This is a genomic window from Bacillus cereus group sp. BfR-BA-01492, assembly GCF_022662815.1.
GTDB lineage: Bacteria > Bacillota > Bacilli > Bacillales > Bacillaceae_G > Bacillus_A > Bacillus_A cereus_BD.
The window spans coordinates 230,687-345,463 of sequence record NZ_JAKUEH010000001.1 but is presented as its reverse complement, the minus strand read 5'-3'; the positions used below and the strand labels follow the sequence as shown (position 1 = coordinate 345,463).

Below are 114,777 nucleotides of genomic sequence, written 5' to 3'. Positions count from 1 at the left end.
GCAGTATCCGGAGAAATTTGTAATGGTCTCATAGAAGTACCTCCTTTTTCGTATAGTATAGCATAGATTGGAGGAGTAAAGATGACTCTTATATTTGCGCATCGCGGTGCAGCGGGTACGTACCCAGAGAACACAATGATTTCATTTGAAGCTGCTGAATCTTTTGGAGCAAATGGGATTGAATTAGATGTTCAACTCACGAAAGATGGAAAAGTTGTTGTCATTCATGATGAAACGGTTAATCGGACAACGAATGGAAAAGGAGCAGTGAGAAATTACTTATATGAAGATTTAAGAAAGCTAGATGCAAGTTATAAGTTTAATGAAAAAGTAGGCTTTTGTCCTATCCCTTTATTAGAGGAAGTATTGGATTGGTTGAAATCCAATTCATTGCTCCTGAATATTGAACTTAAAAATAACAAAGTTCCCTATAGAGGGTTGGAAGAAGAAGTCATTACATTTGTGAGAAAGTATAGTTTTGAGGAACGGGTTATTTTGTCATCATTTAATCATTACAGCATGAAACATTGTCATATGATGGCACCAGATATTCAAACAGCGATTTTATATCGAGAAGGATTACATAGTCCTTGGGCATATGCGCAAAAGATGGGAGCAACTGCAATTCATCCAAATTATCGCTATCTTCAAGATGCAATTGCGGAGTTAACAATGGAGAGTGGAGTAGAGGTTCGTCCGTATACAATTAATGATGAGACAGTGATCCGTAAATATTTTGATATGAATATTTCCGCGATTATTACAGACTATCCGGAAACGGCTAGAGCGCTGTTGCAAGATAAAAAATGAGACCTTTCGTGAGAAGGGTCTTAATTTTTATCTTGCTATTCTATTCATATCTTAGCGGTAGGTTTTGTGAAAATTCGACTCATGTAAAGGTTTGCTTTATCTTCTGAAGCGGGCCTGTACTTTGTTTCGTTTTCGATCACGGTGCAAAATGAAGCCGCCAAAAAGATAAAAACCGACAGCGAAACAACATGCGCCAATTAGAAATTGTAGCCATAATACAGAGAAGGGAGAAAGCAGAATGCCGAATACAGTATCTCTCATTAATTTAATCCCTAACATGGCTAATGAAATCGGAATAAGTGCTAGGAGAAGGGCAAAGTAACGTTGCATAAAAAATCTCCTTTTCAGATAATTTTGTATATATTAAATGATGAAATATAAAATAGGTGTTTGTCAAGAGAAAGAAGAGCGAGTAAGATAAAGGTGTGAAAAAGCTTGCAGAGGTACTTCGAAAGGAAGTGTAATGTATGAAACAAAAAGTTCTCATTATCGGAGCGGGTGAAGGTGGAAGTACAATATTAAGTTTGTTGCAACGTTCAAATATATTTGAAATAATTGGGGTTATTGATATAAATCCAAATGCGAAGGGATTGCAACTTGCAAAAGAGCAATCGATTTCAACTGGAAATCATATAGAGTCTTTTTTAAAAAAACATGTTGACGTCATTTTTGATATGACGGGGGATGATCATCTACATAAAGTTCTTTTAGAAAAAAAGCATGAACATACATTACTAATACCGGGAAATATTGCTGAGATCGTTACGAAACTCGCGCACGAGAAAGAAGAGTTAATTGAAAAATTAAAAGCTCAAACGCAGCAGAAAGATTTGATTTTAAATTCTACACATGATGGTATGATCGTTGTGAATAAAGAAGGGATTATAAAATTATTTAATAAAAGTGCAGCGCGAATGACAGGTTATACAACAAGTGAAGCTACTGGGAAATATATTTTAGAAGTAATTCCGACAAGTAAATTACTTCGAATTTTACGGACAAAACAAATCGAAGTAAATCAGGAACTTACATTGGATAACGGAAAAAAGATCATTACGACGCGCATTCCGATTTTGAAAGAGGACGGAGAAGTTCAAGGGGCATTTGCCGTTTTTAAAGATATTACTGAAGTTGTAAATTTGGCTGAAGAAGTTACGGATTTAAAAGAAATACAAACGTTACTAGAAGCAATTATTTATTCATCTGAAGAAGCAATTTCTGTTGTAGATGAGAAAGGGAGAGGGATTGTCATAAATCCTGCCTATACAAAATTAACAGGTTTGACAGAAGAAGATATAATTGGAAAACCGGCAACGACTGACATTGTAGAGGGAGAGAGCATGCATATGAAGGTACTTCGTACGCGTAGGGCTGTGCGGGGCATTCATATGAAAATTGGACAAAGAAAGCGAGATGTAATTGTAAATGTTGCCCCGGTTATTGTTGATGGAATATTAAAAGGTAGTGTAGGTGTAATTCGTGACGTCTCAGAAATACAAAAGTTAACAAATGATTTACATCGAGCGAGACAAATTATTCGAACACTTGAAGCAAAATATTCTTTTGATGATATTGTTGGAGTTTCGGATGAAATGATGGCGGCGATCGAGCAAGCGAAACTTGGGGCAAATACGCCAGCGACAGTATTGCTTCGAGGAGAATCAGGAACAGGGAAAGAATTATTTGCGCATGCGATTCATAATAGTAGTAATCGAAAATACAATAAATTTGTTCGTGTAAACTGCGCCGCAATTTCAGAAAATCTGTTAGAAAGCGAATTGTTTGGCTATGAAGAAGGGGCGTTTTCTGGTGCAAAAAGGGGCGGGAAACGAGGACTCTTTGAAGAAGCGAACAATGGAAGTATATTTTTAGATGAGATTGGGGAATTATCTGCTAGCACACAAGCGAAGTTACTTCGAGTGTTACAAGAAAAAGAAATTGTAAAAGTTGGAGGAACAAAAGCGATTCCAATTAATGTAAGAGTGATTGCTGCAACTCATGTAAATTTAGAAAAAGCGATTTTAGAAGGAGAGTTTCGAGAAGATTTATATTATCGTTTAAATAAGATTCCAATTCAAATTCCGTCTCTTCGTCAACGGAAAGAGGATATTCCGTTTATCGCAGAAAGATTAATTCAAAAGATTAATCAAGATTATGGGCGTAATGTAGAGGGACTAACAAAAGCAGCAATTGAGTATTTACAATCATATGATTGGCCTGGCAATGTGCGAGAGCTGGAAAATATTTTGGGACGAGCGATTATTTTTATGAGTTACAATGAAGCTTATATTGATGTACATCATTTACCTTCTTTGCATAAAGATGAACAAGTGGAATTAAAGGCGAATCGTTTATTACCAGAATTAGAAGAAAAGTCTCTTGAACATTTAGTTACAGAGTTTGAAGGGAATATTATCCGGGAATATTTAGAGAAATTTAATGGCAATAAGACAAAAACAGCAAAAGCTTTAGGTATTTCAGTACGAAACTTATATTATAAGTTAGAAAAATATGAGTCTGCAAAAAATAGCATGCAATAAATTGCGCGCCATGCAATTTATTGCATGGTATATAAAAAACGACAAATTAGGACAGAATATTCTGTTATTTTTAGGTTGTTGATTCTACTGTGTTTTGTATGCGTTTTCATTATTGGTAAGACCACTTTAGAAAGTTGGCATGGTATTTGCTTTATACATAGATGAGGGACGACGGAAAGGGTTGATTACAAAATATGAAGTTAAAACACTTAATTGATCGAGTAGCAGAGCAGCCAAAGAAAACAGTGGCTGTAGCAGTAGCGGAAGATCATGAAGTAATTGAAGCAGTAGCAAAGGCAACTCAATTACAGTTAGCTCAATTTCGTCTATATGGAAATCAAGAAAAAATTATGAGTATGCTACAAGAGTATCGTTTACAATCATCTGAAGACATTGAGGTGATTGCAACACTTTCTAGTGCGGAAGCTGCAGAACTTTCTGTTAAAGCTGTAAGAAATGATGAAGCAGATGTACTTATGAAAGGAAACATTCCTACAGCAAATATATTGAAAGCAGTACTCAATAAAGAGTGGGGGCTTCGAAAAGGCGGCGTTCTTTCACATGTTGCAGTTTTTGAGGTTCCGAATTATGATCGCTTTATTTTTGTTACGGATGCAGCAATGAATATTGCACCTGATGTCACACAAAAAGCAGCTATTATACAAAATACTGTGGAAGTTGCCCGGGCAATAGGGAATGATTTGCCGAAAGTAGCTCCAATTGCAGCTGTGGAAGTGATTAATCCAGCAATGCAAGCGACAATTGATGCAGCGATGTTAACGCAAATGAATCGCCGTGGACAAATTAAAGATTGTATTGTGGATGGACCACTCGCTTTAGATAATGCGATATCTCAAATTGCAGCAGAACATAAAGGTATAGCAAGTGATGTAGCAGGTAAGGCAGACATTTTACTCGTCCCAACAATTGAAGCTGGAAATGTGCTATATAAATCACTCGTTTATTTTGCAAAGGCAAATGTAGGAGCGATGATTGCGGGCGCAAAAGCACCGATTATATTAACATCGCGTGCTGATTCAGCAGAAACAAAAGTATATTCGTTAGCTTTGGCAGTTGCCACTGCTTCTAAATAAACCAATAAGGGTAAAACAATTAGGGGGAAATGACAATGGCATTAGAAATCTTCGAATACTTAGAAAAATATGATTATGAGCAAGTAGTATTTTGTCAAGATAAAGAATCTGGATTAAAAGCAATTATTGCAATTCATGATACAACACTTGGACCAGCTCTTGGTGGAACAAGAATGTGGACATATGATTCTGAAGAAGCGGCGATTGAAGATGCACTGCGTCTTGCAAAAGGGATGACATATAAAAATGCAGCAGCTGGTTTAAATCTTGGTGGTGCAAAAACAGTTATTATCGGTGACCCAAGAAAAGATAAAAGCGAAGCGATGTTCCGAGCGCTTGGACGTTACATTCAAGGGTTAAACGGACGCTACATTACAGCAGAAGATGTTGGTACAACAGTAGATGATATGGATATTATCCATGAAGAAACAGATTTTGTAACAGGTATTTCACCTTCATTCGGTTCTTCTGGAAATCCATCGCCAGTAACTGCATACGGTGTATACCGTGGTATGAAGGCAGCTGCGAAAGAAGCTTTTGGCACAGATAGCTTAGAAGGTAAAGTGATTGCTGTTCAAGGTGTTGGAAATGTGGCGTATCATCTTTGCAAACATTTACATGCTGAATCAGCACAATTAATTGTTACAGATATTAATAAAGAAGCAGTACAACGCGCAGTAGAAGAATTTGGAGCAACAGCAGTAGAACCAAACGAAATTTATGGTGTTGAATGTGACATTTATGCACCATGTGCGTTAGGTGCAACAGTTAATGATGAAACAATTCCACAATTTAAAGCAAAAGTAATCGCCGGTTCTGCAAATAACCAATTAAAAGAAGAACGTCATGGTGATATCATTCATGAAATGGGAATTGTATACGCACCAGATTATGTTATTAATGCAGGCGGCGTAATTAACGTAGCTGATGAGTTATATGGATACAATAGAGAACGTGCATTAAAACGTGTAGAGTCTATTTATGACACAATCGAAAAAGTGATTGAAATTTCAAAACGCGATTCTGTTCCAACTTACGTGGCAGCAGATCGTCTAGCTGAAGAGCGTATTGCAAGCTTAAAAAATACTCGTAGCACATATTTACGCAACGGTCACGATATTATTAGCCGTCGCTAATCTTTCATATACAACTTCTACAAAAGCTGTGGTTACCTCTCGTGAGGTTTCCACTGTCTTTTGAATTTATAGGTGGGGGTAGCAACATTGTCGGTAAATCGAATCCTTGTTATTAATCCTGGTAGTACATCTACAAAAATAGGTGTTTTTGATAATGAGAGACCTGTTTTAGAAGAAACGATTCGCCATGATACAGAAGAAATTAAAAAATATAAGCGAATTATTGATCAATATGAATTTCGAAAAGAAACAATTCTAGAAGTTCTTCATTCTCATGGCATCAATATTTCGAAATTAAATGCTGTTTGCGGTCGTGGAGGATTGCTTCGTCCTATTGAAGGCGGTACATATACAGTGAACGAAGCGATGTTAGAAGATTTAAAAAATGGATATAGCGGCCATCACGCTTCTAACCTTGGTGGGATTTTAGCCTATGAAATTGCTTCAGGATTAAATATTCCTGCATTCATTGTTGACCCAGTTGTCGTAGATGAAATGGAGCCAATCGCTCGGATTAGTGGAATTGCTGGTATGGAACGAAAAAGTATTTTTCATGCATTAAATCAAAAAGCGGTAGCGCGTAAAGTTGCAACAGAACTTGGGCGTAAATATGAAGATTTAAATGTAATTATTGCACATATGGGTGGCGGAATTACAGTTGGTGCTCATAAAAATGGAAAAGTCATTGATGTAAATAATGGTCTAAATGGAGAAGGACCATTTAGTCCAGAGCGCGCTGGGACAGTGCCTGTAGGTCAATTGATAGAAATGTGTTTTTCTGGAAATTATTACCGCGATGAAATGATGAAAAAGATTGTTGGACAAGGCGGCTTAGTAAGTCTTATTGGTACAAATGATGCAATTAAAGTAGAAAATATGGTTGAAAAAGGTGATCCTGAAGCAACTCTTATTTACAAAGCAATGGCTTATCAAGTTGCGAAAGAAATTGGAGGAGCAAGCGCAGTTCTTCATGGGAAAATCGATGCAATTGTATTAACTGGTGGACTTGCGTATAGCAAAATTCTAATAGATGAAATAAAAGATAGAGTGAACTGGATTGCCGATGTCATTGTGCATCCTGGAGAAGATGAGTTACAAGCATTAGCGGAAGGAGCCCTTCGTGTACTACGGGAAGAAGAAGCTCCAAAAGAGTATGTTGTACGAGAAAAAGAAACGGTAGCTAGGGGTTGAGATAATGGCAAAAGAATATGATTTAGTCATCGTTGGCGGCGGAACAGGTGGATATGTTGCTGCTATTCGTGCATCGCAGTTAGGGCTAAAAACAGCTCTTGTTGAAAAAGATAATCTTGGTGGTACGTGCTTACATAAAGGGTGTATTCCAAGTAAGGCTTTACTCCGTAGTGCGGAAGTATATGCAACCGCTAAAAAGGGAGAAGAGTTTGGTGTTGTGACGAGTAATGTAGGGTTAAATTTTGCGAAAGTACAAGAGCGTAAGGAAAAAATTGTCGCTCAACTTCATAAAGGTGTTCAGCACTTAATGAAGCAAGGGAAGATTGATGTGTATGAAGGCATTGGCCGTATACTAGGTCCATCGATTTTCTCTCCGATGCCAGGAACAATTTCAGTTGAATTTGCAAATGGTGAAGAGAATGAAATGTTAATTCCGAAAAACGTAATTGTTGCAACTGGTTCCCGTCCAAACTCGTTACCTGGATTAGAATTAGACGGAGAATACGTTATGTCCTCGGATCATGCTCTAAAAATGGAAACGCTTCCTAATTCTATTATTATTGTTGGCGGTGGCGTAATTGGAATCGAATGGGCATCTATGCTTGCTGATTTTGGTGTAGAAGTCACTATATTAGAATATGCAAAACATGTTCTTCCACTTGAGGATCAAGATGTGTCAAAAGAAATGCAACGTCTTTTAAAGAAAAAAGGAATTAAAGTGGTGACTGGTGCAAAAGTATTACCAGAAACATTAGTAAAAGATAATGGGGTAACCATTCAAGCAGAACATAATGGTGAAAAGAAAGAATTTCAAGCAGAAAAAATGCTTGTATCTGTGGGAAGACAAGCGAATACACAAAATATCGGATTGGAAAATACAGATATTATTGTGGAAAAAGGATACATTCAAACAAATGAATTTTATCAAACGAAAGAATCCCACATTTACGCGATTGGTGATGTAATCGGGGGATTACAACTTGCACATGTTGCTTCACATGAAGGAATCGTTGCTGTAGAGCATATTGCTGGAAAAGATGTTATGCCAATTGATTACTCTATGGTATCGAAATGTGTTTATAGCAATCCAGAGGTTGCATCTGTTGGTTTAACAGAACAAGAGGCAAAAGAGAAAGGCTATAAGCTAAAAGTAGGTAAGTTTTCATTCCGTGCAATCGGAAAGGCACTTGTATATGGAGAGTCAGATGGATTTGTGAAACTTGTAGTTGATGAAGAAACAAATGATATTCTTGGTGTCCATATGATTGGCCCACATGTAACAGATATGATTTCTGAAGCTGGCCTTGCAAGAGTGTTAGATGCAACACCTTGGGAAGTAGCACATACAATTCATCCGCATCCATCATTATCAGAAGCGATTGGTGAAGCAGCATTAGCTGTAGATGGAAAAGCGTTACACGCATAAAAATGTGGATTTAGGAGGTTATGAAAAATGGCAGAAGTAAAGGAAAAACGCCATGAAGCGCTTGGCTTAAGTGATGAGCAAGTATTAGAAATGTACCGTACGATGTTACTTGCACGTAAAATTGATGAACGCATGTGGTTATTAAACCGTGCGGGTAAAATCCCATTCGTAATTTCTTGTCAAGGACAAGAAGCGGCGCAAGTAGGATCCGCGTTTGCACTTGATCGAGAAAAGGATTATGTATTGCCTTACTACCGTGATATGGGCGTAGTATTAACATTTGGTATGACAGCAAAAGAACTTATGTTATCTGGATTTGCAAAAGCGGAAGATCCAAACTCAGGTGGCCGTCAAATGCCTGGTCACTTTGGACAGAAGAAAAATCGTATTGTAACAGGATCGTCTCCGGTTACAACACAAGTACCACATGCTGTTGGGATTGCTTTAGCGGGAAAAATGGAGAAAAAAGATTTAGTAACGTTTGTAACATTTGGTGAAGGTTCTTCTAACCAAGGTGATTTCCACGAAGGTGCGAACTTTGCTGGTGTACACAAGCTACCTGTCATCTTTATGTGTGAAAATAACAAATATGCAATTTCAGTACCGCTTGAAAAGCAATTAGCATGTAAAAATGTATCAGATCGTGCGATTGGATATGGTATGCCAGGATATACGGTAGACGGAAATGATCCACTTGCAGTATATGAAGCTGTAAAAGAGGCAGCAGAACGCGGAAGACGCGGTGAAGGCCCAACGTTAATTGAGACTGTATCATATCGTTTAACAGCACATTCCAGTGATGATGACGATCGTGTATATCGCGATAAAGAAGAAGTGGAAGAAGCGAAGAAGAAAGATTCAATCTTTACATTTGCTGCTTATTTAAAAGAAGTAGGTTTATTGACAGAAGAATCTGAAAAACAAATGTTAGATGAAATTATGCATATCGTAAATGAAGCAACAGAATATGCAGAAAATGCTCCGTATGCAGCACCTGAAGATGCATTGAAGCACGTATACGCAGAATAGGGGGAACGTTTCATGGCTGTAATGTCTTATATTGACGCGATTACATTAGCAATGCGTGAAGAAATGGAACGCGATGAGAAAGTATTTGTATTAGGAGAAGACGTTGGTAAAAAAGGTGGCGTATTTAAAGCGACAACTGGATTGTATGATCAATTCGGCGAAGATCGCGCGCTCGATACACCGCTTGCAGAATCTGCAATTGCAGGAGTAGCAATCGGAGCGGCGATGTATGGTATGCGTCCGATTGCGGAAATGCAATTTGCTGATTTTATTATGCCAGCGGTGAACCAAATTGTGTCTGAAGCAGCAAAAATTCGCTATCGTTCTAATAATGACTGGACTTGTCCATTAACGATACGTGCACCATTTGGTGGCGGTGTTCACGGTGCTTTATATCATTCACAATCCGTAGAAGCATTATTTGCAAACCAACCGGGTTTAAAAATAGTAATTCCTTCTACACCACATGATGCAAAAGGATTATTAAAAGCGGCGATTCGTGATGAAGATCCAGTATTATTCTTTGAACATAAACGTGCATATCGTTTAATTAAAGGCGAAGTACCAGAAGATGATTACGTATTACCGATTGGAAAAGCAGATGTAAAACGTGAAGGCGATGATATTACTGTTATCACATATGGATTATGTGTTCATTTTGCTCTTCAAGCTGCTGAAAAGTTAGCAAAAGATGGCATTTCCGCACATATTCTTGACTTGCGTACTGTATATCCATTAGATAAGGAAGCAATTATTGAAGCTGCTTCAAAAACAGGTAAAGTTCTTCTTGTAACGGAAGATAATAAAGAAGGAAGTATTATGAGCGAAGTATCCGCGATTATCGCTGAAAATTGCCTGTTTGATTTAGATGCACCAATTGCGCGTCTTGCAGGTCCAGACGTTCCGGCGATGCCATATGCACCAACAATGGAAAAATTCTTTATGGTAAATCCAGATAAAGTTGAAAAAGCAATGCGTGAACTTGCGGAATTTTAATCGGGGGGACTATACATGGCTGTAGAAAATATTACAATGCCTCAGCTCGGGGAGAGCGTAACAGAAGGTACAATTAGCAAATGGCTTGTAAATGTTGGGGATCATGTGAATAAATATGATCCAATCGCAGAAGTAATGACAGATAAGGTGAATGCAGAAGTACCATCTTCTTTCACCGGGGTTGTGAAAGAGTTAGTTGCAGCAGAAGGAGACACACTTTCTGTAGGTGAAGTTGTTTGTGTCATTCAAGTAGAGGGCGCAGACGAAGTAGCAGCAACAGCTGTAGAAGAGAAAACGAAAGAGGAACCAAAAGCAGAGGTTGCCTCGGCTGAAAAAGTAGCAAAAGTAAAGCAACCAACTGACGGGAAACCTCGTTATTCTCCAGCGGTATTAAAACTTGCGGGTGAACATAATATTGATTTAAATGTAGTAGAAGGTACAGGAGCAAATGGACGCATTACACGTAAAGATATTTTGAAACTTGTGGAATCAGGAAATATTCCGCAAGCAGGTACGAAAAAAGAGGAAGTAGCTGTATCAACACCTACTCCTCAAGAAGCACCAAAAGCAGAAGAGAAAATAGCAGTACAAAAAACAGAGGCAAAACCAGTATCTGTACCAACCGTACCTGGTGACATTGAAATTCCAGTAACAGGTGTGCGTAAAGCAATTGCTGCGAATATGTTACGCAGTAAACATGAAGCACCTCACGCTTGGATGATGATTGAAGTAGATGTGACAAATCTTGTATCGTATCGTAACTCAATCAAAAATGAATTTAAAAAACGCGAAGGTTTTAACTTAACATTTTTTGCATTCTTCGTAAAAGCAGTTGCACAAGCGTTAAAAGAATATCCACAAATTAATTCTATGTGGGCTGGTGATAAAATCGTTCAGAAGAAAGATATTAACCTTTCTATCGCTGTTGCAACAGAAGATGAACTATTTGTTCCAGTGATTAAACATGCAGACGAAAAAACAATTAAAGGAATTGCTCGTGAAATTACAGAGCTTGCAACGAAAGTTCGTACCAAATCATTAAAACCAGATGAGATGCAAGGCGGTACATTTACAATTAATAACACAGGGTCATTTGGTTCTGTTCAATCTATGGGTATTATTAACCATCCACAAGCTGCTATTTTACAAGTAGAATCAATTGTGAAACGTCCGGTTATTATGGATAACGGCATGTTTGGTGCACGTGATATGGTTAATTTATGTTTATCGCTTGATCATCGCGTACTTGACGGTTTGATCTGTGGCAAGTTCTTAGGTCGAGTGAAAGAGATTTTAGAAAATACGTCAGCGGATCATACATCTGTATATTAATAAAAAGCTCGCGGAATGCGAGCTTTTTTACATTTATACAAAAGGTTATATCTTTCATTTCTATCTTAATATCTGACAATGAGTCATAATGTATGAAGAATTTATGAAAATACATTGCTGATATCTGGTATATAGATATAAAATAAAAAAAGAATCATTTTTTTTCCAAATCTTACTGATGAAACTATAGTATAATATATTGTATTGTATGAAAAAGAGAGTTATTCTATATAAGTGTTTCATAGATAATCTGTAATCAGTCGTCAAAATATGCATAATGTTGACTCCTGGTTTTTTATTTTGCTGTAACAATGTTTCAGGAGGATGTCATGAAAAGAAGTACCGAATTTCTAAAAAGTTTAGATGTAAAGTTAATTTTAATTTTGTTTGCACTATGTGTTACAAGTATAGCAGCTATATATAGCAGTCAACAAACTGGACAGTATGGGGATTCAAACTTCGCTTTGAAACAAGGTGTAAACTACATAATAGGGGTTGTATTGTTACTCCTTGTTGCTAGCGTCGACTTAGATCAACTGCAAAAATTGTCCTGGCCACTCTATATTGTTGGATTTGGGTCATTAATACTTTTGAAGATATTGCCAACATCGAGCTTTACACCTGAAAAGTTAGGGGCAAAAAGATGGTTTATTTTCCCTGGTATCGGACAAATCCAACCATCCGAGTTTTTCAAAATTTCATTGCTTCTCATCGTTGCAAGTTTAGCGGTGAAACATAATGCACAATATGTAATCCGGACATTTCAAACAGATTTAATATTAGTAGGAAAAATTATGCTAGTGTCACTTCCTCCTATGGTAGTTGTATATAGTCAACCAGATACAGGTATGGTGTTCTTATATGCAGCTGCAATCGCGTGTATTTTGTTTATGTCAGGGATTCAAAAGAAGTTAATTGCATTATGTACAGTTATTCCGGTGACGATATTGTCTACATTAATATTTATATACGTAAAATATCCGGATTTTTTCTTTAATAAATTAGTGACGATGTTAAAACCTCACCAGCAATCACGTATTTTAGGTTGGTTAGATCCATTTGAACATACAGATCAAGGGTATCAAACCCAGCAATCCATTTTAGCTGTTGGCAGTGGAGGAATGGAAGGAAAAGGATTTGGTGGCGGAAATGTCTATATTCCGGAGAAACATACTGACTTTATCTTTGCTACGATTGCTGAAGAAGGTGGATTTATCATTGCTGCTCTAGTTGTATTCTTGTTTCTTTTACTCCTTTATCGAACAATTATTATTGGTTATTCTGCTGATAATCTATTTGGTACACTATTATGTGCTGGAACAATTGGCATATTAACGATTCAAATCTTCCAAAATGTTGGTATGATTGTTGGGTTAATGCCTGTAAAAGGGATCGCACTTCCATTTTTATCATATGGAGGGAGCTCTTTATTCTCGAATATGATTATGATGGGACTCATATTATCGGTACGGAAAACATATAAAAAGTATATGTTTTCTGTGAAGTAACATCTTTGAAAGAAGTTGGTTTGTTTCAGAACAAATCAACTTCTTTTATATATCCGCTCAATTAGCAAGCGTGCATGGCTGATAATCTTCTGTAGAACGAGCAATTCTAGCATATAGATTTTTAAGAACAATTGCACAATTGGGGTGTTATATTTGTATGAGTGTTATTTGCTATGATGAACTGCAGTTCAATGATTATGACGTTCTAACATACGTGCTAGTTGAATAGGGAAGACAAGACTTTATTTGAACTGTTCTGCTAACAACAATTGATGAAAGATACACGCACTTTACCATTTTCTACATATGATACAATAGTGTGGACAAAGAAATAACAAAAGGGAGGTGTTTCGATGGGATATGTAGAGGAGTTGCGAAAAATAGTTGGCCATCGCCCTTTAATTTTAGTTGGCGCTGTTGTACTTGTAATCAATAAAAAGGGAGAAGTTTTATTACAACAAAGAACAGAGCCATATGGAAAATGGGGATTGCCTGGTGGCCTAATGGAACTTGGCGAATCACCAGAAGAAACAGCTTACCGCGAAGTATATGAAGAGACAGGGATTCATGTTAAGAATTTGCGTTTAATTCATGTATTTTCTGGAGCTAACTATTTTACAAAACTAGCGAACGGAGATGAATTTCAATCGGTAACAACAGCTTATTATACAGATGAATATGAAGGAAACTTCAATATGAACACAGCAGAGGCTGTTCAGCTTGCATTCTTTCCAATAAGAGAACTTCCTGATTATATGGTAGGATCACACAAAAAAATAATTGAAACGTATGAAAAAATAGAAAAAGAAAATAAAAACGCGATATAATAGCTGTAGAAATACAAAAACACAGTTCGGTTGGTAGTCCGGGCGCATACGAGTATGTCAGTAACCTTCCCCTCCGGGATGTCCAGTATTTCTGAATCTTTTTTTTAGGAGGGGCTGTCGATGGAATTGACAGTATATCACGATGGTCAATACTTTGTTGGAATTATTACGAAAAACGAAAAAGGAAAATTGTATGGAGCGCGTTATATTTTCGGAACAGAGCCATCAGATGAGGAAATTCTCTCATTTGTCAATGGAAAGATGTTCACTTATTTTCAAAATTTTGCTCGCTATGGGGTTGAAGTGAGAACGAAGCAAAGGCCAAAAAATATAAAGCGTCTTATAAGGCAAGCAGCAAAAGAGGTTCATGTATCTCGTCTTACAAAAGCACAGGAAGCAATCCAATTGTCATATGAATTGCGTAAGAAAGAGAAACAGGTGCTCGCAAAGGAACAACGCGAAGCAGAAAAGCGAAGAAAACGTCTTATGAAAGTACAAAAGGCAAAGCAAAAGCGTCGTGGTCATTAAGAAAAAATCTTAGAGCCTCTTGCTCTAGGATTTTTTTAGATTTAACAACAAAACAAGTAAGTTTACTTGTATTTCGGAAATAGTTACTGGTAAGATACAAATAGGTACACTTAGAGGAGGGAACATTTTGATTAACTTTAATTTTTTTATGAATGATGTCGTTCGTCAAGCACGCGAAGAAATCGTCTCCGCTGGATATACAGAATTAACAACGCCAGAAGCAGTTGATGAAGCATTGAAAAGAAAAGGTACAACACTTGTAATGGTAAACTCTGTATGTGGCTGTGCAGGCGGAATTGCTCGCCCTGCTGCCGCACATTCTGTTCATTATGATAAACGTCCAGATCATCTCGTAACAGTATTTGCAGGGCAAGATAAAGAAGCAACAGCACGTGCACGTGAATATTTTGAAGGATACCCACCTTCCTCTCCATCTTTTGCCTTATTAAAAGACGGAAAGATTGTAACAATGGTAGAGCGCCACGAAATCGAGGGGCATGAACCGATGCAAGTCATTGAAAAGTTACAATCCTATTTTGAAGAGAACTGCGAAGAACTATAAGAAAACAAAAAGGTCCGTATACATTATCGTATACGGACCTTTTTGTTATTTTATTATGCACATGAGGATTGAATAGATAAAAATTATTTTTATACAATTTTTATGCATAAAAATAATTTTTTATCTTATTTTAAACGTTTTTATATTTATTTTTATTTTAATTATTGCATAAAAATAAAAACACTGTTACAATACAAACAACGAATAAAAATTCTTATAAACTTTTAAATATACAATATTAGGGGGAAGAAATATGAAGAAGGTATTATCGATTTCGTTTGCACTCATTTTCATTTTAAGTATGTTTAGTGCGTGTAGTAAAGGAGAGGAAAAAGAAGCAGGTGCTGACAAAAATAAAAAGGTGCTTATTATGGGGACTTCAGCAGATTATAAACCGTATGAATATGTGGAAGCATCAAAAAGTGATGAGATTATTGGATTTGATGTCGATATTGCAAAATATATTGGGAAAGAACTTGGATATGAAGTGAAAGTAAAAGATATGGATTTTGGAGGATTGTTAGCATCGCTCAGTTCAGGAAAAGTAGATTTTGTTATGGCGGGCATGACACCAACAGCAGAGCGTAAAGAAAATGCAGATTTCACAGATATTTATTTCGTTGCGAAAAATATGATTGTTTCCAAGAAAGATTCTAATATTAAGTCATTACAAGATTTGAAAGGGAAAAAGGTAGGGGTACAAACTGGTTCTATTCAAGAAGAAAAAGCAAATGAGTTCAAAAAACAAGTGGACTTTAAAGTGGAAGGACGCGATCGTGTACCAGAAATTGTACAAGAAATTAAAGCAGGACGTTTTGATGCTGCTATTTTAGAAGATACGATTGCTAAACATTATTTAGAAAAGGTAAAAGGTTTACAAGGGATTCAAATTCAAGAAGCACCAGAAGAAGTAGGGGCAGCGATTGCTCTTCCAAAAAATAGCGATAAAACAGCAGAGTTTAATAAAGTGATTCAGAAGATGCAAGAAAATGGTGAAATGGATAAATTAGTGAAAAAATGGTTTGGTAGCGAAAAATAAGCTGCCTTTCTATCTTCTGGGAGAGGAATGAACAAAACATGAATCTAGATTTTTCGGCAATTACGCCGTCGATACCATATATATTAAAAGGATTAGAAGTTACATTAAAAATTGTAGCTGTTTCAGCTTTAATTGGTTTTATGTTAGGGACACTATTAGCGCTTTGTAAGATTGCTAGAATTCGAGTTTTAAATGTTGCAGCGGATATATATACATCCATATTTCGTGGAACACCACTTGTTTTACAATTAATGATTATATATTTTGGTGTACCACAAATGATTGGATATGATATTCCAGCTTTTTTAGCCGCAGTCATTGCATTTAGCTTAAATTCAGGTGCATATATGTCTGAGGTCATTCGCGCTGGGATTCAAGCGATTGATAAAGGACAGACAGAAGCAGCGATGGCGCTAGGTGTACCGTATGGGAAAATGATGAGAAATATTATATTACCACAAGCATTAAAAAATATATTACCTGCGCTTGTGAATGAATTTGCAACACTTACGAAGGAATCGGCTGTAGTGACAGTAATTGGCGCAACAGATTTAATGCGTCGTGCTTACATTGTGGGTGGTGAAACATTTAAGTATCTTGAACCATTACTTTTTGTTGGGCTTGTTTATTATATTTTAGTTATTGTACTTACATTAGTTGGGAAAGCAATTGAAGGGAGAATGAAGAAAAGTGATTAAGATTGAAAACCTTCATAAATCATTTGGACAAAATGAAGTATTAAAAGGAATTACGACAACAATTGAAAAAGGAGAAGTTGTTGCAATTGTTGGGCCATCTGGATCGGGGAAATCAACTTTTTTACGTTGTATGAACGTATTGGAAACACCGACAAGTGGAAGCATTTGGATCGGAGATAAAGAAGTAACAAATCCGAAAACGAATATTATGAATGTACGTGAAAATGTCGGAATGGTATTTCAACATTTTCATTTGTTCCCACATATGACCGTGCTAGAAAATATTATATATGCTCCTGTAAATGTAAAAGGGATCGCTAAAGGAACTGCGGAACAAAAAGCAATGGAATTATTGGAGAAAGTAGGATTACTAAATAAGAAGGATGCATATCCAAATCGCCTATCTGGGGGACAAAAGCAACGCGTGGCCATCGCTAGAGCATTAGCTATGGAACCGGAAGTGATGTTATTTGATGAACCAACTTCTGCACTGGATCCTGAGATGGTAAAAGAAGTATTGGAAGTAATGAAATCATTAGTGACCACAGGGATGACGATGGCAATTGTGACACATGAGATGGGGTTTGCGAAAGAAGTAGCGGATCGTGTCCTTTTCTTAGATGGTGGGAAACTCGTTGAAGATACAACTCCGCAGCAATTTTTTACAGAACCAAAGAGCGACCGTGCAAAAGTTTTTTTACAAAAAATATTGTAATATGTCAAAGTTAAGTGAATAATAAAAGAAAAGGATGACAGTTTGTCGTCCTTTTTTTATACTTATCGTAAATACGTTTATACATATAGGAGCAATGATATGTTTAAAATCGGATATCGTACAGTAAAAACAGCAGTTGGAACAGGAATCGCTGTCTTTCTTGCTCAGCTTTTTGGATTAGAGTTTTATAGTTCAGCAGGGATTTTAGTGATTTTATGTGTACAAAATACAAAGCGAAAATCACTGCAAGTATCGTTACATCGCTTTTTAGCATGTGTATTATCGATGGCATTTTCATTTTGTATTTTTGAGACAATTGGTTATACACCACTTGCTATTAGCTTATTGCTGCTTACTTTTATTCCAACAGCGGTTATGTGTAAGATTCAAGAAGGAATTGTGACAAGTTCCGTTATTGTTATGCATCTCTATTCATTAAAACATATTACTTGGTCAGCGATTGGAAATGAAGTTGCCGTATTAACGATTGGAATCAGTGTCGCTTTATTAGTGAATATGTATATGCCGAGTGCAGAAAAGAAATTAAAGGAATATCAAGAGCAAGTAGAATCGAATTTTAAAACGATTTTATTTGAGATAGCAGCATACTTACGCAAGCGAGATAGTACGTGGTCGGGAAAAGAATTAATTGAAACAGAGGAAATTTTGAAACGAGCGAAGGATGTATCGTTCAAAAAGTTAGAAAATCAATTTATGCGAGAAGATGATTATTATTATCGATATTTCGATATGCGCTTTCAGCAATTTGAAATTTTAGAGAGAATTATGCCGCTTGCTGCTTCATTATCTTGGTCTTACGAACAAGCGGAGATGATTGCAGAAGTGATCGAAAATGTTGGGAATTCGATTCGTCCTGAAAGTACAGGGTTAATTTCACTTAGACAGCTTCAAGAGATGCGCGAATTGTTTCGAGAAATGCCTCTTCCAGAGACACGTGAGGAATTTGAAATACGTGCAAAACTTTTTCAACTCGTATATGAAATGGAACAATATTTACTCATTAAAAGCCGATTTAAGGGAAAGGATAATATAAAAGAGCTTATATAAGGAGGCAGGAGTTGCATATGCCATTTCTTATCTCGTTATTATTACTTTTTTCCCTTTCTCCCATTTGGCCCCTTGGTGATAATCCGCGAGTTGGAGATCCTTTCATTATTGTAAATAAAGAGAACAATAAACTTGCTTATATTAACGATGGGAAAATTCAAAATGTTTTTCCTGTTGCAACTGGAAAAACAAATGAACTCACACCAGAGGGAACATTTGATATTGTGATGAAAGCAAAAAATCCTTACTATATTGCAAAAAATATTCCAGGAGGATCACCGAAAAATCCACTTGGATCGAGGTGGATGGGATTTAATGCAAGAGGGACCGATGGAAGCAAATATGGTATTCATGGTACAAATCAACCGAGTTCTATTGGGAAATATATTTCACAAGGATGTATTAGGATGAAGAAACATGATGTGGAATATTTATTTGATCGTGTTCCAATCGGAACAAAAGTATGGATTGTCAAATCGAAGAAATCCTTCTCGCAGCTGGCGAAAGAAAAAGGAGCGATTCGCTAGAGAGAGTCAATCATATAAGGTAGATGTTCTTTACATGTACCTTGTATGATTGATATGTGTGCATGTTCATGCGTTAATGAAGATATATAGAGATAGTAAGAAAGGAATTGCTTATATGTATGTGAATTCAAAAATTTCGTACGCGCAATTTTTAATTGGTTTTCTATTCATTATTACCTTTATATTAGCGATTTTTAATATATGCACTTTTTTTGTATCTATTCTATTTATGGCATTGTTAAATTTAACATTTGTAGTTGGAGCATTTCAGCAAAAGCAGTATACAAGTTTTGTGATGGCTCTTATGATGATGTTTTCGTTTAGCATTGTAGCGATTTTATTAGTAATAAAGTAGATCTCCATTTTGTTTAATCAAACAAGGCTGTTATTTTCTATGAGAATATACAGCCTTGTTTTTATTATAGAGATAAAGTGCAACTTTAATTAGCGAGAGTCTTGCTGCTCACCAATAGCAGGATAAAATATAAAAGGTAAATATACACTTTTTTACCAAAACATACTTGCACCAGCGAGCAATGTTGTTACAAGCATGGAAATAAGCATGATATATACCATAATTTTTTGTGCTTTTTTATTCATAATGGGCCTCCTTGCAGTCATTACAAGTTTATTGTAACGAGAAACGAAAGAAGGGACAAGGGGAAAGACAAAGTTTGGGAAGTGTCTCGGAACATAAAAGGAAAATTTGCAATACATAGAGAATATAAAAAAAGTAAGGAAATACTTTTAACAGTTTTGTAAGCTGAAGAATGGAGATACGATGATGAAAATATATGAAACAGAGCGTTTACAATTAAGAGAAATTGACGAGTCGTATGCAAAGCAAGTTCTTCAATATTACGATAAAAATCGTGATTTTTTAAAAGCATGGGAAGAATATAGACCAGATGATTTTTTTACATTAGAGTATCAAACAAAACGACTTAAGAAAGATAGAAAAGAAGCAGCAGAGGGGAAAATAATCCGACTATGGATATTTAAAAAAGAGGATGATACAAATATTATTGGCTGTATTTCGTTCAATTTAATTGTGAGAGGTGTTTATCAATCATGTGTTCTTGGCTATAAATTGGATAAGGATGAATTGAATAAAGGATATACAACAGAAGCGCTTAGAAAGGCAATTGAGGTAGCTTTTCAAGAAGCTCGTTTACATCGAATTGAAGCGCCAATTATGCCTCGAAATTTAGCATCGATTCAAGTTGTCACAAAACTTGGATTTCAATATGAAGGTGTATCTCGAAAAATGTTAATGGTCAATGGAGTGTGGGAGGATCATATGCGATGGGTTCTTTTAAATGAGTCAAAGTAAACAGATGGTTATATAGATGTGCGAACCATCTGTTTTTTGTCATGTATTTCGAAAATTTCGCGAAATTCTGTTATAATGAATAGTGTACATACATAATGGTAGTGCAGGAGGCGCAGTTTTTATGATTAATCAAGAACGTTTAGTCAATGAATTTATGGAATTAGTACAAGTAGATTCTGAAACGAAATTTGAGGCAGAAATTTGCAAAGTGTTAACAGAGAAATTTACCGCTCTAGGTGTTGAAGTATTTGAAGACGATACAATCGATGTAACGGGACATGGTGCAGGTAATCTAATTTGTACATTACCAGCAACAAAAGAAGACGTAGATACAATTTACTTTACTTCTCATATGGATACAGTAGTTCCAGGAAAAGGAATTAAACCTTCTATTAAAGATGGGTATATTGTATCTGATGGTACTACAATTTTAGGATCAGATGATAAAGCGGGATTAGCAGCGATGTTTGAAGCAATCCGCGTTTTAAAAGAAAAGAATATTCCACATGGGAAAATTGAATTTATTATTACAGTTGGCGAAGAATCAGGTCTTGTCGGTGCAAAAGCATTAGATCGCGAACGCATTACAGCGAAATATGGTTATGCGTTAGATAGCGATGGAAAAGTCGGTGAAATTGTAGTCGCAGCACCAACGCAAGCAAAAGTAAATGCAATTATTCGTGGGAAAACAGCACATGCTGGTGTAGCGCCAGAAAAAGGCGTATCTGCTATTACAATTGCAGCAAAAGCAATTGCCAAAATGCCACTTGGACGCATTGATTCTGAAACAACTGCAAATATTGGTCGGTTTGAAGGAGGAACACAAACAAATATCGTTTGTGACCATGTGCAAATTTTTGCGGAAGCACGTTCTCTAGTAGAAGAAAAAATGCAAGCGCAAGTTGCAAAAATGAAAGAAGCATTTGAAACAACTGCAAAAGAAATGGGCGGTCAAGCAGATGTTGAAGTAAAAGTTATGTATCCAGGATTTAAATTTGCTGATGGCGATCATGTTGTAGAAGTAGCAAAACGTGCAGCTGAAAAAATTGGCCGCACACCATCTCTTCATCAAAGTGGTGGCGGAAGTGATGCAAATGTAATTGCTGGACATGGTATCCCAACAGTGAACTTAGCAGTAGGGTATGAGGAAATTCATACAACAAACGAAAAAATTCCTGTTGAAGAACTTACAAAAACAGCTGAATTAGTCGTAGCAATTATTGAAGAAGTAGCGAAATAATTGTAAGGAAAATAGAAAGAGCGTGTAGCCTATAGAAGGTTTACACGCTCTTTTTCATTTGGATTCAATTGCTTTTACAAGGCGAACGAGCCAATATAAAAAAATCCAGGGGAGTATATAAGTTGTTGTGACACGTACTACGTGAGGGAGAAGTGCGAAGGTAGCATGAAAATTGAAAATTGGTAGTAGCAAATAGTTAATAGCAATAATGAATATAATAACAAGGAATGTGTAATTGAGTTTACTATGTTTTTTCATCATTGTGCCTCCTTTTACAAATTTATCCATTATTAATGTAAGTATAGCAAAAATATGAATAAGAAAGAACGTGTTTTTGTAGCTGAAAAGCCCCACTGTTTTCATGGAATTTGCTATAATAAAATCAAGAACAAATGTTCCTTAAGAGGTGAAAAACATGAGAGAAATGTACCCGAAAAATGGTCGTGTCATTCTGCATGTTGATATGAATTGTTTTTTCGCATCGGTTGAAATTGCACATGATCCATCGTTAAAAGGAAAACCGTTAGCAATTGCAGGAAATGAAAAAGAGCGAAAAGGAATTATTGTGACATGCAGCTATGAAGCGAGAGAATACGGGATACGTACAACGATGCAACTTTGGGAAGCAAAGAAGTTATGTCCTCATTTAATTGTGAAGCAGCCGAATTTTACATTATATCGAGAAGCTTCTTTTCAAATGTTTCAAATTCTCTCTCGTTTCACAGAGAAAATACAACCGGTCTCGATAGATGAAGGATATTTAGATATTACAGATTGCTATGCGCTTGGTACGCCAATTGAAATTGCAAAAATGATTCAACAGGCATTAGTAACAGAATTGCAACTTCCATGCAGCATCGGGATAGCGCCAAATCTCTTTCTTGCGAAAACAGCTTCTGATATGCAAAAGCCGCTCGGTATTACAGTGCTGCGAAAGCGAGATATTCCGTACATGCTTTGGCCACGTTCCGTTGAAAGTATGCATGGAATTGGGAAGAAAACAGCAGAGAAATTAAATGAAATTCATATATATACGATTGAACAGTTAGCAAAGGGAGACGAACATATTATTCGTGCGAAGCTTGGAAAGCATGGTGTTGATTTACAAAAACGGGCAAAAGGTATCGATGATCGAAAGGTTGATCCAAATCAAATGGGGCAACATAAAAGCGTTGGAAACTCAATGACTTTTTCAAAGGATATGGATGAAGAGAGAGAATTACTTGATATGCTGAAGAAATTATCAAAATCTGTAAGCAATAGATTGAAAAAACGTACGCTCGTTAGCTACAATATTCAAATTATAATTAAATATTATGATAGACACACAATCACGCGAAGTAAACAATTAAAAAATGCAGTTTGGGAAGAGCGCGATATATTTCAAGCGGCTTCTCGTTTATGGAAACAACATTGGAATGGTGATCCTATTCGTTTACTTGGTGTTACAGCGACTGAATTAGAATGGAAAACAGAATCGGTAAAGCAATTAGATTTATTCTCATTTGAGCAAGATGCAAAAGAAGAGCCGTTATTAGCCGTTATTGAGCAAATTAATGGTAAATATGGAACGCCCCTGTTACAACGAGGGAGTCAATTGTTACGCAAACAAGAGAAATCGTTCCAGCAAAGATTAGAAAATAAATTTTTATAAAAAGTGCCATGATTACATATAAGCATCATGACACTTTTTCCTTTAGCGAGAGTTTGGGAACACTCTTCGAACCGTTTCATTAAATTCCTCGATTAATCCTCTTACTGGTTTTCCTTGATCAATTTTTGTAGCATAATCTCTCATGCGATCAACGAAATCAGGGTTTGAAGAAACAAAGACATAACGAATATTTGGATCAGTTGCTCTTACTTGGTCGGCAACTCTTTTTTCTAATTCTCTTGTGAGTTCCCCTTTTACATTATCTCGTAAAACAACAGCAACGTAGGCGTTTCTATTTGTAACAATTACATTCGCTGTATCTATTTCTTTTAGCTTTACAATGCGGTCTGCTGCTTTATTGGCTATGTGCAGTCGTGTGTCATTGTTTGTTATATCATTTGGGACATTTCTTCCTCTTTGAAGATCTGTTTGATTTCCTTCGTATCTAACATTTCGAATGTTATCGTTATTTCGATTATCTAAGGCGTTATCTTTTTGATTTCCGGCACAGCCAAAGAGCGAAATGGTTGCTAGTGAAATAATGGAACATATTTTAAGCTTTTTCATTGCTCTTCCTCCTTCTTGGTAGTATGTTTTTAAAATGACCAATAGGAGATTTATTATTCATATTGAAACGGACATATTTTTTCTAGAGTGGATCGAAAACGATATGAATAGTTGATAAATGAGGCAGAAGAGAATAGGGTGTCTTTTGATGAGTTGACTGAGAAATATATGTAATAGGAAATGGGGGATATGAAATGAGTAAGGAAGCACCCATTTGGGTGCTTCCTTACTTTATAGATTATGAGATCGTAGGATTTGTATCAATAACAATCTCTGCATTGTTTGCTGTTGAAATACGTTGTGCATAATATGTGATAGAGGAAGAGATGTATTCCGGTACTGTTTGATTCGTATGCGATGATGTATACTCATAGATTAATTCCTTTAAAGTTGACCACTTCAGCTGGGCTCGGTAATTAGAAACAAATGAGCTTACCCAACGATCAAATGAAGACGAAAAATCAGTTTGTAAACGAAATACTTCTTTCATAATAAGACGCTCCCTTTATTTTTTATACAATTATTTTACTATAAAATGCGAACGATATTAAAAAAATATTATGTATTGTTCGGTTTATATAGTTGTCTAGACAGCTGCTTAAGGAGATTACATTTGCCATTTTACATAACATTCCGTAAGATGAAAGATAGATTATATAAAGAGCTGGAGGAAAGAAAGTGGAATTTGTGTTTTTAGGAACTGGTGCAGGTGTTCCTTCAAAAGGAAGAAATGTTTCAGCTATCGCTTTACAGTTATTAGAAGAAAGAGGAGGAACATGGCTATTTGATTGTGGTGAAGCAACGCAACATCAAATTTTACATACATCTGTACGTCCACGTCGGATTGAAAAAATATTTATTACGCATTTACATGGCGATCATATTTTTGGGTTACCAGGTTTATTAGGGAGTCGTTCTTTTCAAGGAGGGACAACGCCGTTAACGGTATATGGCCCAAAAGGAATTAAACAGTTTATTGAAGTTGCTTTATCAGTGAGTACAACACATGTGAAATACCCGCTTGAAATTATAGAAATTACTGAAGAGGGTGTTGTCTTTGAAGACAAACAATTTTATGTTGAAACAAAGAGACTGTCACATGGGATTGAATGTTTTGGATACCGAATTGTTGAGAAAGATATACAAGGCGCTCTTCTTGTTGAGAAGTTACGAGAAGCTAACGTGAAACCAGGTCCGATTTTTAAACGTTTAAAAGATGGAGAAATCGTTGAATTAGAAGATGGAAGAGTGTTAGATGGGAAGGACTTTATTGGGCCGCCGCAAAAAGGAAGAATTATTACTATTTTAGGGGATACTCGTTATTGTGATGCGAGTAGAATTCTCGCCCAAGATGCTGATGTACTTGTACATGAGGCGACATTTGCAGCAGCGGATCAAACCCAGGCTCATGATTATTTTCATTCCACAACTGAGCAGGCGGCACGCATTGCACGAGAAGCGAACGTGAAGCGTTTAATATTGACACATATTAGTTCACGTTATCAAGGCGATATGTATAAGGAATTGTTGCGAGAAGCAAAAGCGTTATTTGCTCATACAGAAATAGCGATGGATTTGAAGTCATTTCCAGTAGAAAGATAACATTTTCCAAACAATGGCAACAAAAGTTTGCCATTGTTTTATTTTGAAAAAATTTTTTAAAAACTATTTATTGGTAAAGCTGTTATCATTAAATAGTTTTATTATATGGTACAGTGATGGTAAAATGTTAGGATATTCTGTAAAGAAGTGCAGCATATGATTCGATTTAAAAAACTGTTATATAAATAAATAGATATATTATTGATACAATAAAAAGAAATTAGCATCAATTCAGAAATTTAAAAATTCAACAAAAGTAAGCGTTTCAAAAAAAACAAGCTATAATGAGGGCAAATCACAATTTATCGTGAGTTACATCGTGCATTTTAGCCATTTTTCGTAACGAAACGAAATTGACTAAAGGAGAGGGCAACATGGAGATTATTAAAGGAACTGTACTATTACTATTTGTATTAAGTCTTTTCTCACTCTTTAGTTTTAAAGCGCCAAATGGTATGAAAGCAATGGGAGCTTTAGCAAGCGCCGCTGTTGCGAGTTTCTTAGTTGAAGCATTTCAATTATACGTTGGTGGAGATCTACTAGGAATTGACTTTTTGAAAGAAGTTGGGAAATCATCTGGTAACCTAGGAGGGGTTGCGGGTGCAACGCTTGTTGCATTAGCGATGGGTGTATCACCTGTTTATGCTATGCTTGTCGGGGCTTCTGTGTTAAAGTTTGGATTGTTGCCAGGTTTTATCGCTGGTTATCTTATATCATTTTTAGTAAAACAAATTGAAAAACGTGTGCCAGAAGGATTAGATTTAATTGCCTGTATTGTTATTGCAGCGCCATTAACAAGACTCATTGCACAAGGAATGGATCCGATTGTAACAGCAACATTAAAGCAAATTGGCGGGGTTATTACATCGTCAACGAATGCGAATCCAATTATTATGGGAATTATTTTAGGTGGTATTATTACAGTTGTTGCAACAGCACCACTGAGTTCAATGGCATTAACTGCGCTTCTTGGATTAACAGGATTGCCAATGGCAATAGGGGCACTTGCGGTCACGAGTTCTTCTTTTATGAACTACGTATTCTTTAAGCGAATGAAGTTTGGAGATAAGCGTACGACAATTGCGGTAGCAATTGAACCGTTAACACAAGCAGATTTAATTTCCGCAAATCCAATTCCAGTGTATGTAACGAACTTTATCGGTGGTGCAGCAGCGGGGATTATTATTTCAATGTTCGAACTTGTAAACAACGCTACAGGAACGGCAACACCAATTGCTGGTCTGATGGTGATGTATGGGTTTAATGATCCTATGAAAGTAACAATATGTTTCTTATGTATTATGGTATCTGGTCTTGTATCAGGTTATATTGGTTCACTTTTATTTAAAAATTATCCAATTCGTACAGCGGAACAAATTCGTGGTACGGCTGGGAAAGCAACAGATGCAGCAGCTTAATAGAATAGTAGTAAATCATTTTTCATAGATGCTTAGGGGGAATTATGATGAAGTATCGCTCAGTATTCGATATTATCGGTCCAGTTATGATTGGGCCATCAAGTTCACATACAGCAGGCGCAGCAAGAATGGGGCAAGTTGCTCGTCAGCTTTTTCGACAAGAACCAGAAAGAATTATTATTTCTTTATACGGTTCATTTGCTAAGACATACCGTGGTCACGGAACAGATGTAGCACTAATTGGAGGAATTCTTGGCTTTGAAACCGACGATGTAAGAATTCCGAATTCGCTAGAGATTGCAAAGGAGCGCGGAATTGAAATTGACTTTATTGAAGAAGAAGCGAATGCACCGCATCCGAATACCGCTCGAATTCGTTTATACAAAGGTGAAGAAGAAATTGAAGTGGTGGCTTGTTCAATTGGTGGCGGGAAGATTGAAGTTGTTGAATTAAATGGGTTTGATTTACAACTATCAGGAACGAGTCCTGCGCTTCTTATTGTGAATAATGACCGTTTTGGAGCCATTGCATCTGTAGCTTCTATACTTGCAAAGCATGAAATTAATATTAGTACAATGAGCGTTTCACGTAAGGAAAAAGGAAGAAAAGCGCTTATGGTTATTGAAACAGATGAATTATTGGAAAATGAAGTGATTGAAGAGATAAAAGAACAATCTAATATTTGTCAAGTAACGATTATGGACTAATTGCAGGGGGGACACACCATGTTTCGGAATGCAGCGGAACTAGTGGCGCAAGCTAAAGAACAAAATGTAAAAATTGCAGAAATCATGATTCAATGTGAAATGGAAACAAGAAGAATTTCTCGTGAAGAAGTAATCGCTGGAATGGAAAAGAATTTAGTAGTAATGGAGCAAGCAGTGGAGCGAGGAATTCGCGGTGTGAAATCACCAACTGGTTTAACAGGCGGTGATGCTGTGAAGGTACAAGAGTATATAAAGACTGGAAAAGGTCTATCGGGACATACGATTTTAGATGCAGTGAGCAAAGCTGTTGCAACAAATGAAGTCAATGCGGCGATGGGAATTATTTGTGCAACACCAACAGCTGGCTCTGCTGGAACAGTGCCAGGTGTACTTTTTGCATTAAAAGAAAAGTTGCAACCAACACGTGAAGAAATGATTGAATTTTTATTTACAGCAGGAGCATTTGGTATGGTTGTTGCGAATAATGCATGTATTTCAGGTGCAGCTGGAGGGTGCCAAGCTGAAGTTGGATCGGCAAGTGGTATGGCAGCAGCGGCAGCTGTTGAAATGGCAGGTGGGACACCAGAACAAGCTGCTACCGCAATGGCAATCGCCTTGAAAAATATGTTGGGATTAGTATGTGATCCTGTTGCCGGACTAGTAGAAGTGCCATGTGTAAAGCGGAATGCAGCAGGTGCTTCCAATGCGATGATTGCAGCGGACTTGTCATTGGCTGGTGTGACAAGCATGATCCCGTGTGACGAAGTGATTGAAGCAATGTTTAGAATTGGCCAAACAATGCCAGTTGCACTTCGTGAAACAGCAGAAGGTGGACTTGCAGCAACACCGACAGGACGTCGTTTACAAGAAGAGATTTTTGGAAAGAAATAATATAAGATAGAAAAAGCGGAGCTCAAGTTTATTTTTTAAGCTCCGCTTTTTCTTATTTTTTTGTTAGTTGATCCAGTGTTTTACCAAGGTCTTGTGATCGTTTTGTGGCTTCTGTAATACAGGAGATAAGAGCTTTCTGAAAATCAAAACTTTGAAGCACTTCCATACCAGCTTCTGTTGTCCCGCCAGGAGAGGTAATTTCTTTTCGCAAAATAGAAGGATGCTTCGTATTATTTTTAAGCATCTCAGCAGCTCCAATCATTGTTTGTAAAATAAGCGATTTTGCTATAGATTCTTCTAAACCGATTTGCTTCGCAGCTTCTTCCATGGCTTCCACTACATAATATATGTACGCAGGACCACTACCAGATAATGCAGTAACAGCATTCATATCTTCTTCTTTCACTACTGAAACAATACCAATTGTTTCGAATAAAGACTTGGCAATCTCGATGTGCTGCTTTGTTGCGTGTATGGATGGAGAGATTGCTGTTGCGGATTTTAAAATAGCAGCTGATGTATTTGGCATGGCGCGGATTATTGGGACATTTTTTTGAAGAAGCTTAGCGATCGAATGGGTGGAAACACCTGCTAGTAATGAGATTACGAGGTGCGCATTTGTTATATGCTTTTTAAGCGGTACAATCGCTTCTACTATATCTTTTGGCTTCATTGCGAGAAAGAGAATATTTGCGTTTGTGAGTAATGCTTGTTTATCATGTGTTCCTTGTACACCATATTTTGTATGTAACTCTTGTAGTCTTGCTTCATTGGAGCGGTTACTGATAGTAATTTGTTTCGCGCTTACTATATTTGCATCTAATAGACCAGAAATAATTGCTTCAGCGATAGAACCAGCTCCTAAAAAGGAAATATTTTGAATGGACATGATGTGCCCCCTTTATTTTTAATGAATGTACATAGATTCGCTTTAGGCTAGAAAATCCCTTCTTTTTATCTGAAAATAATGACAAAATTTTGTGGAAGTTGTAAACTGAAGAGAGATTCATTTTGAAGCGGAGAGACAGGGGGGCATAAACATGGTAAAGATTCATCGAATGGAGATTCCTGTTCCATTTGCAGTTGAAACCGTAAATGTGTTTTTAGTTGAGGGGGAGACTTTAACATTAATTGATACGGGAACAAATACAGAGAACGCTAAGAAATCTTTAGAACACCAGCTAGGTGTTCTAGGATATAAAATAGAAGATATTGAAACAGTGGTCATTACACATCATCATGCTGATCATTGTGGACTTTTAAACATTTTTTCAGCTCATTCTAATATTGTTGGGCATCCTTGGAATGAACCTTGGATTACGCAAGATCCTCAATTTTTAAAGCGTTATCAACAATTTTTTAAAGAGGCTGCACGACAGTTCGGTGTACCAGAGGCATTTTTAAATCATGAAGGATTACTAACGAAGAAAACACTTCAATATTCTTGTAAGAGATCGTTAACTCATACAGTACGAGAAGGCGATTATATTGACGCTTTGCCTGAATTTCAAGTGATTGAAACACCTGGGCATGCTTCTACACATATTTCTTTATACAGGGAACGCGATGGATTATTAATCGGTGGAGATGCTTTAATTCGTCATATTTCTTCTAATCCAATATTAGAACCACCATATGAAGGGGAGTCAGAAAGAGCAAGGCCTTTATTACAATATAATCAAACGTTAAGAAGATTAAGCAAAATGAATCTTTCACGTATCTTATCTGGACATGGAGAAGATATTGTAAATGTGAACGAGCTAATCGAGAGTCGATTACAAAAACAAGAAACACGAGCGTTGAAAGTATTAGAGTTATTAAAAGAAAAACCGATGACAGCTTTTGAAATATGTGTAAAGCTATTTCCTGTTTTATATAAAGAGCAATTGCCACTTACTCTTTCAGAAACGGTTGGACAATTAGACTTTTTAGCATATAATCAACAAGTAATGATTGATGAATCCTTGCCACAATTGATTTATTATGCAAAGTAGGTGACAGCAATGACAGGACGTTTACAAGAACAAGTAATCGTCATTACAGGTGCTTCCAGCGGGATTGGAGAGCAAATTGCAATGCAGGTGGCAGAGCAAGGAGCAATTCCTGTTTTGATCGCTCGAACAGAAGAGAAATTAAAGAAATTAATGAACAAGATAAAAACGACTTATCATACGCCGTGTTACTATTACCTATTGGATGTGAGTGATGAGAACGCGGTCGAAACTGTATTTGCACAAGTATTGCAAGACATTGGAAAGATTGACATACTCGTGAACAATGCTGGGTTTGGTATTTTTAAAACATTTGAGGATGCTTCTATGCATGAGGTGAAAGGTATGTTTCAAGTGAACGTATTCGGATTAGTCGCTTGTACTAAGGCGGTTTTACCTCATATGATAGAGCGAAATGAAGGGCAAATTATTAATATTGCTTCATTAGCAGGAAAAATTGCAACACCAAAATCCAGTGCTTATGCTGCTACAAAGCATGCTGTATTAGGGTTTACAAATAGTTTGCGCATGGAACTTTCCAATACGAATATTTATGTAACAGCAATTAACCCAGGACCAATTGATACGAACTTTTTTGACATTGCTGATCAATCAGGTACATATGTAAAAAATATGGGACGTTACATGTTAAAGCCAACATATGTAGCTGGACAGATTGTAAAGGCAATGCATACGAAAAAGAGAGAAGTGAATTTGCCAAAATGGATGGGGATTGGTCCAAAGCTTTTTGCGTTATCCCCAGGTTTATTTGAAAGAATTGCAGGTAAATCGTTAAGTAAAAAATAGGAGATTTCTATATGAAGTCTCCTATTTTTTATCCCGCTATTTTAGGGCAGTAAGACTCCCACCTCAAGATGCAGAGAGAAGCAAGGAAGATAGGTGGGAGTAGGGCTGCCCGTAACAGCCCGATTGGTTAGGGCTCATAATCAGTGGGGGATGAAGAAAACTCCCACTGATTAAAGTTTCACTTTATTTTCCTGTAATATAGTCATAAACAATATCTTCAACTGCTTCGTATACATCCACATCAGGATCTGAACCAATCATCGTTTGGATGCTTTGAATTAATATTTCCTCATCTTCTTTTAAAATAGGACTACATTGATATTGCCCAAAACTTTTTATCATCATCTTCTCGATTAATTTTTTATTCATGTTTATCCTCACTCACATGTATTCGTATATTGCTTTTATTGTACTTGAAGTATATGAAAAATACTAGTATAGGGCGCTTTTGTATAAAAATTCAAATAAAATATCATTTTATTAGTAAAATTAAGGTTTTATAACTTTTTATAATTAATAAATATTTGATTGACTCTATAAATATACAATATTATAATCATACTTAATTTCAATAATCTATATAAGGAGGAAAATATGAAAGTTGCAATTATTGGAGCAACAGGGTACGGAGGAATTGAGTTAATTCGGTTATTACACCAACATCCGTATTTTTCTATTGTATCTATGCACTCCTTTTCACAAGTAGGAGAGCATATAACGAGTTCATATCCACATTTACGTCGTTTTCTCGTGTATACATTGCAAGAAATCGATGTGGAATCGATTAAGAAAGAAGCGGATCTTGTTTTTTTAGCAACACCAGCAGGCGTTTCTGTCAAGCTAACCCCTCTTTTATTAAAAGCAGGCTTAAAAGTAATCGATTTATCCGGTGATTTTCGAATGGTCAATCCTTCTATATATGAAATGTGGTATAAAAAGCCTGCTGCAAGTGAGGAGTTTCTTCAAAAAGCAGTGTATGGATTAAGTGAGTGGAAAAGAGACGAGATTCAAAAAGCAGAGTTAGTTGCAAATCCTGGTTGTTTTGCTACAGCAACTTTATTAGCTATAGCACCGCTTATGCGAAATAAAATCATTGAGGAAGATTCGGTAATTATTGATGCCAAATCGGGTGTATCAGGTGCTGGAAAAACGCCGACCAATGCAGCTCATTTCCCGGAACTATATGATAATCTTCATATTTATAAAGTGAATGAGCACCAGCATATTCCAGAAATTGAACAAATGTTAATTGGCTGGAATGAACAAGCGAAGCCCATTACATTTAGTACACATTTAATACCGGTATCACGAGGGATTATGGTTACCCTTTATGCAAAAGTAAGGCAACATGTCCAAATAGAAGAACTTCATCATTTGTATACAAATGTCTATAAAAATTCTTATTTTGTCCGAATTCGCTCGCATGGAGAATTTCCAAGTATAAAAGAAGTAAGAGGATCAAATTATTGTGACATCGGCATTGCTTATGATGAAAGAACAAAAAGAATTACAGTGGTTGCTGTTATTGACAATATGATGAAGGGAGCGGCAGGGCAAGCTGTTCAAAATGCAAATTTAGTAGCGAGGCTAGATGAGAAAACGGGATTGCAATATATACCAATGTATCCATAAGGAGGGAGAAAGGTGATTCAAACGGACTTTCTTATAAAAGTTCAAAATGGTTCCATCGTCTCACCGCAAGGTTTCTCGGCAATTGGAATCAAAGCGGGATTGAAAAAAGAGAAAAAAGACCTTGGAGTCATTCTATGTGATGTGCCAGCAATTTGCGCTGCTGTTTATACAACAAATCAGATTCAAGCTGCACCAGTACAAGTGACGAAAGAAAGCATCGGGGTGGATGGAACATTACAAGCAATTGTTGTAAATAGCGGAAATGCAAACGCTTGTACGGGTATGAAAGGGCTAGAAGATACTTATGAAATGCGTGCGTTGGTAGCAAAACAATTTTCTATAAAGGAAAGTGATGTAGCTGTAGCTTCAACGGGAGTGATTGGAATGCATTTACCGATGGAAATCATTCGCACTGGTATTTCAGCACTTGTACCGAGGAAAGAGAAAGAAATAGCAGAGTCTTTTTATGAAGCAATCTTAACAACAGATCTTGTAGAAAAACGATCTAGTTATCAATTTATGATTGAAGGAAAAAAAGTAACAATTTCAGGAGCTGCAAAAGGATCAGGAATGATACATCCTAATATGGCGACCATGCTTAGTTTTATAACAACAGATGCAAAAATAGAATGTGAATCATTACAAGCAGCGTTATCAGAAGTAACAAATCAAACTTTTAACCAAATTACTGTTGATGGAGATACTTCGACTAATGACATGGTCATTGTTATGGCAAGTGGATTCGTAGAGACGACATCGATTCACAAAAATCATCCAGAGTGGAACAAATTTGTCATTGCATTGCAGAACGTTTGTGAGGATTTAGCAAAGCAAATTGCCAAAGATGGAGAAGGAGCTACTAAATTAGTAGAAGTAAATGTTTGCGGGGTACGAACGGAAGAAGAAGGAAGGCAGATTGCCAAACAAATTGTAGGATCCAGTCTTGTCAAGACAGCAATGTATGGTGAAGATCCAAATTGGGGACGCATCATTCGTGCAATTGGTCAATGCGGGATAAAGATCGAACCTACTACTGTAGATATTGCAGTACAATCTATCACTGTACTACGAGAGAGTGAGCCGCAAATCTTTTCAGAAGAAGAAATGAAACAACAATTACAAAAGGATGAAATTGTCATTGATGTGCATCTGCACTTAGGAGAAGAGAAAGGGACTGCATGGGGGTGTGATTTAAGTTACGATTACGTAAAAATAAATGCTTGTTATCGTACATAAGGGGAGAAAAAAGATGAACGAGTGCATTGTAATAAAATGCGGTGGAAGTATGTTAGAACGTTTGGATAGCACCTTCTTTCATTGTATAGAGAAATTGAAAAGAAAGTATCGCATTGTTATTGTTCATGGCGGGGGACCTGATATTGATAAGGTATTAAAAATATTTCAAATTCCAATTGAAAAGAAACACGGTTTACGAGTAACTTCACAAGAAGTTATGGAAGTGGTTCAAATGGTTTTATGCGGTAGTACAAATAAAAATTTAGTACAGAATTTCCAAAAGTATGGCTTACCTGCAATTGGAATTTCAGGTTGCGATGGAAAGTTACTTCAGGCGAAGCCGCTTAATGAGGAGATTGGTTATGTAGGAAAAGTGAGTAAAGTTGAGAGTTCCTTGCTAGAAGGAGTACTTAATTTAAATTATATTCCAATTATTGCTCCAATAGGGATAGGGGAGGAGCAAGTGTACAACATAAATGCAGATACAGCAGCTGCAGGAATTGCAACGGCACTTGGAGTAAAAGAACTTATTTTTATAACAGATGTCGATGGAGTGTTAAACGAAGGGAAATTAGTTGAGAAAACGGATGAGGTAGAAATTCTCAATATGATAGAGAAAGAGATTATTACAGGTGGAATGATTCCGAAAGTACAGGCCGCACTTACTGCGTTAAGAATGGGGATTCAAAATGTAAGCATTGTCAATGGCACAAAAAATTTTATTGGATTAACCGGTGAATGGATTGGAACAACAGTAACAAGAGGGGGGAATGTGGTATGAAAAGTCGAATTTTTCCGACATATGTAAGGCGTGAACTTGAAATAGTAAAGGGAACCGGTGCGAAAGTAATGGATAGAAGCGGAAAAGAATATTTAGATTTTACGTCTGGAATTGCCGTCTGCAACTTAGGACATTGTCACCCAAATCTTGTTGAAAATGTAACGAAACAACTATATGAAATGTGGCACATATCGAATCTTTTCTCACATTCTATTCAAGAAGATGTAGCAAGATTGTTAACGGAAGATAAGGAATTAGAATATGTATTTTTCTGTAATAGCGGTGCCGAAGCGAATGAAGCAGCATTGAAAATTGCGCGTAAATATACGGGAAAATCTCTTGTTTTAACGTTTCAGCAGTCTTTTCATGGTCGAACGTTTGGAACGATGAGTGCAACAGGACAAGAAAAGGTAAAAGGAGGATTTGGACCACTTCTTCCATCATTTTTACATCTTCCTTTCAATGATATAGCTACTCTTAGAGAAGCGATGAATCAAGATGTAGCCGCAATTATGGTTGAAATTGTTCAAGGAGAAGGTGGTGTTTTACCAGCTCATTGCGACTTCTTGCAAGAAATTGAGAAGTTATGTAAAGAATATGGAGCCCTTTGTATTATTGATGAGGTGCAGACGGGAATAGGGAGAACGGGTACATTGTTTGCTTATGAACAGACAGGTCTATCTCCTGATATTGTAACAGTAGCAAAAGCGTTAGGAAATGGAATTCCAGTTGGAGCCATGATAGGAAGAGAAGAGTTAGCGGTGGCTTTTACATCAGGAACACATGGTTCAACATTTGGCGGGAATTATATTGCAATGGCTGCTGCCAAAGCAGTATTACAAATTATAAAACAACCATCATTTTTACAAGCGGTCAAAGAAAAAGGCGAGTATTTCTTGCAAAGATTGAAACAAGAGTTGTTACACGTTGAAGACATTTGTGATATTCGCGGGCGAGGGCTTATGGTTGGGGTTTCTTGTAAAAAGGATGTCTCATCTTATATTGAGCAATTAGAAAAAGAAGGACTCCTTGCGCTGCAAGCTGGACCCAATGTGTTACGGCTATTACCACCACTCATTGTTACAAATGAAGAATTAGAACAAGCCATATACATGATCAAAAAAGTAATCTGTACAAAAATATTACCATCTATATAAGGGGGAAATACGATGTCAATTGTACAAGTGCCGAAATTACAAACGAAACATGTATTAACTTTAGAAGAATTAACGCAAGAAGAAATCATTTCTTTAATTGAGTTTGCCATATATTTAAAAAAGAATAAACATGCCCCTTTTTTAAAGGGAAAAATATTAGGATTAATTTTTGATAAACAGTCTACTCGTACACGTGTCTCTTTTGAAGCAGGAATGGTACAACTCGGTGGACATGGAATGTTTTTAAGTGGGAAAGAAATGCAACTTGGAAGAGGGGAAAGTATTGCTGATACGGCAAAAGTCTTATCACGATATATTGATGGAATTATGATTCGTACCTTTTCACATGCAGATGTTGAAGAACTTGCAAAAGAGGCTAGCATTCCTGTTATTAACGGATTAACAGATGACCACCATCCATGTCAAGCACTGGCGGATTTAATGACAATTTATGAAGAAGTTCATACATTTAAAGGAATAAAATTAGCATATATAGGTGATGGAAATAACGTATGCCATTCTTTATTAGTAGCGAGTGCAAAAGTAGGGATGGATATGGCAGTCGCAACACCAAGAGGGTATGAGCCAAACGGGAGAATGATACAAAAAGCATTAGAACTTGCTGAAGAGACTGGAGCAACACTTGAATTTTTTCATGACCCACAGCTAGCAGTAACAGAAGCTGATTTTGTTTATACTGATGTTTGGATGAGTATGGGTCAAGAAGGCGCTCAAGAAAAAAAGGTAATATTTCAGCCATTTCAAATCAATCGTGAACTTGTCCAATATGCGAAGAAGACATATCGTTTTTTACATTGTTTACCTGCGCATCGCGAGGAAGAAGTGACGAGTGAAATCATCGATGGTATGCACTCGCTTGTGTTTACGCAAGCGGAGAATCGTTTGCATGCTCAGAAGGCTTTACTAGTAAGTATATTCGAGAACATGAAAGAACCTTCCTAGCATGGGAGGGTTTTTGTGTCATTTAAAAAAATATAAAGTATGTTAATGGGGAAATAATCGAGCAAATAAGGGACAAAACATGTAAGCTCGTTTTGTTCGAAAGAGTGTCACATTCATTTTCCAATGTGAATATGTTTAAAAAAAGGAGGAGATTAGGTGTACGATTACTATGGGAATCCAATCCATCCATATGTATATTATTATCCCGCTTTTATAAGGCAGCTACCGTATCAGTATGAACAGCCTTCTCAGAAACTAAAGCCGTACTTAACAACTTGGCCATATTCAAATGTATATTATGGTAACTATTATGAATCATAAAGCTGCTTCTTTCTGAAGCAGCTTTATACATTTGTTTTCAAAATTAAAGTTTGAATCGTTTGAAGAGAATGAATGAGTTGTTCGCGCTCTTCTTTAGATAATGTTTGAAAACTTTCTTTTAGTTTGTCTAAAATAAATTGCTGATATTGACCTACTATTAATTTCCCTTCAGATGTAAGAGAAATTAAAATGACCCGTCGATCTTTTTCGCTATAATGACGCTCTATCAATTCTTCTTGAATTAATTTATTTAATAGAGGTGTCATATTGGGCCTTGAAATCGCTAAACGCTTTCCAATTTCTGATACTGTTAATGTACCGTGTTCATGTAATAGCAATAACACCTGTGTATGAGATGGTGGCATGTGCCTTTGAGAAGGAAATTCTCCAGGAAGCATAAATTTGCGATAAAAAAGAGGCACTAACGAAAGAAGATGATCAACAATACGTTCCCAATCGCGTGATTCCATATAAAGGCCTCCTTCCATGATTATTGTAACAAAAAAGGTATCGTATAAAAATAGGATTGTTTGGAGCTACCTTAATATTTATAGGACAATACTTGCTTTGTAAATGTATTGGCGATAACTTCATAGCCTTTGTCATTTGGATGTACTTGATCATAGAGCAATTCTTTTTTATCATTTGATATTAATTTTCGAATCGGTACAACAATGGACGGTGGATTCGATTTTGAAATGGAGTAAACGGAGTCATTCCAACCATCTAAAAACATATCTGCATAAGAGGCGATAGAATCGTCAAGTTGCAAAGGGTTATAGAGTTCAGAGAGAATGAGTAAAGCATTTGGATTAAGAGATCGAACAGTCTTCACAATCGTTTTTACATCTGCTTCAAACCGTGCTTTTTCTTTGTTTAACATTTTTATACCATCTATAACACCTACATCGCGTTTGAGACGAAATAAATTATTTCCTCCAATATTGATCGTAATAATATGTGCCTCTTTCATTTTTTGCTGTACATCTTCTGACTGCATCTTTTTGATGAGACGATCTGTTGTAAGGCCGTTTACACCAAGATTTTCTACACGGATCGGCTTATGGATTTGTTCTTCAATTTGTTTAGAAGCCAATTCTGCAAATCCTCCTTGAGTAGAACCATATCCTTTGGCGAGCGAGTCGCCTAGTACAAGATGATAAAATGAATCATTTGTTTGTTTATCAATCCAATGAGGGGTGGATGTTTTTGTTATTTTTCCTCTATTTTCTTTTTGTATTGTCTCGTCGTTCTTGTCAAAGTATGAATAAGAAATGATGAGAAGGAGGAGACAAACAATAATGAAGATGAGCTTTTTCATAAATTTATCCTCCTTGTAATTGGTAATTGTATCATATTGGACAGTATAAGCAACGGAAGGATATATTATATTTTATGAAAAGTTTACAATAACTTTACAGAAAATTTGTAGAAGTATGTCAAAAAATATTGACGATATGAAAGTATGTTCGATATGATAATGTCAGATAAGTGACGACATATCGCTCTGTTAAGAAGAAAAAAGAGAGAAAGGTATTACAAGCTTATTGTATTTGGGACAATTTTATAAGGGGGATTTTTTGTGAAAAAATCAAAGAAAGTGTTAGCCGGAGCAACGCTGGCATTAGGTGTTATGGCCCCGCAAGTAGTACCAACCATTGCTCATGCGGAAGGACAGACGGAGGAGAGCACAGTTCATTTGCGAATTTTAGAAACATCTGATATTCATGTGAACTTAATGAATTATGATTATTATCAAACGAAAACGGATAATAAAGTAGGGCTTGTTCAAACGGCAACGCTTGTGAATCAAGCGCGTGAAGAAGTAAAAAACTCTGTTTTATTTGATGACGGAGATGCAATACAAGGGACACCGCTTGGGGACTATGTAGCGCAAAAAGGGTTGGATGGGAATTATGTACACCCATTATATCGTGTAATGAATTTAATGAAGTATGACGTCATTTCTTTAGGAAATCATGAGTTTAACTATGGTTTAGATTATTTAAAGAAAGCAATTAGTAAGACTGAATTCCCAGTTGTGAATTCAAATGTTTATAAAGACGACCATGATAATAATGAAGAAAATGATGAAAATTACTTTAAACCATATCATATTTTTGAAAAAGAAGTAGAAGACGAAGCGGGTCAAAAGCATAAAGTGAAGATTGGTGTAATGGGATTTGTACCACCACAAATTATGAACTGGGATAAGGCGAATTTAGAAGGAAAAGTAAGAGCGAAAGATATCGTCCAAACTGCGAAGAAAATGGTTCCGAAAATGAAAGCAGAAGGCGCAGATATTATCGTTGCGCTAGCGCACTCTGGTGTGGATAAAAGCGGTTACAATACAGGGATGGAAAACGCTTCATTTTATTTAACAGAAGTTCCTGGTGTTGATGCAGTGTTGATGGGACACTCACATACAGTAGTCACAGATACATTTAACGGTGTACCTGTTGTAATGCCAGGTGTTTTCGGTAGCAACTTAGGCGTTATTGATATGCAGCTGAAAAAAGTAGATGGTAAGTGGCAAGTTCAAAAGGATAAATCTATTCCAACAGTTCGTGCTATTGCAGATAATAAAGGGAACGCATTAGTTCAATCTGACCAAAGATTAGTTGACGAGATTAAAGAGGAACACGAAGCGACGATTCAATATGTTAATACACCTGTTGGGAAAACAACAGCGCCAATTAATAGTTATTTTTCACTTGTACAAGACGATCCATCGGTCCAACTTGTGACACAGGCACAGAAATGGTATGTAGAAAAGTTGTTTGCTGAAAATGAAAAATATAGTAAGTATAAAGGTATTCCTATCTTATCGGCAGGTGCGCCATTTAAGGCGGGCGGAAGAAATGGTGCGACATACTATACAGATATTCCAGCAGGTACTTTAGCTATTAAAAACGTAGCCGATTTATATGTGTATCCGAATACGCTATATGCTGTGAAAGTAAATGGGGCACAAGTAAAAGAATGGCTTGAAATGTCGGCAGGGCAGTTTAATCAAATTGACCCAACTAAATCTGAAGAACAATCACTTGTTAATGTAAGCTATCCTACATATAATTTTGATATTTTAGATGGCCTGAAATATGAAATTGATGTTACACAACCAGCGAAGTACGATAAAGATGGAAAAGTAGTACATCAAACTGCAAATCGCATTATTAATATGACATATGACGGAAAACCGGTAACAGATGAACAAGAATTTATTGTTGCTACAAATAATTATCGTGGTAGCAGTCAAACATTCCCTGGTGTAAATAAAGGGGAAGTGGTGTATCAATCACAAGATGAAACGCGTCAAATTATTGTGAAATATATGCAAGAGACGCCAGTTATTAATCCAGCGGCAGATCAGAACTGGACATTTAAACCAATCCATGCTGAAAAGTTAAATATTACATTTGATTCTTCGCCAAATGCACAAAAATATATTACGAAAGATGGAAACATTTCTTATGTTGGTCCATCTGAAAATGAATTTGCAAAATATGCAATTGACTTAAGGAACAAGACTGACGAAGAGAAGCCGGTGCCACCAGTAACAGATGAAGGAAGTAATGAAGAGAAGCCGGTACCACCAGTAGCAGATGAAGGAAATGATGGAGATCAGGCAACACCAGATGCTATCAATCAAAATGAAGATGTAACAACTACAAATGTAAGCGAAGATAAAGAAACAAATAAAATAGAGCGAGATCTTCCAAAAACGGGAGCAAATGTTTTTTCAACAATTGGGGCAGGACTTGCTTTTATTGGAGTAGGTATATTCATGTTATTTAGAAGAAAGAAAGCAAATAGATAAGTAAAAAGAGGATTACCGGCGTGGTAATCCTCTTTTTACTTAAGAAATTGTCACAGGTTTTTCTTTCTTCCAAGAAAGGCCCAATCCTGTAAATCCAACGATAATCGTGATAATTGGACAGGCTAGGCAGAAGATGGAGTATGGAACGTAGTCTATTGTTGGAACGCTGAGCACATTTGCCAAGAATACACCACTTACGCCCCATGGTACAAGCGGATTAATAACTGTACCAGCATCTTCTAACACCCTTGATAAATTGCGACGCTTTAAGCCTACTTCATCATATTTATCGGCAAATGCTTGGCCTGTTAAAACGATGGATAAATATTGTTCACCGAGTAAGAAGTTAACGCCGATTGCTGTTGAAGCAGTAGAAATAATTAAACGTGTACTCGTTTTGACGAAATGAGAAATCATGTTCATTAATTGTGTAATAATGCCTAATCCTTGTAGTAAGCCGCCCATAGAAAGGGCTAGAAAAATAAGGGCAATGGACATCATCATACTTTGTAAACCACCGCGGGATAATAAGCTGTCAATGTCTTTTATTCCCGTCTTAGAAACATAACCTTCTTGCATAATTTTCATTAAATCAGCAAGTGAGGTACTTGGTTTGAAAAGAAAGAGAATGATAATACCTGCGACAATACCAGCAAGTAATGTTGGAACGGCCGGAACCCTTTTAAAAGCAAATATGAAGAGCAACAAAATAGGAATAAGTGTCACAATTGAAATGGTTGAATTTTTCTCTAGAACATTTATAAAGTTAGAAAAATCAACATTCCCTGCCGAGCCTTTTCCTAAAATAAAGAAGGCGATAAAAGCAATGATAAAAGCAGGAATTGTCGTCCAAAGCATGTTGCGAATATGCTCGAATAAGTCTACCCCAGTTACAGCTGGAGCTAAATTTGTTGTGTCTGATAAAGGTGACATTTTATCACCGAAGAAAGCTCCAGAAATAATTGCTCCTGCGATCAGTGCTGCGTCGTAGCCAAGAGCAGTACCCATTCCCATAAATGCAAGTCCGACTGTTGCGGCTGTTGTAAAAGCACTACCAATACTTGTTCCGACAATTGCACAAACGACAAATACCGTTGGGATGAAGACTTTAGGTGATACAAGTCCAAATCCGTATACCATTAATGTTGGAATAGTTCCAGCTGCAATCCAAACGCTAATTAAAACACCAACGAGTAAGAAAATAAAAATAGATGGAATACCCGCTGAAATACTACTTATCATACCTTTTTCCATAGTAGACCACGAAACCTTTTTCATAAATCCGAACGCTAATAACACAATAATGCCAAATAAAATAGGAATATGTGGTGATGTCTCTAGTTTAATAACACTAAAACCGATACAAAAAAAGATAAGAACCGTTAAAAGAACTGATTCAATTTTTGAAACCATTGTTTGCCCCTCCTAATAAATGAAAATCATTCTTTTTTAATTAAAATTCGCCAATATTATATATTTCCTTCTAAAATGTTAGAATTTTTTGACAAATGAAAAATAATTGTTTGCTGGCATAAAAAAATGCCCCTGCAAAATATGCAGGGACGAAAAAATCGCGGTACCACCCTAGCTTGTGAAAAAAGATAACACAAAATAAGGGAGAAAGCGCACCATCAAAAATAAAAACGCCCCTGCAAAATATGCAGGGACGAAAAAATCGCGGTACCACCCTAAATTGTGAAATGATTCATTTCACCACTCTGTAGAAATAACGGTCTATTCACCGTCTTTTACTACTCCAAATGTTTCGTAAAAGAAGCTCCAGGGGGTAATTCATAATTCGCTCTGTACTAGTTTGCACCAACCACCAGCTCTCTGTAATCAGGAAACGAAATACTACTAAATCCTATCAACGCCGAATTCATATGATGTTAGTTAAATTTTTAACACATATAGATCTTGCATGTCAATAAAAATGTGAATTATTTTTTATAGAAAATAAAGGAGAAAGTTTTATTATGATGAATTTGTTCGTTATAATGAACAGTGAAAGGAGGAGAGAAATGAAGAAAAAACTATTTCTTTTTACAGCCTTATTTATTTTAGTTGGAAGTGCAGGGGTTTACACAGCTTTTGCTGCGGCGCCAGATCAAACAAAACAAAAGAGCACAGAAACGAAAGGAAATCAGAAAGAAAATAGAGAAAAAATTGCTGGAAAATTAGGGGTATCAGTTGAAGGGAAAAGTGAACAGGAAATTCAAGAAGAGTTAAGTAAAGCAAGATATGAAAAAAGACATGAGTTATTAATCGAGCACGCAAGACAGCTTGGAATTGATACGGAAGGAAAGAAAGATGAGGAAATTATTCTGGAAATCGGTAAGATTCAGCATGGAAGATGAAGCGACTTATCATAGGATAAGTCGTTCTTTTTTAAGAATGAATCATTGAAAAGGAATTGACAGAAATTTCTCTTTAATGTTAACTTTATTTATAAACAAGTTAACATTAGGGGTGGCAATTATGACAGTAAGTAGTCGTACAAGTGAAAAAATACCGTATACATATGAAGAATTAGCTGAAAAGAATAAAGCATATGTATGGCATCCATTTACACAAATGAAGGATTATATAGCAGAAGATCCTGTTATTATTGAACGGGGTGAGGGGCGTAAATTGTATGATGTGCATGGCAACGCTTATTGGGATGGAGTTTCTTCTATTTGGCTTAATGTACATGGACATCACGTTCCAGAATTGGATGAAGCAATTCGTGAGCAATTAAATAAGATCGCTCATTCTACTATGTTAGGGCTGGCAAATGTACCGTCTATTTTACTTGCAGAAAAGGTTATTGAAATTGTTCCAAAAGGGTTAAAAAAGGTATTTTATTCAGATTCGGGTTCGACAGCTGTTGAGATTGCAATTAAAATGGCGTTTCAATATTGGCAACATAAAGGGAAACCTAAAAAACAAAAGTTTATTACATTAAAAGAAGCATATCATGGTGATACGATTGGCGCTGTTTCTGTAGGAGCAATTGACTTGTTTCACCAAGTGTATCGTTCTCTTTTATTTCATGCAATCAAAATGCCTTATCCGTATACGTATCGTTCTCCTTATGGTGATAACAAGGAGGAGATCGTTCAAAAGCATTTGGAAGAAATGGAAGAATTATTGAAACAGAAACATGAAGAAATTGCAGCGCTGATTGTGGAGCCTTTAATGCAAGGGGCTGGCGGCATGATTACAATGCCAAAAGGGTATTTGAAAGGGCTTCGTGATTTATGTACAAAGTATCATGTTTTATTTATTACAGATGAAGTGGCGACAGGATTTGGCCGTACAGGAAAAATGTTTGCCTGCGAGCACGAGGGAGTGACACCGGATATATTAACAGCTGGAAAAGGATTAACTGGTGGGTATTTACCGGTAGCGATTACCGTAACAACAGATGAGGTTTATAATGCTTTTTTAGGTGACTACGCAGAACAGAAAACATTTTTTCATGGCCATAGTTATACAGGAAATCCACTAGGTTGTGCAGTAGCGATCGCAAATCTAGAACTTTATGAAAAAACAAATTTAGTACAAGACGTTGCAAAAAAGGCGGATTATGTAGCGGATAAATTAGCAGCGCTTTATGAGTATAAATATGTTGGTGATATTCGGCAATGTGGCTTGATGATTGGGATAGAACTCGTTGAAAATAAGGAAACAAAAGAGCCGTTTGAATGGACAGAGCGGGTAGGAGTAGAAGTATGTAAACGATCAAGAGAGCTTGGGATGATATTGCGTCCTCTTGGTAACACAATTGTATTTATGCCGCCGTTAGCATCTAAAATAGATGAACTAGATGAAATGTTACGCATTTTATGTCAAGCAATTGCAGATATTACGGAGGGGAAATCATGAGTGGCTTTTTTATTACAGCAACGGATACCGAAGTAGGAAAAACAGTCGTTACAGGTGCAATAGCGGGGGTACTTAGAAAGCTTGGACATCATATAGGAGTATATAAACCATTGCAAAGTGGACATAGCGCTTCTCATCCAGAAGGTGATGCAGCTAGATTAAAGATGGTATCAGGAGTAGAAACAGCAGTGGATAAAATTTGTCCGTATTCGATTGAAGAACCGCTTGCTCCAAGATTGGCAATGCAGCGTGCAGGAAGAACGGTAACATTGGCGGATATTACTGCTCATTATAATGAGCTAATGGTAGAGTTTGATAGCTTGTTAGTAGAAGGAGCAGGGGGACTTGCTGTTCCTTATACAGAAGATGCGCTCGTTGTTGACTTTGCTAAGAAATTAAAATTACCGCTTATTATTGTTGCGCGTCCAACATTAGGTACTGTCAATCATACTATTTTAACAATCTCATATGCGAAAGCACAAGGTTTGCAAGTTGCAGGTGTTATTTTATCGGGGTGTAAAGAAGAAGAAAAAGAACGTGTACAAGAAAATAAAAAAATGATTGAAGAGTTAAGTGATGTGCCAGTTTTCGGTTTACTTCCAAAGCTTCGGGAAGGATATACGCGCGATGAACTAATAAAAGCAGCAGAAGAGAGTATTCAGATTTCATATTTAGAGGAGTATATGAAAAATGGATCAAGCATGGAAGCTACACTTTCACGCTAGTTTAAATCGTCTAAAAGAAAAGTCACAATACCGTGAAGTAGTGGTAACGGATCAAGCTGAAGAACCGTGGCTGATTCGGAACGGAGCGCGTATGCTGAATTTGGCATCAAATAATTATCTCGGTTTATCGGGGGATAGTCGGTTAAAAGAAGCGGCTATCGAAGCGATAAGGAAATATGGAGTAGGAGCGACGGCATCACGGTTTGTTATAGGGAACTATTCCCTTTATGAAGAGGTAGAAAAGAGTATTTGTGATTGGAAGCATACAGAGAAAGCAATGATTGTGAACAGTGGATATACAGCGAATGTTGGAGCTATTTCTTCTCTAATGGGACGCCATGATGTCGTTTTCAGTGATAAATTAAATCATGCTAGTATTGTTGACGGAGTGAAACTGAGCGGTGCAAAGCAGAAACGATATCGTCATAATGATTTACATCATTTGGAGCAACTACTGCAAACAACACCTTCTGAAAAAAGAAAATTAATTGTAACAGATACGGTGTTTAGTATGGATGGAGATGTTGCTTATTTAAAAGAATTGATTGCATTGAAAGAAAAATATGGAGCGCTTCTTATGATTGATGAAGCACATGCAAGCGGCATATATGGGAAACATGGTGCTGGACTTGCACATGTGGAGATGGAGCTTTCTAGAAAAATTGATATTCATATGGGAACATTTAGTAAAGCGTTAGGTTGTTATGGGGCTTATTTAGCAGGAAATGAAGTTTGCATTGATTATATGAGAAACAAGATGAGAAGCTTTATTTTTACAACGGCATTGCCACCAGGTGTACTCGCAACCATACAATGTGCAATTGACATTGTGAAAGAAGACGAGGAAAGACGGCAACGACTTTTAGAAAACGGAGCGTATTTTCGTAATGCGTTAAAAGAAGCTGGATGTAACATTGGTAATAGTTCAACACATATTGTTCCAGTTATTGTAACGTCGAATGAAGCGGCGATACGCTTTAGTGGAAAAGTGCAGGAAGCAGGAATTGCAGCGATTGCAATTCGGCCACCAACTGTTCCGCATAATAGCTCGCGCATTCGATTTACAGTGACATCTGAGCATACAAAGTCTGATTTAGAGTGGGCGATTCGGCAAATTGTGAACATTGGAAAAGAAGAGGGGATTGTGGAATGAAACAATTTAAGCTAATCTTTATCCCTGGATGGGGAATGGAAAAACAAGTATGGAGCCCAATCCTTTCACTTTTGCAGGAAAGTTTTGCCGAGCATGTTGAGTGGCATGATGTAAAAGAAATCAATGAATTTGCAAAGCGGGTAGAAAAAGCTACTGAAGGATACGATGTCATTTTAATCGGGTGGTCGCTTGGAGCGTTAGTTGCCCTTGAAGTATGTAACAATGTGAAAACAAAGGGAATGGTTTTAATAAGTGGTACAGCAAAGTTTACAGTGGATGAAAGGTATAAACATGGCTGGAAGACTTCTTTTGTTGAGAGAATGAAAAGAAATATAAAAAAACGAAAGAATGAGACATTGAGCCGTTTTTATATAAGTATGTTTGCTGAAGGGGAGAGTGCTGTAAAAGAATCATTCGAAAATATGATAAAAGAATTTCAAGGTGATTCGATAGAGTCTTTACAAATAGGGCTCGATTATTTAATGAGAGCGGATATGAGGGAACGCATAAAAGATGTAAATGTACCGATGTTACTTTTACATGGAGAACAAGATCCAATTTGTCCTTTGTCTGCTGCGCATTACATAAAAGAAAAGACAAATGCAACGCTTAAAGTGATTCATCAAGCAGGGCATGCCATTTGTGTGACGAATTTTGAATATTGCGCAAATGAAATTAGCAAATTTATAGAGGGGATACAAAATGATCAATAAAATATTGTTGCAAAAACGATTTAATAGAGCGGCTGTATCCTATGATCAATATGCCAATGTACAAAAGAAAATGGCTCATCATTTACTTTCGCAGTTGGAAAGGTGGTATAGCAGGGCAGCGGCAATTCGAATTTTAGAACTTGGCTGCGGAACGGGATATATTACGGAGAAGCTTGTACATTTATTTCCGAATGCACAAATTACAGCTATTGATTTCGCGGAGAGTATGATTGCTGTTGCGAAAAAAAGACGCCATGTTGATGAAGTTACCTTTCGATGTGAAGATATTGAAAAGCTTATATTAGATGACGTCTATGATGTCATCATCTCAAATGCAACATTTCAATGGTTAAATGATTTGCAGGTGTCCCTTGCAAAGTTATATGAGCATTTAGCTGGAGAAGGCATCTTGTTATTTTCAACATTTGGAAATCGAACGTTCCAAGAACTTCATCGTGCTTTTGAACGAGCGAAAGAAGAAAGAAATATAAAAAATCATGTATCAATTGGACAGCGTTTTTTTACAAAAGCGCAGTTGCAAAATATATGTTCCATAAAAAATGGGAATGTTCATGTATCTGAAACATGTTACATAGAGAAATTTACTCATATTAGAGACTTTTTTAAGTCGATTCGCAAAGTTGGTGCAACAAATAGTAATGAAGAAACGTATTGTCAAAGTCCTTCTATCTTTCGGGCGATGCTTCGCATATATGAGAAAGACTTTACGAAAGAAGGGGAGATTATAGCAACGTATCATGCTTTATTTGCGCATATTGAAAAAGAGGGGAAGAGGAGAAATGAAACAAATACAAACAAAAATAGATTGGAAGAAAATTGCGTTTGAAGTGATAGAAGGGAAAAGGATAACGAAAGAGGATGCGTTAGCGATTTTAGAAGCAGATGATACAGAAGTATTAGATATTATGAATGCTGCGTATATGATTCGTCATCATTATTTTGGTAAAAAAGTGAAATTAAATATGATTATTAATACGAAATCGGGATTATGTCCAGAAGATTGTGGGTATTGTTCTCAATCAATCGTTTCTGAAGCACCGATTGATAAATATGCTTGGTTGACACAAGAAAAAATTGTTGAAGGAGCACACGAAGCAGTCCGCCGCAAAGCTGGAACATATTGCATTGTTGCATCTGGTCGTCGTCCAACAGACAAAGAGGTAAATCATGTCATTGGTGCGGTGAAAGAAATTAAAGAAACAACGGATTTAAAAATATGTTGTTGCTTAGGCTTTTTAAATGAGGATCAAGCAAACCGATTAGCTGAGGCCGGGGTTCACCGTTATAATCATAACTTGAATACACATGCGAATCATTATGATAATATTTGTTCCACACATACGTATGATGACCGAGTAGATACGGTAGAAAAAGCGAAGCAAGCGGGCATTTCTCCTTGTTCTGGTGCAATCTTTGGAATGGGAGAAACGAAAGAGGAGCGCGTAGAAATTGCTTTTGAGTTACAACGGTTAGATGCAGACTCTATTCCATGTAATTTTCTCGTTTCTGTAAAAGGAACTCCGCTTGAAGATCGAAAAGAATTAACGCCAGTAGAGTGTTTAAAAATATTAGCGATGATGCGTTTTGTAAATCCTTCCAAAGAAATTCGAATTTCAGGTGGCCGTGAGCTTAATCTAAAATCTGTACAGCCGTTAGGATTATTTGCAGCAAATTCGATTTTCGTTGGAGATTATTTAACAACGGTAGGTCAAGAGCCAACAGCAGATTGGGGGATGATTCAGGACCTAGGGTTTGAAATTGAGGAATGTGCATTATAAGTAGGAAAGACCAAGCTTTTAAAGAAAGCTTGGTTTTTGTAATTAAAATGTAATAAAGTGGAAAGGATGCTGTCTGGAAGCGGTTTGCTCCTGGAAATAAAAAAAGTTTGGCCGAATTTTCCAACCTAAAATGGTACATAGTAAAAGTGTAATTTACATTGGGTTGGAGGATTTTACATGCACAAGTATATATTGGCTATTATGACGACACTTATTTTAGTAAAAGCGATTAGTTCAGATCCTGTAAAAGCAGCTCAAACCCCTGAACAGAAGGAAATGCAACAAAGAATTGAGCAACATTTTCGAACAAAAGCAGAACACTTTGGGATTAAAACTGAGGGAAAAGATTTAAAAGAGGTAAGAAAAGAATTACATATTGTAGAGGAAGAAAAAAAGAGAGAAAATGTTTGGAAAACAGCACAAAATTTACGAATTAAGACAGAGGGAAAAACAATGGAAGAGTTAATTCGAGATGTACGAAAAAAAGTAAGAAAATAAGGAATTTGATTTCATTTTGAGAAACATAAAAAAGAGGCAAACGCCTCTTTTTTATGCCCATTGTTTTGATAAATGAGCCATTTCAATTGCAGAAACGGCAGATTCATAGCCTTTATTTCCAGCTTTTGTCCCTGCGCGCTCAATTGCTTGTTCAATTGTTTCAGTAGTTAGTACGCCAAAAATAACGGGAATTTCTGTTTGCAGTGATAAAGATGCAACCCCTTTAGCAACTTCATTACAAACATAGTCATAATGCGATGTAGCCCCGCGAATGACAGTACCGAGTGTAATAACTGCATCATACTTCCCGCTATTTGCCATTTTTTTAGCGATGAGTGGAATTTCAAATGCACCTGGAACCCATGCAACATCAATATGATTTTCTTCTACACCATGTCGTTTTAAGCCGTCTAATGCGCCGCCTAACAGTTTGCTGGTAATAAATTCATTAAAACGTCCTACTACTACTCCAATTTTTAATCCTGTACCTACTAAATGACCTTCGAATACCATCATGATCTCTCCTTCAAATAGATTATAAGTTTAATAAATGACCTAATTTTGTTACTTTTGTCTGTAAATATGTTTCATTTTCTTGTTTTGTTGGCATTTGCAACGGTACGCGCTCAACAACTTCTAGTTCGTATCCTTGTAAGCCAGCAATTTTTCTTGGATTATTTGTTAATAAACGCAGCTTTTGTAATCCTAAGTCTTTTAATATTTGTGCGCCGATACCATAATCGCGAAGGTCTGCTGGAAATCCTAACTTTTCATTTGCTTCTACTGTATCTAGCCCTTCTTCTTGTAATTTATAAGCGCGCAATTTATTGAGAAGTCCAATGCCGCGTCCTTCTTGTCTCATATAAAGAAGCACACCTCTACCTTCACGCTCAATTTGCGTAAGGGCAGCATGGAGTTGTGGCCCGCAATCACAGCGACAAGAGCCGAAAACGTCCCCAGTTAAGCATTCGGAATGAACGCGGACAAGAACAGGCTCATCTGTTGAAACATCACCTTTTATAAGTGCGATATGTTCTTTTTGATCTAGAGAATTCGTGTAACCAATCGCATGAAATGTACCAAATTCAGTTGGTAGTGTAATTTCAACTTCTTTTGTCACAAATGTTTCGTGATGGCGCCGATACGCAATTAAATCTTCGATTGTAATCATTTTTATATCAAATTGTTTAGCAACTTGTATTAAATCAGGGACGCGAGCCATCGTGCCATCTTCTTTTATAATTTCACAAATAACTCCTACTGGTTCTGTACCGCATAGTTTTGCAAGATCCACCGCTGCTTCCGTATGACCAGCGCGACGAAGTACACCGCCATCTTTTGCAATTAGCGGAAAGATATGCCCAGGACGATTAAAATCGCTCCCCTTAGAAGATGGATTTAATAATTCGCGCACAGTTGTCGCACGCTCATGGGCACTAATTCCTGTTGTTGTAGAAATATGATCAATACTAACTGTAAATGCAGTATGATGAGAATCAGTATTTTGAGATACCATAGGTTCTAGTTGCAGACGTTTCGCATAGTGCTCTGTAAGTGGTACACATACAAGACCGCGTCCATGTGTAATCATAAAATTGATTGTTTCCGGTGTAATATACTCGGCTAAGGCGATAAAATCACCTTCGTTTTCACGGTTTTCGTCATCACATACAATAATGACTTTTCCTTGTTTTAAATCTTCTAGTGCTTCTTCAATACGATGAAACATCGTGCTTCCCCCTTATAGAAATCCGTTTTCTTGTAAAAAACTTTCTGTAACTGAATTGCTCCGCTTTGTTGGTTGTGACATAAACCGTTCGATATATTTTCCAATCATGTCACACTCAATATTGACGATATCCCCAGCTCCTTTTGTACCAATAATAGATTCGCTTACTGTATGGGGAATGAGCGAAATTGTAATGGAATCGTCAGCCACATCAAATATCGTTAAACTCGTACCGTCAATTGCAACGGAACCTTTTTGTAAACAATAGCGAAGTAAATGATTGGGCATTTTGATTTTGTAATATATGGCATTATAATGTTGTTTTTTGCTTACAATTGTGCCAATTCCATCAATATGACCTGTAACAAAATGTCCACCAAAACGTCCGTTAGCTGCCATAGCCCGTTCTAAATTCACTTGAGAATGTTGCTTTAGCATGCGAAGTGACGTTGATTTCATTGTTTCAGGCATCACATCAACCGTGAAATGAGATTCGGTAAATGATGTAACAGTTAAGCAAATACCGTTAACGGCAATGCTATCTCCTATTTTGACATCTGATAAAATGAAGCGTGCTTGAATTGTTAGTTTCATTGCTTCTCCGCTTTGTTTTATAGTTGAAACGGTTCCTAATTCTTCTACGATTCCTGTGAACATGAAGGCACCTCATTTCGCTTTCTAGCAATGATTTTTATATCATTACCAATCTGTGTCATCTCTTGAAATTGCAAGGAAAGTGCATCTTGTAGCTGTATAAAACCAGTGCCCCCAAACCAAGTAGGAGCATCTTTTCCACCAATTAATTTTGGGCTTATATAGGTTACAATTTCATTGAAACAATTTGCTTCTAAAAAACTTGCATGTATAGACTGTCCTCCCTCTACAAAGAGTGAGAGAATTTGCTTTTCTCCAAGCAGAGTGAGAAGGTCTTGAATTTCAATGCAATCTTTATTCATTTGTAATACAGATACATGTTCAGACTTATATTGTAATATTTGATCTTTTTGAACGTTTTTTCCAACGATAATCCATGTTAGAGCTACTCGGTCTGTCACCACACGAGAGAGAAGCGGCGTTCGTAAATGTGTATCTAAAATAATCCGAATTGGATTTTTACCTCCATTTGGAAGGCGGGTAGTTAACGATGGATTATCAGCGATGACTGTATTTACTCCGACGAGAATTGCATCGTGTGTGTGTCGATAGTGATGAACATCATCGCGGGCTGCGTCTTCTGTAATCCATTTACTTTCCCCAGTAGTAGTTGCAATTTTTCCATCTAAGCTCATTGCTGTTTTTAATGTGACAAAAGGGCGCTTTGTTTTCATATAGTGAAAAAAGTATCGATTTAAGGAAAGCGCCTCTTCTTCTAAAATACCAGTTGTCACATGAATACCTGCTTCTTCTAATTTCTTTTTCCCATTGCCAGCAACAAGAGGATTGGAATCAAGCGTAGCGATTACAACGCGTTTGATTTTCTTTTTAATAAGCAAGTCACAGCAGGGTGGGGTTTTTCCAAAGTGGCTGCATGGTTCAAGTGTGACATATACAGTTGCATCTTTTGCATGAGCACCGGCCATGCGCAGTGCATGAACTTCTGCATGTTCTTCACCTGCACGAAGATGAGCCCCCATTCCGACGATTTTCCCATTTTTCACAACAACAGCACCGACCATTGGATTTGGACTTGTTTGCCCCGCTGTACTTTGCGCCAACTGTAAAGCAATTTTCATATATTCTTGGTCCGTCATTTTTTTTCACCTCTCCTAAGAAAAAATCAAAAAACCCCAAGGATGATATCCTTGGGGTTTGGGAGACGTGATTTCTAGAAATATAGTACGAATACGAAAGTACAAGAAAGAAACCTAGCTATGTTTTATATTTTTGCATAGAAAAGAAGCCTAGCAAAAATATATTTTTTTACACGCTAGTTTACATAGTTTATTTCAGCATAGAAAAAATAGGTATATGAAATAAAGCATATACGATTATGAAAAGTGTGCATGCTAAAATAAAAGTGTATTCGCTATATAAGCACTAGAAAACATATCCTTCTCCCATCCAGACTATACTGTCGGCTCTAGAGTTTCACTAGATCCACCGTTTTCAATTTTGAAAACGGGTCACGGACTTAGAAGCGTGCACTTCATCACCGCCGGTTGGGAATTTCACCCGACCCCGAAGGATGCTGTTTGCTCACATTATAGCACAAAAAATAAAAAAGGATAGAAAAAAATACTCGAATATGGAGAATTGCGTGACAATAAATGGGGGGAAATCGTTGGGAGAGAAGGGAAGAGGATAGATAATAATTTTTTGCTGAAGTTAGAAAAAGCATGCACCTCGATTGATGCATGCTTTATCAAAATTATTTTGTTTCTGGAGCACGAACAACGGATTCAAACTTGCCCTTATGTGCTGCGTCGCAATAAGGCATATTTTTTGATAAACCACAGCGACATAAAGAAAATGCAGGTTTCGCTGGGAAAGCATTCCCTTGCGAATCGACTAATTCCACATCCCCTGTAATGCGAAATGAGCCATTGTCATTTACTTTAATTTGTACTTTTGCCAACAGAATTCCCTCCTTCCAAACGCTTAAGTTCATCATATAATTGCAAGAGGGAACTTGACAATACAAAACTTACTTTGTCTGAAAGAGAGGAGAGTGTTATAATATCGTTTATAACTGATTATAGTAAGGTGACTAAGTATGAATAAACAATTACGTACACTACAAAATGTTGCAAATGAGCGCACATGGGCGTCTTTTTTAAATGATAATCATCCATATAGTTTACTTCATTGGTCAATTGCAGGTGTGGGGCAAGAGGCGAAAGATGTATGGTTATTACAAGATGAGGTAACGTTTCAAACAACTGAATTTGCAACACTTGATGAGGCAATGAAGTGGATTTCTGAAAATATGGAACAAATTACAGATGTTTTAGCACAGTAATAGAAAAAACAGGCTTAAGCGAGCCTGTTTTTTGTTTCTTTTACATAAGTTTCTAAAAATTGATCGACGGCATATTCATATTCTTGTTTGTTTTCATTATAAGAGCAAGCATGTGCACCACGCTCTGCAATATAGAGCTGTTTATTATCATTCTTTGCATCGTATAGCGCTTTTGTCATGTCACATAAAATATAGTCGTCGTCTTTACTATGAATAAAGAGGACGGGATTATTTATATTTTTTATACAATCAATTGGTGAAATTTCACCGATTGTATAACCATCACGAACTTTTAAAAATGCATTTGCTAAAGGTAACAACGGCCATTTTGGTAAATGGAATTCCACTTTCAATCGATGCTGAAGTTGCTCGTAAAAATCAGAAAATGGACAATCTGCGATATAAAAATCAGCGCCATCTTCAATCATTCCTGCATATTGTAGAAGAATAGCAGCTCCCATTGATTCTCCATGAATACCAAGTAGAATATTTGTACCAAATCGAGTTTTCAGCCAATCCACTACAGCTTTTAAATCATACTTTTCGTAATACCCATAACTTGTTGTCTTGCCACCGGATTGACCGTGTCGACGGTGATCGTAAATGAATACGTTATATCCTTTTTTTAAAAATAAATTTGCATATTTGATAGAATTTATTTTATTAACCGTTACACCGTGACAAAAAATCATGAATTTATTGGAATGACCTGTAGGAATATAATATCCGTGAATGTCGTATCCAAATTGTGAAGGAATCCAAATTTCTTCTTTCGGTAAGGCTTGAAAATCACTTAAGTGAAAGTGTTTTTTTGTTTCGCGTTCTAAAATTTCTTCGTCTGTTTTTTTCTTTAAATACATGACTTTATTCGTAAAAAAAATACCAATACCAATTAACGCACCTAGTATCGTTAGTACAGTCATAAAAATACGTTTCATACCTTACCTCATCCTCCAAAGAACTTTTACATATGATACACTTATATTGTATCATAGTAGTTTAAAAAGGTGGGAACAGGGAATGATTCAAATACAAAAAATTACAGATGAGATGAGAGATACGATTCGAAATTTTATGTGTAAAAATTGGGGTAGCACAATGATGGTTTCCAAAGAAAGAGCTCATCAATTAGATGAATTACCAGGATTTGTTGCAATTAAAAATGACAGAATAGTGGGAATTATAACATTTGAATTAAAAGAAAGCATGTGTGAAATTGTGTCATTAGATAGTTTTGTTGAAAGGAAAGGGGTTGGCACGAGACTTGTAGAATGCGTGATGACATTAGCTCGCGAGCATATGTGTAACAAAGTATGGCTAATTACGACAAATGATAATACGAACGCACTTCGATTTTATCAGAAACGTGGTTTTATCATGACAAATTTGTACGTTGATGCCGTGGAGAAGGCAAGGAAAATGAAAAAAGAAATACCATTTTTTGGATATGGTGATATTCGTATATTGCATGAAATTCAACTCGAATATAGGTTGTAAACGGTCGTTTATGTAACATTTTTCAGAAATATAAAATAACAAACTTGACGATATACATTTTTTAGTTTAATTTTTAATTGTAAACTATTACCATATCAAGGGGTGACGATGTGGCAACAATACGTGATGTTGCAAAAGTAGCCGGTGTTTCAGTCGCAACCGTTTCACGAGTCATGAATGAAAAAGGATATGTTCATGAAGATACAGTTAAACAAGTGAAACAAGCAATTGAAGAATTAAACTATAGGCCCAATGCGGTAGCGAAAGCTTTATTTAAAAAATCTTCAACAATTATTGCTATACTTGTGCCGAATTTACGAAATCCATCATACATAACTTTTCTTCGTTTTATAGAAGAATCGGCATATCAAGAGGGGTATCAAGTCATTGTTTGTAGTGTGGAAAATAAAAGGAATTATATAGATATATTATCTAGAAATCATATAGCTGGAATTCTTATGACGGAGGAAGTCTTTCGGGAAGTAGGAGAAGTTTCAGTTCCGTTTGCTGTAATAGATGCGAAAGTACCGCTTTTCGAATATTATCAAAGTGCAAAAAAGGCCGTTACTATGCTTAAGGAAAAAGGATGCCATTTTCTAGCGTATATTGGAGAAAAGGGTCATAGTGAAGAGATGGAGGAGCATATATCTGGTTTTTTAGATGCAGTTTGGGAAGAGGAAATACCGTATCGGGTAGAAACTTTAGAAGGGGCTACGGAAAAGCGATATCAAGAAGTATTACGAAAATATCCATACGTAGACGGTATTGTAGCTTCAAGTGATAAAGTTGCTATTTCTATTATTCGTGCAGCAAATTCCCTTGGCATTCATATACCGAATGAATTGCAAGTGATTGGATTTAAGGGGAGTATGCAAGGAGAATGGATAAACCCATCATTATCAACGATAGAAAACTGTTATGAAAAAAGAGTAGTGTATACTTTGCAACAATTAGTTGGGAAAATAAAGAAGAAACAAGTGAAACATGAAGTTGTGAAAACGGAATTTGTATTTATAGAAAGAGAATCAACGAAGTGAAAAAGGTGCGCTTGAACAGCGCACCTTTTTATAGTGTAATTGCGGCAATAAATCCGAATAAAAGTAATGGAATATTGTAGTGCAGAAAAGTTGGCACACATGTATCCCATATATGGTGGTGCTGCCCATCTGCATTTAATCCTGAAGTAGGTCCGAGTGTACTATCGGATGCTGGAGAACCTGCATCGCCTAATGCCCCCGCTGTACCAATAATGGCAATTGTTGCCATTGGGCTAAATCCAAGTTGGATACAAAGAGGAACGAAAATGGTTGTTAAAATGGGAATAGTAGAAAAGGAGGATCCAATTCCCATTGTGACGAGTAATCCAATAATAAGCATAAGAAACGCTGCAAGCGGTTTGCTATTTCCGATTAAATGAGCGCTCGCTTGCACAAGTGATTCAACATGTCCTGTCTTTCTTAAGACAGCGCCGAAACCAGCAGCAGAAATCATAACAAACCCAATGAAGGACATCATCCGCATGCCACTTGTTAAAATAGCATCTGCCTCTTTAAGAGGCAGACTTCCACTAATGGATAATACGATAATTCCTGCTAAGGCACCAAAAATCATTGACTCTGTTGTTAATTGAACAGTTAACGTTGCCAGAATAGACAATAATCCAAATATAATGCTTCTTTTTGTATAAGGAATATCTTCATTCACTGTGCCTTGAATCGTTTTCGTTTCATACGTACGCGGTTTGTGATAAGTAATGAATATAGCTATACATAATCCGATTATCATACCAATTGCTGGGATAGTCATCGCCTTAGGAATGAGAGATACATCAAATGTAAGTCCGCTTTGCTGAGCATTTGTTTGTAAGACGTCATGATAAATTTTCCCGAATCCAGCTGGTATCCACATATAAGGTGTAATTAACCCAAAAGTAATGAGACATGTCACCAATCTGCGATCTATTTTCAATTCATTTAACACTTTTAAAAGTGCTGGAATTAAAATTGGGATGAAGGCGATATGAACTGGAATCACATTTTGTGAAAAACAGGCCATTGCCAGAATAATAAATAAAATGAGTATTTTGGAATACATTTGTTTCTTTGTGTCTTTATCATTTCCAATTATGTTTAGTGCAGCGTGAATCATCGCATCAGGTAGTCCAGTTTTCGAAAGGGAAATAGCAAATCCACCGAGCATCGCATAGCTTAAAGCGATTGGTGCACTGTTTCCAAGGCCAGTAGTAAATACGTTAATTGTTTCTGAAATACTAAGGCCACCGATTAGCCCACCTGTTAAAGCACCAACAATAATGGCGACAATGACTTGGACACGTAATAAACTAAGCAATAGCATGACGGCTACTGCGATAAGTACAGCATTCATAATCAATATAATCTCCTAAACTTTATTCTGTTTATATCATTTTTACCGTAAAGAATGCGTTCGAAGCATTTAAAGTTGCGACATACCATTATAAAATGTTTTCACAAAAATGTAAAAGGGTACAAAAATGATTAATGTGAAAAGGACAATTCTTGTTTAATAGAATGTAAAGAGTGAGCAAATAGTTCTGGTTCTTCCAAATTCGGGGAATGTGCGGAATTTGGAAACCAAATCATTTTCTTGATTGGCGCTCGAATCCTATCGCAATATTGTTGTACAAGTGCATAAGGAGTTTGATAATCGAAACGGCCAGAACAAAAATAAATTGGGACCGACAATTCTAAAATAGTTGAGAAAAAATCAACGGTTAGCATCTCTTTCCATAATGTTCCTGACTTTACATTGCCGGCGAGAAATTTCAACCAATCAAGCAAAGTATATTCTGAAGAAAAGAAACCTTTTCGAATAAAGGAAAATGAAGAACCGTTTTGAACGGCACCTCCAAATATGCTAAGCCACCTTCTTTGAATCATCAGCCGTTTCATGTCTAAGAAAGGTGGGTTTCCTAATTTTGTAAGAGAGGTCAATGCTCGTGTATGTCCATGTTTTTTGGCGGAATGAATTAAATGTTGAAATAAAAGTTCTTCGTTTTGCTTCATTTGTACAATTTGTCCAATACCAATATAAGCTTTGATATATTCTGGATACGTATGTGCGACTTTTAATCCAATAATGCTGCCCCATGAATGTCCAGCTAAAAATAAGTTTTTTCGGTTAAAGCGAGATAGAAGATATCGAATGACTTCCACTGTATCTGAAACGAACTGTTCAATGGTGAAAGGAGTTTGAATATCTCGCCATGAAAAAGACTTTCCCGCCCCGCGCTGATCCCAATTGACAACGATAAAATGCTTTTCTAACTCTGTTTGAAAATGGCGAATAAATCCGATTTGCGCCATACCAGGCCCACCGTGGCAACATAACAAGATAGGGTTTGTTACGGCTCGCCCGCGTATAAGTAAAGATTGTTTTCGGTTGTTAATCATTACGCTTTCAATCGTAGCGATACTACCAGGGATGGGCTGTTTATTTTCAGTGTAAAACGATGGAGTGTGGCTACGAAAAAGCATGTGAAAAACCTCTCTTTCTTCAATCGTATATGTATCGCACAAGCTGGGGAATTTGCATATACTGTTAGAAAATCATTGTATCATAACTTACTATCTGTATTTCAAGTATGTGAGCTCTGGAGGGGGGAGAAAAAAGTGACAATTGGAGAAATTATAGATCGCTTAAATAAACGGGAACCGATTGCAATTCTTGCAAAACGTCTCGAAATGAGCCCCTATACATTGTCAAAAAAATTAAGAATGCTTGGATATGAATATGACAGTGAGCAGAAGAAACGAATATTTACTGGAGAGGGAGAAGAACCTCGTCATTTATACCTCCAGGAGGCCATAGCATTGCAGTACGTAAAGACGGATTATCAAGTATTAATTTATGAACAATTGCAGAGCATATATGAATTATTACAAAGAAGAGAGGAACGCTTTTTTCTAAAGAAAAAAGATTGCAAGAAAAAAAAGAAACGTACGTTTTCTATATGTACGGAAGTGTTAGAGCAATTAGATGATCTATGTAGCACGAAAGGAATGCATAAATCTCAAGCAGTAGAAGAGGCGTTACAAGAATTTCTAAAAAAATATGAGGTATATGATGATTGAACAATGAACAATATGAGATAGCTACCTACTTTTTGAGTGACACCGATTTCGTTCTCTCCTTAAAAGAGGCGCTTTCTTGTTAACAATATTACGATGCGGCGAAATTGAAAACATTTGTGCATAGTGAAACTTCCATCTTCAACAAAAGAATACACACTCAATAAAAAACCCCCTATTTTTAATAGAATAGAGGGTTTTGAGAGTTAGTTCACCCTTTGTATCCTTCCGTCAATCATTGGTTGGATCGGTTCTTTCATTTGTTTGACGTAATCAACTAACGCTTCAAAATCAGTTGGACCTGTTTCAGCATTTTGCCCATTTTTAAAGCTAATGAATCCATCTCCACCTGAAGCTAGAAAAGCGTTGGCAACAACACTGTATGTTTTGGAAGGAGTGAGTTCTTCTCCATTGGCTAGACGAATCGTTGTTACTTTTTCACCATCTGGCTTATTGGCATCCCAACTATATTGAATACCGGAAATTTGTAGCATCCTTGTTATTCCTTTTTGCCATTGTTGATTTAACAGGTCACGGATATCTTGCCCTGTTAAATGTACTTTGATTAATTGGTTACCGAACGGTTGAACTCCGTATAATTCTCCCCATGTAATATCGCCTGCGTCTAAGTCGTTACGAATGCCACCTGGATTCATTAGGGCAATATCAGCTTGCATAGTGGCACGCTGAGCGTCAGCAATGAAATTTCCGAGAGTAGATTCTCCAGCAGCATTTTGTTTCCGATTTAATGGAGCGTTCGTTTTTCCGACAACTTCATTGACAAGAGGTGCAATCTTTTCTTTATATTGATCAAGCTTTTGTTTTACTTGTTTATCAGGTTCTATCCCTTCATGATAGGTTGTCACAATCTCTGCTTTTTTGGAAACGATGTCTTTTGTTTTTCGATCAATTTGTATATCTACATCAGCAAAAGCCGTGCCGTATGAATGAGCTTGTACAAGCAGTTTATTGTGAACTGTTCCATTTACATAAGTGTGACTATGCCCACCGAAAATAACATCGACTTCTGGATCAGTTTCTGTGGCTAAGCGAACGAGATCTCCGTTTGTTACACCATCATGATTCGTTGTACCTCCAACATGAGCGAGAACAACGATGGATTTGACTCCTAGTCTTTTTAGTTGTTTTGTAGCTTTATTAACCGCTTCAACTTCATCTGTAATTTGAACATTTTTGAGCATGGTAGGCATGACAATGTTAGGAGTATCTGTTGTAACCACACCTATGAAGCCAACGGGTACTCCTTGTACCATTTTGACAGTAAATGGTGGTAGAAATAAACGACCGGTAGATTTGTTGTAGAAGTTGGCGGCGATATATGGAAATTTCGCCCCTTTAAAGTTTCCAGTCTTCTCATGATAACCGCCATAAAGAAGGCGATGCATCTCGTTGATTCCTTCATCAAATTCATGGTTCCCAACTGTTCCAACATCAAAACCTAAATCATTTAAAAATTCAATCGTTGGCTCATCCTGTAATAAAGCTGAAAGAGGAGGACTTGCTCCAACAATATCACCAGCATGTACCATTAATGTATTTGGGTTTTGTTTTTCACGGTCACGTAAATAGGTAGCTAAGTATTCAGCGCCACCTGCTTCCTTGTTATTTATTTTCTTTACCGTATCTAATTGACCATGAAAATCATTGATGCCAAGCAGTTGCACATCTATGTAGCGATTTTGTTCTGAAGGTGTTTGAGAGAGAGGTGCAGCAAAGGCAGTTGAGCATGTGACCATACTAAAAATAGCAAGTGCAGGAATTATTTTTTTCCACATCATCGATTACTCCTTTTTATCATTTGACATCATACGGCATAATTTTAATAGATTAAGAGAGTTATTTCTACAAAAAATAGCGAATTTTTCAATAATTGACAGAAAATTATTAGTAGATTTACATTTTTACAAATTTTATATGATGTATGAAAGAGATGATCTGCTCATACGTAGAAACGATTCGGCCTCTTTTTAGTCCAAGCGGTTTAGAATGAGAAAATGAATAGATATAGCTTTTTTATTGTTTAGAGTACCGCATTTACCCTATAATGAAGAAAAAAGTAAAAGGTGAGCAAGACATGAAGAAAAAGAAACAAAGACAAAGTCAAATGAATCAAAAAGAAAAAGATTCTATTACAATTGGAGATCAGCTGAATGCATCATTAATGGATCAGTTGAAAAATAAAAAGAAAGAACTACAAGCAAGAGTAGAAGAAAAAGAGTTGAAAGAGCAAGAAAGAAAACGCCGAGAACAAAAAGAACGTGAAAAAAATAAGTCGTTTGAAGAACTGTTAAGTGAAAGTAACCTAAGTTGGAAAGACTTTAAATAGTAGGAAGAAATCATCAGTAGATTTACGCTGATGATTTTTTACAATCTAGAGGAAAAAGGGGAATTGGGATGAGAAAAATTGTAGTCGTTCCGTATGAAAATCATTGGATTGAGAAGTTTCAAGCGGAGGCAAAAAGATTAAAAGAAGTGATGCCAGAACGTGTGAAAATACATCATATTGGCAGTACATCTGTACCGGGACTCGCTGCTAAGCCAATTGTAGATATGATTATGGAAGTGGAAAATATTGAAAGAGTGGACGAGTGGAATAAGCTGTTTGAAAAGCTTGGTTATATTGTAAAGGGGGAAAATGGTATGATCGGTCGCCGTTACTTCATTCATGGCACAGAAGAAAAACGTTCCTATCATTTACACGTCTTCGAAAGAGGGAATCCAGAAATTGTAAGGCATCTAGCGTTTCGTGATTATATGATGGCACACTGCGAAGAAGCGGAAGCTTATGCAACTTTAAAAAACGAATTAGCTGAAAAGTATACATATGATGGTGGAAAGTATACAGAAGGAAAAACGGAATTTATACGGAATATTGATAAAAAAGCAAAAGAGTGGTTAGGAAATAACGCAAGTGAATAAGCTTGCGTTATTTTTGTAGGTAAGAGAAAAATAAAAAATTATGTAAACCGTGTGTATGTTTTGACTTTTTTCGTAAATCTTGTTCAAATGAAGTGAAGGTTATAAAAAAATGATAGAACTGGTCGATTAAGTTTTATATTGCAGGGATAAAGAAGGAGGAGCAATCATGTATATTCCAACAACGACACTTCATAATGGTGTAAAAATGCCAATGCTTGGTTTAGGGGTATATAAAGCCAAAGAGGGAGAGGAAGTAAACCGAGCAGTAAAAACGGCTTTAGAAATTGGGTATCGTTCTATTGATACAGCGGCAGTATATGAAAACGAAAGCGGTGTCGGTGAAGCAGTTCGTAACTCGGGAATTCCGCGTGAAGAGTTATTTATTACAACAAAAGTATGGAATGATAATCAAGGATATGAAGAGACACTTCAAGCGTTTGAAAAAAGTTTGAAAAAGTTACAAATGGATTATGTAGATTTATATTTAATTCACTGGCCAGTTAGAGGAAAGTATATCGATACATACCGAGCTTTAGAGAAATTATATGAAGAAGGAAAAGTGCGAGCGATTGGAGTTTCTAATTTCCATCAACATCATTTAGAACATCTTTTAGCCAACTGTCATGTGAAGCCGATGGTAAACCAAGTGGAGCTGCATCCAATGCTTGCGCAGTTTGAGTTGCGTGACTTTTGTCAAAATGAACAAATTCAAATGGAAGCGTGGAGCCCGTTAATGAGGGGGAGAGAAGTATTTGAGCATCCGATTATTCAAGAGATTGCTAGTAAGTATAACAAAACACCTGCCCAAATTATTTTACGCTGGGATATTCAAAGTGGCATTGTAACCATTCCAAAGTCCGTTACACCATCTCGCATTAAAGAGAATTTTACAATCTTTGATTTTTCATTAACAGAAGAGGAAATGAAACAAATTGATACATTAGATTGTAATGTACGTATTGGGACAAATCCTGATAAGTACGATACGATGTAAAAAAGCTACCATTTGGTAGCTTTTTTATCGATGTAGTGCATATGTATCACATTTTACGGCAGCTTGGATTTGTTTATATTCTTCATTCGTTAATGCACATTTCGAATAAGCTCGTATATTTTCTCGCAATTGTTGAATAGAGCTTGCACCAGGGATGGCAGCTGCTACAATCGGATTGTGTAAACAATATTGAAGCGCAGTTTCAGTTAATGAACGTTCTTTCGTAACTTCTTTTATCGCAGTTAAAGTGCGAGTTAATTCAGGATAAGAATAAGACAAATACTCTTTTTCTTTCACTTTTTCTACTTTTCTCTCATTGTCATCTGTCAATAATCCTTTTGCAAGTGAACCTCTTGCGATAACGCTAATTTGATGTTCTTGAAGCAGCGGAAACCATTCTTCAGGTCGGCGGTTTAATAAACTATATTCCATCAGTACACTCACGATATTAGAGCGTTTTGCATATTCGCGAATCACATTTGGACGAATCGAAGAGATACCGTAATGGCGGATGATTCCTTCTTGTTTTAACTCTTCAAACGCTTCAATTATTTCTTCAATCGGATCTTCTATCGTTCCTCCATGTAGTTGATATAAATCAATATAATCAGTTTGAAGGCGTCTTAAGCTTTCTTTTACTTCTGTTTTTATATAAGTTTTAGAAGGATCCCAAGACCATCCGTTTTTTTCTGATGTCCAGCGATTTCCGACTTTTGTTGTTAAAATAACTTGATCGCGTTTTCCTTTCAAAGCTTTTCCGACAAACTCTTCATTTAATCCGTAATGATATAAGTCTGCTGTATCAAAAAAGTTTATTCCTAAATCGATGGCTTCATGAATAATAGAAATGGCTTGCTTTTCTTCTGTACCAAGAGACATGCAGCCAAGTCCCATCTCAGTCACATATAAATCTGAATGTCCTAATTGGCGTTTTTTCATTTGTCAACCTCCTTACCTGTATTGTACGAAAGCGAAAGAAGGTTGACAAATGTTTACCTTTTCGTTTTCGTAATCCAATCTTGTACCGTTTCGTATTCTTTTCCGTATTGCTTTAATTTATTGCGAATTTGCCAAGCTTTACCGACTAATGTAACTTGATTTGGTAAAATATATATTTTCATTTTTATCACGCTCCTTTCATTGTGGTAAAATATATGAAGAACAAATAGGAAATAGAATAGGGAGATGGATAAGTGTGAGTAATCTTGCAGAAAGAACAGTTGCAACTGAACCCGTTTTTGATGGGAAAGTCATTAAAGTTCGCGTTGATGAAGTAGTATTGCCAAATGGAGAAATGAGTAAACGTGAGATTGTCAATCATCCTGGCGCGGTTGCGATTATTGCGATAACGGACGAAGGGAAAATCGTTCTTGTTGAGCAATATCGTAAAGCGCTCGAGAAAGATATCGTGGAGATTCCTGCTGGCAAATTAGAGCCAGGAGAGAAGCCTGAAGTAACGGCTGTTCGTGAATTGGAAGAAGAAACAGGATATGTATGTGACGAAATGGAATTTATTACATCCTTTTACACATCGCCAGGTTTTGCCGATGAAATTCTGTATGTATATAAAGCAACAGGGTTAAAAAGAAAAGAAAATAAAGCGGCTTTAGATGAAGATGAATTTGTAGAGCTTATGGAAGTATCATTAGAAGAAGCGATTTCATTTGTGAAAAGTCAACGTATTCATGATGCAAAGACAATGTTTGCTGTGCAATATTTACAATTACAAAAATAAACACTCGCCTTAGGCGAGTGTTTTAGTTGATTTTCGCATAGACGCGTGTATCACGTAATGTACCGTCTGGAGCGAGAAAATCATTTTCATGCGTACCTTCTAAAATAAACTCAAGTCGCTCTGCTACAGCGCATGCATTTGTATTTGTTGCATCGCAGCGAATTTCAAGTCTTCTAGCACCGAGTTTATCAAAAGCAAATTGAACAGCGCCTTTCACAGCTTCTGTCATATATCCTTGTTTTGTATAAGCGCTATGTAACCAGAAATGAAGCGAAAACTTTGGAATATCCCAGTTTTCTGGCTGAAGAGTAAGAGCTCCGATAAAAGTACTAGAGACTTTATCATATAAGTGAAAGGCTAATGTTTCACGAAGTAGAAATTGTCCGTGAGCTTCTCGGACGATTTCTTCAGCCTTTTCTTCGGTGTCGATTGTAACGGGCATCCACGGTTGTAAATCTTCCAAAGAAGCTTGAATTGCTTCATAGACCTCGGACCCGTCGCCTGGAAATGGCTTGCGCACTTGTAAACGCTCCGTCTGAAATAATGTTGGAAAATCTAATAATAATGGTTTCAAAGGAAATCCCTCCTATTCTCTACTTTTAAGTTTAGCAAAGTAGGGCGGAATTTCAATCTTAATTAATCATACTTTTTTTCTCTTGTTCATACATTTTTAGTAAGAGTATGAACGGAGGGAAGAAAAATGTTGCGAAAAACTTGGCAAGATCGTGTAATAGCTCATATACAAGAAAACTCCTCGCTTTATATATTTGTTTCAGTTTTACTACTGATGGGCGTGGTGTTTGGAGCAATACTTGTAAATAGCTTACAGGTGAATCAAAAGCAAGATTTATCATTTTATTTAAGTCGTTTTTTTGGACAAGTCTCAAAAGGGGAATTTGCACTTGCGAGTGAAATGTTTCGTGAAAGTTACGTTTCACAATTGAAATATATTGGATTTATTTGGATACTAGGGATTTCTATTATTGGATTACCACTTATTTTTATTTTATTATTTTTAAAAGGAGTCGTTGTTGGATTTACAGTTGGTTTTTTAGTGAGCCAACATGGTTGGAACGGACTACTATTAGCCTTTGTCTCCGTTTTGCCGCAAAATTTAATTATTATTCCAGCATTTCTTATCATGACAACGATTGCTGCTAGTTTTTCATTGCGCATGATCAAGCATCAATTTATTCGAAAGATCAACGAGCCACTACTACCGTTATTAATTCGTTATACTTGTTTTTTTCTTATTATTGGGGCTGTACTAGCAATCGCTTCAAGTATTGAAGCTTATGCGTCACCAGTACTTATGAAAGAAGTCGTTGAAGTTATTAATAAAAAATAAATATTACATGAGAATAATTATCAACTTATTTTGATTGTTTTTTTCTTTTGACAGAAGCCCTTCTTCTGATATAATGGTGTAAGAGTGGCGAGGAGGGAGTAGTACCGAATGGAAGAGAGAATTGAACGAATTAAGAAACAATTACATGCAGCGAGCTACAAATTAACACCACAACGTGAAGCAACGGTTCGTGTGCTGCTGGAAAATGAAGAAGATCATTTAAGTGCAGAAGATGTTTACCTCCTTGTAAAAGAAAAGTCGCCAGAGATCGGATTAGCAACCGTCTATCGAACTTTAGAGTTATTATCTGAGTTGAAGGTTGTCGATAAAATCAACTTTGGAGACGGTGTTTCACGCTATGACTTACGCCAAGAAGGTGCACAGCGTTTCCATCATCATTTAATTTGCACAAAATGTGGTGCTGTCCAAGAAATCCAAGAAGATTTGCTTGGAGAAGTGGAGAAAAAAGTAGAGCGAGATTGGAACTTTAAGGTGAAAGATCATCGTTTAACTTTCCATGGGATTTGTGAAAACTGTCAAGAAAATGAAACGAATGAAAAATAGCCTTTTCCTATCTAGCTAGGAAGAGGTTTTTTATTTGAGTGAGGTATAAATGATAGAAAGCTTGGCATATGTTGTAATAACATATCATTTGGAGGAGTTTATTATGCGCCGAGCTTTGAAATTAACTTATGATGGAATGAAAGTATTTTTATTGTTTACAAGTTGTACGATTTTGTTTTATTTCGCTATACTATGGATAAATGAAGAATATGAAAGTTATCATCGTTATGAAAAGCCAAAAGAAGAGACAGTAGAAAAAGTATCAGGGAATGAGGAACCAGCAAAAGATGCTTTCGTAAATAGAATGATTTTTTTCTATGAAAATGGGGAGTAGTGTAGATTGGAAGATCAATTAAAAGATTTTATACATTATATGGTTGTGGAAAAAGGATTGGCCAAAAATACGGTTGTATCTTATGAAAGAGATTTAAAAAGTTATGTAAAGTATTTGCAAAAGGTGGAACAAATGAAAACTTTTCATGAAGTGACTCGTATGCAAATCGTTAACTTTTTGCAGCATTTAAGAGAGAATGGAAAATCTTCAAAAACATTAGCGCGCCATATTGCATCGATTCGCTCGTTTCATCAATTTTTACTTCGTGAACGAGCGGTAGAACATGATCCGTCAGTACATATTGAAACACCACAAGGGGAGCGAAAACTGCCGAAAGTTTTATCGGTAAGTGAGGTTGAAGCATTGTTACAAACACCAAAGACGACGAGTGCTTACGGTATTCGAGATAAAGCAATGTTGGAGTTATTGTATGCCACAGGACTGCGTGTTTCAGAATTAATTGCACTCAATTTAGAGGATGTTCATTTAACAATGGGATTTGTTCGCTGCGTCGGAAAGGGAAATAAGGAAAGAATTATTCCACTTGGAAGTTTAGCTACAGAAGCAATTCAGCGCTATATTGAAAAAGGAAGAAAAGAATTGATGGGAAAAAAGGCAGTGGATGCATTATTTTTAAATCACCACGGTAATCGATTATCTCGTCAAGGTTTTTGGAAGATTTTAAAGCGTTTAGCAAAAGAAGCAAATATTGAGAAAGAGCTTACACCGCATACATTGCGTCATTCTTTTGCTACGCACCTGTTAGAAAATGGAGCAGACTTACGTGCTGTACAGGAAATGTTAGGGCATGCAGATATTTCTACAACACAAATTTATACACATGTTTCAAAAACTAGATTAAAAGACGTATATAAACAGTTTCACCCAAGAGCATAAGATGACTTATGCTCTTTTTCGTGCCATTTCGAATAAAAAAGAGTATTTCACAAAAACTTCACAAACATTTCGTACATTGTTTTCAGCAGAAGGCTAGAATATAACTAGTGATTTCCTCTATACTAAATAAAGTACGAAGGAGGAAAATACAATGAAAAAATTTATAACTACTTTATTTATCGCAATGCTAGCATTGGCTGGTTGCAATACAAATAAGGAAGAATCTCCAAAAAAAGAGAAGCTTGAAGAAGTGAAGGTAGCGGTTCAAACAAATCCAAAAGAAATGAAACCAAATGAGAAAACAGAAGTACAAGCACTTGTCACACAAGGAAAAGAGAAAGTAACAGATGCTGACGATGTGAAGTTTGAAATTTGGAAAGATGGCGATGAAAAGCATGAAATGTTAAATGGGAAGCATAAAGGAAAAGGGGTTTATGCTGTTGAAAAAATATTCCCTTCTGATGGTGTGTACCATATTATTGCTCATACAAACGCTCGTGAAATGCATGTAATGCCAGAAGTAAAAGTGGCTGTAGGAAATGCGAAAGTTGAAGATGCAAAAAAAGGACATGATGGTCATGAAGCAGGACATGGTGACCATAAAAGTGATACAATGATTCATCTTATGGCTGGTGATGTGAAAGCAAATGCTGAATCTACAATGAAAGCTCATGTGAAACAAAAAGAAGAAGCACTAACTGAAGCAGAAGTGCAATTTGAAATTTGGAAAGATGGTGTAGAGAAACATGCATTCATCACAGCAAAAGAAGATAACAAAGGTGAATATGTAAGCAAATATACATTTAAAGAATCCGGTAAATATAAAGTGAAAGTTCATGTAAGAAAAGGTGATCTTCACGAACATAAAGAAGAAGCAATAGAAGTAAAATAAAAAAACAGCTCATTAGGGCTGTTTTTTATTATTATAGTACGAAATAAGTCATAATTTTATTAGCGATTTGCACCAGAATAGATTACAATAGAAATGTGAGGAAAATAAGAATTTCTACGAAAATGTATTAAAAAGAAAGCGCAAACATGTTATGATGTAAGCATAAGAAGTCTGACATCTGACTTAGAAAAAACAGGAAAGTTTCTGTTTCATTTTATATCAGATGAGAAGAGTTAGAGAATAACTGAAAAATGTAAGCTATATTCTTGAGCAAATGAGAGAATTCTCATTCATAACAGTTTCACTTTACAGCGTTTTGAACATACTACAAGAAGTAGAACTGAACATATAGGAGGTTGTCATGATGCATAAATATAAACGTATTTTCCTAGTCGTAATGGATTCAGTAGGAATCGGAGAAGCACCAGATGCTGAAAAGTTTGGTGATTTAGGAGCTGATACATTAGGGCATATTGCGGAACATATGAATGGATTGAATATGCCAAATATGGTGAAGTTAGGACTTGGAAATATTCGTGAAATGAAAGGAATTTCCAAAGTAGAAAATCCGCTTGGTTACTATACAAAAATGCAAGAAAAATCTACAGGGAAAGATACAATGACAGGACATTGGGAAATTATGGGTCTTTACATTGATAAACCATTTCAAGTGTTCCCTGAAGGATTCCCAAAAGAATTAATTGATGAATTAGAGGCGAGAACAGGACGCAAAATTATTGGCAATAAGCCTGCTTCTGGAACTGCCATTCTTGATGAACTTGGTAAAGAACAAATGGAAACAGGCTCTTTAATTGTATATACTTCTGCGGACAGCGTATTACAAATTGCGGCTCATGAAGAAGTAGTACCGCTTGAAGAATTGTACAATATTTGTAAAATTGCACGTGAATTAACATTGGGTGAAAAGTATATGGTAGGTCGCGTTATTGCACGTCCGTTCGTTGGTGAACCAGGAAACTTTACACGTACCCCAAATCGTCATGACTATGCGTTAAAACCATTTGGACGTACAGTCATGAATGAATTACAAGATAATAATTATGATGTAATTGCGATTGGAAAGATTTCTGATATTTACGATGGAGAAGGCGTAACAGAAGCGCTTCGTACAAAATCTAATATGGACGGAATGGATAAACTTGTAGATACATTGAATATGGATTTTACAGGTCTTAGCTTCTTAAATTTAGTTGATTTTGATGCAATGTTTGGTCATCGCCGTGATCCACAAGGGTATGGAGAAGCATTACAAGAATACGATGCACGCCTTCCAGAAGTATTTGAAAAATTAAAAGAAGATGATTTATTAATCATTACAGCAGACCATGGTAACGATCCAATTCACCACGGTACAGATCATACGCGTGAATATGTACCATTATTAGTGTACAGCCCAAGCATGAAGGATGGCGGACAGGAATTACCACTTCGCCAAACATTTGCTGATATTGGTGCAACTGTAGCAGAAAACTTCGGTGTGAACATGCCAGAATACGGAACAAGTTTCTTAAAGGAATTAAAGAAATAGGAGGATATATTTATGAATCGTGAACTTATTACAAAATCAGCAACATACTTAAAAGAGAAATTTCAAGAAACACCAAAGGTTGGATTAATTCTTGGGTCTGGACTAGGTGTACTAGCAGATGAAATTGAAAATGCAGTGAAAGTACCATATAGTGAAATTCCTGAATTTCCTGTATCAACGGTAGAGGGACATGCGGGACAACTTGTATTTGGTACACTTCAAGGTGTTGCAGTAGTTGCAATGCAAGGACGTTTCCATTATTACGAAGGATATGACATGCAAAAAGTAACGTTCCCAGTTCGTGTAATGAAAGAACTAGGTGTAGAAACAGTTGTTGTAACAAATGCAGCAGGCGGTGTAAATACATCATTTGAACCTGGCGATCTTATGTTAATTTCAGATCATATTAACTTTATGGGACATAATCCATTAATTGGACCAAATGATGCTGAAATGGGTGTACGATTCCCAGATATGTCTGAATCTTACACGAAAGAACTACGTGTAATGGCGAAACAAGTTGCCGAAGAGTTAAATATTAAAGTACAAGAAGGTGTATATGTTGCGATGACAGGTCCAGTATATGAAACACCTGCTGAGATTCGTATGCTTCGCACATTAGGTGGAGATGCAGTAGGAATGTCAACTGTGCCAGAAGTTATTGTAGCTCGTCATGCTGGTATGAAAGTACTTGGAATTTCTTGTATTTCAAATATGGCAGCTGGTATTTTAGATCAGCCACTTCATCATGATGAAGTAATTGAAACAACAGAACGTGTAAAAGTAAACTTCTTAGCATTGGTAAAAGCGATTGTAAAACAAATGAAGGGGTGAGCTCACTATGAGAATGGTGGACCTAATTGCCAAAAAACGTGATGGACATGCGCTAACAACAGAAGAAATTCATTTTATTGTTGAAGGATTTACAAACGGTGATATTCCTGATTATCAAATGAGCTCTTTTGCAATGGCGATTTTCTTTCAAGATATGAATGAACAAGAGCGTGCTGATTTAACAATGGCAATGGTAAATAGCGGTGATACAATTGATCTCTCAGCAATTGAAGGGATAAAGGTAGATAAGCATTCTACAGGTGGCGTTGGGGATACAACGACACTTGTGCTAGGTCCATTAGTAGCTGCTTTAGGTGTACCAGTTGCAAAAATGTCTGGACGTGGTTTAGGACATACTGGCGGTACAATTGATAAATTAGAAGCTGTGCCAGGATTCCATGTGGAAATTGAAAATGAAGAGTTTATTCGCCTTGTAAATGAAAATAAAATTGCTGTTATTGGACAAAGCGGAAACTTAACACCTGCTGATAAGAAGTTATACGCACTTCGTGATGTAACAGCGACGGTAAACTCTATACCACTTATCGCAAGTTCTATTATGAGTAAAAAAATTGCTGCAGGTGCAGATGCGATCGTTCTAGATGTAAAAACTGGTGCGGGTGCATTTATGAAAACGGATGAAGATGCAAAACGTCTTGCAGAAGCAATGGTGCGCATTGGAAATAATGTAGGCCGTAAGACAATGGCAGTTATTTCGGATATGAGTCAACCGCTTGGTGAAGCGATCGGTAACGCATTGGAAGTACAAGAAGCAATTGATACATTGCAAGGTAAAGGTCCAAAAGACTTAGAAGAGCTATGTTTAACACTTGGAAGTCAAATGGTATACCTTGCTGGTAAAGCATCTTCTTTAGAAGATGCGCGTAACAAACTTATTGAAGTAATGAATAATGGAAAGGCGTTAGACGCATTTAAATTATTTTTAGCAGCGCAAGGCGGAGATGCTTCAGTTATTGATGACCCTTCTAAATTGCCGCAAGCTAAATATAAAATTGAAGTTGAAGCAAAAGAAGACGGATATGTATCTGAGATTGTGGCAGATGAAATCGGGACAGCAGCAATGCTTTTAGGTGCTGGACGTGCAACGAAAGAATCTGAAATTGATTTAGCGGTCGGCCTTATGCTTCGGAAAAAAGTTGGCGATAGCGTAAAACAAGGTGAATCGCTTGTAACAATTTATGCGAACCGTGAACATGTAGAAGATGTGAAGACAAAGATTTATGAGAATATAAAAATTACAAAAAATCATGTCAAAGCACCTACATTAGTACATGGTATTGTAACGAAATAATAAGCGAAAAGCTGAGGAGAGTTCTCCTTGGCTTTTTTTATTACTTTTTGTTTATAATAGTAATGGGTGAAATTATGATTAGAATTTGTGCAGTAACGAAAAAAGAAGAGATTTTATATGATGTTTCACTAGAGGAAACATCTCGTGAAGATATTATGTGGTATTGGCTTGATTTATATAAACCAACGAAAGAGGAATATACATATATTTTACAAGATTATTTTAAATTCCATCCCCTTGCGATTGAAGATTGCCTCGAATATGTACAGAGGCCAAAAGTTGATTTTTATGATGGATATAATTTTTTAGTTCTTCATGCATTTGGAGAAGAAGGGTTAGAACCGCATGAAATCGACTTGTTTGTTGGAGATCGTTATATTGTTTCATTTCATTTCTCACATAATAACGCAATTGAAAGAGTGTGGAAAACACTTGGTGAAAGAAAGCGCATTAAGAAAAGTCCCCTCCATGTAGCGCATACAATTATTGACCAAATCGTTGATGATTATTTTCCACCTGTATATTATATTGAAGATCATTTAAATGCAATTGATGATAATTTAACAGGGGATACAGCAGGATGTGTATTAGAAGAAGTATTTGAAATTCGTGCGGACTTATCGAAATTAAGACGTACCATTATCCCAATGCGAGATTTATTGTATCGCATTTTAAATTCAACTCGCTTTTACGGTATAAGCGATCATGAAATTTATTTTAAAGATATACATGATCATTTACTTAAACTTACGGAAATGATTGAGACGAGCCGTGAATTAACAGCGGATATTCGGGATAGTTATTTTTCATTAAATTCACATCATATGAATAACATTATGAAAACATTAACAGTATTCTCAACAATCTTTATGCCATTAACATTTATTGCGGGTGTATATGGAATGAACTTTACACATATGCCTGAATTAGAGGGGAAGTATAGCTATTTTATTTGTTTAGCTATTATGGCATTGATAGGCGGCGGAATGATGGCCTGGTTTTATAAAAAAGGATGGTTTAAATAAAAAACACAGCTGGAAACTCCAGCTGTGTTTTTTAGCCAATAGCATGTAATATGAACATAGCTAAAAATAAACATGCAATGATATACATAGACGGTGCGACTTCTTTACGCTTTCCAATAGCAACTTTTAAGATAGGGTAAGCGATAAATCCGAACGCAATGCCATCGGCGATGCTATATGTGAGCGGGATCATAACAATGATCAGAAACGCTGGAAATCCTTCTGAAAAATCATTCAGAGGAATTTCTTGAATGCTTGTAATCATTAGACCACCAATAATAATTAAGATCGGTGCAATCGCACTATCAGGAATGAGTTGGACAAACGGAAGAGCAAACAGTGATGCGAAGAATAACACCCCTGTAACGATAGACGTCAGACCTGTCTTCCCGCCTGCTGTAATACCTGTGGCACCTTCTACTGTTGAAACGGTTGGACTTGTACCAAATAGACCACATGTCATTGCGGAAATGGCATTCGCTTGATAAGCACGCGGGAATTTACGATCATCTTCTAATAATCCATGTAATAGTCCCATATTCTCAAAAATGAGCACCATGCTTAAAGAGAATGTTGCAATCCAAAATGGTAAGGAAGAAAGTTTTCCGAATGACATAGCTCCAAATACATTACTGTAATTTGCAAATGAAAATGAGCTATTGCCTACCTGACTCGTATCAACAATGCCGAATAGCCATGCAATACCAGTTCCAATTGCAATTGTCCATAAAAAATTCCCACGTACGTTTCGAATAAATAGAGCAAGAGCTACAATGAGGGTAAGCAGTGTAGCAAGAACAATTGGACTGCTTAATTTACCTAATGCAACAGTAGTATTCGCATTCGAAACGACTAAACCACCTTTTTGTAATCCAATAAAAGCTAGAAATAAACCAATCCCAACAGTGATGGATTCTTTTAATGATTTTGGAATTGATAAAGATAGCACGCGAGCAATTGGTGTAAATGCAGCTACGGCAAAAATTATACCAGCAATGAAAACGGCTGCCAACGCTTCTTGCCAAGCTAATCCAAGCGTATGAACAGCAGTATACGTAAAGAATGCATTTACCCCCATACCTGGTACAAGAATTGCAGGTGCGTTTGCCCAAAAGGCCATCATAAGACATCCGACAAATGAACTAAAAACAGTTGCCAAAATCCCCGCTTCAAGCGGAATGCCGGCATCTGATAAAATAGATGCATTTACAATCATAATGTAAACGATTGTAAAAAATGATGTCACGCCAGCTAACATTTCTTGTTTTGGTGATGTGTGGTGTAGGTCTAATTTAAATGTTCTTTCAAGTATTCCTTTCATGTTAAACCTTCTTTTTTATATCCCTCTCCCACCCGTGATATCCCTTTTGTTCAGGGCTCACCATTCTTTATTATATCAAAACATCATGTTTTTACAACAAATAAAATGAGAACGTTTACTTAAAAGTGAAATCCATTTATAAATAAGTAAAAATAGCACGAATAGAAGAAATGATTTCTAATTGTCCTGTTTGAATTGGCGGGGCTGCTTGCGCGTGTAAAGAAGTGTGAGACACCATTTCACGCGGTAGTTGTGCTGATTCTTCTGTAAGCGAGAGTGGGACGGGATTAATAGTTAAGTTATATGTACTCGCAATAGCACGAGCTTTTTCTACTGCACGTTGCAGAGCTTGCAGCAATGCTTGTTGATAATATTGATGTGGATGAGAGAGTTGAAAACGTAATCCTTTTGCTACATTTGCTCCGTTTGTGACAGCTATATCATATACTTCCCCAGCTTTTTGCACATTTAAAACGGTAATTTCATACAAATGTTCTACACGGTATCCTTGTAGCAAAGCTTTATCATTCACATATTCATATTGAGGTGTAATGGTATAGGAAATTGTTTCGATGTCTTGATCTGCAATGCCAAGTGCTTTAAGTGCATCAAGTAGCTGTCTAGATTGTATGGCATTTTCTTCTTGTGCCTGTTTTACATTTTTATGATCGGTTCGAACACCAATTGTTAACGTAACAATATTTGGTCTCACTCTAACAATCCCTTCACCTTGTACAGTGATCGTTGCTGTTTTATCATCATTATGATGGCGAAGGTTAGGTATATAATGGTTCATTCCACTTTGCATTTCTTTTCACCGTCCTTTTTATATGTATATGAATGAAGTCACCTAAAAATTGCATGTAAAAAGTTACAGAATGAAGGTGAGGTAGAAAGAAATCGTATACAACATAGGTATTTATAGATTATAATTATGTATAAATATGATGAAAAAGGGTCGAGGATAGTGAACGAACAAAGAGAAGCGCTGATTTTAGATTTATCAGTATCATTTCGAAAGATGATACGTTTATTACAAACCGATATTAATACACGTTTTTCAGAGCATATGCCATATAATGAATTCTCTGTATTACGTGCATTATTTTTGAAGAGTCCACAAATGGCTTCGCAAATTGCGAATGAGGTAAACGTAACATCCAGCCATATTACAGCGGTAACAGATCGTCTTGTGCGAAAGGGATTTGTAACGAGAAAACGTTCGAATTCAGATCGTCGTATTGTGTATTTAGAGATTACAGAACATGGACGAGAAGTAACAGAAGAACTGGAAGCGATACGTAAAGAATACTATAGAGATAAATTTAAAGATTGGAGCGATCAAGAAATAGAGATGGTATTAGAACTATTTGGTCGCATATTATAATAAATTGAGGATAGGGAGCTGAAGCTTTCCTATCCTTTTTTGAATAAAAGTATTTTGAAATTCCGATACTTTAATTAAAAAGTATCGGAGGAAGAATTATGAAGCAAATGATGTCGTTTGCCATTGTGATCGGAAGTTTTTTCTGCTTTCCCCCATTGTTATATGCGGATACTCCTCTCCAAGTTATGCAAAAAGGAACAAAGTACATCGCAGATGATAATCCAGTGTTATATTCAAAATTATGGGTTCGTTCTATGCAAAATGCAGTATTATTTCATCATAGCGACAATATTCGTCATCAAGACACACTGCACAATGTAACAAGTTCAAGTCTAGTGAAAGTAAAGAAATTATCATTTCAGAAAGCAGCATCATATATCCCAAGATTATCTCAATATGTTTCAAAGATTGGAAAAGAAAATATCGCGGTGTACTATGTCGCCGTACGTTACAAGGTGAAAAAAGAAAATCCATATCAATTAAATGGTATGAATTATTTCTTACAAGTTTTTATCAAAGAGCAAGGGAAATGGAAAATTGCTGAAAGTGTAGCCGCACCGACAGAACAAATGATACGAAATGGTGATGGATTTAGGATGAAAGAGGAGAAGGAGTATGGAGATCGGAGAGAGAATGTGAAATAACCTCCTTCTGATGAGGAGGTTATTTCACATTCCATGACAATTTCCATTTTAATAAGCGAGATAAAAGGAAGTAGGCAATCGAACTCGCTCCTAAAAATCCGATGTAATAGATAAGTAGTGAATGATAGTTCTGTACGATTGCTCCACCAATTAGCCCAACAATGAGGACGGAGCATACGAAAAAGATTTTTTTGATTTTTGAATATATGAAAATTTTTCCATTCAGTTCATTAGGTGATCTATTATACAAAAACATTCCTATAGGTAATAAAATTAGTATATTTACAAGAGGACCAATTAGCGTTTTGGATGAAGGGATATAAGTAAAATTTGGTTCATCATGTCGCACGCCATCATGATCAGTATAAGCTCGCTGTGGATCGTAATCAAACAGAATGTGAAAGTGCTGAGCGGGTCCAACAATACTTATTTTTTCTAGCACTGTGCCGTATGAATACTCTTTTTCAACATCGTAAGAACTATTTGGATTTGTATGAATGGTTATAAATGCAACAATAATTGCTGGGAGAATATAAGGTAAAATCAATATCGACGCTGTTATAAATCCTTGTGAAATGATATTACCAGCTATTGCTCCAATGCATATTGCTAGTGTGTAAATAGCAATTAGTATAATTAGCATATATATATAATAGGTATGGAAAGGAGAAAATATTTGATATTTATTATGGAAAGTTGTTTTTTTTATAATACCAAACAGTCCCCAGTTTAGCATAACAACTACTATAATGTTACAAACTCCAAAGAGCCATTTCGTTAAAAAGAGATGTGTAGGTTTAAATGGCATAGACCAAAGAAAATCCATTGACTGACTTTGGCGTCCCCAACCTATCAATACACAAGCTAAAGTAATAAGTATAGCACCTTGGGCAATGATAGGGTCTATGAGTGAAAGACTATAATAATAATGGAAAGGTTCCTTCCAGTAGTTACGACTTAACTCTAAAAAATATAATTGTTGAGCGGATGCCATATAGTATTTATAAGATAAGAGATAGAAACTAACAAGCCAAAACAACCAAACAATATATTTACTTTGATGATATGTGCGTAGCCATAGTGCTTTTTGAAACATAGGATCTCTCCTTTAAAAAACTTTATAATTTGTAAAACGTGATAATATAAAATAGGTGATAGTTCCAACTAGAAAGATACCTATATAGTAACTAAATAAATTAAACTGGTGTAGCTTATAACCACCTAGTAAAGCAAAGTAGAGTGTAGTCCCACCAATCCATATAGGTAAGTGCTTTTGAAAGAGAAAGATTTTCTGATTATTTTCATTTGGAGACCGTTTGTAAAAAAATGTGCCAAGTAGTAAATAGAAAATTGTATAGAAAATCGGAACTAGCATTGATTTTGCTGAATAATATACATAGGATGCAGGGTCTCTCAAAATGGTCGAATTATCATCTTCCTGTCGTGATTTTGGATCGTAATCATAGTGAATAGAAAAGTTGTATATGGGTACAACGATATTTGTTTTTGCATTTATTTCATCAAGTTGTTCATATAAATGGGGATTTTTGTAATCTAGTGCATTTAGATGATTGATTACGAAAGAATGACTTAATGAAATGAACGTAAGTCCCATAAGTAACCAAGGAATACAAAAAGTTACTTGTGAAACAATACTGCCAGTAAAAGTTCCGATACATAAAGCAGTTGTATAAACAGCGACATATGAAACAATTGCATAAAGAAAATATCGATGAAATGGGCCAAATGATTGATAATTATAATGAATGCTTGTTTTATAAATAGCATACATAAGGACCCAGTTAATAAGAAGTGATCCTGAAATAACGAATGTTCCAAAAATCCATTTACATAAAAATATATCACTTCTTTTAAAAGGCATTGCTATCAGGATGTGATTAGATTGATTATGACGTTCCCACCCTAATAGAAGGCAAGCTAAAGAAATGATAAGAATCGTTAGTAAAAAGCTATTTGCTGAAGAAAATGAGTAGTTATAATAGAATGTTCCTTTTGCATGAAATTCATGATAATTGGCAAGTTGTTGCTGAGCAGCTTCATAGTAGCTATAAGATAAAAGATAAAGCGTGCTCAAAAAGAATAGCGATACAACATATTTCCCTTGCTTCCAATTTCGCATCCATAAAGCTTTATGAAACATAAACATCCTCCTCAAATGTCGTAACAAATATATCTTCAAGCGACATGGCCAATTCTTCAATGAGAAGTGGCTGTTCTTTGTAAAATTTCTCAAGAGTGGCAGCTACGTTTCCTTCTATTAAAATGGTATATACCTTTCCGGTTTGATTTAATATTTTAATATTGCTTAAGTTTTCTAGTTTTTGAGGAAGGGACCGCTCATAAGCAACTTGGATTTTCGCATATCGTGCTTTTGCATCATCTAATGCGGTAATCGAAGAAATAGTATGATTTTTTAAGATGATAATTGTATCAGCAATTTTTTCTATTTCATCTAAATGGTGAGTAGAAATCAAAATCGTCATTTCTTTCTCTGCCACTTCTTCAACGAGAAATTGTAAAATTTGTTTTTTTACAATAGGATCCAGTCCATTTGTTGGTTCATCTAAAATGATATAGTCAACTTTTGAAGCAAAAGCTAAAATGATAGCTAGTAAAGCTTTCATTCCCTTTGAGTAACTACGAATCCGTTTGTTTGGCAAGTGAAAGCGCTCTAATAGTTGGTAGAAATATTGTTCATCAAATGCTTTATAGACTGCTTTGTAAAACTTCACAATTTCTTTTACTGTATATCCGTTTAAAATATTCGTTGAATCAGGTACATAGGCCACTTTTTGTTTGATTTCCGGTTGTTTATGAACATCTACTTCTTCATATGTAACGTTTCCTTCGTCAGGGGTTAAAATTCCAACTAACATTCGAAGTAAAGTTGTTTTTCCCGCCCCATTTCTGCCGAGTAATCCAACAATGCTTCCTTTTGATAAAGTAAAAGATATATTCTCTAAAATAACTTGATCATCAATTGTTTTTCTCACATTTTTCACTGTTAACATTTGCAGTTCCTCCTAACTCCTTATAATAAGCGTCAATCCAATCATGAATTTTTTCTTTCGTAATCCCAAGGTAAGAAGCCTCTAATAATAATTGCTGGAATTGCTTTTCAACCATAGTGATTTTCCTTTCGTCTAATGTTGGTGTAATCGATTGGGAGACAAATGTTCCTTTTCCACGTAATGTTTCAATAATACCTTGTCGCTCTAAGTCTTGGTATGCTTTACTCACTGTATTTGGATTCACAATAAGTAAAGAAGCGAGTTCACGTACAGAAGGTAGTTTATCGTTTGGAGCTAATATGTTTTTTAATATAAGTTCTTTTATATTTTGAACAATTTGTTCCCATATCGGAGTGCTGCTTCTTGGATCAAGTTGAATATGCAAGAGCAATGTCTCCTTCCTGATGAGTATTAAGTGTACTAATGTGTATAGTACACTTAATACAATATATACAATAAAATAATTTGTCAACAGAAAATGATAGAAAAATATGGTATGAAACATATGGAAACTGGAAAAAATAGGTTTGATATAGAATGGAGGGTTAGTCATGAAGCGAGTTTTTGGAATACTTGTTTGTTGTATGTTATTGCTTTCTCATACTTCGGTTAGTTTTGCAAAATCGGAGAAAGCAATAGAAGAAACAAAGCCGAAGTTAGCAGAACAAGCCTCGTCAGCGATCGTAATTGAGCAAGATACAGGTAAAGTTTTATTTGAAAAGAATCCAAATGAAAAATTACCGCCTGCTAGTATGACAAAGATTATGACAATGTTACTTATTATGGAACAAGTGGAAAAAGGAAAATTAAAGCTAGAAGATAAAGTAAGAACGAGTGAACATGCCGCTTCGATGGGGGGATCGCAAATTTTTCTTGAACCTGGTGAAGAAATGACGGTAAATGAGATGCTAAAAGGTATTGCGATTGCATCAGGAAATGATGCTTCTGTTGCAGTTGCTGAGCATATTGCTGGGTCAGAAGAAGGATTTGTCAACATGATGAATAAAAGAGCGAAGGAACTAGGCTTAAAAAATACGCATTTTCAAAATCCAACAGGCCTTCCTGCAAAGAATCATTATTCTACAGCAATTGATATGGCAATTATAGCGAAAGAATTAATGAAATATCCGCTTATTCGTAAATATACCGGAAAGTATGAGGATTATTTACGTGAAGATACGGATAAAAAGTTTTGGCTTGTTAATACAAATAAATTAGTTCGTTTTTATCCAGGAGTAGATGGAGTGAAAACCGGATTTACGACAGAAGCGAAATATTGTTTAACAGCATCGGCAGAAAAAAATGGCATGCGTGTTATTTCTGTTGTAATGGGAGCGCCTACATCGAAAGAGAGAAATAGTCAAGTGACAAAGCTTCTTGATTATGCTTTTGGACAATATACAACAAAGAAATTATATAAGCGCGGGGAAAAGATTCAGACCGTACAAGTAGGAAAAGGTAAAAAAGAAAAAGTGGATTTAGTTGCAGCAGATAATGTTTCCCTTCTTATGAAAAAGGGCGAAGATATGGACAAGATAAAGAAAGAAATTATTGCTGAAAAGAAAGTGAAAGCGCCGATTAAAAAAGGAGATGCACTTGGTACGCTTGTCATTACAAAAGATAGAGAAGTTTTATTAAAACAGACCATTGTGGCAAAAGAAGATGTCGACGCAGCAAGTTGGTGGGAACTTTTTAAAAGAAGCTTTGGGATATTTTCAACATCAAAATAATAGTCAATATTTTGTGTGATTCGATAGGAATAGAGGAAATACGTAGAATAATGGCACAAAATCTACACATTATGGCGAAATAGTACTTCTTTTGTCATGAGGAAGGATTCTTATTTCTATTCACGAAAATCTTATGTAAATGAGTAAAGTTTGAGCATAAGGAGGAAATCGTGTGAGCCTTTCCATGCATTTAGAAGTAAAGCGTGACGTTTTATGTGTTAGGTTAGCAGGTGAGTTAGACCATCATACTGCTGAAGAGTTGCGAGCGAGAGTAACCGATATGATTGAAACACATAACGTCCATCATATTGTATTGAACTTGGAAGAATTATCATTTATGGATAGTTCTGGACTGGGCGTTATATTAGGGAGATATAAACATGTAAAAAGTTTAGGAGGGGAAATGGTTGTTTGTGCAATTTCACCTCCTGTCAAACGTTTATTTGAAATGTCAGGTTTATTTAAAATCGTTCGTTTAGAAGAAAGTGAAGCGCATGCGCTCGCGACATTGGGGGTGGCGTAGATGAGAAATGAAATGAACCTTCAATTTTCAGCATTAAGTCAAAATGAGTCGTTTGCTCGCGTTACGGTGGCTGCTTTTATTGCACAACTAGATCCAACAATGGAAGAATTAACAGAAATTAAAACAGTCGTATCTGAGGCGGTCACAAATGCCATTATCCATGGATATGAAGGGAATCCAGAAGGGATTGTTTACATCTCTGTAATTTTGGAAGAAGCAATGGTGAAACTTACGATTCGAGATGAAGGGGTTGGTATTTTTAATCTAGATGAAGCGCGGCAGCCCCTTTTTACAACTAAACCTGAATTAGAGCGTTCCGGAATGGGATTTACTATCATGGAAAATTTTATGGATGAAGTAGAAATTATTTCAAACGAATCTTTCGGGACAACAATCCATTTGACAAAATATTTATCAAATAGTAACGCTCTATGCAATTAAGGAGAATTGCCTATGGACATAGAGGTCAGAAGTGAAAAGAAGAAGCCTCAGTTAAAGGACTACGAGTTAAAAGCGTTAATACAAAAAAGTCAAGATGGAGATCAACAAGCGAGAGATACGATTGTTCAAAGTAATATGCGCCTTGTATGGTCAGTTGTACAACGTTTTCTCAATCGAGGATATGAACCAGACGACTTATTTCAAATTGGCTGTATTGGCCTTTTGAAATCAGTAGACAAATTTGATTTATCTTTTGATGTAAAGTTTTCAACTTATGCGGTTCCAATGATTATTGGTGAAATTCAACGTTTTTTACGTGATGACGGTTCAGTAAAAGTGAGCCGATCGTTAAAAGAAACTGGTAATAAGATTCGAAAGATGAAAGATGAGCTTTCGAAAGAATACGGAAGAGCACCAACCATTAATGAAGTTGCAGAGGCGCTTGAACTAACGCCGGAAGAAGTTGTTCTGGCGCAAGAGGCAAGTCGTACGCCATCTTCTATACATGAAACTGTATATGAAAATGATGGGGATCCAATTACGATTTTGGATCAAATTGCGGATCAAACAGAAACGAAATGGTTTGATAAGATTGCTTTAAAAGAAGCGATAAGAGAACTAGATGAGCGAGAACGCTTAATTGTATATTTGCGCTATTATAAGGATCAAACTCAATCGGAAGTAGCAGAGAGAATTGGAATTTCACAAGTGCAAGTTTCGAGGTTGGAAAAGAAAATATTGAAGCAAATGAAAGACCGGATAGATGAGTAGGCATCTATCCGGTCTTTTTCCTGTTATGTTAAGGCGATGAAACTCCAGCATCAAGCTCATGTAGAGGGAGATGAGGGTGGTTAAATATGTTGACCAAATCATATTTATAAAAAGTTTACAGAATTTATTGATAATTTAGTAAATTTAAAATATAATCCTAGTATAAACTTGTCATAAAGGGGGAAGGAAAACATGGAATCAAGGCAACAATGGGGCTCAAGAGCGGGGTTTATTTTTGCAGCAATTGGTTCAGCTGTTGGATTAGGGAATATATGGCGCTTTCCATATACAGCGTATGAAAATGGAGGGGGAGCCTTTTTTTTACCGTACTTATTTGCATTATTAACAACAGGTATTTCATTGTTGGCTTTTGAATTTGCTCTTGGTCATCGGCATCGTGGGTCATCACCACTTACGTTTTTTCGCATCCATCCGCGTGCAGAGTTTATCGGTTGGTGGCAGATGGCAGTTACTTTTATTGTTTCAACCTATTATGCTGTTATTATTGCATGGTCGCTTTCCTATACATACTTCTCTATAAGTGGAGCATGGGGAAAGGATACGGAAGCCTTTTTATTTAAGGAATATTTGCATGTTGCTGATAAGCCAGGTCAATTTGGTGGTCTTGTTCTCGAAGTGTTAGTTCCGTTGGCAATCGTTTGGATTATCGTACTCGGTGTAGCGTTTAAAGGAGTTAAGAAAGGAATTGAAGTTGTAAATCGGATTTTCATTCCTTTACTTGTATGTATGTTTTTAATTATTGTCGTTCGCGCTGTGACGATGGAAGGGGCCATGCAAGGGCTTGATGCTTTTTTTAAGCCAGATTGGAACCGAATTTTGGATGGAAAAGTATGGCTTGCCGCATATGGACAAATTTTCTTTAGTTTATCGTTAGCGTTTGGAATTATGATCACATACTCTAGTTATTTGCCGAAAAATTCTGATACAACGAATAATGCTTTTATAGCGGGATTTGCAAATTCAGGGTTTGAATTGTTAGCAGGTATTGGTGTATTTGCTGCTCTTGGTTTTATGGCAAACAATATGGGGGTATCGATTGATAAGGTAGCTAGTGCTGGTGTAGGGCTTGCGTTTGTTGTATTTCCGCAAATTATTAATCAATTACCGATGTCACCATTTTTTGGTGTGCTATTTTTCCTTTCTTTAACGGTAGCTGGTATTACGTCGCTTATTTCACTAGCGGAAGTATGTTTTGCAGCTGTATCTGAAAAGTTTAATTTAAGCCGGCAAAAAACAATTGGAATTATGGGTTCGCTTCTCGTATTGGTTTCACTTATATTTGCAACGCGCGGTGGGCTCATGTTCTTGGATCTTGTAGATTACTTTGCAAACAACTTTGGATTAATTTTAATTGCTTTAGCAGAAGTTACGACAGTGGGACTGATTTTACGTCGCTTACCGGTGTATCAAAATCATGCCAATTTTGTATCAGATATTAAGTTAGGTGCATTTTGGAAGGTGAGTTTGCTTGTTATTACACCACTTATGCTAGGATACATGCTCATTGATGGCACGATACAAAATATTCAAAAGAATTACGGGGATTATCCAACGCAGTTTGTTGTGACATATGGCTGGTCTTTGGCGGCGGCATTTATTATTGTGGCATTCATGCTTAGTATGAAAAAATGGAATGCGCAAATACATTTAGATTCTGCCAAGCTTGAAAAAGAATGGAAAGATCGGGGTGTTTCGTAATGAGTACATCAGCAATGATGATGATGGTGATTGGAATGGTAGTGATTTGGGGCGGATTAGCATTAAGTATCGCAAACCTTTTTAAGAAAAAGAAAGTGTAAGTAAAAACATCTGTACCGTTTTGGTACAGATGTTTTTTTCTGAAAAAAATTGTATTAGAAAATTTTTCAGAAACCATACTACAACTACGAGGATAGTAAAGAGGTGAATCGAGTTGGAACAAACAGTTTATCTCAAAATGCGAAATCGCCTGCAAGTGTCTCCTTCGTATGAATTGAAGATACATGATATTGCTCAAATCGTTGGAGACCCTACTGTTATAGGGAAGATAGGAAATGAGATTGTCTACAAAATAACAACTCGTGACAAAACACATGTTGTTATTGATGCGATGAAGGTAATCGATATTATCCAGAAAAAAATAGAGCAAGTACAGATTAATTTACTTGGCCCTGGACAAACACTTGTTGAAATTGTATATGGAAAAAAGAAGGTGAATCCTATTTTTTTCGGCCTTGTTTGGATTTTGCTATTTGTAGGAGCGGCGCTTGCAATTATTTATTTTCATGAAGATGTTAGCATGCAGCAAGTGCATAGTCGCTTATATTACATGGTTACGGGAGAGAGAAATAACCAACCGCTTTTATTTCAAATTCCATATTCGATAGGACTTGGACTAGGTATGATTTTATTTTTCAATCATGTATTTCAAAAGCGAATTAATGAAGAACCGAGTCCATTAGAAGTTGAAATGTTCCAATATCAACAGTCTCTCGACCAATATGTTGTAGTTCATGAAAATCAAGAAAGCAAAAAAGCAATTTCAGATGATTGAATATGCTTTCGCAATTATGATTGGGCTGGCTGGTGGGCTTGCAGTTGGTGGAGGGTATGTTGCATTTTTAGCAGTGCTTGGTGTAATTCCACGTTTAGTGCAATTAACAAAAAGTTGGAAATATATTCAGGTTTTTGAATGGGCGGTTATCGGCGGAACGTTAGCTGGTGCTTGGTGTAGTTTAAGGAATATTACATTTCAAACATCTCAGTATTGGCTTATTGTATTAGGGATATTTTGCGGGACATTTATCGGGATGTTGGCAGCGGCATTAACAGAAGTATTAAATGTTTTGCCTATATTGGCTAAGCGAATCAGAATAGATGGAAAAATCGTGCTGTTACTCATAGCGTTAGTACTCGGAAAAGTAGTCGGGTCATTGTTTCATTGGATTTACTTTGTGAAGTAGGAGGTGAGAGCGTGTGAAAAAGTTGAAAAATGATTACATAAATAAAGTGAAAGATTATCATCCGAAGCCGAACTATATGATGAATTGCGTAAAGGCATTTCTTGTAGGCGGAGTCATTTGTACAGTAGGGGAAGCCTTGATGAAAATGTATATACATTCTTTTCACTTTAGTGAACAGAATGCTGGGAATATAACTATTGCAACATTAGTATTATTATCTTCCATTTTAACTGGGCTTGGAATATACGACAAAATAGGGCAATTTAGCGGTGCGGGATCTTTAGTTCCTGTAACAGGGTTTGTAAATTCTATGGTTAGTGCTGCAATGGAACATCGCAGTGAGGGAGTTGTACTTGGTATTGCGACCAATATGTTTAGATTAGCAGGAAGCGTAATTGTTTTTGGCGTTGTAGGAGCTTATATTATTGGCTTTATTCGGTACTCATTTAAAGTTTGGATATCTTAAAGGAGGATAGAAATGAGATTGACAGGGAAACAAACATGGGTATTCCAAAATCAAATATTTGTGAATGCAACAGGTACAGCTGTCGGTCCTAAAGAAGCTGAGGGTCCTCTTGGAAAATATTTTGATATTTCATATGATGACTTACATTGCGGGGAACAAAATTGGGAACTTGCCGAAAGAAAATTGATGAAGAACTCTATTGAGAAAGTGATAGAAAAAGGAAATATAATGAATTCTCAAATTGATTTTTTTTTAGCGGGGGATTTATTAAATCAAATGGTGACAGCTAATTATGTCGCTCGTGATATGGAAATTCCTTTTTTAGGAATGTTTAGTGCATGTGCAACATCGATGGAAACGTTAGCGATTGGATCAGCTTTTATTGATGGGGGATTTGCAAAGCGTGTACTTGCGACAGTTAGTAGTCATAATGCTACTGCTGAAAGGCAATTTCGCTATCCGACAGAGTATGGTGGACAAAGGCCGAGTACCGCGACTTCAACTGTTACCGGTGCTGGCTCCATTATGATTAGTAATGAAGAGAGCGACATTAAAATAACAGCTGCAACGATTGGAAGAGTGCAAGATTTAGGAATAGAAAATCCTTTTGATATGGGTTCCGCTATGGCCCCGGCAGCGGTTGATACTATTCAACAACATTTTGAGGATTTAGGAAGAAGTGCTGCGGACTATGATTTAATTGTCACAGGTGATTTATCGGGTGTTGGAGCACCGATTGCCAAACAAATGTTATTAGAAGAAGGTTATGATTTAGGAAATATATATAATGATTGCGGATTAATGATTTATGATGCAAAACAAGAAGAAGTTTTTGCAGGTGGGAGTGGTTGTGCTTGTTCGGCAGTTGTGACATATGGGTATTTATTGGAAGAAATGAAAAAAGGAAATTTGCAACGGATTTTTGTTGTTGCAACAGGAGCTTTACTCAATCCAATGATGATTCAACAAAAAGAAACAATTCCAGCGATTGCACATGGAGTAGTATTTGAAAGAGTAAAAGGGGGGTGAATTGTGGATTTTATATATGCATTTCTTGTTGGCGGGATTATTTGTGTAGTAGGCCAGCTTTTACTGGATTTTGTAAAGTTAACATCTGCACATGTAATGGCAACTTTTGTAGTGGCGGGAGCTATTTTAGATAGTTTTGGTCTCTATGATCAATTGATAAAATTTGCAGGAGCTGGAGCAATCGTTCCGATTACAAGTTTTGGTCATTCTTTATTACATGGAGCACTGGAAGCTGCTGAAACATATGGCTATCTAGGAATAGGAATAGGGATGTTTCGCTTAACATCTGCAGGAATTTCAGCGGCGATATTGTTTTCTTTTTTAACCGCACTTATATGTAAACCGAAAGGATAAATCAAATGAGAAGAAGGGTGATTTTGGTCACAGATGGAGATGAATATGCAAAGCGAGCAATTGAGATGTTAGCGAAGGAATTTGGCGGAAGATGCATTTCGGCATCGCAAAGTAATCCAACGAGCTTGACGGGAAAGAAAATTGTTGAGCTAATTATGCAAACGCCATATGACCCTGTATTCGTCATGTTTGATGATAGTGGATTTATTGGAGAAGGTTCGGGAGAGAAGGCGTTAAAATATGTAGCTACTCATAAACAAATTGACGTTCTTGGAGTTTTAGCTGTGGCATCCAATACCCATAATTGGGAATGGGCGCGTGTAGATGTCAGCATAGATCGAGAGGGAAGATTGACTGAGTATGGCGTTGATAAATTTGGTCTTCCTGATGGGGAGATTGGCAGGATTAGCGGCGATACAATTTATTGCTTGGATGAATTAAATGTTCCGGTCATTATTGGAATTGGAGATATTGGAAAAATGTGTGGAAATGATGAATGGGAGCGAGGTGCTCCCATTACGAAAAAGGCAATTCAATTCATTTTAGAAAGGAGTGGTTTTTATGACGAAAGAGAAGGAAATTAAAATCCCAATTTCTTCGTTCATAAGTGATAATGAAAATTATTTAAAACAAACAGCTGGATTAGGCGTAACATTCGATGTTGGAATTCGTAAATTTCATATTCTCGATAAAGAAATTGGAGTATTATTTGTAAATGGATTATGTGATACAAACTACATTATCCCTATTCTAGAAGAAGCAGTAGATACAAATGAAATAAGAAACGCAGATGAAAATACTGTTACACTTTTAGAAAATCGCCTGATTCATCAACAAGTAAGTAAAGTAAAGACGATGGATGAGGTAATGGTTCAAGTATTATCCGGTCTTGTTGTTATTTTTGTAGAAGGTGAAACAGAGGCTTTTGTCATAGATGTTCGCAGTTATCCAGGACGAACTCCGACAGAACCGGATACGGAAAAGGTGGTACGCGGGGCTAGAGATGGATTTGTTGAAAATATTGTTGTGAATACAGCATTAATTCGTAGAAGAATTCGTGATCCACGCCTTAGAAATGAAATTATTCGTGTAGGGGATAGGTCGCAAACAGATATTTGTGTTACATATGTGCAAGATGTTGCCAATCCAGATTTAGTAAAAATTATAAAACAAGAGTTAAGCAATATTGAAGTAGATGGTATTACAATGGCAGACAAAACCATTGAAGAATTTGTAGTCAAACAAAGCTATAATCCCTTTCCGCTCATCCGGTATACAGAAAGACCAGATGTAGCAGCAAACCATTTATTAGAAGGGCATGTATTAGTGATTACGGATACATCGCCGAGTGTTATGATTACACCTACAACATACTTTCATCATTTACAACATGCGGAAGAATTTAGACAAAATCCAGCAGTCGGCACATTTTTACGTTGGGTACGATTTTTAGGTGTATTATTTTCCTTATTTTTATTACCATTTTGGCTCGTATTTGTATTTGATCCGACTTTGTTACCAGAGAAACTTGCGTTCATTGGGCCGAATAAAATGACACATTTACCCATTTTATTACAAGTGTTATTGGCGGAGGTTGGGCTTGAGTTTTTAAGAATGGCAGCCATTCATACTCCGACACCGTTATCATCTGCTGCCGGCTTAATTTCGGCAATTTTAATTGGACAAATTGCGATTGATGTTGGATTATTTGTTCCAGAAGTTATTTTATATGTAGCAATCTCAATGATTGGATCATATGCGACACCGAGCTATGAATTAGGACTTGGCAATAAAATCGGAAAGTTGTTTGTCATCATTTTAACGGGCCTATTTCATGAGATGGGGTTTGTCATTGGAATGACAATATTAATTTTATTTTTTACATCTATAAAAAGTTTACAAACACCATATTTATGGCCATTTTTACCATTTGATTGGGGAGCATTAACCAAAATTTTACTTCGACCAACGATGTCAAGTTTAAAAGTGCGTCCAAGTATAGTAAGACCACAAAATATACGCAGGCAAAAATAAGCAGGGAATTCCCTGCTTATTTTTCATGATAAATTTATTATTTTTTAACAAAAAACCAACATTTTTTTCGTACACTTAGAGTAGATATTGTGTATGAAAGGGGAAGAGGCATGATTAAATTATTTGTAAGTGATTTAGATGATACACTCGTTTATAACGTGAACCATATGCACGAAGCGGATAAAAAAGCGATTCAGTGGTTAGCTGATAAGGGAACAAAGATTTGTTTTGCCTCAGGTCGTTTTACACATCGAATTCACGAGGTAGTAGGTAGCTTCGAATTTCCATATTATATAACAGGTCTCAATGGCGCTACCATGTTGTTACCAGATGGACAAATATTCCATGAATCAAAATTTGATAATAAAGTTGCCCAGGAAATATATCAATATATTCATGAAAAACAACTAGCTGATATTGTATGTGCAAAAGAGAACAGATATACGAAAAAGAAAAATGAACATCATCACAATTTTGAGAAGGATATGGGAGTCCATATTACTGAAATTGAGACGCTTGAGGATGAATTTGGTAAAACAGTTTATCCAGCAAAATTATTTATATATGGGGAAGAAAACAAGATTGAAAGGTTAGATCGAGAGCTGCGAGAGAAATTTCATGAGGTTGCTGAAGTTGTAATTTCTGGAAAGGGTTATGTTGATATTATGCCGACAGGAGTCAGTAAAGGGAATGCCTTAAAACGTTTAATCAATCATTTAGGGATTGAAGAGAATGAAGTTGCTTGTATTGGGGATTCCTTTAATGATATTTCGATGTTCGCCGTAACGCCACATTCATTCACACTTCATCATGCACATCCGTATGTGAAAGAGAAGGCGAGTTATGCTGTACGTTCAGTGGAAGAAGCCATTATGAAATTACCATTACTTGCATAAGACAAGAAGCTCGTCATTTGACGAGCTTCTTACTATTTAAATAATGATTTTATAAAATCGATGATACTAGAGAAAAAGTCTTTTACTTTATCTAGGAAGCTTTGTCCTTCTTCAGATCCTAAGAAAGCTGATACATGATCTTTTGCTTTATTTAATTGGCTACCAACTTGATTCCAATCAATATTTAAGTTTTTCATTTTATCAAATAATGAAACTAAACTATCTAATTGTTCATTCGTTAGTGTAATACCAAGTTGATCAGCAATTTTTTTAATCAATGAACGTAAGTCTTCTGTTGTCTTTGGCTGTTCTTTTGCAATTTCTTCTTTTACTTTTGCAACAAGTTGAACTGCTTTGTCATCACCGATTTTATCACCAAGTTTTGCTGTTTGTACCATTTCTTCATTTGCTACTTTTTTAACTTCTTCAGGAATTTCTTTTTTTGAAGTTGTTTCGTAAGCTTTCATCAGCCCTGTTAACGCAGCAGTTCCTGATACTTTAAATGGTGCAGTAATTTGAATTTCAGCATCTTTTACACCTGCTGTGATCAGTGCATTTGTATACATTGCATCTGTTACCCAATTAATGTTTGTTGCGCGTACAATGATACCTGATCCTGGTTTTGTATACGTAATCATAGAAGAGGAAATGGCCCTTGTACCAATTTGGGCTTTTGGAACAATTCCCTCTAGAAATTTATGTTCTTCCGCGTTAGATACAGTAATAATTTGTGCATCTTTTGGTGCTTTCATTTCTTTTAAAAGGTCTTGTTTTTGTTGTTCAGATAAATTTTCTCCTAATGTAACGATAGATTCTCCCTCAATCACATCTGCAAATGAAGCTGTTGGAATCATAAAGACCATAACAGCTAATAGCAGAGCTACTAATTTCGTTCTCACGAACAATCGCTCCCTTTCTCTTTCTGAAATTTACGGGCAACACAGTTATTATAGTATATTTTTCTGATTTGTCATCTTTCTTCTTCTTTAATTGAAGAAAGATGTATCTATATTGTCGGATTCTTTTTGTTTCTGGTCGTGAATATGGTAATATAGTGCTGAGATACTTGAAAGGAGACATATACGTATGAAAACTTTAGGATACATATTAATGGAAAACGGGGAGAAAATTGAGCTAGAGTTTTTTCCAGAAGAAGCACCAACAACAGTTGAAAACTTTAAAAAACTAGCAACACAAGGATTTTACGATGGGGTTACATTCCACCGCGTTATCCCTGGGTTTGTGAGTCAGGGTGGAGATCCAACAGGAACAGGTGCAGGTGGCCCAGGTTATACAATTCCATGTGAAACAGATGGGAATCCTCATCGTCATGTTGTAGGATCACTTTCTATGGCACACGCTGGCCGTAATACAGGTGGTAGTCAGTTCTTTATCGTTCATGAGCCACAACCACATTTAGATGGCGTTCATACTGTATTTGGTAAAGTAACAAGCGGTATCGAAACGGTACTCAATATGCGTCAAGGCGATGTAATGAAAGAAGTTAAAGTTTGGGAAGAATAAGTGAGAGGCTGTGCCAAAAGGTCGTGAACAACGACCTTTTGGACACAGCCTTTTCTGTTTGCTTTAATTATTGGGATTGAAAATTTCTGTATGAAATGATACAGTCTTTGGTGCTTGGAAAGGAAAATTAACCACAAGGAAAGTTTTTTGCTTGAAGAAAAGGAATTGATAAGTGCGACGCAGTACATGATAAGTAGAGCGTATAAGTGTCATATAAGGAACGACTTTTGTAAATGGACATAGAATATAGCAGTGGCATTGATGTGCAGTGGTGTGATGGTATAAAATAAAGTTTTTAAGTTTCCTTTTGTTAGGGGAATCGAGTTCTGCTGATAGCCCTTCTCACTATAGGCAAAATATTGTAGAATAGATGTGATGTAGAAATAGTGATTGAGGGGACGAAAGGTTTATAACTTTTGTAAGAAGGGATAAGGTTTATGTTAATTCGTTTTAAAAAAAGTTATGAAAAGATTGCAATGGGACTTCTTTCTTTTATGCCGAATGAAAAAGATGTGAAAACATTACAGTTGACAATGAAAGAGTATGAAACAAAGGACAATTGGCAATTGTATTTATGGAAACAAAATGAGGATTTTGTTGGAATTATTGGGGTTGTAGAAAAGGAAGGTCATTTGTTAGAAATTCAGCATCTTAGTGTGAATCCATCTCATCGGCAAATGGGAATTGGAACAGAAATGGTACAAGAATTACAAGATCGGTTTGCTGATTATACGATTTGTGGGAATGAACAAACAGCAAGTTTTTGTGAGAAATGCAAAAATGTAGAGCAGAATATACATTCATAAAAGCAGAGATACAATTTTTGTCATCTCTGCTTTCTTTTTTGTAATTGCTCATGTCGCTCTGCAATTACATGTTCTCTATTGCGTAATGTATGTTTATGAATGATATATTCACTAGGTGCTAGATGAGTATTTTTCCAAGAAAGCCCGCTTTTAGCGCATAAATCTATGCATCTGTTTTCTAGTGTAGTATCTAAAAAAGGTAAAAATAAAGGTTGAAAACCTTCTTTTTTCTGGATAGATTGCAATTGTTTTTTTAGTAAAATTAAAAGTTGTTGATGATGTAGTCCTAAGGTATGTATATGTTCACGTTCTTTTTCTAAGATGGAAATAGCACCTTTCATCATTTTGACTGCCCCATTCCAATTTAAGCGTCGTTGATGGTATAAAGAAACTGCAATTTGAATAAGACCAACCCAATGATGATCACGCTTACCTCGTGGTTTTAATTTCCAATATTCTTCTAAAACTTCATGACATTCGAAATAATCGTAGTCCCCATGAAAATGAATGAGAAATTGTATGTATGCTTTCGGATACATTTCGTTCGCTCCTGTCCGTGGTTTTATGTAATATAGTTTATCATATCGGTGAAATTTCCATCAGTGATTTTTCATCCCCATTTTCGCGGATTAGACAGTTACAGATCGTCCTAGCTTCATTTGACTTATTCATAGCAGGATAAATAAGAAACGGCTAGAGCGATTATTCTCTAGCCGTTTCTTGCATTCTACATTAGCAGAAGCAAGCTGCTCCCACAATAATCAGCAGAATGAATAAGACAACAAGTAAAGCGAACCCACTGTTAAAACCGCAATCAACATTGCCCATAGTTTTTGTACCTCCTACATTGTTCTAACTACATTGTTATCATATGAAGGGGTGGGCGTCTTTGCATGGGCAAATATCTATTTTTCATTAAATTTCTTAAAAAGGTTGGATAGAACATAAGTATGCTCTATACTTATGTTGTTATAGAAAAAATGTGGTGGGATGCTTTGTGCAATATAATTTTAAAGTAGAGGCGTTTGAAGGGCCTTTAGATTTATTATTACATTTAATTCATCGTTATGAAATCGATATATATAATATTCCTGTGGCAGAAATTACAGAGCAGTATTTATCTTATATCCATACGATGAAAGAATTACAATTAGATGTAGCGAGTGAGTATTTAGTGATGGCGGCAACGCTATTACAAATTAAAAGTAAAATGTTGTTACCGAAACAAGAAGAAGATGTACATGATAATGGAGAGGACTTTATAGATGATCCCCGTCAAGAATTGATGGAGCGATTAATTGAATATAAAAAATATAAGCAAGTTGCTACAGAGTTAAAAGAAAGAGAGCAAGAAAGAGCAAAGCTATATACACGTCCACCGATTGATTTTACATCGTTTCAGCAAGAAGAGGCGGCGAATTTACCTCTTGATGTTACGCTATATGATATGTTAGCCGCGTTTCAAAAAATGATGCGTCGCAAAAAATCAAAGCGTCCTGTAACAACGCGGATTACCCGTCAAGAAATACCAATTGAACAGCGTATGACTGATATTTTACAAAAGCTAGAAACGTTAGGTGGTCGTCAAAGTTTTTACGATTTATTTGCTGATGAAGAGCGTGAAGTGATGGTTGTAACATTTTTAGCTATACTAGAGCTTATGAAAAATCAACAAATTGTTATTGAGCAAGAACAAAACTTTGATGAAATCTTTTTGACGTGTTCAAATCATAATTCAAAATAAAATTTGAGCGTGAGAACAAATGAAGAAGATAAGTGAGAAGTGTGATTTTTATTCCGATTGGTGAAGGTGCAAAATCGGTGGGGGATGAAACAAAACCCCACTGATTCAAGTTTCACTTTATCTCGCTATTTTAGAGAAAGAAAACGCCTGCCTCACGATTTAACGAAAGTAAAAAAGTTGGGTAGGAGTAGACTTTTAATCAATAGGGATAAAGAACAAACATTGATTCAAGTTTCGCTGTATTAAAATCGTTGTTAAGTAAAGTGTGGAACAATAAAAAGAAAGACCAAACCGGAAGCACTTAACTGTGATTCGGTTTTTTTATGGGAATTTCGTATGAAATAATTTGAGAAAGGAGATTGTACGTTGGAAAGAAAAGAACAGATGGCAATTATTGAAGGGCTTCTTTTTGTCGCAGGTGATGAAGGAATATATCCAGAACAAATAGCGAAAGTACTTGAGATTGAAGGGGAAGATGTCATTAAAATAATTGAAGAAATGCAAGAGACATGGGGAGGTGCAGGGCGTGGATTGCAAATTGTACAATTTGCAAAAGCATATCGCCTTGCTACTAAGAAAGAACATGCACCTTACTATCAAAAGTTAATGGACACGCCAACAGCTGCTTCGTTATCGCAAGCAGCGCTTGAGACGCTAGCCATTGTTGCTTATCGTCAGCCGATTACGAGAATGGAAATGGAAGAAATTCGTGGTGTGAAAACAGAGAGAGCATTACAAACATTAGTTTCACATCTTCTTATCAAAGAGGTTGGGCGCGCGGAAGGACCAGGACGCCCGATTTTATATGGGACAACGAAAGAGTTTTTAGATACATTTGGATTACAAACGTTAGATGACTTACCTACTCTTTCGGAAGAAAATGAACAAATGAATGAAGCTGATTTATTCTTCGGTTCGTTGCAAGAATTATCAAAATGAAGGAGCTGTCCCAAAAGCTTTTTTAAATGACTAAAACTCAGGGGGAAAAGTATTTTCTCCCTGAGTTTTGTTATTTTTTTGATGTTCTTCCTCAAACAAGCGTTTTTTCGCCTGTTTGAGGAAGTTGTGGGCTATGGCAATCCGCCCAAACTCAATCGTTACTTTTACCAATCCTCGTAAAGCTTAGCACTTTGCTAAGCTTTTTTGTATATGAAATACATAGCGTGTCATACTAAATGAAAAAAAGGAGGCAAGTTATGAAAGGGGTACGGAGTATTCTTTTGCTAGTTTCTGTTTTATTATGTTTTTCATTAAACAGCACATCGGCGAAACGATATATGATGTCTATTCATGCGGCATCCTTTTTTTCTATGCAACGTCCGCATCTTGGGAAAATGAAAGTAAGTTTTTTTAAGGTAGGGCAAGGTGATGCAACATTGATTACGTTACCAAATGGTCAAACAGTATTAATTGATGGAGGACCTTATGAAGCAGGAGAAGTCATTATTCAAAAGTTAATTGAAAAAGGAATTAATCATTTAGATGTTGTAGTAGGAACGCATCCAGATATGGATCATATAGGTGGGTTGATTCCAATTATAGAACAAATGCCTGTAGCACTTGTATTAGATAGTGGAAAAACGTATAGTTCTCTTACATATCATACGTATAGAAATCATATTAAAAAGAGAGGGATTCCATTTGTTCGTGTCAAACAAGGGCAATATCTCCCGTTAGATCCTCATGTGTCCATTCAAGTGCTGAATAATGGGAAATCAAAAGATGAGAATAATGAATCTTCTATTGTATTAAAGGTTCGTTATGGGAAAGCAGACTTTTTATTAATGGGGGATGCAGATGTACGGACGGAAAATAAAATAGTAAAGCGATATGATGTCCATGCAGATGTGTTAAAGGTAGGACATCATGGTTCTTATACATCAACAGGTGAAGCTTTTTTAAAAAAGGTAAATCCTCAATTTGCTATTCTTTCTTATGGGAGTAAGAATCCATATGGTCATCCACATCAAAGTGTAGTCAAAAGGTTAAAACGGCATGGTGTGATGATGTATGGGACAAATAAAAGAACGGTGGAGATTGAAACAGATGGGGAGCATATTAAAATGTGGTCAAATGCTCCACTCCCATTATTAAAGTAAAAAAGAGCAAGGTCCTTTTTGGAAAAAAAGAATAAGATATATTATAATGAAAATAAATAGAAATTTCCTTTTTAAGCAATAGAAAAGGAAATTTCACTTAAATGTATAGACAACTACTTGTGTGTATATTAAGATAAGATTAGGCAAATAGGTAAAGATAACAAGTAGGTATTTTATGGGAAAGGGTCGATAGAAATGAAAACGCAAATTGTCATCAACGCCAAAATTTATACAGGTCAAGAAGTAATAGAAAGTGGATTTATTCGTTATGTAAAAACAATTACAGAAATTGGTTTGATGGCTCAATATGTACCACAAGAAAATGAAGTTGTTTTTGATGCAGAAGGAAAGATTATTATTCCAGGTATGATTGATGTTCATATTCATGGTGGATACGATATTGATGCGATGGATGCAAATAGCGATGGTTTAGTAACCCTTGGTAAAGAAATGTTAAAAGAAGGTGTTACAACTTACTTCCCAACAACAATGACACAAGCTCCAGAGGCGATTGAATGTGCGTTACGCGCTGCAAAAGAAGCGAAAGAAAAAGGAGCGCATGTTGAATATATTCATTTAGAAGGACCGTACGTTTCTAAAAAACGTGCAGGAGCACAGCCGCTTGAACATATTGTCCCAGCGAATATTGAGCAATTTAAAAAGTGGCAAGAGGCAAGTGGGGGTTTAATTAAATTAGTAACATATGCACCAGAAGAAGAAGGTGCAATTGAATTTGAACAGTATTTAGCTGAAACGGGTGTTGTTGGTACGATAGGGCATACTGATGCAATCGATGAGCAATTAAAAAATAGAAAGATTACACATGCAACTCATTTATATAACCAAATGCGTGGTTTACATCACCGTGAGCCAGGAGTAGTTGGTCATGTGTTATTAAATCCAGAGATAATGGTTGAAGTTATTACAGATGGTATTCACATTCACCCTGATATGGTGAAATTAGCATATAAATTAAAAGGTCCTAAAAAAATGAGCGTGATTACGGATGCAATGCGTGCAAAAGGGTTAGAAGATGGATTGTACGAGCTTGGTGGGCAACCAGTGCATGTAAAAGACGGAAGTGCTCGATTAGAAGATGGCACGTTAGCAGGTAGTATTTTGAAAATGGACCAAGCATTCCGCAATGTAATTCAATTTACAGGGTGTTCAATTGAAGACGCGGTACTGATGACATCAGTGAACCAAGCAGAAGAGTTTGGATTAACAAATAAAGGTGCATTAGCAGTAGGAAAAGATGCAGACTTCGTTGTAATGAATGAAAATTTACATGTATATGATACAGTTCGTTTAGGAATTCATATGAAAGAAGGGAAGAAATAAGATGAATATTCTTGTTGTAAAATCCCCAGAAGAATTAGCCGAAGCAGGTTATAAATTAATCGAAAATGTTGTAAAATCAAAGGAAAATCCAACTTTAGGAATGGCTACAGGAAGCTCTCCACTTGGAATTTATGCAGAAATAAGAAAAAATAAACTTGATACAAGTCATGTAACCACTGTAAACTTAGATGAGTACGTAAACTTACCACATGAAGATAAAAACAGCTATCATTATTTTATGAAAGAACAGTTGTTTGATCATCTTCCATTTAAAGAAACTTATGTACCAAACGGGATGGCAAACGATTTAGAGGAAGAGTGCAAGCGTTATGAAGGCATTCTAGCAGCTAACCCAGTTGACTTACAGATTCTTGGAATCGGTGAAAACGGTCATATCGGATTTAATGAGCCAGGAACGCCATTTCATTCTCAAACTCATATTGTAGAATTAACAGAGTCTACACGCCAAGCAAACCGTCGCTTTTTTGAAAAAGAAGAAGATGTACCAACGCATGCAATTACGATGGGAATTGGAAGCATCATAAAAGCAAAACAAATTCTACTTGTTGCTATGGGACAGAAAAAAGCGGAAGCAGTTAAGGAATTATTGCAAGGAGAGTATAGCGAAGCGTGTCCTGCTACAGTTCTGCAGCGTCATCCGAATGTAACCGTAATCGCTGATCAAGAAGCTCTATCTTTATGCAGTGAGGCGATTGCTGATGAACATCGACAAGTATTCACCATTTCCGATCTATTATCAGATTCAAGAGTGGGTGAAACAGCTAATTGAGGACGGTGAATGGAAGCCGGGAGATAAAATTCCATCTGAAAATGAACTTTGTGATAAGTTTGAAGTAAGTCGTATGACAATTAGACAGGCAATTAATAACTTAGTGGAACAAGGGTATTTATATCGAAAACGTGGAATTGGCACGTTTGTTCAACTTCCAAAAGTGGAACAAAAACTGCAAGGGATGACGGGATTTACTGAAGATATGTTATCACGTGGGATGAAACCGAGCAGTCAATTACTAAGTTTTCAGCTAGTTCCTGCTACTGCTAAAATAGCGGATCGACTTAGAATACAAGAGGGAGAGTCGATTTATGAAGTGAGGCGTATTCGCTTAGCTGATGATGAACCGATTGCTTTCGAGACAACATATTTGTCACCAACTCTTGTGAAAGATATTAACGAAGAAATTTTGCAACAATCTTTATACGAACATTTAGAGAAAAAATTAGGTTTTAAACTTGTTCGTGCCGCACAAACAATTGAAGCTTCAATTGCAACAGATGATGAAGCTGAACATCTGCATATACCTAAAAAAGCACCTGTGCTTGTAATGAGACAATGGTCATATGCAGAAGGAGAATTACCATTAGAGTACGTAAAATGTATCTATCGTGGTGATCGTTATAAGTTTATTACGAATATTTCACGAAATAAGTAACTTTACTTTGTGAAATATAAAAAATACGACTCGTCCTTACTTGGAACGAGTCGTATTTTTATGTTGTGTAGCATTATAGTGTAAAACATGTTTTACAGCATCTTTTACAGAAGGAACAACATGTTTAGCGTGCTTTTTCACTTCTTCATCAGCTTGTGACATGGCAAAACTGTGAGGTGTAAGGTGAAACATAGGAATATCATTGTAAGAGTCACCAATACAAGCGATTTCTTCAGGATTTATTTGGAATTCTTTTGATAAAACAGAAATGGCTGAGCCTTTACTAATATTTGGAGGCATAACATCTAAGCATTGCTCAGCAGAGATAAACGTGCTAACTTTGTTTTTAAATGTTTCATTAATTTTCTTCTGAAGTGTTTGTAAATCTTCTTTTTTACCACCGACAGAAATTTTATTTGGGAAAATCGTGTCATCAATTTTTTTTAATAAATTAGGTTCTTCGATAGAAGTCATTGTAACTTGTTTTTCAAGCTCATGGATAAAAGGTGTTTTTTCTTCGATGTAATAATTGTGCTCATCACTTACATAACGAAAATAAGGTTCTTCATTTGTTATAGATAACAGATCAGGTAAAATTTCAGAATCAAATGTGGCCGATAATAATTGTTTATTTTCGTGTGTATATACAAAGACACCATTTACACTGATACGATGGAAATGAGTGCCCACTTCTTTCATTAAATCAGCAATTTCATTATCCAGTCGACCAGAAGCAAAACAAAGAATTATATTGTGCTCTGCGAGGCTACGAAGTGCCGCAATATCTTCTTTATCAATCAAACCGCCATGCTGCATCATCGTACCGTCAATATCACTTACAAACATTTTAATCATTGTAGTCGTGCTCCTTTCTATGTACGGTTGCTCTTAACATTATACGCATCTCGTGCAAACATGTCTAAAAAACGACTTTTTCGCGAACAGTAGATGTTTTCATTGACGAAAAAGAAGAATGTTCTGTAACATAAAGGCAGGCTATTTAAGGACGAGGGTGGTGTTATATGAATAATTGTCTAGAGATTAAAAAAGTTTTAAATAATAATGTTATCATCGCTAATCATTCTGAACATAAGGAAGTAGTAGTGATTGGTAAAGGGATTGGATTTGGAAAAAAAGCAAAAGATGTGCTTGAGCAGGAGCAAATTGAAAAAATGTTTGTTTTAAAAAATGAACGTGATCGTGAACAATATAAACTTTTAGTACCGCATGTCAGTGAACAGTTCATTGAACTAATGAATGATATTATGCTTTACATCCAAGAAAAAGCACAAGCGCCATTAAATGAACATATTCATATTGCTCTAACAGATCATATCTCTTTTGCGATTAAAAGGCTAAAACAAGGTTTGACCATTGATAATCCTTTTTTAGTAGAAACGAAAATGCTGTATCCAAAAGAATATGAAATTGCCGCGGGTGTCGTGCAAATGCTGAATTCTCGTTTGCAAATTACATTGCCAGAAGGAGAAATAGGATTTATTACACTTCATATTTATAGCTCGCTTACAAACTCTGAGTTAGCTTCTGTCAATCAAAACTCCCGTCTTATTGCCCAATTGGTAACTTTAATTGAGACAAATTTACACCTTACATTAGATCCAGAAAGTATTCATTATTTGCGTCTAATTCGTCATTTACAATATGCAATTGAACGGGTAAAAAAAGGGGAAAAAGTAGAAGAAGCACAAGGATTTGCTGATTTATTAAAGGCAGAATATCCAGTTTACTATAACCTAGCATGGAAACTTGTTAAGGTCATGCAAAAGGAATTGCAACTCCCTGTATATGAAGCGGAAAGTATATATTTGACGATGCACTTGCAACGATTAGTAAAGGCAGAACGCGTCTAACAAGTATATAATTTTGTCTAAAATGAAAACGTTAAAAAAAATGATTGAATCGCTTACAATTGTTTTGTATAATAGGTTTTGCAAAGTTATACAAAATTCGACAAACAAATTAAAGCGAGTAGTGAAAATATTTGCTTTAATAATAGTGAAATTATACGTAAACTTATTTTTGACACGTGTTACTGATTCGATCAGGCATGAGTAGAGAAAAGTAAGGAATGTAAGCTAAAGAAAGGGACATACTACCCTTTGTATAGTTATCGTTCTGTCTTTTTTCCTCATGCCTTTTTGGCGTTTGTCGAAAAGTACAATATAGATAAGAGAGGAAGGTTTTCCATGTTTAAGAAGATCTTTGGTGTTCTTCAAAAAGTCGGAAAAGCGCTTATGCTTCCAGTAGCGATTTTACCGGCGGCAGGGATTTTACTTGGATTTGGTAACGCATTTCAAAATGAACAGTTAACAAATCTAATTCCTGCTTTAAAGGCAGATTGGTTTGTCATGGTTGCAAAAATCATGGAACAATCTGGTGACATTATATTTGCTAACCTTGCGTTATTATTTGCAGTCGGGGTAGCAATTGGTCTTGCTGGTGGAGACGGGGTAGCTGGATTAGCAGCATTCGTCGGTTACTTAATTATGAACAAAACGATGAGTGTGTTCTTAGAAGTAGACAAGTTCGTGAAAGTAACTAGTACAGGGTCAGATCCAGTTAAAATCGGTTTCGCAGATCCCGCGTATGCAAATGTATTAGGGATTCCAACACTGCAAACAGGGGTGTTTGGCGGTATTATCGTTGGTATATTAGCAGCTTATTGCTACAATAAATATTTCAATATTGAATTGCCACCATACTTAGGTTTCTTTGCAGGTAAGCGTTTCGTACCAATCGCAACTGCAACATTTTCATTAATTTTAGGAATTTTAATGTGCTTTGTATGGCCATATATTCAAAGTGGTTTAAATACATTCTCACATCAAATGATTGATGCGAATAAAACGTTAGCAGCACTTATTTTCGGATTAATTGAACGCTCATTAATTCCATTTGGATTACATCATATTTTCTATTCACCGTTTTGGTTTGAATTTGGTCAATACACAAATGCGGCAGGAGAACTTGTACGCGGTGATCAAAAAATCTTTATGGCACAGTTAAAAGACGGTGTAGAATTAACAGCAGGTACATTTACAACTGGTAAGTATCCATTCATGATGTTTGGTCTTCCAGCAGCAGCATTAGCAATGTATCATGAAGCTCGTCCAGAAAATAAAAAATTAGCAGCTGGTATTTTAGGTTCTGCTGCGTTAACATCATTCTTAACAGGTATTACAGAACCGCTTGAATTCTCATTCCTATTCGTAGCACCAGTACTGTTTGGAATACATGCAGTTTTTGCAGGTCTATCATTCATGACAATGCACATTTTAGGTGTTAAAATTGGTATGACATTCTCTGGTGGTTTAATTGACTTCTTATTATTTGGTGTGCTGCCAGGACGTACACCATGGTGGTGGGTAATTATTGTCGGTCTTGTACTTGCAGTAATTTACTATTTCGGCTTCCGTTTTGCAATCCGTAAATGGAATTTAAAAACACCTGGTCGCGAAGTAACAACAGATACGAACGGTGCAGGAAAAACAGAAGCAGGAGAACTTCCACGCGAAGTATTAACAGCGCTTGGTGGTAAGGAAAATATTGCTTCTTTAGATGCTTGTATTACACGTTTACGTGTTCAAGTTAACGAGCAAAAAAATGTAAATAAAGATCGTCTAAAAGAGCTTGGAGCAGCTGGAGTACTTGAAGTAGGAAATAATATTCAAGCAATCTTTGGCCCGAAGTCTGATACGTTAAAATCACAAATTCATGATATTATGTCAGGCCGTACACCTCATGTAGAGAAAGAGGAGCCTGCAAAGGTAGAAGAAGTTGTACAAAAGTCTGATACAAATGAAACGCTTGTATCTCCAATTGAAGGTGAAATTTTACCGATTACAGAAGTACCTGATCAAGTGTTCTCAGGTAAAATGATGGGAGATGGCTTTGCGATTGAACCAACAGAAGGAACAGTTGTATCCCCAGTAGATGGTGAAATCGTCAATGTATTCCCAACAAAACATGCAATTGGTATTCAATCTGAAGGTGGAAAAGAAATTTTAATTCACTTTGGTATTGATACTGTAAAATTAAATGGTGAAGGCTTTGAAGCTCTTATTGCACAAGGTGATAAAGTGAAGCAAGGACAACCTTTATTAAAAGTAGATTTAGCATTTGTAAAAGAAAATGCACCGTCTACGATTACACCAGTTATTTTTACAAATTTACAGCAAGGACAACAAGTGATATTGAAAAAAGAAGGAACTGTCAAGAAAGGCGAAGCCGCTATTATTGACATTCAGTAAGAAATTGACGCAAAATGTTTATAATTATAATAGGTGATGTGGTTGACCGAATATCACCTATTATATAAAATAGATAGTGTAGTACTCACGTCTATACAACTAAAAATTATGTATTTTAAAGGAGATAAATAACTATGGAAAAAATTTTTAAAGTAACTAGTGACTCAGGAATTCATGCTCGTCCAGCAACTCTACTTGTAAACACAGCAAGTAAATTCGGTGCTGACATTAATTTAGAATATAACGGAAAAAATGTTAACTTAAAATCAATCATGGGTGTTATGTCTTTAGGGATTCAACAAGGCGCAGAAATTAAAATCACTGCAAATGGTGATGATGCAGCTCAAGCACTAGCAGCTATCGAAGAAACAATGAAAAACGAAGGATTAGGAGAATAATGACTCTTCATATTCAAGGGATTGCTGCATCAAGTGGGATTGCTATTGCGAAGGCTTTCAGACTTGAGAATCCTGAATTTAACATTGAAAAGAAAACGATTACGGATGAAGCTGCAGAAATTACACGTTTAGAAGCTGCGTTAGAGAAGGCGAAATCTGAATTAGAAGCAATCAAAGACCACGCTTTTGCTGAGTTAGGCGCAGATAAAGCTGCTATCTTTGAAGCGCATTTACTAGTATTGAATGATCCGGAGTTGGTAAATCCAGTTAAGGATAAAGTGAAAAATGAAAAAGTAAATGCTGAATTCGCAATGGATGAAGTTGCAACAATGTTTATTACCATGTTTGAAAACATGGATAATGAATATATGAAAGAACGTGCAGCTGACATTCGTGATGTAACGAAACGTGTGCTTGCACACTTACTAGGAGTTAACTTCTCAAATCCAAGCACAATTTCTGAAGAAGTGATTATTATTGCTGAAGATTTAACACCATCTGATACAGCACAATTAAATCGCACATATGCAAAAGGCTTTACAACTGATATCGGTGGACGTACATCTCACTCTGCAATTATGGCTCGTTCTATGGAAATTCCAGCTGTTGTTGGTACGAAAGTAGTTATGGAGAAAATTCAAAATGGTGATATCGTAATCATCGATGGATTAGATGGAGAAGTCATTGTAAACCCATCTGAAGAAACTCTTCGTACTTTTGAAGAAAAGAAAATAAAATTTGAAGAGCAAAAAGCTGAATGGGCGAAATTAAAAGATCAAGCTACTGTAACAAGCGATGGACATCATGTTGAACTTGTTGCAAATATCGGTACACCAAATGATGTACAAGGTATCATTGACAACGGTGGAGAAGGCGTTGGTTTATACCGCACAGAATTCTTATATATGGGTCGTGACAACCTTCCGACAGAGGAAGAACAGTTCGAAGCATATAAAGCAGTTCTGGAAGGGGTAAAAGAAGGTCAACCAGTCGTTGTTCGTACACTTGACATTGGTGGAGATAAAGAGCTTCCATACTTACATTTACCAAAAGAAATGAACCCATTTTTAGGATACCGTGCAATTCGTTTATGCCTTGAAGAGCAAGATGTGTTCCGCACACAGCTTCGTGCATTACTTCGTGCTAGCGTATACGGTAACTTAAAAATTATGTTCCCAATGATTGCAACTCTTGCTGAGTTCCGTCAAGCGAAAGCAATCTTATTAGAAGAGAAAGAAAAGCTTGTTAAAGCTGGTACAACAGTTTCTGATTCTATTGAAGTAGGTATGATGGTAGAAATACCAGCTTCAGCAGTATTAGCAGATCAATTTGCTAAAGAAGTTGATTTCTTCTCAATCGGAACGAATGATTTAATTCAATACACAATGGCTGCGGATCGCATGAATGAACGGGTATCTTACTTGTATCAACCATATAATCCAGCTATTTTACGTCTTGTAAAAATGGTGATCGATGCTGCTCATAAAGAAGGAAAATGGGCTGGTATGTGTGGTGAGATGGCAGGAGATTCACTTGCAATCCCGTTATTATTAGGTTTAGGATTAGATGAATTTAGTATGAGTGCAACATCTATTCTTCCTGCAAGAGCACAATTAAGTAAATTGTCAAAAGCAGAAATGGAAGAGTTAGCACAAAAAGCATTAATGATGTCAACGGCTGAAGAAGTTGTTGAATTAGTAAAAAGTATTTAAGTACAAAAAACCTGAGGCCAATGAAATCGGTCTCAGGGCTTTTTTTGTACATGAAGTAGGCAAGAGATTATTAGATAGCGATAGCAACAATATCATCTAGACAAACGCGTAAAAGTCCTGTGAAGTCATCTTCAAATCCATTTTCGCCGGCAGAGAATAATGCAACTCCATTACAAAAACCTTGAAATATTACGTTATTGAATGTTCCGTTGTCTTTTAACGTAAGAAGGGAAATGTTAGTTCCTATTGCAACATTTTCAAGGACGTTACATACCGAAAATTTTCTATTAAAACGCCCATTAAAATCTTCTTTTTCATGATGATGGCGATCTCTTTCTTTAAAGTTGTCACAACACCCAAAAGATCCAAACATACTCTTCATCACCCCTTTCATATTTATAATGTATGTGTTTTGTATAGGGGATGATTGGACAAAGCGTGTAGTTTTTACTAGGATATTTTCTTATTTTCATTCACTTGAAGTAGAGATAGTTGAAGAGAATTATAAAAGGTTATTTTCTACATAAAATAAAGACCACCTTCATAAAAGAAATAGGTAGTCTTTACGCTTTTTTACTTTTATATAAAACGATTATATATACGGGAAGGGCTAAAAGTAATGGTGCGATCGATCGCGAGGTATGTAATCCCTCTTCTAGTTGGAATGCTTTTTCTTTTGAGAATTGCAATATTGCAATATTTGTAGCATCACCAATAAAGTATAGAAGTAATACAGTAACGGCATAGCTTAAAAATGCAATAAAGCTTCCACATGAATTCAATAAAAATCCCTCTCTTGTTATCTATTTGTTACTATTGTATCATAATTGTAACAAAAAAGCACCCTTATATTCCAACTATACAACAAAATTCGACATAATACATCATGTTTTGCTAGGATAGATAAATTTATCGCATGATTTCTAATCATTATGTCGAATTCAAATGACATATATTACAAATAGATGAAATAAAAAAAACGAAGGGATTCACCTTCGTTTTTTTTATTTTGCCCATTCCGTTACTTCTTCCACACTCATACGTGGTGCAGGATGACCTTTTAGAGTAGATTCACCAATTGTAATAAGCATAATTGGGACGTAACGAGAAGAAATATGAAACTCTTCTATTAATGCTTGTGAATTAAAACCACCAATTGCACAAGTATCCCATCCAGTTGCTTTTGCTGCAAGCATAAGTTGCATTGCCGCTAAGGATGCATTTGAGAAAGCTGCATCTCGTGGATATTGCTCACGATTGTATGCAGATTCAATATTTTGAGCTAATCGTTCTTTCGCTTCTACTTTCATCAATCCTTGTTCCACAAGTGGACCGTAGACCGTTTCCACGTTCTTATATGCTTCTAAATCACCTAAAATAGCTACTACAGCAGAGGCATCAATAATTTGTTGTTGGTTGTATGCGATTGGAAGTAGGCGATTTTGAACATCCTTTCCTTGAAAAACAAGGAATTTCCAATGCTGTAAGTTCCAAGCAGATGGAGCTTGTGCAGCTGCTTTTAAAATTTGATGAAGTTCTTCAGCGGAAATCTCCTTTTCTGGGTTGAATGCACGATTCGATGTACGCTCGTATAAAACACTAAAAAAATCTTGTTTTGTCATTATATTTCCTCCAAATTATATATCAATTTTATGAAATAATGTCTATAAATTACTTATATTTAGTAAGTTGTCACTGTAAAGAATATAATATCTCTATTTTAATTGTCAAGTTTCTCGAATAGTAAGAAAGAGGGCGTTCGTACAAACGATATCCTTTGTGTAATCATACAATAAAAAGATAATTCACATTGGAGAATAGGGAAAATATAGCTCCTATCAGTAGGAGAATTCTTCGTCCTGCTGACGATTACACCTCACCAATCGGGTTCTTTTGATGACAGTTTCCTATAAAGTGAGAAATTTCGTTCATGAAGTTGTATGGGTGGCTTAATTCATGAACCAGGTTGTTACGGGCAGTAAGGCTCCCGCCTATCTTCCTTGCTTCTCTCTGAATCTTAAGGTAGGAGTCTTACTGCCCTAAAATAGCGAGATAAAAGGATCGTGAGGAATTCAGTAGAACAAGATATATGAAGTGAGTGAAGAACAGTGATAAACATACTACATTTTTTATTAGAGAATACGGTTTTTCAAAATGTATTGCAAGATCTGCGGTTGAACGTACTTTATATAGAAGAAGGCTGTAAGCATCAACATGCAATAGAAAGGGTACATCCTAAATGTATGTTTATAGCGAGCAGTTTTGCAGAAGGGGAGAGATTATTCGAAAGGGTTCATCCACAAGTTGTCATTATATATGTATCAGATTGTATACAAGTAGAACATATAAAACGGATATATGATTCGGAGATTGCTTTCATTGTAATTTGGGATCAGCCTGTGACATCAAAATTTGTAGATATGTTGAAAATAGGGATACGGAATATTGTTCTCCCCCCAGTAACGCCTCAAGCTGTATTAGAAGAAGTGAATAGGGGGCTCTATCAATTATCTTTACTACAGCAACTAGGCTTACAACAAGAACTGCTGCAAATGATATTTGATTTTCAAAATGATTTGTTGTTTATTGTTGAAGATGATGAAATTATTGATTGTAATACGAATTTTTTGCACTTTTTTGGATATGAAAATTTAATGGCTTATCGTGAAAATCATATCGTGTTTGCAGAACATTTTATTCAAGAGCATGGTTATTATGCTACAGACCATGACATAACGTGGCTCGATGATTCTTTAATAAAAGCTAGAAAAATCAAAATGTATAATGATAAGGGAGAGGAGTTTGTTTTTTTATTACGTGCAGCTGCTTTACCAGAAGATGTATCTAGATTTATTGTAAAGTGTACGGATATTACAGAATTAGATGAGTTATATCAGGAACAAGAGCGACTTGCTACAATTGATACTTTGACAGAAATATATAATCGTTTAAAGTTTCAACAAATATTAGAAGAAGTATGGAAAAATGCTCAGCGTAATCGTCAAAAAATGGCACTTATTTTCTTTGATATAGATGATTTTAAGAAGGTAAATGATACGTATGGGCATGATTTTGGTGACTTGGCCTTAATTCAGTTAGCCGAGCTGATGAAAATAAAAATTGATTCCAATTATACGTTTGCACGATGGGGGGGAGAAGAATTTGTTATACTTGTAACAGATACAACGGAAAAAGAAGCGTTTCAAGTTGCTGAATCATTACGTTTTTTTATTGAGACAAAACAATTCTCAAGTATTTCAAAGCTCACGGCGAGTTTTGGGGTTGCATTATACGAACAAGGGATAACGAAAGAAGAACTCATACAACGCGCGGACATTGCGTTATATGAGGCGAAACAAAATGGAAAAAATCAAGTTCGTATATATAGAAAAGGAAAAATGTAAATTTTTCGCAACAAAGTGTTGCGATTTTTTTTTGTTGCTTGATAATAGATAGGAGAGGAATCGTTTATAATGAAATAACCGTGGAGGTTTTGAAATGATAAAAAAGGTAGTTATAATGTTTTCGCTGTGCTTTATCGTATTCGGGAGTGTATACTATTTTTGTAGAGAACCAAAAGAACAAAAAGTACTAACTTCAAAGGTAACTCCTTCTGTACAATCTGAATTGCAAGATCATATGGAAGAAGAGAAGGAGTCACCGATTGATTATGCTAGCATCGCACAAAAATTAGATCAATATTTAAAAGATAGAGCCTTTAATGGAACTGTTCTTGTTACAGATAAGGAACATGTTATATTAAACAAGGGTTATGGGTATGCAGATGTTCAAAAGAAACTTGAAAATACACCACAAACGAAATACCGCATTGGTTCGATCACAAAAACTGTTGTTGCAACTTCAATTTTACAGCTTCAAGAGCAAGGAAAATTAAACATTCAAGATAATGTAAATACATATATTCCTTCATTTCCAGCGGATAAAAATATCACAATATATCACTTGTTAACACATACTTCCGGTTTACCAGAGAAAGGGAAGGGACGAGTAAATCCTGCATCTCGTTTGAATTTAGTGAATTGGATTGGAAATCAACAGCTAGAATTTCCAGCAGGAACAGGATGGAGATATACAGATTATAATTATATGGTGCTTGCTTATATTGTTGAAACGATATCCAAAAAGCCTTTAGGTGAATACATAAAAGAGAATATATTTGGACCAGCTGAAATGCATGAATCTGGGATGGGGAATGCGATGCCCGGAGAGCAGCATTTAGCCAAAGGATATAAAAAGCAAGATCATCTACTTGTACTTGCACCAAAATTAGGAATGGATTGGTTATATGGATGTGGTGAGATGTATACGACTGTTGGGGATATGAAAAAGCTAGATGAGGCAATTATAAATGGGAAACTTCTATCAGAGCAAAGTAGACAAGCGATGTTCACTCCTTCACCTGAGCGCAAGTATGCATATAGTTTCTATATATATAATGATTATTTTCATAATCATGGCGTACTTGCTGGTTGGAATACATTTAATAACTTTAATAAAGATAAAGGGATTTTTGTTATTTTATTCTCGAATGTAAAAAATAGTATGGACGATGATTTTAATAAAGAATTCCGAAAAATGGTTAGCGATTTATTAGAACAAAGGGGATGAGAATATGGAGCGTAACATTACATCAATTGGTTTTATTGGCACAGGCGTAATGGGAAAAAGCATGATATATCATTTATTACAAGGTGGTTATACAGTATATGTGTATAATCGTACGAAAGAAAAAGCAGCTTCTTTAGTAAGAGAGGGTGCGAAATGGTGTAGTACGCCAAAAGATTTGGTGAAAAATGTTGATGTTGTTATGACAATGGTAGGATATCCACATGATGTAGAAGAAATATATTTTGGAGTGGATGGAATTTTAGCAAATGCAAAGGAAGGAACGATTGCGATTGATTTCACTACTTCTACACCAACATTAGCCAAAAAGATATATGAAGTTGGGAAAGAAAAAAATATATATGCTTTAGACGCTCCAGTCTCAGGAGGAGATATTGGTGCAAAGGAAGGGAAACTTGCTATTATGATTGGTGGAGACCAAGAAGTATATGATGTTTGTTTTCCGCTTTTTAACATGCTAGGTGAAAATATTCAATTGCAAGGGCCTGCTGGGAGTGGTCAACATACAAAAATGTGTAATCAAATTGCAATTGCATCGAATATGATAGGTGTTTGTGAAGCGGTGGCATATGCACAAAAAGCCGGTTTAGATCCAGAGAAAGTATTGCAAAGTATTGCAACTGGAGCGGCTGGAAGTTGGTCTTTAAGCAATTTGGCTCCTCGTATGTTAAAAGGAGATTTTGAACCAGGTTTTTATGTGAAACATTTTATGAAAGATATGAAAATTGCATTAGATGAAGCAGAAAAGTTACAATTACCTGTACCTGGTTTATCTTTAGCAAAAGATTTATATGAGCAGTTAATTGAGGCTGGAGAAAGTAATAGTGGAACACAGGTGTTATATAAGAAATATATAAGGGGGTAACATAAATGGATTTAGTAAAATTTGACGGAATGATTGATGCAGTGCAGAGAGCGACTTGCATACCGATTGATGATAAGCAAAAAGAAGCATTTAAACAAAAATATGATTTTGAGCCTGAATTTGAATATGGTCGTGATGAAAATAATCATTATGTCATTCGAACTTCGAAGAAAATGTTAGAAGAGATGGAGTTCTATTTAGCATTAAAATATGATCGTGACGGAATCGATTTATATATGAGTGCTGAAATTGATGGAGTAAGTTATGTGTCTGTTAGCTATGGAGAAGATGCACTGCATTTACAGGAGTTGTTTCAGTTTTTAGAAGAGCATAAATAAAAGTCTTCGCATTGTTAGAGAGATATAAGTGCTAGGAAAAAAGATAGTAAGGGGTAACTGTCCTTACTATCTTTTTTATTATATGTGTATCGGTGCCCTTTCTTTGTTGAGCGAGAGGAAGTATCTCTATAAAAAATCCCCCACCAGAGTCTCGTGTAGAGGTAGGTGGGGGATTTTATCATATGAAGGATAAATTAGGGTAAGTAATGGGATGAGGAATGGACTATAAATTAGAAGCACGACGCGAGCGCTCAATTGGAAAAGGAATAATTTGTGCGACATGATTAGGATCAAATTGTTTGACACGAGCATGACGTACAATGTAGAAGGCAAAAAGAATAGATACAGGAATAGCCCCGTATAAACCGAATAATAAAGCGCTTACAGAAGATGCGACAAAACCTAACATTCCGATTTCTAATTCCTCCATAATAGCTCCGAGAATGGCAGGAATAGCCCCACATGTAACTCCAATTATAAGTGCCATAATTAAGTTCATGATTTTCCCCCTCTATCTATATTTTTCTTTCCAGTTCTATTATTGGTATTATATCACAATTTAAACAGAATTTTCAGAAAAAGTTCGAAAAATGTTCAAAAAATATTGATAAAGATACTTGATAAAATAAAAAAACAGGTTTATTACATGAGTTGTAATAAACCTGATCCATAGGAGGATGTATATATGTAGAGTGAATAAAAGGTGGGAAAAGGGGATTCACTTCCCATCTTTTATTCAACTAACTACCTTAATAAATAGGAACCCAGCCTGCAGTTGTAACAAAAATACGAATGGCTACAACTTGGCGATCATCCTGTAAAGTAAAATAATGTCTTACATTTTCAGGTACAGAAATAAGATCGCCTGGCTCAAGTTCAACATCAAAAAAACGACCGTCTTTGCCTTGAATAGCAAAAATACCATGGCCGCTGACAATGAAGCGAACTTCATCGTCAGTATGATGGTGCTCTTGTTTAAAGTTAATAAGCAACTCATCAAGATTAGGTGTTGCACTTGAAAGAGAAATGATATCATGAGCTTTATAACCGCGACGCTGTGAAACATCTGCTATTTCGTTGGAAAATAAAATTAAAATTTCTTCCTTATTTTCATCAGTTAAAGCATAGTTATTCTGTAAATACGTAGGTAATTTAGAAATGTCCCATTTCTCATATAGTACATCTTCTTTTTGTAAAAACAGCTGTACCTCTTTTTCATTTTCAATGCGAGTATTTATTTCATGAATACGAATTTGCGCCACTAGAAACGCCTCCTTGAATGGTTAATAATTTTATATGAAACTGGAATAAAAATTCATATGCTTCTAGCCTTTTCTTTGTATCAAAGCTATCTTTTCCCCATACTGT

General features: G+C 36.2%; 132 protein-coding genes, 1 riboswitch and 1 other annotated feature (2 of these 134 only partly in view). Of the genes, 92 read left to right on the top strand and 40 right to left on the bottom strand.

The window, feature by feature from the left end:
- On the bottom strand, nt 1–32 hold the start of the coding sequence (locus MR063_RS01855; RefSeq protein ID WP_242143723.1) for a YycC family protein. It extends 115 nt beyond the left edge of the window; 32 of the gene's 147 nt are visible here — the first part of the coding sequence; its start codon is at nt 30–32; its stop codon lies off the left edge, out of view.
- Nucleotides 33–81: 49 nt separating this feature from the next.
- Between MR063_RS01855 and MR063_RS01850 the strand changes: the two genes are divergently transcribed.
- Complete coding sequence (locus tag MR063_RS01850) at nt 82–810, top strand: glycerophosphodiester phosphodiesterase (RefSeq protein WP_242193092.1); 729 nt, start codon at nt 82–84, stop codon at nt 808–810.
- 96 nt (nt 811–906) lie between these two features.
- Here the strand turns inward: MR063_RS01850 and MR063_RS01845 are convergent, their stop codons facing one another.
- Nucleotides 907–1,140 carry a DUF2627 domain-containing protein gene (locus MR063_RS01845; RefSeq protein ID WP_242143721.1) on the bottom strand — a complete coding sequence of 78 codons (234 nt, stop codon included), beginning with the start codon at nt 1,138–1,140 and terminating at the stop codon, nt 907–909.
- 137 nt (nt 1,141–1,277) lie between these two features.
- On the opposite strand from MR063_RS01845, the gene MR063_RS01840 reads away from it, so the two are divergent.
- From MR063_RS01840 to MR063_RS01755, 18 genes are all read left to right on the top strand, one after another.
- Nucleotides 1,278–3,350 carry a sigma-54 interaction domain-containing protein gene (locus tag MR063_RS01840; protein WP_242193091.1) on the top strand — a complete coding sequence of 691 codons (2,073 nt, stop codon included), beginning with the start codon at nt 1,278–1,280 and terminating at the stop codon, nt 3,348–3,350.
- A 194-nt stretch (nt 3,351–3,544) separates the two neighbouring features.
- Entirely contained in the window at nt 3,545–4,444 is a 900-nt protein-coding gene (yqiS, locus tag MR063_RS01835; protein ID WP_242193090.1) for a phosphate butyryltransferase, read from the top strand.
- A gap of 35 nt (nt 4,445–4,479) precedes the next feature.
- Nucleotides 4,480–5,580, top strand: a complete 1,101-nt coding sequence (locus MR063_RS01830; RefSeq protein WP_242143718.1) for a Leu/Phe/Val dehydrogenase — start codon at nt 4,480–4,482, stop codon at nt 5,578–5,580.
- A gap of 87 nt (nt 5,581–5,667) precedes the next feature.
- Nucleotides 5,668–6,771, top strand: coding sequence for a butyrate kinase (gene buk, locus MR063_RS01825; protein ID WP_242193089.1), 1,104 nt, complete (start codon nt 5,668–5,670; stop codon nt 6,769–6,771).
- A 4-nt stretch (nt 6,772–6,775) separates the two neighbouring features.
- Complete coding sequence (lpdA, locus tag MR063_RS01820; protein WP_242193087.1) at nt 6,776–8,197, top strand: dihydrolipoyl dehydrogenase; 1,422 nt, start codon at nt 6,776–6,778, stop codon at nt 8,195–8,197.
- Nucleotides 8,198–8,224: 27 nt separating this feature from the next.
- Entirely contained in the window at nt 8,225–9,226 is a 1,002-nt protein-coding gene (gene bfmBAA / locus MR063_RS01815; RefSeq protein ID WP_242193086.1) for a 3-methyl-2-oxobutanoate dehydrogenase subunit alpha, read from the top strand.
- A gap of 12 nt (nt 9,227–9,238) precedes the next feature.
- Nucleotides 9,239–10,222 (top strand): 3-methyl-2-oxobutanoate dehydrogenase subunit beta, encoded by a 984-nt coding sequence (gene bfmBAB / locus MR063_RS01810; protein WP_242143714.1) that lies wholly within the window; start codon nt 9,239–9,241, stop codon nt 10,220–10,222.
- A gap of 15 nt (nt 10,223–10,237) precedes the next feature.
- A complete protein-coding gene (locus MR063_RS01805) occupies nt 10,238–11,554 on the top strand; it encodes a dihydrolipoamide acetyltransferase family protein (protein WP_242193084.1) in 1,317 nt (438 codons plus the stop codon).
- 329 nt (nt 11,555–11,883) lie between these two features.
- Entirely contained in the window at nt 11,884–13,062 is a 1,179-nt protein-coding gene (locus MR063_RS01800) for an FtsW/RodA/SpoVE family cell cycle protein (RefSeq protein WP_242193082.1), read from the top strand.
- Nucleotides 13,063–13,415: 353 nt separating this feature from the next.
- Nucleotides 13,416–13,889 carry an NUDIX hydrolase gene (locus MR063_RS01795; RefSeq protein WP_242193078.1) on the top strand — a complete coding sequence of 158 codons (474 nt, stop codon included), beginning with the start codon at nt 13,416–13,418 and terminating at the stop codon, nt 13,887–13,889.
- A 120-nt stretch (nt 13,890–14,009) separates the two neighbouring features.
- Nucleotides 14,010–14,417: a YjdF family protein gene (locus tag MR063_RS01790; RefSeq protein WP_242193076.1), complete on the top strand. Its 408-nt coding sequence runs from the start codon at nt 14,010–14,012 to the stop codon at nt 14,415–14,417.
- 148 nt (nt 14,418–14,565) lie between these two features.
- Nucleotides 14,566–14,979 carry a BrxA/BrxB family bacilliredoxin gene (locus tag MR063_RS01785; protein WP_048722048.1) on the top strand — a complete coding sequence of 138 codons (414 nt, stop codon included), beginning with the start codon at nt 14,566–14,568 and terminating at the stop codon, nt 14,977–14,979.
- Between the two features lie 253 nt (nt 14,980–15,232).
- Nucleotides 15,233–16,018, top strand: coding sequence for a transporter substrate-binding domain-containing protein (locus tag MR063_RS01780; RefSeq protein ID WP_242193075.1), 786 nt, complete (start codon nt 15,233–15,235; stop codon nt 16,016–16,018).
- Between the two features lie 38 nt (nt 16,019–16,056).
- Entirely contained in the window at nt 16,057–16,716 is a 660-nt protein-coding gene (locus tag MR063_RS01775; protein ID WP_242193074.1) for an amino acid ABC transporter permease, read from the top strand.
- A complete protein-coding gene (locus MR063_RS01770) occupies nt 16,709–17,431 on the top strand; it encodes an amino acid ABC transporter ATP-binding protein (protein WP_242193073.1) in 723 nt (240 codons plus the stop codon). The genes MR063_RS01775 and MR063_RS01770 overlap by 8 nt, the downstream gene beginning before the upstream one ends.
- Before the next feature lie 99 nt (nt 17,432–17,530).
- Nucleotides 17,531–18,499 carry an aromatic acid exporter family protein gene (locus MR063_RS01765; protein WP_242193072.1) on the top strand — a complete coding sequence of 323 codons (969 nt, stop codon included), beginning with the start codon at nt 17,531–17,533 and terminating at the stop codon, nt 18,497–18,499.
- 17 nt (nt 18,500–18,516) lie between these two features.
- Complete coding sequence (locus MR063_RS01760) at nt 18,517–19,026, top strand: L,D-transpeptidase (RefSeq protein ID WP_242143705.1); 510 nt, start codon at nt 18,517–18,519, stop codon at nt 19,024–19,026.
- 115 nt (nt 19,027–19,141) lie between these two features.
- Nucleotides 19,142–19,381 carry a DUF3894 domain-containing protein gene (locus MR063_RS01755; RefSeq protein ID WP_242143803.1) on the top strand — a complete coding sequence of 80 codons (240 nt, stop codon included), beginning with the start codon at nt 19,142–19,144 and terminating at the stop codon, nt 19,379–19,381.
- A gap of 152 nt (nt 19,382–19,533) precedes the next feature.
- Here MR063_RS01755 and prli42 read toward each other — a convergent pair whose 3' ends face one another.
- Nucleotides 19,534–19,626, bottom strand: coding sequence for a stressosome-associated protein Prli42 (gene prli42, locus MR063_RS01750; protein ID WP_087095325.1), 93 nt, complete (start codon nt 19,624–19,626; stop codon nt 19,534–19,536).
- Between the two features lie 184 nt (nt 19,627–19,810).
- Between prli42 and MR063_RS01745 the strand changes: the two genes are divergently transcribed.
- Nucleotides 19,811–20,359, top strand: a complete 549-nt coding sequence (locus MR063_RS01745) for a GNAT family N-acetyltransferase (protein ID WP_242143802.1) — start codon at nt 19,811–19,813, stop codon at nt 20,357–20,359.
- Between the two features lie 121 nt (nt 20,360–20,480).
- Nucleotides 20,481–21,599: a tripeptidase T gene (locus tag MR063_RS01740; protein ID WP_242193070.1), complete on the top strand. Its 1,119-nt coding sequence runs from the start codon at nt 20,481–20,483 to the stop codon at nt 21,597–21,599.
- Between the two features lie 54 nt (nt 21,600–21,653).
- On the opposite strand, the gene MR063_RS01735 is transcribed toward MR063_RS01740, so the two are convergent.
- A complete protein-coding gene (locus MR063_RS01735; protein ID WP_242143800.1) occupies nt 21,654–21,857 on the bottom strand; it encodes a hypothetical protein in 204 nt (67 codons plus the stop codon).
- Between the two features lie 157 nt (nt 21,858–22,014).
- Here MR063_RS01735 and MR063_RS01730 point away from each other — a divergent pair, with 157 nt between their 5' ends.
- Nucleotides 22,015–23,253 (top strand): DNA polymerase IV, encoded by a 1,239-nt coding sequence (locus MR063_RS01730; protein ID WP_242193068.1) that lies wholly within the window; start codon nt 22,015–22,017, stop codon nt 23,251–23,253.
- A gap of 42 nt (nt 23,254–23,295) precedes the next feature.
- Here MR063_RS01730 and MR063_RS01725 read toward each other — a convergent pair whose 3' ends face one another.
- Nucleotides 23,296–23,820 carry a YhcN/YlaJ family sporulation lipoprotein gene (locus MR063_RS01725; RefSeq protein WP_242193066.1) on the bottom strand — a complete coding sequence of 175 codons (525 nt, stop codon included), beginning with the start codon at nt 23,818–23,820 and terminating at the stop codon, nt 23,296–23,298.
- Nucleotides 23,821–24,058: 238 nt separating this feature from the next.
- The gene (locus MR063_RS01720; RefSeq protein ID WP_242193063.1) at nt 24,059–24,310 is read right to left on the bottom strand and encodes a DUF3932 family protein; all 252 of its coding nucleotides are present in this window, start codon (nt 24,308–24,310) and stop codon (nt 24,059–24,061) included.
- Between the two features lie 188 nt (nt 24,311–24,498).
- Between MR063_RS01720 and rnz the strand changes: the two genes are divergently transcribed.
- The 4 genes from rnz to sdaAA all read left to right on the top strand — a co-directional run bounded on the left by rnz (nt 24,499) and on the right by sdaAA (nt 28,438).
- On the top strand, nt 24,499–25,422 hold the full coding sequence (rnz, locus tag MR063_RS01715) for a ribonuclease Z (protein WP_242143700.1): 924 nt from the start codon (nt 24,499–24,501) through the stop codon (nt 25,420–25,422).
- A 374-nt stretch (nt 25,423–25,796) separates the two neighbouring features.
- Nucleotides 25,797–26,840, top strand: coding sequence for a PTS sugar transporter subunit IIC (locus tag MR063_RS01710; protein WP_242193061.1), 1,044 nt, complete (start codon nt 25,797–25,799; stop codon nt 26,838–26,840).
- Nucleotides 26,841–26,887: 47 nt separating this feature from the next.
- Nucleotides 26,888–27,547 (top strand): L-serine ammonia-lyase, iron-sulfur-dependent subunit beta, encoded by a 660-nt coding sequence (gene sdaAB, locus MR063_RS01705; RefSeq protein WP_242143698.1) that lies wholly within the window; start codon nt 26,888–26,890, stop codon nt 27,545–27,547.
- Between the two features lie 18 nt (nt 27,548–27,565).
- A complete protein-coding gene (sdaAA, locus tag MR063_RS01700) occupies nt 27,566–28,438 on the top strand; it encodes an L-serine ammonia-lyase, iron-sulfur-dependent, subunit alpha (protein WP_242143697.1) in 873 nt (290 codons plus the stop codon).
- Nucleotides 28,439–28,490: 52 nt separating this feature from the next.
- Here the strand turns inward: sdaAA and proI are convergent, their stop codons facing one another.
- Nucleotides 28,491–29,327, bottom strand: a complete 837-nt coding sequence (gene proI / locus MR063_RS01695; protein WP_242193050.1) for a pyrroline-5-carboxylate reductase ProI — start codon at nt 29,325–29,327, stop codon at nt 28,491–28,493.
- A gap of 151 nt (nt 29,328–29,478) precedes the next feature.
- Here proI and MR063_RS01690 point away from each other — a divergent pair, with 151 nt between their 5' ends.
- Nucleotides 29,479–30,432, top strand: coding sequence for an MBL fold metallo-hydrolase (locus MR063_RS01690; RefSeq protein WP_242143695.1), 954 nt, complete (start codon nt 29,479–29,481; stop codon nt 30,430–30,432).
- A 9-nt stretch (nt 30,433–30,441) separates the two neighbouring features.
- Nucleotides 30,442–31,236, top strand: coding sequence for an SDR family NAD(P)-dependent oxidoreductase (locus MR063_RS01685; RefSeq protein WP_242193049.1), 795 nt, complete (start codon nt 30,442–30,444; stop codon nt 31,234–31,236).
- A 183-nt stretch (nt 31,237–31,419) separates the two neighbouring features.
- On the opposite strand, the gene MR063_RS01680 is transcribed toward MR063_RS01685, so the two are convergent.
- Entirely contained in the window at nt 31,420–31,605 is a 186-nt protein-coding gene (locus tag MR063_RS01680; protein WP_242193048.1) for a YqzH family protein, read from the bottom strand.
- Between the two features lie 225 nt (nt 31,606–31,830).
- Here MR063_RS01680 and argC point away from each other — a divergent pair, with 225 nt between their 5' ends.
- From argC to MR063_RS01650, 6 genes are all read left to right on the top strand, one after another.
- Entirely contained in the window at nt 31,831–32,868 is a 1,038-nt protein-coding gene (argC, locus tag MR063_RS01675; RefSeq protein ID WP_242193047.1) for an N-acetyl-gamma-glutamyl-phosphate reductase, read from the top strand.
- Between the two features lie 12 nt (nt 32,869–32,880).
- Nucleotides 32,881–34,104, top strand: coding sequence for a bifunctional glutamate N-acetyltransferase/amino-acid acetyltransferase ArgJ (gene argJ, locus MR063_RS01670; protein WP_242193046.1), 1,224 nt, complete (start codon nt 32,881–32,883; stop codon nt 34,102–34,104).
- Between the two features lie 13 nt (nt 34,105–34,117).
- Nucleotides 34,118–34,885, top strand: coding sequence for an acetylglutamate kinase (gene argB, locus MR063_RS01665; RefSeq protein ID WP_242193045.1), 768 nt, complete (start codon nt 34,118–34,120; stop codon nt 34,883–34,885).
- The gene (locus tag MR063_RS01660; RefSeq protein ID WP_242193044.1) at nt 34,882–36,042 is read left to right on the top strand and encodes an acetylornithine transaminase; all 1,161 of its coding nucleotides are present in this window, start codon (nt 34,882–34,884) and stop codon (nt 36,040–36,042) included. The genes argB and MR063_RS01660 overlap by 4 nt, the downstream gene beginning before the upstream one ends.
- A 12-nt stretch (nt 36,043–36,054) precedes the next feature.
- Complete coding sequence (argF, locus tag MR063_RS01655; protein ID WP_242193043.1) at nt 36,055–37,005, top strand: ornithine carbamoyltransferase; 951 nt, start codon at nt 36,055–36,057, stop codon at nt 37,003–37,005.
- Between the two features lie 156 nt (nt 37,006–37,161).
- A complete protein-coding gene (locus MR063_RS01650; protein ID WP_242193040.1) occupies nt 37,162–37,326 on the top strand; it encodes a hypothetical protein in 165 nt (54 codons plus the stop codon).
- A 23-nt stretch (nt 37,327–37,349) separates the two neighbouring features.
- On the opposite strand, the gene MR063_RS01645 is transcribed toward MR063_RS01650, so the two are convergent.
- Nucleotides 37,350–37,796 (bottom strand): MarR family winged helix-turn-helix transcriptional regulator, encoded by a 447-nt coding sequence (locus MR063_RS01645; protein WP_242193038.1) that lies wholly within the window; start codon nt 37,794–37,796, stop codon nt 37,350–37,352.
- Nucleotides 37,797–37,867: 71 nt separating this feature from the next.
- Nucleotides 37,868–38,647: a GDSL-type esterase/lipase family protein gene (locus MR063_RS01640; protein ID WP_242193036.1), complete on the bottom strand. Its 780-nt coding sequence runs from the start codon at nt 38,645–38,647 to the stop codon at nt 37,868–37,870.
- A 261-nt stretch (nt 38,648–38,908) separates the two neighbouring features.
- Here MR063_RS01640 and cpdB point away from each other — a divergent pair, with 261 nt between their 5' ends.
- Nucleotides 38,909–41,146, top strand: a complete 2,238-nt coding sequence (gene cpdB / locus MR063_RS01635; RefSeq protein WP_242193035.1) for a bifunctional 2',3'-cyclic-nucleotide 2'-phosphodiesterase/3'-nucleotidase — start codon at nt 38,909–38,911, stop codon at nt 41,144–41,146.
- 39 nt (nt 41,147–41,185) lie between these two features.
- On the opposite strand, the gene nhaC is transcribed toward cpdB, so the two are convergent.
- The gene (nhaC, locus tag MR063_RS01630) at nt 41,186–42,559 is read right to left on the bottom strand and encodes a Na+/H+ antiporter NhaC (RefSeq protein WP_242143684.1); all 1,374 of its coding nucleotides are present in this window, start codon (nt 42,557–42,559) and stop codon (nt 41,186–41,188) included.
- Between the two features lie 246 nt (nt 42,560–42,805).
- Nucleotides 42,806–43,026: a binding site (T-box leader), on the bottom strand.
- Nucleotides 43,027–43,143: 117 nt separating this feature from the next.
- On the opposite strand from nhaC, the gene MR063_RS01625 reads away from it, so the two are divergent.
- The 8 genes from MR063_RS01625 (at nt 43,144) to MR063_RS01590 (ending at nt 49,904) form a co-directional block, all read left to right on the top strand.
- Nucleotides 43,144–43,503 (top strand): hypothetical protein, encoded by a 360-nt coding sequence (locus MR063_RS01625; protein WP_242193034.1) that lies wholly within the window; start codon nt 43,144–43,146, stop codon nt 43,501–43,503.
- A 76-nt stretch (nt 43,504–43,579) separates the two neighbouring features.
- Nucleotides 43,580–45,016 carry an adenosylmethionine--8-amino-7-oxononanoate transaminase gene (gene bioA, locus MR063_RS01620; protein WP_242193033.1) on the top strand — a complete coding sequence of 479 codons (1,437 nt, stop codon included), beginning with the start codon at nt 43,580–43,582 and terminating at the stop codon, nt 45,014–45,016.
- The gene (bioD, locus tag MR063_RS01615) at nt 45,013–45,741 is read left to right on the top strand and encodes a dethiobiotin synthase (protein ID WP_242193031.1); all 729 of its coding nucleotides are present in this window, start codon (nt 45,013–45,015) and stop codon (nt 45,739–45,741) included. Before bioA ends, bioD begins: the two co-directional genes overlap by 4 nt.
- Complete coding sequence (bioF, locus tag MR063_RS01610) at nt 45,707–46,894, top strand: 8-amino-7-oxononanoate synthase (protein ID WP_242193029.1); 1,188 nt, start codon at nt 45,707–45,709, stop codon at nt 46,892–46,894. The genes bioD and bioF overlap by 35 nt, the downstream gene beginning before the upstream one ends.
- Nucleotides 46,891–47,607 (top strand): alpha/beta fold hydrolase, encoded by a 717-nt coding sequence (locus MR063_RS01605; protein ID WP_242193028.1) that lies wholly within the window; start codon nt 46,891–46,893, stop codon nt 47,605–47,607. Before bioF ends, MR063_RS01605 begins: the two co-directional genes overlap by 4 nt.
- A complete protein-coding gene (gene bioC, locus MR063_RS01600) occupies nt 47,597–48,454 on the top strand; it encodes a malonyl-ACP O-methyltransferase BioC (protein ID WP_242193027.1) in 858 nt (285 codons plus the stop codon). Before MR063_RS01605 ends, bioC begins: the two co-directional genes overlap by 11 nt.
- Nucleotides 48,408–49,406, top strand: a complete 999-nt coding sequence (bioB, locus tag MR063_RS01595) for a biotin synthase BioB (protein WP_242193026.1) — start codon at nt 48,408–48,410, stop codon at nt 49,404–49,406. The genes bioC and bioB overlap by 47 nt, the downstream gene beginning before the upstream one ends.
- 177 nt (nt 49,407–49,583) lie before the next feature.
- On the top strand, nt 49,584–49,904 hold the full coding sequence (locus MR063_RS01590; protein WP_242143677.1) for a hypothetical protein: 321 nt from the start codon (nt 49,584–49,586) through the stop codon (nt 49,902–49,904).
- Nucleotides 49,905–49,955: 51 nt separating this feature from the next.
- Here the strand turns inward: MR063_RS01590 and ribH are convergent, their stop codons facing one another.
- The 5 genes from ribH to MR063_RS01565 form a co-directional block, all read right to left on the bottom strand.
- Nucleotides 49,956–50,417: a 6,7-dimethyl-8-ribityllumazine synthase gene (gene ribH, locus MR063_RS01585; protein ID WP_242193025.1), complete on the bottom strand. Its 462-nt coding sequence runs from the start codon at nt 50,415–50,417 to the stop codon at nt 49,956–49,958.
- A gap of 22 nt (nt 50,418–50,439) precedes the next feature.
- Entirely contained in the window at nt 50,440–51,633 is a 1,194-nt protein-coding gene (locus tag MR063_RS01580; RefSeq protein ID WP_242193024.1) for a bifunctional 3,4-dihydroxy-2-butanone-4-phosphate synthase/GTP cyclohydrolase II, read from the bottom strand.
- A 12-nt stretch (nt 51,634–51,645) separates the two neighbouring features.
- Entirely contained in the window at nt 51,646–52,290 is a 645-nt protein-coding gene (ribE, locus tag MR063_RS01575; RefSeq protein WP_242193023.1) for a riboflavin synthase, read from the bottom strand.
- A complete protein-coding gene (ribD, locus tag MR063_RS01570; RefSeq protein WP_242193021.1) occupies nt 52,272–53,384 on the bottom strand; it encodes a bifunctional diaminohydroxyphosphoribosylaminopyrimidine deaminase/5-amino-6-(5-phosphoribosylamino)uracil reductase RibD in 1,113 nt (370 codons plus the stop codon). Before ribD ends, ribE begins: the two co-directional genes overlap by 19 nt.
- A 294-nt stretch (nt 53,385–53,678) precedes the next feature.
- Nucleotides 53,679–53,823, bottom strand: a riboswitch (FMN riboswitch).
- 178 nt (nt 53,824–54,001) lie between these two features.
- Nucleotides 54,002–54,244, bottom strand: a complete 243-nt coding sequence (locus MR063_RS01565; protein ID WP_242143672.1) for a CDGSH iron-sulfur domain-containing protein — start codon at nt 54,242–54,244, stop codon at nt 54,002–54,004.
- Between the two features lie 102 nt (nt 54,245–54,346).
- On the opposite strand from MR063_RS01565, the gene MR063_RS01560 reads away from it, so the two are divergent.
- The gene (locus tag MR063_RS01560) at nt 54,347–54,592 is read left to right on the top strand and encodes a DUF2552 family protein (RefSeq protein WP_012095265.1); all 246 of its coding nucleotides are present in this window, start codon (nt 54,347–54,349) and stop codon (nt 54,590–54,592) included.
- 14 nt (nt 54,593–54,606) lie between these two features.
- Here the strand turns inward: MR063_RS01560 and MR063_RS01555 are convergent, their stop codons facing one another.
- On the bottom strand, nt 54,607–55,530 hold the full coding sequence (locus MR063_RS01555) for an alpha/beta hydrolase (RefSeq protein ID WP_242193019.1): 924 nt from the start codon (nt 55,528–55,530) through the stop codon (nt 54,607–54,609).
- Nucleotides 55,531–55,612: 82 nt separating this feature from the next.
- Here MR063_RS01555 and MR063_RS01550 point away from each other — a divergent pair, with 82 nt between their 5' ends.
- Together MR063_RS01550 and MR063_RS01545 are read left to right on the top strand one after the other, a co-directional pair.
- Nucleotides 55,613–56,089, top strand: coding sequence for a GNAT family N-acetyltransferase (locus MR063_RS01550; protein WP_242193018.1), 477 nt, complete (start codon nt 55,613–55,615; stop codon nt 56,087–56,089).
- A gap of 110 nt (nt 56,090–56,199) precedes the next feature.
- Nucleotides 56,200–57,126 carry a LacI family DNA-binding transcriptional regulator gene (locus tag MR063_RS01545; protein WP_242193016.1) on the top strand — a complete coding sequence of 309 codons (927 nt, stop codon included), beginning with the start codon at nt 56,200–56,202 and terminating at the stop codon, nt 57,124–57,126.
- A 28-nt stretch (nt 57,127–57,154) separates the two neighbouring features.
- Here the strand turns inward: MR063_RS01545 and MR063_RS01540 are convergent, their stop codons facing one another.
- A complete protein-coding gene (locus tag MR063_RS01540) occupies nt 57,155–58,474 on the bottom strand; it encodes a Na+/H+ antiporter family protein (protein ID WP_242193014.1) in 1,320 nt (439 codons plus the stop codon).
- Nucleotides 58,475–58,605: 131 nt separating this feature from the next.
- On the bottom strand, nt 58,606–59,604 hold the full coding sequence (locus MR063_RS01535) for an alpha/beta fold hydrolase (protein ID WP_242193013.1): 999 nt from the start codon (nt 59,602–59,604) through the stop codon (nt 58,606–58,608).
- A gap of 135 nt (nt 59,605–59,739) precedes the next feature.
- Between MR063_RS01535 and MR063_RS01530 the strand changes: the two genes are divergently transcribed.
- Nucleotides 59,740–60,201 (top strand): ribbon-helix-helix domain-containing protein, encoded by a 462-nt coding sequence (locus MR063_RS01530; RefSeq protein WP_242193012.1) that lies wholly within the window; start codon nt 59,740–59,742, stop codon nt 60,199–60,201.
- Nucleotides 60,202–60,404: 203 nt separating this feature from the next.
- Here MR063_RS01530 and MR063_RS01525 read toward each other — a convergent pair whose 3' ends face one another.
- Nucleotides 60,405–61,994, bottom strand: coding sequence for a bifunctional metallophosphatase/5'-nucleotidase (locus MR063_RS01525; RefSeq protein ID WP_242193011.1), 1,590 nt, complete (start codon nt 61,992–61,994; stop codon nt 60,405–60,407).
- 299 nt (nt 61,995–62,293) lie between these two features.
- Between MR063_RS01525 and MR063_RS01520 the strand changes: the two genes are divergently transcribed.
- The 3 genes from MR063_RS01520 (at nt 62,294) to MR063_RS01510 (ending at nt 64,132) form a co-directional block, all read left to right on the top strand.
- A complete protein-coding gene (locus MR063_RS01520) occupies nt 62,294–62,545 on the top strand; it encodes a YqkE family protein (RefSeq protein ID WP_242193010.1) in 252 nt (83 codons plus the stop codon).
- 68 nt (nt 62,546–62,613) lie between these two features.
- Nucleotides 62,614–63,138, top strand: coding sequence for a GrpB family protein (locus MR063_RS01515; protein ID WP_242193009.1), 525 nt, complete (start codon nt 62,614–62,616; stop codon nt 63,136–63,138).
- A gap of 166 nt (nt 63,139–63,304) precedes the next feature.
- Nucleotides 63,305–64,132: an aldo/keto reductase gene (locus tag MR063_RS01510; RefSeq protein ID WP_242143663.1), complete on the top strand. Its 828-nt coding sequence runs from the start codon at nt 63,305–63,307 to the stop codon at nt 64,130–64,132.
- Nucleotides 64,133–64,156: 24 nt separating this feature from the next.
- Here MR063_RS01510 and MR063_RS01505 read toward each other — a convergent pair whose 3' ends face one another.
- Both MR063_RS01505 and mciZ read right to left on the bottom strand, forming a co-directional pair.
- The gene (locus tag MR063_RS01505) at nt 64,157–65,071 is read right to left on the bottom strand and encodes an aldo/keto reductase (RefSeq protein ID WP_242193007.1); all 915 of its coding nucleotides are present in this window, start codon (nt 65,069–65,071) and stop codon (nt 64,157–64,159) included.
- Nucleotides 65,072–65,124: 53 nt separating this feature from the next.
- Entirely contained in the window at nt 65,125–65,253 is a 129-nt protein-coding gene (gene mciZ, locus MR063_RS01500) for a Z-ring formation inhibitor MciZ (protein WP_242143661.1), read from the bottom strand.
- Nucleotides 65,254–65,327: 74 nt separating this feature from the next.
- Between mciZ and MR063_RS01495 the strand changes: the two genes are divergently transcribed.
- A complete protein-coding gene (locus tag MR063_RS01495; protein WP_242193005.1) occupies nt 65,328–65,867 on the top strand; it encodes an NUDIX domain-containing protein in 540 nt (179 codons plus the stop codon).
- Nucleotides 65,868–65,889: 22 nt separating this feature from the next.
- On the opposite strand, the gene MR063_RS01490 is transcribed toward MR063_RS01495, so the two are convergent.
- Complete coding sequence (locus MR063_RS01490) at nt 65,890–66,441, bottom strand: GNAT family N-acetyltransferase (RefSeq protein ID WP_242193004.1); 552 nt, start codon at nt 66,439–66,441, stop codon at nt 65,890–65,892.
- Nucleotides 66,442–66,597: 156 nt separating this feature from the next.
- Here MR063_RS01490 and spoIIM point away from each other — a divergent pair, with 156 nt between their 5' ends.
- The 9 genes from spoIIM to corA all read left to right on the top strand — a co-directional run bounded on the left by spoIIM (nt 66,598) and on the right by corA (nt 74,622).
- On the top strand, nt 66,598–67,215 hold the full coding sequence (gene spoIIM, locus MR063_RS01485; protein WP_313928205.1) for a stage II sporulation protein M: 618 nt from the start codon (nt 66,598–66,600) through the stop codon (nt 67,213–67,215).
- A 108-nt stretch (nt 67,216–67,323) separates the two neighbouring features.
- Nucleotides 67,324–67,779: a ferric iron uptake transcriptional regulator gene (gene fur, locus MR063_RS01480; RefSeq protein WP_242143657.1), complete on the top strand. Its 456-nt coding sequence runs from the start codon at nt 67,324–67,326 to the stop codon at nt 67,777–67,779.
- Between the two features lie 103 nt (nt 67,780–67,882).
- Complete coding sequence (locus MR063_RS01475; RefSeq protein ID WP_242143656.1) at nt 67,883–68,113, top strand: YqzK family protein; 231 nt, start codon at nt 67,883–67,885, stop codon at nt 68,111–68,113.
- Between the two features lie 6 nt (nt 68,114–68,119).
- Entirely contained in the window at nt 68,120–69,010 is an 891-nt protein-coding gene (gene xerD / locus MR063_RS01470) for a site-specific tyrosine recombinase XerD (RefSeq protein WP_012095247.1), read from the top strand.
- A gap of 151 nt (nt 69,011–69,161) precedes the next feature.
- Entirely contained in the window at nt 69,162–69,902 is a 741-nt protein-coding gene (locus MR063_RS01465; RefSeq protein ID WP_242193000.1) for a FixH family protein, read from the top strand.
- A gap of 364 nt (nt 69,903–70,266) precedes the next feature.
- Nucleotides 70,267–71,451 carry a phosphopentomutase gene (gene deoB, locus MR063_RS01460; RefSeq protein WP_242192999.1) on the top strand — a complete coding sequence of 395 codons (1,185 nt, stop codon included), beginning with the start codon at nt 70,267–70,269 and terminating at the stop codon, nt 71,449–71,451.
- 12 nt (nt 71,452–71,463) lie between these two features.
- A complete protein-coding gene (locus MR063_RS01455) occupies nt 71,464–72,285 on the top strand; it encodes a purine-nucleoside phosphorylase (RefSeq protein ID WP_242192997.1) in 822 nt (273 codons plus the stop codon).
- A 7-nt stretch (nt 72,286–72,292) separates the two neighbouring features.
- Complete coding sequence (locus MR063_RS01450) at nt 72,293–73,597, top strand: pyrimidine-nucleoside phosphorylase (RefSeq protein WP_242192995.1); 1,305 nt, start codon at nt 72,293–72,295, stop codon at nt 73,595–73,597.
- A gap of 62 nt (nt 73,598–73,659) precedes the next feature.
- The gene (gene corA, locus MR063_RS01445; protein ID WP_242193334.1) at nt 73,660–74,622 is read left to right on the top strand and encodes a magnesium/cobalt transporter CorA; all 963 of its coding nucleotides are present in this window, start codon (nt 73,660–73,662) and stop codon (nt 74,620–74,622) included.
- A gap of 31 nt (nt 74,623–74,653) precedes the next feature.
- On the opposite strand, the gene MR063_RS01440 is transcribed toward corA, so the two are convergent.
- Nucleotides 74,654–75,943 (bottom strand): NCS2 family permease, encoded by a 1,290-nt coding sequence (locus tag MR063_RS01440; RefSeq protein WP_242192993.1) that lies wholly within the window; start codon nt 75,941–75,943, stop codon nt 74,654–74,656.
- A 136-nt stretch (nt 75,944–76,079) separates the two neighbouring features.
- Nucleotides 76,080–76,751, bottom strand: coding sequence for an SIMPL domain-containing protein (locus MR063_RS01435; RefSeq protein WP_242192991.1), 672 nt, complete (start codon nt 76,749–76,751; stop codon nt 76,080–76,082).
- A 159-nt stretch (nt 76,752–76,910) separates the two neighbouring features.
- On the opposite strand from MR063_RS01435, the gene MR063_RS01430 reads away from it, so the two are divergent.
- Both MR063_RS01430 and MR063_RS01425 read left to right on the top strand, forming a co-directional pair.
- Nucleotides 76,911–77,330: a MarR family winged helix-turn-helix transcriptional regulator gene (locus MR063_RS01430; protein ID WP_242143650.1), complete on the top strand. Its 420-nt coding sequence runs from the start codon at nt 76,911–76,913 to the stop codon at nt 77,328–77,330.
- A gap of 98 nt (nt 77,331–77,428) precedes the next feature.
- Nucleotides 77,429–77,974, top strand: a complete 546-nt coding sequence (locus tag MR063_RS01425) for a hypothetical protein (RefSeq protein WP_242192982.1) — start codon at nt 77,429–77,431, stop codon at nt 77,972–77,974.
- Nucleotides 77,975–77,993: 19 nt separating this feature from the next.
- On the opposite strand, the gene MR063_RS01420 is transcribed toward MR063_RS01425, so the two are convergent.
- Genes MR063_RS01420 through MR063_RS01405 form a run of 4 tightly spaced genes read right to left on the bottom strand, consistent with a single transcriptional unit; the run spans nt 77,994 to nt 81,391 of the window.
- The gene (locus tag MR063_RS01420) at nt 77,994–79,070 is read right to left on the bottom strand and encodes an ABC transporter permease (protein WP_242192979.1); all 1,077 of its coding nucleotides are present in this window, start codon (nt 79,068–79,070) and stop codon (nt 77,994–77,996) included.
- 12 nt (nt 79,071–79,082) lie between these two features.
- Nucleotides 79,083–80,135 carry an ABC transporter permease subunit gene (locus MR063_RS01415; RefSeq protein ID WP_242192977.1) on the bottom strand — a complete coding sequence of 351 codons (1,053 nt, stop codon included), beginning with the start codon at nt 80,133–80,135 and terminating at the stop codon, nt 79,083–79,085.
- Nucleotides 80,125–81,006 (bottom strand): ABC transporter ATP-binding protein, encoded by an 882-nt coding sequence (locus tag MR063_RS01410; protein WP_242192967.1) that lies wholly within the window; start codon nt 81,004–81,006, stop codon nt 80,125–80,127. Before MR063_RS01410 ends, MR063_RS01415 begins: the two co-directional genes overlap by 11 nt.
- Nucleotides 80,972–81,391 carry a GntR family transcriptional regulator gene (locus tag MR063_RS01405; RefSeq protein WP_242192965.1) on the bottom strand — a complete coding sequence of 140 codons (420 nt, stop codon included), beginning with the start codon at nt 81,389–81,391 and terminating at the stop codon, nt 80,972–80,974. The genes MR063_RS01410 and MR063_RS01405 overlap by 35 nt, the downstream gene beginning before the upstream one ends.
- A gap of 166 nt (nt 81,392–81,557) precedes the next feature.
- On the opposite strand from MR063_RS01405, the gene MR063_RS01400 reads away from it, so the two are divergent.
- From MR063_RS01400 to MR063_RS01335, 14 genes are all read left to right on the top strand, one after another.
- The gene (locus MR063_RS01400; RefSeq protein ID WP_242192963.1) at nt 81,558–82,736 is read left to right on the top strand and encodes a D-alanyl-D-alanine carboxypeptidase family protein; all 1,179 of its coding nucleotides are present in this window, start codon (nt 81,558–81,560) and stop codon (nt 82,734–82,736) included.
- A 172-nt stretch (nt 82,737–82,908) separates the two neighbouring features.
- Nucleotides 82,909–83,259: an anti-sigma F factor antagonist gene (gene spoIIAA / locus MR063_RS01395; protein ID WP_242192961.1), complete on the top strand. Its 351-nt coding sequence runs from the start codon at nt 82,909–82,911 to the stop codon at nt 83,257–83,259.
- Complete coding sequence (spoIIAB, locus tag MR063_RS01390) at nt 83,260–83,700, top strand: anti-sigma F factor (protein ID WP_012095231.1); 441 nt, start codon at nt 83,260–83,262, stop codon at nt 83,698–83,700.
- Nucleotides 83,701–83,712: 12 nt separating this feature from the next.
- Nucleotides 83,713–84,471, top strand: coding sequence for an RNA polymerase sporulation sigma factor SigF (gene sigF, locus MR063_RS01385; protein WP_242192954.1), 759 nt, complete (start codon nt 83,713–83,715; stop codon nt 84,469–84,471).
- Nucleotides 84,472–84,663: 192 nt separating this feature from the next.
- Nucleotides 84,664–86,190 carry a sodium-dependent transporter gene (locus MR063_RS01380; RefSeq protein ID WP_242192952.1) on the top strand — a complete coding sequence of 509 codons (1,527 nt, stop codon included), beginning with the start codon at nt 84,664–84,666 and terminating at the stop codon, nt 86,188–86,190.
- Nucleotides 86,190–86,291 carry a methionine/alanine import family NSS transporter small subunit gene (locus MR063_RS01375; RefSeq protein ID WP_242192951.1) on the top strand — a complete coding sequence of 34 codons (102 nt, stop codon included), beginning with the start codon at nt 86,190–86,192 and terminating at the stop codon, nt 86,289–86,291. The genes MR063_RS01380 and MR063_RS01375 overlap by 1 nt, the downstream gene beginning before the upstream one ends.
- A 113-nt stretch (nt 86,292–86,404) precedes the next feature.
- The gene (locus tag MR063_RS01370) at nt 86,405–87,025 is read left to right on the top strand and encodes a stage V sporulation protein AA (protein WP_242192948.1); all 621 of its coding nucleotides are present in this window, start codon (nt 86,405–86,407) and stop codon (nt 87,023–87,025) included.
- Nucleotides 87,018–87,434, top strand: coding sequence for a stage V sporulation protein AB (locus MR063_RS01365; RefSeq protein WP_242192946.1), 417 nt, complete (start codon nt 87,018–87,020; stop codon nt 87,432–87,434). Before MR063_RS01370 ends, MR063_RS01365 begins: the two co-directional genes overlap by 8 nt.
- Nucleotides 87,435–87,447: 13 nt before the next feature.
- Nucleotides 87,448–87,900 (top strand): stage V sporulation protein AC, encoded by a 453-nt coding sequence (gene spoVAC / locus MR063_RS01360; protein ID WP_242192945.1) that lies wholly within the window; start codon nt 87,448–87,450, stop codon nt 87,898–87,900.
- 12 nt (nt 87,901–87,912) lie between these two features.
- Complete coding sequence (gene spoVAD / locus MR063_RS01355) at nt 87,913–88,929, top strand: stage V sporulation protein AD (protein ID WP_242192938.1); 1,017 nt, start codon at nt 87,913–87,915, stop codon at nt 88,927–88,929.
- Nucleotides 88,930–88,932: 3 nt separating this feature from the next.
- Nucleotides 88,933–89,283 (top strand): stage V sporulation protein AE, encoded by a 351-nt coding sequence (gene spoVAE, locus MR063_RS01350; RefSeq protein WP_242192935.1) that lies wholly within the window; start codon nt 88,933–88,935, stop codon nt 89,281–89,283.
- Between the two features lie 5 nt (nt 89,284–89,288).
- Nucleotides 89,289–89,867 carry a stage V sporulation protein SpoVABEA gene (gene spoVAEA, locus MR063_RS01345; RefSeq protein WP_242143634.1) on the top strand — a complete coding sequence of 193 codons (579 nt, stop codon included), beginning with the start codon at nt 89,289–89,291 and terminating at the stop codon, nt 89,865–89,867.
- A complete protein-coding gene (locus tag MR063_RS01340; protein ID WP_242192933.1) occupies nt 89,845–91,317 on the top strand; it encodes a spore germination protein in 1,473 nt (490 codons plus the stop codon). The genes spoVAEA and MR063_RS01340 overlap by 23 nt, the downstream gene beginning before the upstream one ends.
- Before the next feature lie 110 nt (nt 91,318–91,427).
- Nucleotides 91,428–92,213, top strand: a complete 786-nt coding sequence (locus MR063_RS01335; protein WP_242192932.1) for an HAD family hydrolase — start codon at nt 91,428–91,430, stop codon at nt 92,211–92,213.
- Between the two features lie 32 nt (nt 92,214–92,245).
- Here MR063_RS01335 and MR063_RS01330 read toward each other — a convergent pair whose 3' ends face one another.
- Complete coding sequence (locus MR063_RS01330; RefSeq protein WP_242192931.1) at nt 92,246–93,112, bottom strand: DUF1002 domain-containing protein; 867 nt, start codon at nt 93,110–93,112, stop codon at nt 92,246–92,248.
- A 187-nt stretch (nt 93,113–93,299) separates the two neighbouring features.
- Between MR063_RS01330 and MR063_RS01325 the strand changes: the two genes are divergently transcribed.
- Together MR063_RS01325 and MR063_RS01320 are read left to right on the top strand one after the other, a co-directional pair.
- Nucleotides 93,300–93,737, top strand: coding sequence for a peptidylprolyl isomerase (locus tag MR063_RS01325; RefSeq protein WP_242143630.1), 438 nt, complete (start codon nt 93,300–93,302; stop codon nt 93,735–93,737).
- A 437-nt stretch (nt 93,738–94,174) separates the two neighbouring features.
- Nucleotides 94,175–94,543: a GNAT family N-acetyltransferase gene (locus MR063_RS01320; RefSeq protein ID WP_242143629.1), complete on the top strand. Its 369-nt coding sequence runs from the start codon at nt 94,175–94,177 to the stop codon at nt 94,541–94,543.
- Between the two features lie 20 nt (nt 94,544–94,563).
- Here the strand turns inward: MR063_RS01320 and MR063_RS01315 are convergent, their stop codons facing one another.
- Both MR063_RS01315 and MR063_RS01310 read right to left on the bottom strand, forming a co-directional pair.
- Nucleotides 94,564–95,082, bottom strand: coding sequence for a DUF309 domain-containing protein (locus MR063_RS01315; protein ID WP_242192930.1), 519 nt, complete (start codon nt 95,080–95,082; stop codon nt 94,564–94,566).
- A 193-nt stretch (nt 95,083–95,275) separates the two neighbouring features.
- Entirely contained in the window at nt 95,276–95,371 is a 96-nt protein-coding gene (locus tag MR063_RS01310) for a YjcZ family sporulation protein (RefSeq protein ID WP_081428399.1), read from the bottom strand.
- A gap of 169 nt (nt 95,372–95,540) precedes the next feature.
- On the opposite strand from MR063_RS01310, the gene MR063_RS01305 reads away from it, so the two are divergent.
- Both MR063_RS01305 and scpB read left to right on the top strand, forming a co-directional pair.
- Nucleotides 95,541–96,287: a segregation/condensation protein A gene (locus MR063_RS01305; protein ID WP_242192929.1), complete on the top strand. Its 747-nt coding sequence runs from the start codon at nt 95,541–95,543 to the stop codon at nt 96,285–96,287.
- A gap of 366 nt (nt 96,288–96,653) precedes the next feature.
- Nucleotides 96,654–97,226, top strand: a complete 573-nt coding sequence (gene scpB, locus MR063_RS01300) for an SMC-Scp complex subunit ScpB (RefSeq protein WP_242143626.1) — start codon at nt 96,654–96,656, stop codon at nt 97,224–97,226.
- 30 nt (nt 97,227–97,256) lie between these two features.
- Here scpB and MR063_RS01295 read toward each other — a convergent pair whose 3' ends face one another.
- Entirely contained in the window at nt 97,257–97,397 is a 141-nt protein-coding gene (locus tag MR063_RS01295; protein WP_242192928.1) for a hypothetical protein, read from the bottom strand.
- Between the two features lie 86 nt (nt 97,398–97,483).
- Between MR063_RS01295 and MR063_RS01290 the strand changes: the two genes are divergently transcribed.
- From MR063_RS01290 to phnF, 4 genes are all read left to right on the top strand, one after another.
- Nucleotides 97,484–98,386, top strand: a complete 903-nt coding sequence (locus MR063_RS01290) for a ComEC/Rec2 family competence protein (RefSeq protein ID WP_242192927.1) — start codon at nt 97,484–97,486, stop codon at nt 98,384–98,386.
- A 195-nt stretch (nt 98,387–98,581) separates the two neighbouring features.
- Nucleotides 98,582–99,727, top strand: coding sequence for an N-acetylglucosamine-6-phosphate deacetylase (nagA, locus tag MR063_RS01285; protein WP_242192926.1), 1,146 nt, complete (start codon nt 98,582–98,584; stop codon nt 99,725–99,727).
- 1 nt (nt 99,728) lies between these two features.
- A complete protein-coding gene (nagB, locus tag MR063_RS01280) occupies nt 99,729–100,517 on the top strand; it encodes a glucosamine-6-phosphate deaminase (RefSeq protein WP_242192923.1) in 789 nt (262 codons plus the stop codon).
- Entirely contained in the window at nt 100,447–101,178 is a 732-nt protein-coding gene (gene phnF / locus MR063_RS01275) for a phosphonate metabolism transcriptional regulator PhnF (RefSeq protein ID WP_242159503.1), read from the top strand. Before nagB ends, phnF begins: the two co-directional genes overlap by 71 nt.
- 36 nt (nt 101,179–101,214) lie before the next feature.
- On the opposite strand, the gene MR063_RS01270 is transcribed toward phnF, so the two are convergent.
- Nucleotides 101,215–102,033: an HAD family hydrolase gene (locus MR063_RS01270; RefSeq protein WP_242192922.1), complete on the bottom strand. Its 819-nt coding sequence runs from the start codon at nt 102,031–102,033 to the stop codon at nt 101,215–101,217.
- A gap of 167 nt (nt 102,034–102,200) precedes the next feature.
- Between MR063_RS01270 and glcT the strand changes: the two genes are divergently transcribed.
- The 4 genes from glcT to ptsP all read left to right on the top strand — a co-directional run bounded on the left by glcT (nt 102,201) and on the right by ptsP (nt 107,559).
- Nucleotides 102,201–103,049, top strand: coding sequence for a glucose PTS transporter transcription antiterminator GlcT (gene glcT / locus MR063_RS01265; RefSeq protein WP_242143619.1), 849 nt, complete (start codon nt 102,201–102,203; stop codon nt 103,047–103,049).
- Nucleotides 103,050–103,385: 336 nt separating this feature from the next.
- On the top strand, nt 103,386–105,449 hold the full coding sequence (gene ptsG / locus MR063_RS01260; RefSeq protein ID WP_242192921.1) for a glucose-specific PTS transporter subunit IIBC: 2,064 nt from the start codon (nt 103,386–103,388) through the stop codon (nt 105,447–105,449).
- A 134-nt stretch (nt 105,450–105,583) separates the two neighbouring features.
- The gene (gene ptsH / locus MR063_RS01255) at nt 105,584–105,847 is read left to right on the top strand and encodes a phosphocarrier protein HPr (RefSeq protein ID WP_000411078.1); all 264 of its coding nucleotides are present in this window, start codon (nt 105,584–105,586) and stop codon (nt 105,845–105,847) included.
- Nucleotides 105,847–107,559: a phosphoenolpyruvate--protein phosphotransferase gene (gene ptsP, locus MR063_RS01250; protein ID WP_242192920.1), complete on the top strand. Its 1,713-nt coding sequence runs from the start codon at nt 105,847–105,849 to the stop codon at nt 107,557–107,559. Before ptsH ends, ptsP begins: the two co-directional genes overlap by 1 nt.
- Before the next feature lie 70 nt (nt 107,560–107,629).
- On the opposite strand, the gene MR063_RS01245 is transcribed toward ptsP, so the two are convergent.
- The 3 genes from MR063_RS01245 to MR063_RS01235 all read right to left on the bottom strand — a co-directional run bounded on the left by MR063_RS01245 (nt 107,630) and on the right by MR063_RS01235 (nt 109,181).
- Entirely contained in the window at nt 107,630–107,932 is a 303-nt protein-coding gene (locus MR063_RS01245) for a DUF3915 family protein (protein ID WP_242192919.1), read from the bottom strand.
- A 190-nt stretch (nt 107,933–108,122) separates the two neighbouring features.
- Nucleotides 108,123–108,341, bottom strand: a complete 219-nt coding sequence (locus MR063_RS01240) for a hypothetical protein (protein ID WP_242143615.1) — start codon at nt 108,339–108,341, stop codon at nt 108,123–108,125.
- 222 nt (nt 108,342–108,563) lie between these two features.
- Entirely contained in the window at nt 108,564–109,181 is a 618-nt protein-coding gene (locus tag MR063_RS01235) for a nitroreductase family protein (RefSeq protein WP_242192918.1), read from the bottom strand.
- A 489-nt stretch (nt 109,182–109,670) separates the two neighbouring features.
- Here MR063_RS01235 and MR063_RS01230 point away from each other — a divergent pair, with 489 nt between their 5' ends.
- From MR063_RS01230 to MR063_RS01215, 4 genes are all read left to right on the top strand, one after another.
- Nucleotides 109,671–110,963, top strand: a complete 1,293-nt coding sequence (locus MR063_RS01230; RefSeq protein WP_242193332.1) for a sensor domain-containing diguanylate cyclase — start codon at nt 109,671–109,673, stop codon at nt 110,961–110,963.
- A gap of 94 nt (nt 110,964–111,057) precedes the next feature.
- On the top strand, nt 111,058–112,188 hold the full coding sequence (locus MR063_RS01225) for a serine hydrolase domain-containing protein (RefSeq protein WP_242192917.1): 1,131 nt from the start codon (nt 111,058–111,060) through the stop codon (nt 112,186–112,188).
- A 4-nt stretch (nt 112,189–112,192) separates the two neighbouring features.
- Nucleotides 112,193–113,071, top strand: a complete 879-nt coding sequence (locus MR063_RS01220) for an NAD(P)-dependent oxidoreductase (RefSeq protein WP_242192916.1) — start codon at nt 112,193–112,195, stop codon at nt 113,069–113,071.
- Nucleotides 113,072–113,076: 5 nt separating this feature from the next.
- Nucleotides 113,077–113,409, top strand: a complete 333-nt coding sequence (locus tag MR063_RS01215; protein WP_242143611.1) for a DUF3909 family protein — start codon at nt 113,077–113,079, stop codon at nt 113,407–113,409.
- Between the two features lie 223 nt (nt 113,410–113,632).
- Here MR063_RS01215 and MR063_RS01210 read toward each other — a convergent pair whose 3' ends face one another.
- The 3 genes from MR063_RS01210 to MR063_RS01200 all read right to left on the bottom strand — a co-directional run.
- Nucleotides 113,633–113,908: a hypothetical protein gene (locus tag MR063_RS01210; protein ID WP_242143610.1), complete on the bottom strand. Its 276-nt coding sequence runs from the start codon at nt 113,906–113,908 to the stop codon at nt 113,633–113,635.
- Between the two features lie 250 nt (nt 113,909–114,158).
- On the bottom strand, nt 114,159–114,671 hold the full coding sequence (locus MR063_RS01205; RefSeq protein WP_242192915.1) for a 1,2-dihydroxy-3-keto-5-methylthiopentene dioxygenase: 513 nt from the start codon (nt 114,669–114,671) through the stop codon (nt 114,159–114,161).
- Nucleotides 114,649–114,777 carry the final stretch of a methylthioribulose 1-phosphate dehydratase gene (locus MR063_RS01200; protein WP_242192913.1) on the bottom strand. Its footprint extends 510 nt past the window's final position, so only the last 129 of its 639 coding nucleotides appear in the window; its start codon lies off the right edge, out of view — the gene reads right to left on this strand; its stop codon occupies nt 114,649–114,651. Before MR063_RS01200 ends, MR063_RS01205 begins: the two co-directional genes overlap by 23 nt.

Coding starts and splice junctions, on each gene's coding strand:
- MR063_RS01625 (WP_242193034.1), top strand. CDS start 43,144: ATGAACAGTGAAAGGAGGAGAGAAATGAAGAAAAAACTATTTCTTTTT.
- MR063_RS01415 (WP_242192977.1), bottom strand. CDS start 80,135: ATGTTTCATAAAGCTTTATGGATGCGAAATTGGAAGCAAGGGAAATAT.
- bioC (WP_242193027.1), top strand. CDS start 47,597: ATGATCAATAAAATATTGTTGCAAAAACGATTTAATAGAGCGGCTGTA.
- spoVAEA (WP_242143634.1), top strand. CDS start 89,289: ATGAGAAGAAGGGTGATTTTGGTCACAGATGGAGATGAATATGCAAAG.
- MR063_RS01270 (WP_242192922.1), bottom strand. CDS start 102,033: ATGATTAAAATGTTTGTAAGTGATATTGACGGTACGATGATGCAGCAT.
- prli42 (WP_087095325.1), bottom strand. CDS start 19,626: ATGAATAAAAAAGCACAAAAAATTATGGTATATATCATGCTTATTTCC.
- MR063_RS01555 (WP_242193019.1), bottom strand. CDS start 55,530: ATGAAACGTATTTTTATGACTGTACTAACGATACTAGGTGCGTTAATT.
- MR063_RS01830 (WP_242143718.1), top strand. CDS start 4,480: ATGGCATTAGAAATCTTCGAATACTTAGAAAAATATGATTATGAGCAA.
- MR063_RS01525 (WP_242193011.1), bottom strand. CDS start 61,994: ATGTGGAAAAAAATAATTCCTGCACTTGCTATTTTTAGTATGGTCACA.
- MR063_RS01645 (WP_242193038.1), bottom strand. CDS start 37,796: ATGGAATCACGCGATTGGGAACGTATTGTTGATCATCTTCTTTCGTTA.
- MR063_RS01365 (WP_242192946.1), top strand. CDS start 87,018: ATGATTGAATATGCTTTCGCAATTATGATTGGGCTGGCTGGTGGGCTT.
- MR063_RS01720 (WP_242193063.1), bottom strand. CDS start 24,310: ATGAAAGAAGTATTTCGTTTACAAACTGATTTTTCGTCTTCATTTGAT.
- MR063_RS01740 (WP_242193070.1), top strand. CDS start 20,481: ATGATTAATCAAGAACGTTTAGTCAATGAATTTATGGAATTAGTACAA.
- MR063_RS01775 (WP_242193074.1), top strand. CDS start 16,057: ATGAATCTAGATTTTTCGGCAATTACGCCGTCGATACCATATATATTA.
- MR063_RS01450 (WP_242192995.1), top strand. CDS start 72,293: ATGAGAATGGTGGACCTAATTGCCAAAAAACGTGATGGACATGCGCTA.
- MR063_RS01725 (WP_242193066.1), bottom strand. CDS start 23,820: ATGAAAAAGCTTAAAATATGTTCCATTATTTCACTAGCAACCATTTCG.
- MR063_RS01325 (WP_242143630.1), top strand. CDS start 93,300: ATGAAAACTTTAGGATACATATTAATGGAAAACGGGGAGAAAATTGAG.
- MR063_RS01215 (WP_242143611.1), top strand. CDS start 113,077: ATGGATTTAGTAAAATTTGACGGAATGATTGATGCAGTGCAGAGAGCG.
- sdaAB (WP_242143698.1), top strand. CDS start 26,888: ATGAAGTATCGCTCAGTATTCGATATTATCGGTCCAGTTATGATTGGG.
- MR063_RS01315 (WP_242192930.1), bottom strand. CDS start 95,082: ATGTATCCGAAAGCATACATACAATTTCTCATTCATTTTCATGGGGAC.
- argF (WP_242193043.1), top strand. CDS start 36,055: ATGTCAATTGTACAAGTGCCGAAATTACAAACGAAACATGTATTAACT.
- ribD (WP_242193021.1), bottom strand. CDS start 53,384: ATGACGGACCAAGAATATATGAAAATTGCTTTACAGTTGGCGCAAAGT.
- ribE (WP_242193023.1), bottom strand. CDS start 52,290: ATGTTCACAGGAATCGTAGAAGAATTAGGAACCGTTTCAACTATAAAA.
- MR063_RS01220 (WP_242192916.1), top strand. CDS start 112,193: ATGGAGCGTAACATTACATCAATTGGTTTTATTGGCACAGGCGTAATG.
- MR063_RS01760 (WP_242143705.1), top strand. CDS start 18,517: ATGCCATTTCTTATCTCGTTATTATTACTTTTTTCCCTTTCTCCCATT.
- ptsP (WP_242192920.1), top strand. CDS start 105,847: ATGACTCTTCATATTCAAGGGATTGCTGCATCAAGTGGGATTGCTATT.
- spoIIAB (WP_012095231.1), top strand. CDS start 83,260: ATGAGAAATGAAATGAACCTTCAATTTTCAGCATTAAGTCAAAATGAG.
- MR063_RS01340 (WP_242192933.1), top strand. CDS start 89,845: ATGACGAAAGAGAAGGAAATTAAAATCCCAATTTCTTCGTTCATAAGT.
- MR063_RS01475 (WP_242143656.1), top strand. CDS start 67,883: ATGCGCCGAGCTTTGAAATTAACTTATGATGGAATGAAAGTATTTTTA.
- mciZ (WP_242143661.1), bottom strand. CDS start 65,253: ATGAAAATATATATTTTACCAAATCAAGTTACATTAGTCGGTAAAGCT.
- MR063_RS01765 (WP_242193072.1), top strand. CDS start 17,531: ATGTTTAAAATCGGATATCGTACAGTAAAAACAGCAGTTGGAACAGGA.
- ptsH (WP_000411078.1), top strand. CDS start 105,584: ATGGAAAAAATTTTTAAAGTAACTAGTGACTCAGGAATTCATGCTCGT.
- MR063_RS01235 (WP_242192918.1), bottom strand. CDS start 109,181: ATGACAAAACAAGATTTTTTTAGTGTTTTATACGAGCGTACATCGAAT.
- MR063_RS01735 (WP_242143800.1), bottom strand. CDS start 21,857: ATGAAAAAACATAGTAAACTCAATTACACATTCCTTGTTATTATATTC.
- yqiS (WP_242193090.1), top strand. CDS start 3,545: ATGAAGTTAAAACACTTAATTGATCGAGTAGCAGAGCAGCCAAAGAAA.
- MR063_RS01795 (WP_242193078.1), top strand. CDS start 13,416: ATGGGATATGTAGAGGAGTTGCGAAAAATAGTTGGCCATCGCCCTTTA.
- ptsG (WP_242192921.1), top strand. CDS start 103,386: ATGTTTAAGAAGATCTTTGGTGTTCTTCAAAAAGTCGGAAAAGCGCTT.
- MR063_RS01410 (WP_242192967.1), bottom strand. CDS start 81,006: ATGTTAACAGTGAAAAATGTGAGAAAAACAATTGATGATCAAGTTATT.
- MR063_RS01840 (WP_242193091.1), top strand. CDS start 1,278: ATGAAACAAAAAGTTCTCATTATCGGAGCGGGTGAAGGTGGAAGTACA.
- MR063_RS01540 (WP_242193014.1), bottom strand. CDS start 58,474: ATGAATGCTGTACTTATCGCAGTAGCCGTCATGCTATTGCTTAGTTTA.
- nagA (WP_242192926.1), top strand. CDS start 98,582: ATGAAAACGCAAATTGTCATCAACGCCAAAATTTATACAGGTCAAGAA.
- deoB (WP_242192999.1), top strand. CDS start 70,267: ATGCATAAATATAAACGTATTTTCCTAGTCGTAATGGATTCAGTAGGA.
- MR063_RS01245 (WP_242192919.1), bottom strand. CDS start 107,932: ATGTTTGGATCTTTTGGGTGTTGTGACAACTTTAAAGAAAGAGATCGC.
- MR063_RS01755 (WP_242143803.1), top strand. CDS start 19,142: ATGTATGTGAATTCAAAAATTTCGTACGCGCAATTTTTAATTGGTTTT.
- MR063_RS01210 (WP_242143610.1), bottom strand. CDS start 113,908: ATGAACTTAATTATGGCACTTATAATTGGAGTTACATGTGGGGCTATT.
- MR063_RS01605 (WP_242193028.1), top strand. CDS start 46,891: ATGAAACAATTTAAGCTAATCTTTATCCCTGGATGGGGAATGGAAAAA.
- MR063_RS01420 (WP_242192979.1), bottom strand. CDS start 79,070: ATGTTTCAAAAAGCACTATGGCTACGCACATATCATCAAAGTAAATAT.
- MR063_RS01690 (WP_242143695.1), top strand. CDS start 29,479: ATGGTAAAGATTCATCGAATGGAGATTCCTGTTCCATTTGCAGTTGAA.
- bioD (WP_242193031.1), top strand. CDS start 45,013: ATGAGTGGCTTTTTTATTACAGCAACGGATACCGAAGTAGGAAAAACA.
- MR063_RS01225 (WP_242192917.1), top strand. CDS start 111,058: ATGATAAAAAAGGTAGTTATAATGTTTTCGCTGTGCTTTATCGTATTC.
- MR063_RS01515 (WP_242193009.1), top strand. CDS start 62,614: ATGAGAAAAATTGTAGTCGTTCCGTATGAAAATCATTGGATTGAGAAG.
- MR063_RS01805 (WP_242193084.1), top strand. CDS start 10,238: ATGGCTGTAGAAAATATTACAATGCCTCAGCTCGGGGAGAGCGTAACA.
- MR063_RS01320 (WP_242143629.1), top strand. CDS start 94,175: ATGTTAATTCGTTTTAAAAAAAGTTATGAAAAGATTGCAATGGGACTT.
- MR063_RS01560 (WP_012095265.1), top strand. CDS start 54,347: ATGAATAAACAATTACGTACACTACAAAATGTTGCAAATGAGCGCACA.
- bioB (WP_242193026.1), top strand. CDS start 48,408: ATGAAACAAATACAAACAAAAATAGATTGGAAGAAAATTGCGTTTGAA.
- bioA (WP_242193033.1), top strand. CDS start 43,580: ATGTTAACTTTATTTATAAACAAGTTAACATTAGGGGTGGCAATTATG.
- MR063_RS01505 (WP_242193007.1), bottom strand. CDS start 65,071: ATGAAAAAACGCCAATTAGGACATTCAGATTTATATGTGACTGAGATG.
- corA (WP_242193334.1), top strand. CDS start 73,660: ATGGGTGAAATTATGATTAGAATTTGTGCAGTAACGAAAAAAGAAGAG.
- MR063_RS01800 (WP_242193082.1), top strand. CDS start 11,884: ATGAAAAGAAGTACCGAATTTCTAAAAAGTTTAGATGTAAAGTTAATT.
- MR063_RS01660 (WP_242193044.1), top strand. CDS start 34,882: ATGAAAAGTCGAATTTTTCCGACATATGTAAGGCGTGAACTTGAAATA.
- MR063_RS01785 (WP_048722048.1), top strand. CDS start 14,566: ATGAATGATGTCGTTCGTCAAGCACGCGAAGAAATCGTCTCCGCTGGA.
- MR063_RS01290 (WP_242192927.1), top strand. CDS start 97,484: ATGAAAGGGGTACGGAGTATTCTTTTGCTAGTTTCTGTTTTATTATGT.
- MR063_RS01685 (WP_242193049.1), top strand. CDS start 30,442: ATGACAGGACGTTTACAAGAACAAGTAATCGTCATTACAGGTGCTTCC.
- MR063_RS01730 (WP_242193068.1), top strand. CDS start 22,015: ATGAGAGAAATGTACCCGAAAAATGGTCGTGTCATTCTGCATGTTGAT.
- MR063_RS01400 (WP_242192963.1), top strand. CDS start 81,558: ATGAAGCGAGTTTTTGGAATACTTGTTTGTTGTATGTTATTGCTTTCT.
- MR063_RS01780 (WP_242193075.1), top strand. CDS start 15,233: ATGAAGAAGGTATTATCGATTTCGTTTGCACTCATTTTCATTTTAAGT.
- MR063_RS01465 (WP_242193000.1), top strand. CDS start 69,162: ATGAAAAAATTTATAACTACTTTATTTATCGCAATGCTAGCATTGGCT.
- MR063_RS01310 (WP_081428399.1), bottom strand. CDS start 95,371: ATGGGCAATGTTGATTGCGGTTTTAACAGTGGGTTCGCTTTACTTGTT.
- MR063_RS01850 (WP_242193092.1), top strand. CDS start 82: ATGACTCTTATATTTGCGCATCGCGGTGCAGCGGGTACGTACCCAGAG.
- bfmBAB (WP_242143714.1), top strand. CDS start 9,239: ATGGCTGTAATGTCTTATATTGACGCGATTACATTAGCAATGCGTGAA.
- MR063_RS01590 (WP_242143677.1), top strand. CDS start 49,584: ATGCACAAGTATATATTGGCTATTATGACGACACTTATTTTAGTAAAA.
- proI (WP_242193050.1), bottom strand. CDS start 29,327: ATGTCCATTCAAAATATTTCCTTTTTAGGAGCTGGTTCTATCGCTGAA.
- bioF (WP_242193029.1), top strand. CDS start 45,707: ATGGATCAAGCATGGAAGCTACACTTTCACGCTAGTTTAAATCGTCTA.
- phnF (WP_242159503.1), top strand. CDS start 100,447: ATGAACATCGACAAGTATTCACCATTTCCGATCTATTATCAGATTCAA.
- MR063_RS01375 (WP_242192951.1), top strand. CDS start 86,190: ATGAGTACATCAGCAATGATGATGATGGTGATTGGAATGGTAGTGATT.
- lpdA (WP_242193087.1), top strand. CDS start 6,776: ATGGCAAAAGAATATGATTTAGTCATCGTTGGCGGCGGAACAGGTGGA.
- MR063_RS01745 (WP_242143802.1), top strand. CDS start 19,811: ATGAAAATATATGAAACAGAGCGTTTACAATTAAGAGAAATTGACGAG.
- ribH (WP_242193025.1), bottom strand. CDS start 50,417: ATGGTATTCGAAGGTCATTTAGTAGGTACAGGATTAAAAATTGGAGTA.
- nagB (WP_242192923.1), top strand. CDS start 99,729: ATGAATATTCTTGTTGTAAAATCCCCAGAAGAATTAGCCGAAGCAGGT.
- MR063_RS01580 (WP_242193024.1), bottom strand. CDS start 51,633: ATGTTTCATCGTATTGAAGAAGCACTAGAAGATTTAAAACAAGGAAAA.
- MR063_RS01680 (WP_242193048.1), bottom strand. CDS start 31,605: ATGAATAAAAAATTAATCGAGAAGATGATGATAAAAAGTTTTGGGCAA.
- MR063_RS01565 (WP_242143672.1), bottom strand. CDS start 54,244: ATGATGAACTTAAGCGTTTGGAAGGAGGGAATTCTGTTGGCAAAAGTA.
- glcT (WP_242143619.1), top strand. CDS start 102,201: ATGAATAATTGTCTAGAGATTAAAAAAGTTTTAAATAATAATGTTATC.
- argC (WP_242193047.1), top strand. CDS start 31,831: ATGAAAGTTGCAATTATTGGAGCAACAGGGTACGGAGGAATTGAGTTA.
- MR063_RS01510 (WP_242143663.1), top strand. CDS start 63,305: ATGTATATTCCAACAACGACACTTCATAATGGTGTAAAAATGCCAATG.
- MR063_RS01440 (WP_242192993.1), bottom strand. CDS start 75,943: ATGAAAGGAATACTTGAAAGAACATTTAAATTAGACCTACACCACACA.
- MR063_RS01640 (WP_242193036.1), bottom strand. CDS start 38,647: ATGAAAAAGCTCATCTTCATTATTGTTTGTCTCCTCCTTCTCATCATT.
- MR063_RS01845 (WP_242143721.1), bottom strand. CDS start 1,140: ATGCAACGTTACTTTGCCCTTCTCCTAGCACTTATTCCGATTTCATTA.
- MR063_RS01380 (WP_242192952.1), top strand. CDS start 84,664: ATGGAATCAAGGCAACAATGGGGCTCAAGAGCGGGGTTTATTTTTGCA.
- fur (WP_242143657.1), top strand. CDS start 67,324: ATGGAAGAGAGAATTGAACGAATTAAGAAACAATTACATGCAGCGAGC.
- MR063_RS01435 (WP_242192991.1), bottom strand. CDS start 76,751: ATGCAAAGTGGAATGAACCATTATATACCTAACCTTCGCCATCATAAT.
- MR063_RS01425 (WP_242192982.1), top strand. CDS start 77,429: ATGAAGCAAATGATGTCGTTTGCCATTGTGATCGGAAGTTTTTTCTGC.
- bfmBAA (WP_242193086.1), top strand. CDS start 8,225: ATGGCAGAAGTAAAGGAAAAACGCCATGAAGCGCTTGGCTTAAGTGAT.
- MR063_RS01520 (WP_242193010.1), top strand. CDS start 62,294: ATGAAGAAAAAGAAACAAAGACAAAGTCAAATGAATCAAAAAGAAAAA.
- sdaAA (WP_242143697.1), top strand. CDS start 27,566: ATGTTTCGGAATGCAGCGGAACTAGTGGCGCAAGCTAAAGAACAAAAT.
- spoVAD (WP_242192938.1), top strand. CDS start 87,913: ATGAGATTGACAGGGAAACAAACATGGGTATTCCAAAATCAAATATTT.
- sigF (WP_242192954.1), top strand. CDS start 83,713: ATGGACATAGAGGTCAGAAGTGAAAAGAAGAAGCCTCAGTTAAAGGAC.
- MR063_RS01710 (WP_242193061.1), top strand. CDS start 25,797: ATGGAGATTATTAAAGGAACTGTACTATTACTATTTGTATTAAGTCTT.
- MR063_RS01550 (WP_242193018.1), top strand. CDS start 55,613: ATGATTCAAATACAAAAAATTACAGATGAGATGAGAGATACGATTCGA.
- MR063_RS01790 (WP_242193076.1), top strand. CDS start 14,010: ATGGAATTGACAGTATATCACGATGGTCAATACTTTGTTGGAATTATT.
- MR063_RS01335 (WP_242192932.1), top strand. CDS start 91,428: ATGATTAAATTATTTGTAAGTGATTTAGATGATACACTCGTTTATAAC.
- MR063_RS01455 (WP_242192997.1), top strand. CDS start 71,464: ATGAATCGTGAACTTATTACAAAATCAGCAACATACTTAAAAGAGAAA.
- nhaC (WP_242143684.1), bottom strand. CDS start 42,559: ATGGTTTCAAAAATTGAATCAGTTCTTTTAACGGTTCTTATCTTTTTT.
- MR063_RS01535 (WP_242193013.1), bottom strand. CDS start 59,604: ATGCTTTTTCGTAGCCACACTCCATCGTTTTACACTGAAAATAAACAG.
- argB (WP_242193045.1), top strand. CDS start 34,118: ATGAACGAGTGCATTGTAATAAAATGCGGTGGAAGTATGTTAGAACGT.